The 115,343-nt window shown below is 52.1% G+C and carries 95 protein-coding genes (2 of these 95 only partly in view); 56 read left to right on the top strand and 39 right to left on the bottom strand.

Features of this window, described 5'->3' with window-relative positions:
* From betB to ACOZIO_RS06520, 3 genes are all read left to right on the top strand, one after another.
* Nucleotides 1–813: the 3' portion of a betaine-aldehyde dehydrogenase gene (betB, locus tag ACOZIO_RS06530; RefSeq protein WP_129952426.1), read on the top strand. 657 nt of this gene lie to the left of the window's left edge; the window shows 813 of its 1,470 coding nt (coding positions 658–1,470); its start codon lies beyond the left edge, outside the window; the stop codon is at nucleotides 811–813.
* Between the two features lie 23 nt (nucleotides 814–836).
* Entirely contained in the window at nucleotides 837–2,522 is a 1,686-nt protein-coding gene (betA, locus tag ACOZIO_RS06525) for a choline dehydrogenase (protein ID WP_129952427.1), read from the top strand.
* Nucleotides 2,523–2,612: 90 nt separating this feature from the next.
* Nucleotides 2,613–3,071 (top strand): GNAT family N-acetyltransferase, encoded by a 459-nt coding sequence (locus ACOZIO_RS06520; protein ID WP_129952428.1) that lies wholly within the window; start codon nucleotides 2,613–2,615, stop codon nucleotides 3,069–3,071.
* Nucleotides 3,072–3,692: 621 nt separating this feature from the next.
* Here the strand turns inward: ACOZIO_RS06520 and ACOZIO_RS06515 are convergent.
* The gene (locus ACOZIO_RS06515) at nucleotides 3,693–4,622 is read right to left on the bottom strand and encodes a LysR family transcriptional regulator (RefSeq protein ID WP_217158872.1); all 930 of its coding nucleotides are present in this window, start codon (nucleotides 4,620–4,622) and stop codon (nucleotides 3,693–3,695) included.
* Between the two features lie 101 nt (nucleotides 4,623–4,723).
* Here ACOZIO_RS06515 and ACOZIO_RS06510 point away from each other — a divergent pair, with 101 nt between their 5' ends.
* On the top strand, nucleotides 4,724–5,158 hold the full coding sequence (locus tag ACOZIO_RS06510; protein ID WP_217139064.1) for a DMT family transporter: 435 nt from the start codon (nucleotides 4,724–4,726) through the stop codon (nucleotides 5,156–5,158).
* Between the two features lie 3 nt (nucleotides 5,159–5,161).
* Entirely contained in the window at nucleotides 5,162–5,614 is a 453-nt protein-coding gene (locus ACOZIO_RS06505; protein ID WP_129952430.1) for a DMT family transporter, read from the top strand.
* A gap of 27 nt (nucleotides 5,615–5,641) precedes the next feature.
* On the opposite strand, the gene ACOZIO_RS06500 is transcribed toward ACOZIO_RS06505, so the two are convergent.
* Nucleotides 5,642–6,100, bottom strand: a complete 459-nt coding sequence (locus ACOZIO_RS06500; protein ID WP_421595115.1) for an RES family NAD+ phosphorylase — start codon at nucleotides 6,098–6,100, stop codon at nucleotides 5,642–5,644.
* Nucleotides 6,097–6,558 carry a type II toxin-antitoxin system Xre/ParS family antitoxin gene (gene parS, locus ACOZIO_RS06495; protein ID WP_129952432.1) on the bottom strand — a complete coding sequence of 154 codons (462 nt, stop codon included), beginning with the start codon at nucleotides 6,556–6,558 and terminating at the stop codon, nucleotides 6,097–6,099. The genes ACOZIO_RS06500 and parS overlap by 4 nt, the downstream gene beginning before the upstream one ends.
* 350 nt (nucleotides 6,559–6,908) lie before the next feature.
* Here parS and ACOZIO_RS06490 point away from each other — a divergent pair, with 350 nt between their 5' ends.
* Entirely contained in the window at nucleotides 6,909–7,796 is an 888-nt protein-coding gene (locus tag ACOZIO_RS06490) for a nucleoside-specific channel-forming protein Tsx (RefSeq protein ID WP_129952433.1), read from the top strand.
* 185 nt (nucleotides 7,797–7,981) lie between these two features.
* Nucleotides 7,982–9,577 (top strand): ABC-F family ATPase, encoded by a 1,596-nt coding sequence (locus ACOZIO_RS06485; RefSeq protein WP_129952434.1) that lies wholly within the window; start codon nucleotides 7,982–7,984, stop codon nucleotides 9,575–9,577.
* A 269-nt stretch (nucleotides 9,578–9,846) separates the two neighbouring features.
* Here ACOZIO_RS06485 and moeB read toward each other — a convergent pair whose 3' ends face one another.
* On the bottom strand, nucleotides 9,847–10,608 hold the full coding sequence (moeB, locus tag ACOZIO_RS06480) for a molybdopterin-synthase adenylyltransferase MoeB (protein WP_217233492.1): 762 nt from the start codon (nucleotides 10,606–10,608) through the stop codon (nucleotides 9,847–9,849).
* Between the two features lie 2 nt (nucleotides 10,609–10,610).
* On the bottom strand, nucleotides 10,611–11,852 hold the full coding sequence (moeA, locus tag ACOZIO_RS06475; protein ID WP_217158829.1) for a molybdopterin molybdotransferase MoeA: 1,242 nt from the start codon (nucleotides 11,850–11,852) through the stop codon (nucleotides 10,611–10,613).
* Nucleotides 11,853–12,097: 245 nt separating this feature from the next.
* On the opposite strand from moeA, the gene ACOZIO_RS06470 reads away from it, so the two are divergent.
* On the top strand, nucleotides 12,098–12,331 hold the full coding sequence (locus tag ACOZIO_RS06470) for a DeoR family transcriptional regulator (RefSeq protein ID WP_013574728.1): 234 nt from the start codon (nucleotides 12,098–12,100) through the stop codon (nucleotides 12,329–12,331).
* A 67-nt stretch (nucleotides 12,332–12,398) separates the two neighbouring features.
* Here ACOZIO_RS06470 and tsgA (ACOZIO_RS06465) read toward each other — a convergent pair whose 3' ends face one another.
* Nucleotides 12,399–13,595, bottom strand: coding sequence for an MFS transporter TsgA (gene tsgA / locus ACOZIO_RS06465; RefSeq protein WP_258453646.1), 1,197 nt, complete (start codon nucleotides 13,593–13,595; stop codon nucleotides 12,399–12,401).
* A gap of 9 nt (nucleotides 13,596–13,604) precedes the next feature.
* On the bottom strand, nucleotides 13,605–14,438 hold the full coding sequence (gene xapA / locus ACOZIO_RS06460; protein ID WP_129952438.1) for a xanthosine phosphorylase: 834 nt from the start codon (nucleotides 14,436–14,438) through the stop codon (nucleotides 13,605–13,607).
* A gap of 158 nt (nucleotides 14,439–14,596) precedes the next feature.
* Between xapA and ACOZIO_RS06455 the strand changes: the two genes are divergently transcribed.
* A complete protein-coding gene (locus ACOZIO_RS06455) occupies nucleotides 14,597–15,517 on the top strand; it encodes a LysR family transcriptional regulator (protein ID WP_129991241.1) in 921 nt (306 codons plus the stop codon).
* A gap of 34 nt (nucleotides 15,518–15,551) precedes the next feature.
* Here the strand turns inward: ACOZIO_RS06455 and tsgA (ACOZIO_RS06450) are convergent, their stop codons facing one another.
* Nucleotides 15,552–16,751 (bottom strand): MFS transporter TsgA, encoded by a 1,200-nt coding sequence (gene tsgA / locus ACOZIO_RS06450; RefSeq protein ID WP_129991240.1) that lies wholly within the window; start codon nucleotides 16,749–16,751, stop codon nucleotides 15,552–15,554.
* A gap of 278 nt (nucleotides 16,752–17,029) precedes the next feature.
* On the opposite strand from tsgA (ACOZIO_RS06450), the gene ACOZIO_RS06445 reads away from it, so the two are divergent.
* The 5 genes from ACOZIO_RS06445 to gsiD all read left to right on the top strand — a co-directional run bounded on the left by ACOZIO_RS06445 (nucleotide 17,030) and on the right by gsiD (nucleotide 23,495).
* Entirely contained in the window at nucleotides 17,030–18,043 is a 1,014-nt protein-coding gene (locus ACOZIO_RS06445) for an isoaspartyl peptidase/L-asparaginase family protein (RefSeq protein ID WP_217158835.1), read from the top strand.
* Nucleotides 18,040–19,908, top strand: coding sequence for a dipeptide ABC transporter ATP-binding protein (locus ACOZIO_RS06440; protein WP_217158837.1), 1,869 nt, complete (start codon nucleotides 18,040–18,042; stop codon nucleotides 19,906–19,908). Before ACOZIO_RS06445 ends, ACOZIO_RS06440 begins: the two co-directional genes overlap by 4 nt.
* A 71-nt stretch (nucleotides 19,909–19,979) precedes the next feature.
* Nucleotides 19,980–21,536: a glutathione ABC transporter substrate-binding protein GsiB gene (gene gsiB, locus ACOZIO_RS06435; RefSeq protein ID WP_129952443.1), complete on the top strand. Its 1,557-nt coding sequence runs from the start codon at nucleotides 19,980–19,982 to the stop codon at nucleotides 21,534–21,536.
* Nucleotides 21,537–21,645: 109 nt separating this feature from the next.
* Nucleotides 21,646–22,566, top strand: coding sequence for a glutathione ABC transporter permease GsiC (gsiC, locus tag ACOZIO_RS06430; RefSeq protein WP_129952444.1), 921 nt, complete (start codon nucleotides 21,646–21,648; stop codon nucleotides 22,564–22,566).
* Nucleotides 22,567–22,574: 8 nt separating this feature from the next.
* Complete coding sequence (gene gsiD / locus ACOZIO_RS06425; RefSeq protein WP_129952445.1) at nucleotides 22,575–23,495, top strand: glutathione ABC transporter permease GsiD; 921 nt, start codon at nucleotides 22,575–22,577, stop codon at nucleotides 23,493–23,495.
* Nucleotides 23,496–23,593: 98 nt separating this feature from the next.
* On the opposite strand, the gene fghA is transcribed toward gsiD, so the two are convergent.
* Genes fghA through ptrR form a run of 3 tightly spaced genes read right to left on the bottom strand, consistent with a single transcriptional unit; the run spans nucleotide 23,594 to nucleotide 26,561 of the window.
* Nucleotides 23,594–24,451 carry an S-formylglutathione hydrolase gene (gene fghA, locus ACOZIO_RS06420; RefSeq protein ID WP_129952446.1) on the bottom strand — a complete coding sequence of 286 codons (858 nt, stop codon included), beginning with the start codon at nucleotides 24,449–24,451 and terminating at the stop codon, nucleotides 23,594–23,596.
* An 11-nt stretch (nucleotides 24,452–24,462) separates the two neighbouring features.
* Nucleotides 24,463–25,587 carry an S-(hydroxymethyl)glutathione dehydrogenase/class III alcohol dehydrogenase gene (locus ACOZIO_RS06415; RefSeq protein WP_129952447.1) on the bottom strand — a complete coding sequence of 375 codons (1,125 nt, stop codon included), beginning with the start codon at nucleotides 25,585–25,587 and terminating at the stop codon, nucleotides 24,463–24,465.
* Nucleotides 25,588–25,631: 44 nt separating this feature from the next.
* Nucleotides 25,632–26,561, bottom strand: a complete 930-nt coding sequence (ptrR, locus tag ACOZIO_RS06410; RefSeq protein WP_129952448.1) for a putrescine utilization regulator PtrR — start codon at nucleotides 26,559–26,561, stop codon at nucleotides 25,632–25,634.
* 199 nt (nucleotides 26,562–26,760) lie between these two features.
* Here ptrR and ACOZIO_RS06405 point away from each other — a divergent pair, with 199 nt between their 5' ends.
* From ACOZIO_RS06405 to mglC, 7 genes are all read left to right on the top strand, one after another.
* Complete coding sequence (locus tag ACOZIO_RS06405; RefSeq protein ID WP_129952449.1) at nucleotides 26,761–27,888, top strand: YbfB/YjiJ family MFS transporter; 1,128 nt, start codon at nucleotides 26,761–26,763, stop codon at nucleotides 27,886–27,888.
* A 142-nt stretch (nucleotides 27,889–28,030) separates the two neighbouring features.
* Nucleotides 28,031–28,696 carry a GTP cyclohydrolase I FolE gene (gene folE / locus ACOZIO_RS06400; protein ID WP_129952450.1) on the top strand — a complete coding sequence of 222 codons (666 nt, stop codon included), beginning with the start codon at nucleotides 28,031–28,033 and terminating at the stop codon, nucleotides 28,694–28,696.
* A gap of 113 nt (nucleotides 28,697–28,809) precedes the next feature.
* Nucleotides 28,810–29,964: a DUF418 domain-containing protein YeiB gene (gene yeiB, locus ACOZIO_RS06395; protein WP_129991234.1), complete on the top strand. Its 1,155-nt coding sequence runs from the start codon at nucleotides 28,810–28,812 to the stop codon at nucleotides 29,962–29,964.
* A 270-nt stretch (nucleotides 29,965–30,234) separates the two neighbouring features.
* On the top strand, nucleotides 30,235–31,266 hold the full coding sequence (gene galS / locus ACOZIO_RS06390; RefSeq protein WP_129952452.1) for an HTH-type transcriptional regulator GalS: 1,032 nt from the start codon (nucleotides 30,235–30,237) through the stop codon (nucleotides 31,264–31,266).
* 250 nt (nucleotides 31,267–31,516) lie between these two features.
* Nucleotides 31,517–32,515 (top strand): galactose/glucose ABC transporter substrate-binding protein MglB, encoded by a 999-nt coding sequence (mglB, locus tag ACOZIO_RS06385; RefSeq protein WP_129952453.1) that lies wholly within the window; start codon nucleotides 31,517–31,519, stop codon nucleotides 32,513–32,515.
* Between the two features lie 226 nt (nucleotides 32,516–32,741).
* Nucleotides 32,742–34,274, top strand: a complete 1,533-nt coding sequence (mglA, locus tag ACOZIO_RS06380; protein ID WP_129952454.1) for a galactose/methyl galactoside ABC transporter ATP-binding protein MglA — start codon at nucleotides 32,742–32,744, stop codon at nucleotides 34,272–34,274.
* A gap of 18 nt (nucleotides 34,275–34,292) precedes the next feature.
* The gene (mglC, locus tag ACOZIO_RS06375) at nucleotides 34,293–35,303 is read left to right on the top strand and encodes a galactose/methyl galactoside ABC transporter permease MglC (protein WP_129952455.1); all 1,011 of its coding nucleotides are present in this window, start codon (nucleotides 34,293–34,295) and stop codon (nucleotides 35,301–35,303) included.
* Nucleotides 35,304–35,442: 139 nt separating this feature from the next.
* Here mglC and sanA read toward each other — a convergent pair whose 3' ends face one another.
* From sanA to ACOZIO_RS06330, 9 genes are all read right to left on the bottom strand, one after another.
* Nucleotides 35,443–36,366, bottom strand: coding sequence for an outer membrane permeability protein SanA (gene sanA, locus ACOZIO_RS06370; RefSeq protein ID WP_129952456.1), 924 nt, complete (start codon nucleotides 36,364–36,366; stop codon nucleotides 35,443–35,445).
* A gap of 228 nt (nucleotides 36,367–36,594) precedes the next feature.
* Entirely contained in the window at nucleotides 36,595–38,292 is a 1,698-nt protein-coding gene (locus tag ACOZIO_RS06365; protein ID WP_421595114.1) for an NAD-dependent malic enzyme, read from the bottom strand.
* Nucleotides 38,293–38,450: 158 nt separating this feature from the next.
* Nucleotides 38,451–39,335, bottom strand: coding sequence for a cytidine deaminase (gene cdd, locus ACOZIO_RS06360; protein ID WP_217139077.1), 885 nt, complete (start codon nucleotides 39,333–39,335; stop codon nucleotides 38,451–38,453).
* 174 nt (nucleotides 39,336–39,509) lie between these two features.
* Entirely contained in the window at nucleotides 39,510–40,244 is a 735-nt protein-coding gene (locus ACOZIO_RS06355) for an arginine ABC transporter substrate-binding protein (protein WP_235173864.1), read from the bottom strand.
* Between the two features lie 230 nt (nucleotides 40,245–40,474).
* Nucleotides 40,475–41,143: an arginine ABC transporter permease ArtM gene (gene artM / locus ACOZIO_RS06350; RefSeq protein WP_129952460.1), complete on the bottom strand. Its 669-nt coding sequence runs from the start codon at nucleotides 41,141–41,143 to the stop codon at nucleotides 40,475–40,477.
* Complete coding sequence (gene artQ, locus ACOZIO_RS06345; RefSeq protein WP_129952461.1) at nucleotides 41,143–41,859, bottom strand: arginine ABC transporter permease ArtQ; 717 nt, start codon at nucleotides 41,857–41,859, stop codon at nucleotides 41,143–41,145. The genes artM and artQ overlap by 1 nt, the downstream gene beginning before the upstream one ends.
* A gap of 12 nt (nucleotides 41,860–41,871) precedes the next feature.
* The gene (artJ, locus tag ACOZIO_RS06340) at nucleotides 41,872–42,603 is read right to left on the bottom strand and encodes an arginine ABC transporter substrate-binding protein (protein WP_013574754.1); all 732 of its coding nucleotides are present in this window, start codon (nucleotides 42,601–42,603) and stop codon (nucleotides 41,872–41,874) included.
* A gap of 47 nt (nucleotides 42,604–42,650) precedes the next feature.
* Nucleotides 42,651–43,379: an arginine ABC transporter ATP-binding protein ArtP gene (gene artP / locus ACOZIO_RS06335; RefSeq protein ID WP_129952782.1), complete on the bottom strand. Its 729-nt coding sequence runs from the start codon at nucleotides 43,377–43,379 to the stop codon at nucleotides 42,651–42,653.
* 209 nt (nucleotides 43,380–43,588) lie between these two features.
* Nucleotides 43,589–44,170: a lipoprotein gene (locus ACOZIO_RS06330; protein ID WP_129952462.1), complete on the bottom strand. Its 582-nt coding sequence runs from the start codon at nucleotides 44,168–44,170 to the stop codon at nucleotides 43,589–43,591.
* 188 nt (nucleotides 44,171–44,358) lie between these two features.
* Between ACOZIO_RS06330 and ACOZIO_RS06325 the strand changes: the two genes are divergently transcribed.
* Both ACOZIO_RS06325 and ACOZIO_RS06320 read left to right on the top strand, forming a co-directional pair.
* Nucleotides 44,359–44,685 (top strand): heavy metal-binding domain-containing protein, encoded by a 327-nt coding sequence (locus ACOZIO_RS06325; RefSeq protein WP_013574757.1) that lies wholly within the window; start codon nucleotides 44,359–44,361, stop codon nucleotides 44,683–44,685.
* 11 nt (nucleotides 44,686–44,696) lie between these two features.
* Nucleotides 44,697–45,530 (top strand): N-acetylmuramoyl-L-alanine amidase, encoded by an 834-nt coding sequence (locus ACOZIO_RS06320; protein WP_165383712.1) that lies wholly within the window; start codon nucleotides 44,697–44,699, stop codon nucleotides 45,528–45,530.
* Nucleotides 45,531–45,552: 22 nt separating this feature from the next.
* Here ACOZIO_RS06320 and ACOZIO_RS06315 read toward each other — a convergent pair whose 3' ends face one another.
* The 7 genes from ACOZIO_RS06315 to ACOZIO_RS06285 all read right to left on the bottom strand — a co-directional run bounded on the left by ACOZIO_RS06315 (nucleotide 45,553) and on the right by ACOZIO_RS06285 (nucleotide 55,011).
* The gene (locus ACOZIO_RS06315) at nucleotides 45,553–46,587 is read right to left on the bottom strand and encodes an NAD-dependent epimerase/dehydratase family protein (RefSeq protein WP_129952464.1); all 1,035 of its coding nucleotides are present in this window, start codon (nucleotides 46,585–46,587) and stop codon (nucleotides 45,553–45,555) included.
* Between the two features lie 157 nt (nucleotides 46,588–46,744).
* Nucleotides 46,745–48,199, bottom strand: coding sequence for a DUF2867 domain-containing protein (locus tag ACOZIO_RS06310; protein ID WP_129952783.1), 1,455 nt, complete (start codon nucleotides 48,197–48,199; stop codon nucleotides 46,745–46,747).
* Between the two features lie 84 nt (nucleotides 48,200–48,283).
* Nucleotides 48,284–49,297: a low-specificity L-threonine aldolase gene (ltaE, locus tag ACOZIO_RS06305; protein WP_129991232.1), complete on the bottom strand. Its 1,014-nt coding sequence runs from the start codon at nucleotides 49,295–49,297 to the stop codon at nucleotides 48,284–48,286.
* Between the two features lie 75 nt (nucleotides 49,298–49,372).
* Nucleotides 49,373–51,094, bottom strand: coding sequence for a ubiquinone-dependent pyruvate dehydrogenase (gene poxB, locus ACOZIO_RS06300; protein ID WP_129952466.1), 1,722 nt, complete (start codon nucleotides 51,092–51,094; stop codon nucleotides 49,373–49,375).
* Nucleotides 51,095–51,273: 179 nt separating this feature from the next.
* Nucleotides 51,274–52,287 carry an NADH oxidoreductase gene (gene hcr / locus ACOZIO_RS06295; RefSeq protein ID WP_421595113.1) on the bottom strand — a complete coding sequence of 338 codons (1,014 nt, stop codon included), beginning with the start codon at nucleotides 52,285–52,287 and terminating at the stop codon, nucleotides 51,274–51,276.
* Nucleotides 52,288–52,293: 6 nt separating this feature from the next.
* Nucleotides 52,294–53,946, bottom strand: a complete 1,653-nt coding sequence (hcp, locus tag ACOZIO_RS06290) for a hydroxylamine reductase (protein WP_129952468.1) — start codon at nucleotides 53,944–53,946, stop codon at nucleotides 52,294–52,296.
* 165 nt (nucleotides 53,947–54,111) lie between these two features.
* On the bottom strand, nucleotides 54,112–55,011 hold the full coding sequence (locus ACOZIO_RS06285) for a lysine exporter LysO family protein (protein ID WP_129952469.1): 900 nt from the start codon (nucleotides 55,009–55,011) through the stop codon (nucleotides 54,112–54,114).
* 189 nt (nucleotides 55,012–55,200) lie between these two features.
* Here ACOZIO_RS06285 and ACOZIO_RS06280 point away from each other — a divergent pair, with 189 nt between their 5' ends.
* Nucleotides 55,201–56,934, top strand: coding sequence for an ATP-dependent endonuclease (locus ACOZIO_RS06280; protein ID WP_129952470.1), 1,734 nt, complete (start codon nucleotides 55,201–55,203; stop codon nucleotides 56,932–56,934).
* Here the strand turns inward: ACOZIO_RS06280 and ACOZIO_RS06275 are convergent.
* Nucleotides 56,931–57,920 (bottom strand): VirK/YbjX family protein, encoded by a 990-nt coding sequence (locus tag ACOZIO_RS06275; RefSeq protein WP_129952471.1) that lies wholly within the window; start codon nucleotides 57,918–57,920, stop codon nucleotides 56,931–56,933. The genes ACOZIO_RS06280 and ACOZIO_RS06275 overlap by 4 nt on opposite strands.
* Nucleotides 57,921–58,212: 292 nt before the next feature.
* Nucleotides 58,213–58,434, bottom strand: a complete 222-nt coding sequence (gene cspD / locus ACOZIO_RS06270; RefSeq protein ID WP_015696601.1) for a cold shock-like protein CspD — start codon at nucleotides 58,432–58,434, stop codon at nucleotides 58,213–58,215.
* 393 nt (nucleotides 58,435–58,827) lie between these two features.
* On the opposite strand from cspD, the gene clpS reads away from it, so the two are divergent.
* Together clpS and clpA are read left to right on the top strand one after the other, a co-directional pair.
* The gene (gene clpS, locus ACOZIO_RS06265) at nucleotides 58,828–59,148 is read left to right on the top strand and encodes an ATP-dependent Clp protease adapter ClpS (RefSeq protein ID WP_013574769.1); all 321 of its coding nucleotides are present in this window, start codon (nucleotides 58,828–58,830) and stop codon (nucleotides 59,146–59,148) included.
* Nucleotides 59,149–59,175: 27 nt separating this feature from the next.
* A complete protein-coding gene (clpA, locus tag ACOZIO_RS06260; protein ID WP_421595112.1) occupies nucleotides 59,176–61,458 on the top strand; it encodes an ATP-dependent Clp protease ATP-binding subunit ClpA in 2,283 nt (760 codons plus the stop codon).
* 221 nt (nucleotides 61,459–61,679) lie between these two features.
* Here the strand turns inward: clpA and infA are convergent, their stop codons facing one another.
* The 5 genes from infA to trxB all read right to left on the bottom strand — a co-directional run bounded on the left by infA (nucleotide 61,680) and on the right by trxB (nucleotide 67,384).
* Complete coding sequence (gene infA, locus ACOZIO_RS06255) at nucleotides 61,680–61,898, bottom strand: translation initiation factor IF-1 (protein ID WP_002211347.1); 219 nt, start codon at nucleotides 61,896–61,898, stop codon at nucleotides 61,680–61,682.
* 93 nt (nucleotides 61,899–61,991) lie between these two features.
* Nucleotides 61,992–62,726: a leucyl/phenylalanyl-tRNA--protein transferase gene (gene aat, locus ACOZIO_RS06250; RefSeq protein ID WP_129952472.1), complete on the bottom strand. Its 735-nt coding sequence runs from the start codon at nucleotides 62,724–62,726 to the stop codon at nucleotides 61,992–61,994.
* Nucleotides 62,727–62,776: 50 nt separating this feature from the next.
* On the bottom strand, nucleotides 62,777–64,498 hold the full coding sequence (cydC, locus tag ACOZIO_RS06245) for a heme ABC transporter ATP-binding protein/permease CydC (protein WP_421595109.1): 1,722 nt from the start codon (nucleotides 64,496–64,498) through the stop codon (nucleotides 62,777–62,779).
* 2 nt (nucleotides 64,499–64,500) lie between these two features.
* Entirely contained in the window at nucleotides 64,501–66,267 is a 1,767-nt protein-coding gene (cydD, locus tag ACOZIO_RS06240) for a heme ABC transporter permease/ATP-binding protein CydD (RefSeq protein ID WP_129952474.1), read from the bottom strand.
* Nucleotides 66,268–66,415: 148 nt separating this feature from the next.
* On the bottom strand, nucleotides 66,416–67,384 hold the full coding sequence (gene trxB / locus ACOZIO_RS06235) for a thioredoxin-disulfide reductase (protein WP_120161190.1): 969 nt from the start codon (nucleotides 67,382–67,384) through the stop codon (nucleotides 66,416–66,418).
* 733 nt (nucleotides 67,385–68,117) lie between these two features.
* Between trxB and lrp the strand changes: the two genes are divergently transcribed.
* From lrp to ACOZIO_RS06175, 12 genes are all read left to right on the top strand, one after another.
* Nucleotides 68,118–68,612, top strand: coding sequence for a leucine-responsive transcriptional regulator Lrp (gene lrp, locus ACOZIO_RS06230; RefSeq protein WP_013574775.1), 495 nt, complete (start codon nucleotides 68,118–68,120; stop codon nucleotides 68,610–68,612).
* Between the two features lie 120 nt (nucleotides 68,613–68,732).
* Nucleotides 68,733–72,209 (top strand): DNA translocase FtsK 4TM domain-containing protein, encoded by a 3,477-nt coding sequence (locus ACOZIO_RS06225; RefSeq protein ID WP_129952475.1) that lies wholly within the window; start codon nucleotides 68,733–68,735, stop codon nucleotides 72,207–72,209.
* 196 nt (nucleotides 72,210–72,405) lie between these two features.
* Nucleotides 72,406–73,017, top strand: a complete 612-nt coding sequence (gene lolA, locus ACOZIO_RS06220; RefSeq protein ID WP_421595106.1) for an outer membrane lipoprotein chaperone LolA — start codon at nucleotides 72,406–72,408, stop codon at nucleotides 73,015–73,017.
* 7 nt (nucleotides 73,018–73,024) lie between these two features.
* Nucleotides 73,025–74,368 carry a replication-associated recombination protein A gene (locus ACOZIO_RS06215; protein ID WP_129952477.1) on the top strand — a complete coding sequence of 448 codons (1,344 nt, stop codon included), beginning with the start codon at nucleotides 73,025–73,027 and terminating at the stop codon, nucleotides 74,366–74,368.
* A 107-nt stretch (nucleotides 74,369–74,475) separates the two neighbouring features.
* Nucleotides 74,476–75,768 (top strand): serine--tRNA ligase, encoded by a 1,293-nt coding sequence (gene serS, locus ACOZIO_RS06210; protein ID WP_421595105.1) that lies wholly within the window; start codon nucleotides 74,476–74,478, stop codon nucleotides 75,766–75,768.
* A 201-nt stretch (nucleotides 75,769–75,969) separates the two neighbouring features.
* On the top strand, nucleotides 75,970–78,426 hold the full coding sequence (gene ynfE / locus ACOZIO_RS06205) for a selenate/tellurate reductase subunit YnfE (RefSeq protein ID WP_421595103.1): 2,457 nt from the start codon (nucleotides 75,970–75,972) through the stop codon (nucleotides 78,424–78,426).
* Nucleotides 78,427–78,508: 82 nt separating this feature from the next.
* Nucleotides 78,509–80,956 carry a dimethylsulfoxide reductase subunit A gene (gene dmsA / locus ACOZIO_RS06200; RefSeq protein ID WP_129952479.1) on the top strand — a complete coding sequence of 816 codons (2,448 nt, stop codon included), beginning with the start codon at nucleotides 78,509–78,511 and terminating at the stop codon, nucleotides 80,954–80,956.
* Nucleotides 80,957–80,967: 11 nt separating this feature from the next.
* Nucleotides 80,968–81,585, top strand: a complete 618-nt coding sequence (locus ACOZIO_RS06195) for a DMSO/selenate family reductase complex B subunit (protein ID WP_129952480.1) — start codon at nucleotides 80,968–80,970, stop codon at nucleotides 81,583–81,585.
* Nucleotide 81,586: 1 nt separating this feature from the next.
* Nucleotides 81,587–82,444, top strand: coding sequence for a dimethyl sulfoxide reductase anchor subunit family protein (locus tag ACOZIO_RS06190; protein WP_421595101.1), 858 nt, complete (start codon nucleotides 81,587–81,589; stop codon nucleotides 82,442–82,444).
* 70 nt (nucleotides 82,445–82,514) lie between these two features.
* Nucleotides 82,515–83,123, top strand: coding sequence for a Tat proofreading chaperone DmsD (dmsD, locus tag ACOZIO_RS06185; protein WP_421595099.1), 609 nt, complete (start codon nucleotides 82,515–82,517; stop codon nucleotides 83,121–83,123).
* Nucleotides 83,123–83,695: a ferredoxin-type protein NapF gene (gene napF / locus ACOZIO_RS06180; protein ID WP_129991225.1), complete on the top strand. Its 573-nt coding sequence runs from the start codon at nucleotides 83,123–83,125 to the stop codon at nucleotides 83,693–83,695. Before dmsD ends, napF begins: the two co-directional genes overlap by 1 nt.
* A 133-nt stretch (nucleotides 83,696–83,828) precedes the next feature.
* Nucleotides 83,829–84,974 carry an MFS transporter gene (locus tag ACOZIO_RS06175; protein ID WP_129991224.1) on the top strand — a complete coding sequence of 382 codons (1,146 nt, stop codon included), beginning with the start codon at nucleotides 83,829–83,831 and terminating at the stop codon, nucleotides 84,972–84,974.
* Between the two features lie 195 nt (nucleotides 84,975–85,169).
* Here the strand turns inward: ACOZIO_RS06175 and pflA are convergent, their stop codons facing one another.
* The 4 genes from pflA to ycaO form a co-directional block, all read right to left on the bottom strand.
* On the bottom strand, nucleotides 85,170–85,910 hold the full coding sequence (pflA, locus tag ACOZIO_RS06170; RefSeq protein ID WP_015689580.1) for a pyruvate formate lyase 1-activating protein: 741 nt from the start codon (nucleotides 85,908–85,910) through the stop codon (nucleotides 85,170–85,172).
* A 271-nt stretch (nucleotides 85,911–86,181) separates the two neighbouring features.
* The gene (pflB, locus tag ACOZIO_RS06165; protein WP_129952485.1) at nucleotides 86,182–88,464 is read right to left on the bottom strand and encodes a formate C-acetyltransferase; all 2,283 of its coding nucleotides are present in this window, start codon (nucleotides 88,462–88,464) and stop codon (nucleotides 86,182–86,184) included.
* Nucleotides 88,465–88,539: 75 nt separating this feature from the next.
* Nucleotides 88,540–89,397, bottom strand: coding sequence for a formate transporter FocA (focA, locus tag ACOZIO_RS06160; RefSeq protein WP_129952486.1), 858 nt, complete (start codon nucleotides 89,395–89,397; stop codon nucleotides 88,540–88,542).
* A gap of 498 nt (nucleotides 89,398–89,895) precedes the next feature.
* On the bottom strand, nucleotides 89,896–91,659 hold the full coding sequence (gene ycaO, locus ACOZIO_RS06155; RefSeq protein ID WP_129991195.1) for a 30S ribosomal protein S12 methylthiotransferase accessory factor YcaO: 1,764 nt from the start codon (nucleotides 91,657–91,659) through the stop codon (nucleotides 89,896–89,898).
* Between the two features lie 498 nt (nucleotides 91,660–92,157).
* On the opposite strand from ycaO, the gene serC reads away from it, so the two are divergent.
* From serC to ACOZIO_RS06085, 14 genes are all read left to right on the top strand, one after another.
* Nucleotides 92,158–93,243 carry a 3-phosphoserine/phosphohydroxythreonine transaminase gene (gene serC / locus ACOZIO_RS06150; RefSeq protein ID WP_129952488.1) on the top strand — a complete coding sequence of 362 codons (1,086 nt, stop codon included), beginning with the start codon at nucleotides 92,158–92,160 and terminating at the stop codon, nucleotides 93,241–93,243.
* Between the two features lie 104 nt (nucleotides 93,244–93,347).
* The gene (gene aroA, locus ACOZIO_RS06145; RefSeq protein ID WP_129991273.1) at nucleotides 93,348–94,631 is read left to right on the top strand and encodes a 3-phosphoshikimate 1-carboxyvinyltransferase; all 1,284 of its coding nucleotides are present in this window, start codon (nucleotides 93,348–93,350) and stop codon (nucleotides 94,629–94,631) included.
* Between the two features lie 197 nt (nucleotides 94,632–94,828).
* A complete protein-coding gene (gene cmk, locus ACOZIO_RS06140) occupies nucleotides 94,829–95,527 on the top strand; it encodes a (d)CMP kinase (protein WP_129952489.1) in 699 nt (232 codons plus the stop codon).
* Nucleotides 95,528–95,683: 156 nt separating this feature from the next.
* Nucleotides 95,684–97,357, top strand: coding sequence for a 30S ribosomal protein S1 (gene rpsA / locus ACOZIO_RS06135; protein ID WP_095925166.1), 1,674 nt, complete (start codon nucleotides 95,684–95,686; stop codon nucleotides 97,355–97,357).
* A 60-nt stretch (nucleotides 97,358–97,417) separates the two neighbouring features.
* Nucleotides 97,418–97,702, top strand: coding sequence for an integration host factor subunit beta (gene ihfB, locus ACOZIO_RS06130; protein WP_013574835.1), 285 nt, complete (start codon nucleotides 97,418–97,420; stop codon nucleotides 97,700–97,702).
* A 239-nt stretch (nucleotides 97,703–97,941) separates the two neighbouring features.
* Nucleotides 97,942–100,221 carry a ComEC family protein gene (locus ACOZIO_RS06125; protein WP_421595194.1) on the top strand — a complete coding sequence of 760 codons (2,280 nt, stop codon included), beginning with the start codon at nucleotides 97,942–97,944 and terminating at the stop codon, nucleotides 100,219–100,221.
* A gap of 38 nt (nucleotides 100,222–100,259) precedes the next feature.
* Nucleotides 100,260–102,008: a lipid A ABC transporter ATP-binding protein/permease MsbA gene (gene msbA / locus ACOZIO_RS06120; RefSeq protein ID WP_129952491.1), complete on the top strand. Its 1,749-nt coding sequence runs from the start codon at nucleotides 100,260–100,262 to the stop codon at nucleotides 102,006–102,008.
* Nucleotides 102,005–102,994 carry a tetraacyldisaccharide 4'-kinase gene (gene lpxK / locus ACOZIO_RS06115; protein WP_258453630.1) on the top strand — a complete coding sequence of 330 codons (990 nt, stop codon included), beginning with the start codon at nucleotides 102,005–102,007 and terminating at the stop codon, nucleotides 102,992–102,994. The genes msbA and lpxK overlap by 4 nt, the downstream gene beginning before the upstream one ends.
* A 351-nt stretch (nucleotides 102,995–103,345) precedes the next feature.
* On the top strand, nucleotides 103,346–103,555 hold the full coding sequence (gene cspE, locus ACOZIO_RS06110) for a transcription antiterminator/RNA stability regulator CspE (protein ID WP_129952493.1): 210 nt from the start codon (nucleotides 103,346–103,348) through the stop codon (nucleotides 103,553–103,555).
* A gap of 261 nt (nucleotides 103,556–103,816) precedes the next feature.
* Nucleotides 103,817–104,029: a cold-shock protein gene (locus ACOZIO_RS06105; protein WP_217156517.1), complete on the top strand. Its 213-nt coding sequence runs from the start codon at nucleotides 103,817–103,819 to the stop codon at nucleotides 104,027–104,029.
* A gap of 95 nt (nucleotides 104,030–104,124) precedes the next feature.
* Entirely contained in the window at nucleotides 104,125–105,348 is a 1,224-nt protein-coding gene (locus tag ACOZIO_RS06100) for a winged helix-turn-helix domain-containing protein (protein WP_217139096.1), read from the top strand.
* A 378-nt stretch (nucleotides 105,349–105,726) separates the two neighbouring features.
* Complete coding sequence (locus ACOZIO_RS06095; protein WP_013574842.1) at nucleotides 105,727–105,909, top strand: Trm112 family protein; 183 nt, start codon at nucleotides 105,727–105,729, stop codon at nucleotides 105,907–105,909.
* A complete protein-coding gene (gene kdsB, locus ACOZIO_RS06090; RefSeq protein ID WP_129952495.1) occupies nucleotides 105,906–106,664 on the top strand; it encodes a 3-deoxy-manno-octulosonate cytidylyltransferase in 759 nt (252 codons plus the stop codon). Before ACOZIO_RS06095 ends, kdsB begins: the two co-directional genes overlap by 4 nt.
* A 195-nt stretch (nucleotides 106,665–106,859) precedes the next feature.
* Nucleotides 106,860–107,753 carry a YcbJ family phosphotransferase gene (locus tag ACOZIO_RS06085; RefSeq protein ID WP_129952496.1) on the top strand — a complete coding sequence of 298 codons (894 nt, stop codon included), beginning with the start codon at nucleotides 106,860–106,862 and terminating at the stop codon, nucleotides 107,751–107,753.
* Here the strand turns inward: ACOZIO_RS06085 and elyC are convergent.
* Nucleotides 107,746–108,534 carry an envelope biogenesis factor ElyC gene (gene elyC, locus ACOZIO_RS06080; protein ID WP_258453628.1) on the bottom strand — a complete coding sequence of 263 codons (789 nt, stop codon included), beginning with the start codon at nucleotides 108,532–108,534 and terminating at the stop codon, nucleotides 107,746–107,748. The two genes, ACOZIO_RS06085 and elyC, sit on opposite strands and share 8 nt — an antisense overlap.
* Nucleotides 108,535–108,690: 156 nt before the next feature.
* Here elyC and cmoM point away from each other — a divergent pair, with 156 nt between their 5' ends.
* The 4 genes in view from cmoM to mukB are tightly spaced (each overlapping or abutting the next) and all read left to right on the top strand, a layout consistent with a single transcriptional unit that may run on beyond the window.
* Nucleotides 108,691–109,476: a tRNA uridine 5-oxyacetic acid(34) methyltransferase CmoM gene (gene cmoM / locus ACOZIO_RS06075; protein WP_129952498.1), complete on the top strand. Its 786-nt coding sequence runs from the start codon at nucleotides 108,691–108,693 to the stop codon at nucleotides 109,474–109,476.
* Nucleotides 109,473–110,795, top strand: a complete 1,323-nt coding sequence (mukF, locus tag ACOZIO_RS06070; RefSeq protein WP_129952499.1) for a chromosome partition protein MukF — start codon at nucleotides 109,473–109,475, stop codon at nucleotides 110,793–110,795. The genes cmoM and mukF overlap by 4 nt, the downstream gene beginning before the upstream one ends.
* Entirely contained in the window at nucleotides 110,776–111,507 is a 732-nt protein-coding gene (gene mukE, locus ACOZIO_RS06065) for a chromosome partition protein MukE (protein WP_129952500.1), read from the top strand. Before mukF ends, mukE begins: the two co-directional genes overlap by 20 nt.
* Nucleotides 111,504–115,343, top strand: the 5' portion of a protein-coding gene (gene mukB, locus ACOZIO_RS06060) for a chromosome partition protein MukB (RefSeq protein ID WP_421595094.1). The gene runs 609 nt beyond the window's last position; the window shows 3,840 of its 4,449 coding nt (coding positions 1–3,840); its start codon is at nucleotides 111,504–111,506; the stop codon falls past the right edge of the window. The genes mukE and mukB overlap by 4 nt, the downstream gene beginning before the upstream one ends.

Below are 115,343 nucleotides of genomic sequence, written 5' to 3'. Positions count from 1 at the left end.
GATATTGCCAAAGTCTCGTTCACCGGCGGCATTAAAACCGGCAAGAAAGTGATGGCCAGCGCCTCGGCTTCCACACTGAAAGAAGTAACCATGGAACTGGGCGGTAAATCGCCGTTGATCATCTTTGATGATGCGGATCTCGATAAAGCCGCCGACATTGCCATGATGGCGAATTTTTACAGCTCCGGTCAGGTATGCACCAACGGTACCCGGGTGTTTGTACCCGCCGCATTGCATAAAGCGTTCGAAGCCAAAGTACTGGAGCGGGTGAAACGTATCCGCTCAGGCGATCCGACCGATGAAAACGTCAACTTCGGCCCGCTGGTCAGTTTCGCGCACATGGAATCAGTGCTGCGTTACATCGAAAGCGGCAAGCGTGAAGGGGCGACTTTACTGACAGGCGGTGAGCGCATCACGACCGGCGAATACGCCAAAGGCGCCTACGTCGCGCCAACAGTATTTACCGACTGTCGTGATGACATGCTGATCGTCCGGGAAGAAATTTTCGGGCCGGTAATGAGCATTCTGACCTATGAAAGTGAAGAAGAAGTGATCCGCCGTGCCAATGATACTGACTATGGCCTGGCCGCCGGGCTGGTGACGCAGGATCTCAACCGTGCTCATCGCGCGATTCATAAACTTGAAGCCGGGATCTGCTGGGTGAACACCTGGGGCGAATCCGCCGCAGAAATGCCGGTCGGTGGCTACAAACATTCCGGTGTCGGGCGTGAAAACGGCCTCACCACGCTTGAGCATTACACCCAAATCAAATCCGTGCAGGTCGAACTGGGCGAATTCAGCTCAGTATTTTGATCCGCTGCAACAGAGGAGATTCAATGGATTACGATTACATCATCATCGGTGCGGGTTCTGCCGGCAACGTACTTGCTACCCGTCTGACGGAAGACAGCAATGTGACCGTTTTGCTGCTGGAAGCGGGCGGCCCGGATTATCGTCTGGATTTTCGCACGCAAATGCCTGCGGCGCTGGCGTTTCCGTTACAGGGACGCCGTTACAACTGGGCGTATGAAACCGACCCGGAACCGCATATGAATCACCGCCGCATGGAATGCGGGCGCGGTAAAGGTCTGGGCGGTTCGTCGCTGATTAACGGCATGTGTTACATCCGCGGTAACGCAATGGATTTCGATAACTGGGCGAAAGCACCGGGTCTGGAAGACTGGAGCTATCTGGACTGTCTGCCGTATTTCCGTAAAGCAGAAACCCGCGATATCGGCCCGAATGACTTCCACGGTGGCGAAGGGCCGGTGAGTGTGGCGACACCTAAAAACGGCAATAATCCGCTGTTTGGCGCGATGATAGAAGCCGGTGTGCAGGCGGGATATTCGCGCACGGATGATCTGAATGGTTTCAAACAGGAAGGTTTTGGCCCGATGGACAGAACCGTAACGCCAAAAGGCCGCCGTGCGAGTACGGCCCGTGGCTATCTGGATCAGGCCAAACCGCGCGCCAATCTGACTATCATAACCCACGCGCTGACCGACAGGATCCTGTTCGACGGCAAGCGTGCGGTAGGTGTCAGCTATTTCCACGGTGACGAATACAACGCCAAAACAGCGAAGGCGAAACGCGAAGTGTTGCTGTGCAGCGGCGCGATTGCCTCTCCGCAAATTCTGCAACGTTCCGGTGTGGGTGCGGCTGAACTGCTAAACCGTCTGAATATCCCGCTGGTACACGACCTGCCGGGCGTCGGCGAGAATTTGCAGGATCATCTGGAAATGTACCTGCAATACAGCTGTACGCAGCCGGTCTCTTTGTATCCGGCATTACAGATGCATAACCAGCCGGCGATTGGTGCCGAATGGCTGTTTAAAGGCACCGGCACCGGTGCCAGCAATCAGTTTGAAGCGGGCGGTTTTATCCGCAGCCGTGAAGAATTTGCCTGGCCGAATATTCAGTATCACTTCCTGCCGGTGGCGATTAATTACAACGGCAGTAACGCAGTAAAAGAGCATGGTTTCCAGGCGCATGTCGGTTCAATGCGTTCCCCAAGTCGTGGCCGCGTTCAGGTGAAATCGAAAGATCCGCGCCAGCATCCGAGCATTTTGTTTAATTACATGGCGACGGAGCAGGACTGGCAGGAATTCCGTGATGCTATCCGCATCACTCGTGAAATCATGAATCAACCGGCGCTGGATCCTTATCGTGGCCGCGAGATCAGCCCGGGCGAAAATGTGCAGACTGACGAAGAGCTGGATGCCTTTATCCGTGAGCATGCGGAAACCGCGTTCCATCCGTCATGCTCGTGTAAAATGGGCACTGATGAGATGGCCGTGGTCGACGGAGAAGGGCGTGTTCACGGATTGCAGGCGCTGCGCGTCGTTGACGCTTCTATCATGCCGCAGATCATTACCGGTAATCTGAATGCGACGACGATCATGATTGCCGAAAAGATTGCCGATAAAATTCGTGGCCGTCAGCCATTACCCCGCAGTACTGCGCAGTATTACACCGCAGGCGATGCCCCGGTCCGTACCCAGCCGCTAAAAAAATCTGCCTGATCAATTAGCTGTAAAACCGGTGTTAAAAAGAGATATTCTCAGGAATATCTCTTTTTTTTGGCTTTCAGAAAACAGGCAGGGCATTCATTGATGAGCGGATTATCATCACTTCACTGGCAGGATTACCATCACAGCGAACTGAGCGCGGCGCAGCTTTACGCCATTCTGGCACTGCGAAGCGAAGTGTTTGTGGTGGAACAAACGTGTATTTATCAGGATATCGACGGGCAGGATCTGACCGGAGAAAACCGTCATATCGTCGCCTGGCTGGAGGGAAAACCTGCCGCCTATGCACGAATTTTACGTCATGCGGAAGACGTGGCTATCGGCCGGGTGATTGTCGCGCCTTCCGCCCGTGGCCTGAAACTGGGCCATCAGCTGATGGAACAGGCACTGGCTGCCTGCCAGAAACACTGGCCGGGTGAGCGCGTCGCGATTTCCGCTCAGGCGCATTTACAGGGCTTCTACGGCAGACTGGGGTTTGTGGCGTATACCGAAATTTACGATGAAGATGGGATTCCGCATGTGGGGATGGAGTTGAGGATTTAATCTTCAACTTCAACTTCAACTTCAACTTCAACTTCAACTTCAAAGTCAAAACCGTGGGTTGCCACCCACACTGGCCTTAAGGGTGGCTTATCGCCGCCACCCTTAAGAATCCCTGGCTCTTAAACTGCGCGTTGCCGCTCGCTGACTATGTTTCATCAACCACAGCGATTGCCGCAAAATCCTGCCGCTGCGCGGTTCCCTCCGTTCGGGTTACAACCCGCGCATAAAGACGCGCGGTTTTTCACCTCTCCTGCGGCGTGATTTTGGAACCGGCCTCAGGCTTCAACTTCACAACCTCACCATATTTGATTTGAAAAACCGATTGGTTTTGAATTTAAGATCCTGCGGGCGGTTTAGAAATCTTGCCGAACGGAGCGGCCTGAAGACCAAAGGCTTCAGGACCGAGTGAGGAAACCGCGCAGCGGCAAGATTTCCAGCCTGTCGCGGTGATACCTGAAACATAGCCAGCGAGCGGAGCGCGTGTTGAGAAAAGCGAGGGGAGTTCAGAGGGGAAAAGCTTTTCCCCTCTGGTCGGTTTCGGCGCGGCGGGTCAGGTGATCGCAGTACTTGAAAAACCGAAATATTCTCGATCTGTCTTTAAAAAAGCTTTAGTGCAACGCCTCACTCCCAGTACGCCGGACTGCCAAATTTCTCCACCAGAAAATCAATCACCGCGCGGACTTTGATCGAGGGGCGGCGGCTGTTCGGATACAGTGCTGATATTGTCTGCGGTTCCGGCGAGGTCGATACCTGATAACTTTCCAGCACGCTGACCAGCCGTCCGTCGCGCAGGGCATCGCCAATCAGCCAGGTGGGAAAGACCACCAGCCCCATACCGTCGATAGCCGCCTGCGTCAGCGTTTCTGCGTTATTGCTGGTCAGTAATCCCCCCAGATGCAGCGAGTGCCATTCCTGATCCGGCTGACGGAAGTACCAGCGCTGCGAACCGGCAAATCCCTTGAACACCAGACAACTGTGACCGGCCAAATCTTCCGGCGATCCGGGCGTTCCTTCACGGGCAAGATACGCAGGGCTGGCGGCAAGACGGAAAGTCTGATGGCCGAGCGTGCGTGCCTGCAGAGTGGAATCCGCCATCACGCCGATACGGATGAGCAAGTCAACGCTGTCCTGCAACGGATCGACAAAATCGTCGGTTTGCATCAGCTCAATATTCAGACGCGGATAACGGGTACTCAGCTCATGCAACCACGGCGCAAGATGTCGCTGACCGAACACTACCGGTGCATTGATGCGTACCAGTCCGCCGGGTTCACTGTCCTGTTCCTGCAAATCCAGAGCCGCCAGATCTAACTGCGCCAGCACCTGCCGCGCATGGCCGGCCAGCAGTTTGCCGGATTCAGTCGGGCTGACGGCGCGCGTATTGCGATACAGCAGTTGTGTTTGTAATGCCTGTTCCAGCTGGGAAATCACCCGCGATACGGTTGACGGCGACATCGCCTCACGCCGCGCCACTTCTGAGAAATTCCCCTGGTCGAGTACTGCGATATACAGGCGTAAAGACTGGATGTTGATCTGATTAAAACCGTTCATCTGTGCATTTTCCGCAAAACTATTTTCCTGATTGTGCTGTTTTTCGCATAGTTGTGCCACGTTATAGTTGCCGTTTCGAAAAAACTAAAAGCAGGACAATGATGAATCTGATGTTAATTCCGCTGGTCATCCTGGCGGGGATGGGGCTTTCACTGGAGGCCGGGCTGATAGGCCCGCTGGGTACTGAAGTGGGGCATTTATGGGCCACACTGAGTATTTTTGGCGTGGGTGCGGTGCTGACCGGGCTGCTGGTGCTGTTTTTCAGCCCGCGTAATGCACCGTCGTTCAGTACGCAACCGGGCTGGAAGTTATTGGGCGGCGTGCTCGGGCCGGTCTATGTGGTAGTACTGACGCTCGCGACACCGGTTATTGGTATCGGCATGACCATGATCGCGATTTTGTCAGGGCAGGTGGCGAAAAGTGTGCTGATCGACCATTACGGCTGGTTTGGTACGCCACATAAGAAAGTCGGCGGTGAGCGCCTGCTGGCACTGCTGTTTATCGTTGCAGCACTTGTTTTGATTGCCTGGGACTGAACCATGACTGAACTGATTATGATCATTCTGGCCATTGTGGCGGGGGCCGCGCTGAGTATGCAGGCGGCAGTGAACGGACAGTTAGGCGAGAAGGTGGGGGTGCTGAAAAGTGCATTCCTGACGTTCAGCGTCGGAGCTGCCATTACCGCGGTACTGGTGCTGTTTTTGCAAACACCGCAACCGGAAACCTTGCTCACCGTGCCGAAGTGGCAACTCGCGGGCGCATTATTTGGCGTGCCTTACATTATTGTGATGGTGACTGCGGTACCCCGGGTCGGGACGGCGGCGGCAACGGTCGCGGTTATTCTCGGTCAGCTGTCGATGGGCATGCTTATTGATAATTTCGGCTGGCTGGATAACCCGCAGATCGCGCTGTCATGGCACCGGGTGGCGGCTATTCCCTGTCTTGTCATTGCGCTGGCACTGATTTATCGCAGCAACCGGAAAGCACAGTGATCTTCTGACCGGGAGCGGGCCCGTGCTTTACTGAAGGCGCGGGTCAAACATCATCGGTTCGCGTTCGACAGAACTCAGCAAATCCCCAAACCTCGGGTGCAGCGGATTAAGTAATACGTTGTATTCTGACGGCACAATCACTGACGGCACTTTCAGCCCGACATACTCACCTTCCTCCAGCCAGTCATCACCCTGACGCTGTGTGCTGTCAGGTGCTGATGCACTGCGCCAGTCGGCGGGCAGCTCTGAAACTTCAAGCGTATCAAGCCATTCCTCCGGTACTTCAATACTCAGTAAAGTATAGGCGCGCATCAGCATACTGTTTTGCACATGTACCAGAATTTCCAGAATCGCCAGCGAGATGCTGGTGGTGACATAGACTACCGGTCTGCCCGGCGGATTCCAGCGGCCGCCATAAAGTTGCGCACCGGCTCCCGACCAGGCTGTGGCCAGATGGCGGGTCTGCACGATACGAAACAGCTTCAACTGAAAACACCGTGCTGGAGACGACCAATCAGACGGCTGACTTCTACCGCGCCAGCTTCAGAAGACAGCAGTTCCAGCGGACGTGAACCATCGAGTGCCGGAGCAGGGCGGGTGAACCATTCGAGCGCCGAGACACGATCACCTTCGAACAAATCAGTGGCGGCATCCACGATGCGCACCAGCCGTGCCACCCGTTCACTCTCTTCACTTTTCAGCAAGCCGTTCCCGGCTTTACGCCGCGCATAGTTGCGTTCATTAATGCCCATGATTTCCAGTAACACCATTTTTGGCCATCCCAGCTCAGTATTAAGACGGCTGATACTATCAACCGGAAATCCTTTTTGTATGGCATTTATCAAACTGATTCCGCTGCTTGCGGGCAGGCCCGCAGATTGCCAAAGCGGCGTTGCAGAATCTTGCACAGAGCCGGAAGACAGCCCGGTAATTTTTGAATTCATGATGTATACCTCCATACCATTATTTGTCGTAATTATAGCATGACAAATAACGGTATGGTCATTTTATCAACAGTGATTTTCTGCATCAGACCGTAGAAATAAAATTATGCTGAAACATTATTGTGATCGATATCACATTGGAGATGTATCGGAATGAAACAGAAATTGACAAACCTTGACCAAATCTATTTATTAGCTAAGAAAAGTCGACTCTTGTAGGAAGTAACTGGAAATTGCAGGTTTTTTGCACTATGTGCAGCAATCGGTTGCGGATCACAGTTTTAGGGTTTGTTTTATGCAACGCCTGAAGGTGGCAAGGCGTTGTTCCACCCCCCGCTTCTGGTAAAAATATGAAAAATACAATTATTGCAGCAGGCGCTTTGATGGCTTTGTCCTACAGCGCGACCGTGCTCGCTGATGATAGCAAGGGCGAATTTGTTTCTGACTGGTGGCACCAGAGTGTCAACGTTGTAGGTAGCGCCGATACCCGTTTCGGGCCTACGCTGCGTAACGATGTTTACCTTGAATATGAAGCGTTTGCACACAAAGACTGGTTTGATTTCTACGGCTATATCGATATTCCTAAAACCTTCGGCGCCGGTAACGGCAATGATACCGGTATCTGGGATAAAAACGGTTCTCCGCTGTTTATGGAAATTGAACCTCGTTTTTCTATCGATAAACTGACCGGTACTGATCTGAGTTTCGGTCCGTTCAAAGAATGGTATTTCGCGAACAACTATATCTACGATATGGGGCCGGACAGCGATAACCGTCAGAATACCTGGTACATGGGTCTGGGCACCGACATCGACACCGGTCTGCCGATGAGCCTGTCCCTGAACGTGTATGCGAAATATCAGTGGGAAAACTACGGCGCGGCGAATGAAAACAGCTGGGACGGTTACCGTTTCAAAGTGAAATACTTCGTTCCTCTGACGCAATTATGGGGCGGCAACCTGAGCTATATCGGGTTCACCAACTTCGACTGGGGTTCCTCACTGGGCGATGACGATTTCCGTGATCTGAACGGCAATAAAGCGCGTTCTAACAACTCTATCGCCTCCAGCCATATCCTGTCGCTGAACTACACACATTGGCATTACTCGTTCGTGGCGCGTTACTTCCATAACGGCGGCCAGTGGGCTGACGGCGCTGAGCTGAACTTCGGTAACGGTAACTTCGATGTGAAGTCCACCGGCTGGGGTTACTACGGTGTAATCGGCTACAACTTCTGATTTCAACCGTTGTTCTGGAAAACCCGGCTTAGGTCGGGTTTTTGCTTTTGTTGCTTTCTGAAAAGTCCCCTGTCAGGCATTTTTTTAGCTATTGAGTGAAAAATGACCACAACTACAGGCGATCCTGACGCGCCGTTGTGGCATAATGCGCGCCAAATCACATTTCCCAATTAAGAGCGAGCGTTGTGCTAAGTACTTACAACATCACCATGCAATTCGGCAGCAAGCCGTTATTTGAAAACATTAACGTGAAATTTGGCGGCGGTAACCGTTATGGCCTGATTGGCGCGAACGGTTGTGGCAAGTCCACTTTCATGAAGATCCTCGGTGGCGACTTAGTGCCTTCTGGCGGTAATGTCGTGCTGGACCCGAACGAGCGTCTGGGTAAATTGCGCCAGGATCAGTTCGCCTTCGAACAGTTCAGCGTGCTGGACACCGTTATCATGGGCCACACTGAATTGTGGGAAGTGAAGGAAGAGCGCGACCGTATTTACGCAATGGCGGAAATGAGTGAAGAAGACGGCTACAAAGTGGCTGATCTGGAAGTCGCTTACGGTGAAATGGACGGCTACAGCGCAGAATCCCGTGCGGGTGAATTGTTGCTGGGTGTGGGCATTCCTGTCGAACAACATTATGGCCCGATGAGCGAAATCGCGCCGGGCTTTAAGCTGCGTGTTTTGCTGGCGCAGGCGTTGTTCTCCGATCCGGAAATTCTGCTGCTCGACGAACCGACGAACAACCTGGACATCGATACCATTCGCTGGCTGGAGCAGGTGCTGAACGAACGTAACAGCACCATGATCATCATTTCGCATGACCGTCACTTCCTGAACATGGTGTGTACGCACATGGCGGATCTGGATTACGGCGAACTGCGTGTTTATCCGGGCAACTACGATGAATACATGACGGCGGCAACGCAGGCCCGTGAACTTCTCAGTGCCAATAACGCCAAGAAGAAAGCGCAGATTGCAGAACTGCAATCGTTTGTCAGCCGCTTCAGCGCGAACGCCTCAAAATCTAAACAGGCGACTTCCCGTGCCCGTCAGATTGATAAAATTCAGCTTGATGAAATCAAAGCATCCAGCCGTCAGAACCCTTACATGCGTTTTGAACAGGACAAGAAATTGTTCCGTAATGCGCTGGAAGTGGAAAAAATCACCAAAGGTTTTGACAACGGTCCGCTGTTTAAAAATCTCGGCCTGATGCTGGAAGTGGGCGAAAAAGTCGCGATTCTGGGTGCCAACGGCATCGGTAAATCCACCCTGCTGAAAACGCTGGTCGGTGAGCATGAGCCGGAAAGTGGTTCAGTAAAATGGTCTGAAAATGCCAAGATCGGCTATTACGCGCAGGATCACGAATATGAATTCGACGAAACCCTGAACGTCTTCGACTGGATGAGCCAGTGGAAATCCGAGAAAGACGACGAGCAGGCCGTACGCGGTGTGTTAGGCCGTCTGCTGTTTGGTCAGGACGATATCAAGAAGAAAGTGAAAGTGCTTTCCGGTGGTGAAAAAGGTCGTATGTTATTCGGGAAACTGATGATGCAACGCCCTAACATTCTGATTATGGATGAACCAACCAACCACCTTGATATGGAATCCATCGAGTCGCTGAACATGGCACTGGAAATGTACGAAGGCACGCTAATCTTCGTTTCTCATGACCGCGAATTCGTCAGCTCTCTGGCAACCCGTATTCTGGAAATGACCCCGACGCGTGTGATCGACTTCTCCGGTAATTATGAAGACTACCTGCGTAGTCAGGGCATCAATAGTTAATTCGCTGCATCCTTCGCGTTGTCTCGGCGTTGGCTGCGTTACTCGGCCCATCCATGGGCCTCGCTCCTGAAGGAGCCGCTGCAAGCAGCGTTCCAATCTGCTCCCGGCAGATTGGTCACTCACCCCGGTCACTTACCGATGTAAGCTCCCGGGGATTCGTGCAGTTGCCGCCTTGATACAACGCGAATGATTTTGCGAATTGTTTTGGGTGTCATAAAAAATAGAAAACCGCCGATAAAGGCGGTTTTTTTGTGTCTGAATTTACTGATTCAAAAACCCCCACACACTTCGCAATGCGGGTCTTTCATCAGTTTCATTTCGCGGAACTGCAACGTCATGGCGTCATACATCAGCAGTTTGCCGCGCGGCGTTTCGCCGAATTTCGTCAGCAGTTTGATGGTTTCCATCGCCTGTAAACTGCCGATAGTGCCGACCAGAGGGGACATAACCCCGGCTTCCACGCAGGTCAGCGCATTTTCACCGAATAACCGGCTCAGGCATTGATAACAAGGTTCATGTGGCTGATAAGTAAATACGCTGAGCTGGCCTTCCATGCGGATGGCAGCGCCGGAAACCAGCGGTTTTTTCTGCGCGAAACATTCACCGTTCAGCTGATTCCGGGTGGTGACGTTGTCGGTGCAGTCGACCACCACGTCACAGGTAGCAATCACTTCACGCAGCCTGTCGTCGCTGGCCTGTGCATTAATCTGATGGATAACGATATGCGGATTGATTGCCGCCAGCGCTATAGCGGCAGATTCTACTTTCGATATACCGATCCGGGCATCAGTATGCAGCGTCTGGCGTTGCAGGTTTGACAGCGAGACGGTGTCATAATCCAGCAATGTTAACGTGCCGGTACCTGCGGCAGCCAGATACTGAGCGGCGGCGCAGCCTAAACCGCCCAGACCAACAATCAGTGCGTGGCTGGATTTCAGCTGTTCTTGACCGTCGAAATCAAACCCTTTCAGTACGATCTGGCGGTTATAACGCAGGGTTTCGGCGTCCGTCAGTTCCGGCAATTGAGACATGTTCAGCTCCGCAGCAGGGCGTTAAACGGTTCGATTTCAACGGATTCGCCCGCTGCTACGTTGCCGCGCCCGCGTTCAAGCACGATAAAACAGTTGGCCTGACTGAATGAACTGAATACATGCGACCCCTGATGGCCGGTGGTAAGTACTTCCAGTTGCCCCCCGGCGCTGGTGCTGAATATACCGCGCTGAAAATCGAGACGTCCGGGAGATTTTTTCAGTGGCGTCACCGCTATTGCCTTCAGCCGTGGCGGGAACTTCCAGGCCGTATGGCCGGATAACTGCGCAATAAAGGGCTGAACCAGTTGATAAAACGTCAGTGCGGCCGACACCGGATTCCCCGGCAAACCGCAGAACCAGCTGTTTTTCAGTTTGCCGAAAGCAAAAGGTTTGCCCGGTTTCATGGCAAGTTTCCAGAAACCAATTTCACCCAGTTCATCCAGAATTTGCCTGGTGTAATCGGCTTCACCGACCGACACGCCGCCGCTGGAAATCACCAGATCCGCAAAAGCATTGGCTTCTTCAAAAGCTTTACGCAGCGCCTGCGGATTGTCGCGAATAATACCTAAATCCAGCACGGTGCAGCCCAGTTTTTCCAGCATCAGGCGTACAGCGAAACGGTTGGTATCGTAAATCTGCCCCTCCTGCAAAGGCGTCCCCACCGGCTGCAGTTCATCGCCAGTCGAAAATACGGCGACTTTCAGCGGCTTCCAGACATTCACATCGGTGACGCCCAGAGAAGCCAGCAGTGGCAATTCTGCCGCACCCAGCCGGACACCGGCAGGCAGCACGCTGTCGCCCCGTTTTATGTCATCACCGGTCAGACGGATATTCTGGCCCCGGGTGATTTCAGCCGTGAAACGTACACCGGCATCCGAAACGTCGGTCTGCTCCTGCATGATCACGGCGTCAGCGCCCGCAGGCACCGGCGCACCGGTCATGATACGGATACAACTTCCGGCTGGCCATTCGCCATGAAAAGGCGCACCCGCAAAGGCTTTGCCCGCGACCGGGAAAACCGCACCATCCTGTAAATCTGCGCAGCGCACGGCATAGCCGTCCATGGCTGAGTTATCAAAAGGTGGGACGAAAACCGGCGAAAGCACCGGGGTGGCGGTAATGCGGCCAGCCGCGCCGGCGAGCGGGAGGGATTCGGCATCCTGAATTATTTTAGGCGATACACAGGCACGCATTTTATCCAGCGCTTCGTCGAGCGAGATCAGACCGGCAGTATTGAATTCCATGAAAAATCCTCAGTAATTCGTCCCGGTTGTGCAGATAATTTCACCAGAGCCGGGCGGGGAAATGAAGCATACGCACAGTATGACAGAGAAACGCAGCGAACCAAAAATCGCTAAGGGCGTAAAAATTCGACGGAGATTCCTGAATAATTGAGATCGATCCCAAAATTAACAATGTAACGCGGGTATGATAGTTACCGTTATTTGTGATTTAAGTCACACAACTGTCATATAAACAGGAATAACCGGTGCTTAAAAAAAATCGCCATCAGGCCATCCTTCAGTTGGTTGAACAACATGAAGTACTACAGGTAAGCGAACTGGCACAATCGCTGGATGTAAGTCTCGAAACGATCAGACGCGATCTGAGTGAAATGCAGGACAAAGGATTGATTTTACGTCGCCACGGACGCGCGCGTCGTCTGGCCGCTCAGCCTGAAACATCCTGGCTAAACAGTTTGCAACGTTGCCCGCAGCTATAAACGCAGCAACGAAGAGGGAAAAGGAAGGCTTTTAAGCCTTCCTTTTTTTATATGCACGATACCGCGTTCAGCGTGCAGGCTGTTGTTCCAGGGCTTCCGCTTTGCTGTTTACTGCGGCGAAAATCAGCGCCAGCAGCAGGAAAACGTAAGCCACAGTCGCGCTATTGAGCGCCCAGAACAGACCGTACCGGCTGTATACCAGCGACGAGAGTGTGGAAAAAATTAGCGTGCCAAGGGTGCCGAGGGTAAGCAAGGCAGAGGTCAGCGTCGGCGGAGAATTACTGACTTGCAAGCTGCCATAACTCATGATGCCCGAGAACAGCCCCGAATTGCAGAAACCGAACAAACCGGCACAAACAAGGATCAACATCGGGTCCGCGCTGTTAGCGGCAACCGCCAGGCACATCAGTCCGACAAACGCGGAAAGCAGCAGATAAGTGCGCAGCTTAACGAAGCGGACAGTGAACTGATTCACAAACAGGCCGATGGATTTCACCGTCCAGTACGTCGTGATATAAAATGCGGCCCGATCCGCCGCCATGCCGAAATGCGATTTCAGCCAGCTCGGCAGCCACATGGTAAAAATCGGCTCGGCCAGCAGGAAGGCAAACAGTGCAAAACACAGCACCCAGACCGACATCCCCCAGCGCGTCACCTCAGTTTCAGTTGCCATCGTGGTTTGTGCGGCCTGCGGAATCGACGGGAAGGTCTGCCCGACGCACAGCACAATCATCGCCAGACTCAGCACCGCCATTACGCCATACATCGCCAGCCAGCTTGCGCCATGCTGGAACAGATAGCCCAGCAGCAGCGACAGCACCACGCCCGCCAGAGCGAAAAAGAAATCGGTGAGGATTAAATTCGCCGAGCGTTTTTTCGGATCTTCATTAATACGTACCACCAGATAACTGCCGATGGACATCATGATCCCCGACGACGCGCCAATCAGGAACACGCCGATACCAAACATCGTGATGGTGGGCATCAGGAAAAGCGCAATGCAGGCCAGCACGGAAACGGCTGAACCGGTGATCAGCTGTTTGCCCGGATTGAATTTACGCATCAGCACGCCGCTGACCATGATCGGCAGGAACAGACCGATATTCATCAGCGTAAACATCTGGCCGATAAATCCCGGATCTTTGCCAAAGGCCTGCGAAACGGGGCCGATAACAATCCCGAGTGTGGAGACCAGCGCGCCGGTAAAGAAATAGCTTAGCCAGGAAATCATATTGATCCGCTGGCGGTTGAATGCCTGTTCCATAGCCGCTCCTTATTTTACGCTGGCTGAAAGATGGGCGAAAAAGGCGCGGATCAGTCGCGTGAAATCTCCGACGGCCAGCCTGGCGCAACGTAAGGTTTGTTCGTGGGAAAGCGGTGTATCAGAAAGCCCTTCGGCGAAATTGGTCATGGCGGAAATCGCCAGCACCTTCAGCCCGCAGTGACGGGCAGAAATCACTTCCGGCACGATGGACATGCCCACTACGTCGCACCCTAAAATTTGCATCATGCGGATTTCCGCCGGGGTTTCGAAATTCGGGCCGGTATAGGCCGCGAATACGCCTTCTGCGACCTCAATGTTCAGCCCTGCGGCAACGGTGTGAAGTTGTGCGCGGAGATCTTTGTCGTAGGCATTGGCGAGACTGAAAAAGCGCGGACCAAAACGCTCGTCATTCGGGCCTGTCAGCGGCGATTCGGGCATGAAACTGACATGGTCGGTCAGCGCAACTAACCGACCCGGCGCGACGCTTTTACGCATCGACCCGGCGGCGTTGGTGGCCAGCATAAATTCGCAGCCGAGCAGTTTAAAAGTGCGCACCGCACAGGTCATCACTGACATACCGTGCCCTTCGTAGAGATGGCCGCGACCCTTCATGCACATCACCGGCACATTTTCCAGATAACCCAGTACCAGTTCACCGGCATGACCGGCGACACTGCTTTGCGGAAATCCCGGCAGTTCGTTGTAGGGAATGGTCACTGCGTCGCTCATGTCGTCGCACAACGTACCGAGGCCGGAGCCTAAAATCAGTGCGGCCTGCGGAATAAAATCAGGGGCGCGCTGGCGAATAATCGCGGCGCAGTCAAAAGCATGGTTATTGAGCATGATCACTTCTCTCATTTTTCACAGTAGGGGGAGGATGCGGGCAATGCTAGTGTGAGCAGCGTTTACGGTCTAATACCGTTCTTTATGCGGATTTATAGACAAAATCTATAAATGTAACTCATTAAATTTAAGAGAGAAATTATGTTGCGGAGTCCGGCATGACACGTCCGTTTACCGATTCGGTGTTTGATCTCGGCCAGATCAATCTCCGGTTATTGCACTATTTTCGCGTGGTGGCCGAAGAACTGAGTTTCAGTAAGGCGGCGGTACGGCTGAATATGTCGCAACCGCCGCTGAGCCTTCACATTAAAGAGCTGGAACATCTGCTGGGTACGCCGTTATTTCTGCGTACCACGCGATCTGTTTCGCTGACGCCGGCGGGCGCGGCGCTGATGCGTGAGGCCGGGCTGATGCTCGACGGTATCAACCGATCGTTACATCGGGTACGTAAAATCGGGCGCGGGGAGGTCGGGCATATTCAGCTGGGGACCGTCGGTACCGCAGTCTGGGGCCCGCTGATGCCTGCCCTTAACCGCTTTGGAAAAAATGCACCGGAAATAAGCTGGACGATGACCGAACTGACCCCGGTGCAGCAAATCGATGCCTTACAATTGCAGCGGATCGATATTGGCATCTGGCGTGAGGCTAAACTGACGCTGCCACAGGGGCTGAAAAGCCGGCTGATGGGACGGGAAAACGTCGCGCTGGCGATTTCAGAACACCACCGGCTGGCGACAAAAAACAGCGTGGTACTGAGTGAGCTGGCGCATGAGGATTTCATTGTGATGCCGATGAGTGCTTCAGGTCTTGGCAGTTATCTGTATTCGATGTGCCGGCAATACGGCTTCTTACCGCAGGTGAAACATCAGGTAAACGAACCGCAAACTGCGCTGGCACTGGTGGCCAACGGGAATGGCATTACACTTTTACCGGAAAGCTACGCGCGCATTCACTGGCCGGGCGTGCGTTTTTGTGCGCTCAGCGAACGGCTGCCTGCAGATTTGTATGCCATTTATCAGGCGGATTCGGTGACGCCGGCGGCAACACGTTTTCTGGATTCACTGGGCGAGGTGAATTGAGAAAGCAGGGCCGGAGCCCTGCTGCGGGGAGAGTTTAGTGCGCGGTGACTTCGTGGTTAATTTTCTCTGCCTTGCTCTTCAGGCTGGCAAGCACCACCATCAGCACCAGCAACGCGTAAGAAACGGTCGCAATATTCAGCGCCCAGAACAAGCCGTACTCGTTGTAGATGAAAGAAGAGAAGGACGCGAAAATCAGCGTGCCGACGGAGCTGGTGGTCAGCAGTGCGGATGTCAGCGTAGGTGGGGAGTTTTTCACCTGCAAGCTGCCGTAGCTCATCAGCCCGGAAAACAGACCGGAGTTACAGAAACCGAACAGACCCACAGCGAAGAGCACCAGTACCGGTGAATTGCTGGTGGTCAGCACCGCCAGGCTTGCCATACCGACAATCACGGAAACCAGCAGGAAAGTACGCAGTTTGACGAAACGCACGGTGAACTGATTCAGGAACAGGCCAATCGCTTTCACCATCCAGTAAGTGGTGATGTAAATCGCGGCACGGTCCGTTTCCATACTGAAATGCTCATGTAACCAGCTTGGCATCCACAGTGTGAAGACCAGTTCGGTAAAGACAAAAGCAAACAGTGCGATACACAGGAAGAATACCGCAATGCCCCACGGCTCTTTCGCCACGTTGTGCGTCGATTCGTTTTTTACCGGTTGCGGTACGTGCGGGAATTTCTGACCTGCGCACAGCAAAATCATCAGCAGGCTGAGTGCACCCATGATGCCGTACATTGCCAGCCAGCTTGCGCCGTGTTTGAACAGGAAGCCCAGCACCAGTGACAACGTCATACCGGAAAGCGCGAAGAAGAAGTCGGTGAAGATTAAGTTTGCGGAACGTTTTTTCGGGTCGTCATTAATACGGACGACCAGATAGCTGCCGATAGACATCATCAGGCCCGCCGTGGCACCGATCAGGAACACGCCCACGCCAAACAGGGTAATCGACGGCACAATAAATAGCGCGATACAGACCAGTACCGAAATGAAAGAGCCGGTCATCAGTTGTTTGCCCAGATCAAATTTACGCATCAGGATGCCGCTGATCATAATTGGCAGGAACAGGCCGATGTTCATTAAAGAAAACATCTGACCGATAAAGCCCGGATCTTTGTTAAATGCAGTGGCCACCGGCCCGATAACAATGCCCAGAGTGGAAACCAGTCCACCGGTAAAGAAATAGCTGAGCCACGAGATCACATTAATCCGACGGCGGTTATAAACAGTTTCCATAAACTGATTTCCTAAAAAGAGAAAATAAAAAAAGCTGCAGGAAGTTTATCCGGAGAGGCATTTATCCGCAGTTAAGACGTTTATTATTGCTGTTCTTTGGTCATTTGTCCCGCGGGTATATTCAATTGCAGCATTTGTTTTTCTTAAACAATCTAAGCAATTAGCGACCTTTTGATGGCGCGACATTTCTGCTTTACATACTGTTGCGGGCTAAATATAGTCAAAAACAGCTCAACATTTTCCTTTACATAAATACAACATCGAAAGGTGCAGCGCTAATGAGTTTTTCTACTGATAATTCAGCGGCTTCCGTTTCGGACAAGAAGCGGCCGGTTATTGCGATCCACGGTGGTGCAGGGGCGATTACCCGCGCGGCGATGAGCGCTGAAAAAGAACGACTTTATTTAGCCGAACTGGAGAGAATAGTCGCCAGCGGACAGGCTATTCTGGCCTCCGGCGGCAGCGCACTGGATGCGGTCACCGAAGCGGTGCGTCTGCTTGAAGAGTGCCCGTTATTTAATGCCGGAAAAGGGGCGGTTTTTACCCATCAGGGCACGCATGAGTTAGACGCCTGCATTATGGATGGCCGTACGCTCGATGCCGGAGCCATCAGTTGTGTGAACCATATTCGCAATCCTGTTCTCACCGCCCGTAAGGTGCTGGAAGTCAGTCCGCATGTGATGTTTACCGGCGCGGGCGCGGAAGCCTTTGCCCGCGAACACGGCCAGGAAATGGTCGGACCGGACTACTTTTTCACGCAGGAACGTTATGATCAGTTGCAACGTGCCATCGCGGCAGATAACGGCGTGATGCTTGATCACGATGGCGCGTCGCTCAGTGCCCCCGTGTCTGATGATCCGCTGGATCCTGAACATAAATTTGGCACCGTGGGTGCCGTGGCGATGGATGCGCTGGGTAATCTGGCGGCGGCGACATCAACCGGCGGTATGACCAACAAACAGGCCGGGCGCGTCGGCGATTCACCGGTTATTGGCGCGGGCTGTTACGCCAGTAACAATACGGTAGCGATTTCCAGCACCGGTACCGGCGAAGTGTTTATGCGCACGGTGGCAGCCTACGATGTGGCGGCGCTGATCGAATATGCCGGTCTTTCTCTGGAAGAAGCCACACATAAGGTGGTGCAGGAAAAACTGCTTTCTCTGGGCGGAAGCGGTGGAATGATTGCCGTGGATAAATTTGGCAACGTGGTGCTACCTTTTAACAGCGAAGGCATGTACCGCGGCTTCGCCCGTGTGGGTGACGCTCCCTGCGTCAGTATTTACCGGTCATGAACAGCCCGATGAACAGTTCGCTTATTCTGCCACCCGATCACGTGGTTGCCGTCAGCCAGCTCAGCGTGCAGTTTGCTCATGAAGGGCAGGTCACTCAGGCGGTCAGTAATCTCAGTTTTCAGGTAAAGCGCGGTGAAACGCTGGCGATTGTTGGCGAATCGGGTTCCGGAAAATCCGTGACCTCGCTGGCGCTGATGCGGCTGGTGGAGCAGGGCGGCGGAAAGATTTTACAGGGTCAAATGCAGTTTCGTCGCCGTAACGGTGAGGTAGTTGATTTGATCAACGCCACGCAGCCTGCCATGCGTAATCTGCGTGGTGCGGATATGGCGATGATTTTTCAGGAGCCGATGACGTCGCTCAATCCGGTCTTTCCGGTGGGCGAACAAATTGCCGAATCGATCCGCTTGCATCAGAACAAAGATCACCGCGCCGCCCGTGCGGAAGCGCTGCGGATGCTTGATCTGGTGCGCATTCCTGAAGCCCGGAATATTCTCGACAGTTATCCGCATCAGCTTTCCGGCGGCATGCGCCAGCGGGTGATGATTGCGATGGCGCTCTCCTGTAAGCCTGCATTACTGATTGCCGATGAACCGACGACGGCGCTGGATGTCACCATTCAGGCACAAATTCTGCAACTGATCCGTGTGCTGCAAAAAGAGATGCAGATGGGGGTGATTTTTATCACGCATGACATGGGAGTAGTGGCCGAAATTGCGGACCGTGTGCTGGTAATGCATCAGGGCAACAGTGTCGAAACGGGGGAAGTAAACGCTATATTCCGTTCACCGCAGGCGCCTTACACTCAGACATTGCTGGCGGCGGTGCCCAAACTCGGTTCGATGGCCGGTAAAGCGCTGCCCGCACGCTTTCCCGCGCCTGAACAGCCGGAAAGTGATCCGGCGCTGATACAAAATACCCTCACACCAGGCGCGCCTCCTATATTGCAGGTGCGCGATCTGGTGACGCGTTTTGACCTGCGCAGCGGTGTTTTCAATCGCGTAACCCGACGGGTTCATGCCGTGGAAAAAGTCAGTTTTGATTTGCATCCCGGTGAAACGCTGGCGCTGGTGGGGGAATCAGGCTGTGGTAAATCCACCACCGGCCGTTCGTTGTTAAAACTGGTGAAAAGCCAGGGCGGTACTATCACCTTTAAGGGCCAGACGCTGACCGATATCGGGGGCAGTGAACTGCAACATCTGCGCCGTGATATTCAGTTTATTTTTCAGGACCCTTACGCCTCGCTCGATCCGCGCCTGACGGTAGGTTATTCCATTATGGAGCCGCTGCTGGTTCACAACCTGGCAAAAGGCGCAGAAGCCGAAGCCCGCGTGGCATGGTTACTGGAAAAAGTCGGGTTGTTGCCGGAACACGCGCAGCGTTATCCTCACGAATTTTCCGGTGGTCAGCGGCAGCGAATTTGCATTGCACGCGCGTTAGCGCTTAATCCAAAAGTGGTGATTGCCGATGAATCGGTTTCGGCGCTGGATGTGTCTGTCCGTGCGCAAATCATCAATCTGCTGATGGATCTGCAGAAAGAGTTTGGTCTGGCATTTTTGTTTATTTCACACGATATGGCCGTTGTTGAGCGCATCAGCCACCGTGTGGCGGTGATGTATCTCGGACAGATCGTGGAAATCGGCTCGCGCCGTGCGGTATTTGAAACGCCGCAACATGCCTATACCCGCAAACTCATGGCGGCGGTGCCGGTCGCCGATCCGGCGCACAAACGAAAAGATCAGGCGCTGCTGGTTGATGAAATCCCAAGTCCGGTTCGCGGGCTGCACGATGAGCCGGTGGTGATGCCATTGGTAAAGGTGGGCGAAGGCCATTTTGTCGCCAGGCACAGTATTGCGGGTATTTACTGATTTTTCTGGCGGCTTATTTGAGCCGTCAATTCTTCGCAAGATAAACGGGTAAGACAGGAAAAGGAACTGACATGAATCAGCAGAAATCTAAAGGTAAGAACGTTGTCCGTCAGGCCGTGCTCGCTGCCGCTGTTTTTGGTTCGCTGGCGTCGGCTTCTGCATGGGCGGCAAAAGACGTGGTCATCGCCGTAGGTTCTAACTTCACCTCGCTCGATCCGTATGACGCCAACGACACCCTGTCGCAGGCTGTCGCCAAATCCTTCTATCAGGGCCTGTTTGGCTTTGATAAAAATATGAAACTGGAAAACGTCCTGGCGGACAGTTACACCGTCAGTAAAGACGGTCTGGTTTACACCATCAAGCTGCATCCGGGCATCAAGTTCCAGGACGGCACCGACTTCAATGCGGCGGCGGTAAAGGTTAACTTTGACCGCGCCAGTAATCCGGACAGTCACCTTAAACGCTATAACCTGTTCAAGAATATCGCCAGCACCGAAGCCGTTGATGACAACACGGTGAAAATCACCCTGAAAGAGCCGTTCTCAGCCTTTATTAATATTCTGGCACATCCGTCTGCGGTGATTATTTCCCCGGCGGCGCTGACCAAATACGGCAAAGACATCGGTTTCCATCCGGTTGGCACCGGCCCGTATACGCTTGAACAATGGAATCAGACTGACTTTGTGAAAGTGAAGAAGTTTGACGGGTACTGGAAAAAAGGCGAGCCGAAACTCGACACCATTACCTGGCGTCCTGTGGTAGATAACAATACCCGGGCGGCAATGCTGCAAACCGGCGAGGCTGATCTGGCGTTCCCGGTGCCTTACGAACAGGCGGCCTTGCTGGAGAAAAACGCTAAACTGGATCTGGTGACCGCGCCGTCGATTCTGCATCGTTACATCAGTTTCAATGTCACGCAAAAGCCGTTCGACAATGTGAAAGTGCGTGAGGCGATTAACTACGCGATTAACAAACAGGCGCTGATCAAAGTTGCATTTGCCGGTTACGCCGTGCCGTCTGAAGGGCCGCTGCCGCAGGGCATCGAATACGCGGCGAAATTTAAACCGTGGCCGTATGATCCGGCAAAAGCGAAAGCGTTATTGAAAGAAGCCGGTTATCCGGACGGTTTTACCACCACGTTGTGGTCTTCACATAACAACAGTACCGCGCAAAAAGTGTTGCAGTTTACCCAACAGCAACTGGCGCAGGTGGGTATTAAAGTGACAGTCACCGCAATGGATGCCGCGCAGCGTGCGGCGCAGGTTGAGAACGTCGGACAAAAAGAGGCGGGCATCCGTATGTTCTACACCGGCTGGTCTGCCTCTACCGGTGAAGCAGACTGGGCACTGTCTCCGCTGTTTTCCACCCAGGCCGCGCCACCGAAGCAGTTCAATACTGCCTTCTACAGCAACGCACAGGTGGATAAAGATTTGTCCGATGCGCTGAAAACGACCGACAAAGCCGAGAAAGCCAAACTGTACGCTGATGCCCAGAAACAAATCTGGACCGATGCGCCGTGGGCATTCCTGGTCACTGAACGTCTGGTTTCAGCCAAAAATAAACGTCTGACCGGTTTCTATGTGATGCCGGATACGGCTTTCAGCTTTGACGATGCAGATGTGAAATAATACGCGGTGAAGCCTTCAGGGCGCGTCATGTAACAGCATGGACGCCCTGAAATCGTGTGTTCCGGGGCCGGAACATAGATGTCTACCGTGAAATCACAGACAGCCAATCATGCTTAATTATTTTTTAAAACGATTACTCGGACTGATACCCACGCTGCTGATTGTGGCCGTGCTGGTCTTTTTGTTTGTGCATCTGTTGCCGGGCGATCCGGCGCGGCTGATGGCCGGCCAGGATGCTGATGCCAGCGTGGTTGCGCTGGTGCGTCAGGATTTAGGGCTGGATAAGCCGCTTTATCAGCAATTTTTCACTTTCTTCGGCAATGCGCTGACCGGTGATTTCGGCCACTCGATGGTTTCAAAACGCCCGGTCATTGAAGAAATCAGTTCGCGCTTTATGCCGACGTTTTGGCTGACGCTGACCAGTATGGTGTGGTCAGTGGTTTTCGGTCTGGTGATTGGCGTGGTCTCCGCCGTGTGGCGTAACCGCTGGCCGGACAGACTGGGCATGGCGCTCGCCGTCTCAGGTATTTCCTTCCCGGCTTTCGCGCTGGGCATGTTGCTGATGCAAATTTTTTCCGTTGAACTGGGCTGGCTGCCGACGGTCGGTGCCGACAGCTGGCGGCACTATATTCTCCCTTCTGTTACGCTCGGTGCAGCGGTGGCGGCGATCATGGCCCGCTTTACCCGCGCGTCCTTTGTCGACGTTATGCAGGAAGATTATATGCGTACCGCGCGCGCCAAGGGCGTGCACGAAGCGGTGGTGGTGGTCAAACATGGCTTGCGCAACGCGATGATCCCGGTTGTGACGATGATGGGGTTGCAATTTGGCTTCCTGCTCGGCGGGTCGATTGTGGTTGAAAAAGTGTTCAACTGGCCGGGGTTAGGGCGGTTGCTGGTTGATTCGGTCGAGATGCGGGATTATCCGGTGATACAGGCAGAAGTGCTGCTGTTTTCGCTGGAGTTCATCCTGATCAATCTGCTGGTAGACATGCTGTACGCCGTCATTAACCCTTCCATCCGATACAAGTGAGTAAGCGCATGAAAAACTGGCGGCGAAATGCCGTACTCGCGAGTTTACCGGTCATCACGCCGGAAACTGCGCAATTACAGGCGGGAAGGACACCGTGGAAAGCGTTCTGGCGTCGTTTTCGCCGGCAGCATATTGCGATGATTGCGGGGGCTTTTATCCTGCTGCTGATCGCGGCGGCCATTCTTGCGCCGTGGCTGGTGCCGTTTGATGCGGAAAATTACTTTGATTATGACCGTCTGAACGACGGGCCATCGCTGGTCCACTGGCTGGGCGTGGATTCTCTCGGGCGTGACATTTTCAGCCGCATCCTGATGGGCACGCGGATTTCACTCGCCGCAGGCGTACTTTCTGTGGTGCTCGGCGCGGCAATCGGTACGGTGTTCGGCTTGCTGGCGGGATATTACGAAGGCTGGTGGGATCGCATTACCATGCGCGTCTGTGACGTCCTGTTTGCTTTTCCCGGGATTTTACTGGCAATCGCCGTCGTTGCGGTAATGGGCAACGGTATGTCGAACGTGATTATCGCTGTGGCGATTTTCAGCATTCCTGCCTTCGCACGTCTGGTTCGCGGCAATACGCTGGTGCTGAAACAGCAAACTTATATTGAATCGGCGCGCAGCATCGGCGCATCCGACGCCACGATTTTGTTCCGCCACATTCTGCCGGGCACGTTATCGTCCATAGTGGTGTATTTCACCATGCGTATCGGTACGTCGATCATCACCGCCGCCAGCCTGTCGTTTCTGGGTATGGGCGCACAGCCCCCGACGCCGGAGTGGGGCGCGATGCTCAACGAAGCCCGCGCCGACATGGTCATGGCTCCCCATGTGGCCATATTCCCCAGTCTGGCCATATTCCTGACCGTACTGGCGTTTAATTTGCTGGGTGACGGATTACGGGATGCACTGGATCCAAAATTGAAGAATTGATTTTTGCTCCCTTCCCTGCGAAGGGGAGGGAGCAAGGCGAAACACTGCCCTATCAGCAGGGAGAGGAGCCGGTTGCTTCTATTTTTAGGATCCTGCACTCATGCCTTCGGGTGCAAAAACTCCGCATGGAATCTCAGGTGATCTTCCACAAACGAGGCGATGGTGAAGTAGCTGTGATCGTAGCCCGGCTGAACCCGCAGTTGTAACGGCCAGCCGCGCTGACGCGCTATCTCTGCCAGTTTTGCCGGTTGAAGCTGATCCGCCAGAAACTGGTCGCTGTCGCCCTGATCGACCAGAATCGGGAACGGCTTTTGATCCGCTGGCAATGCACTCAGCAGGTGACAACTGTCGTATTTCAGCCACTGGCTTTCATCATCGCCCAGATACGCACTGAACGCTTTACGCCCCCACGGTACCTGAGCCGGATTGACGATCGGCGCAAACGCTGATGCCGAACAGAAACGTTGCGGATTACGCAATGCCAGCATCAGCGCACCGTGGCCGCCCATTGAGTGACCGAAAATTGACTGACGCTCGCTGATTTTGAAATGGTCGCGGATCAGCGCAGGCAGTTCATCAAGCAGATAATCGTACATCCGGTAATGGGCAGCCCAGGGTGCCTGAGTCGCGTTCAGGTAAAAACCGGCGCCCTGACCCAGATCATAACCGTCATCGTTGGCAACACCCTCACCGCGCGGACTGGTATCAGGCATCACCAGAATGATGCCGAGTTCAGCTGCGACGCGCTGCGCCCCGGCTTTTGTCGTAAAGTTTTCATCATTACAGGTCAGGCCCGACAGCCAGTACAGGACGGGCGGCGGCGCGTCATCAGGTGACGGAGGCAGATAAACGCTGAACGTCATGCTGCAATTCAGGCTCTCAGAGGTATGGCGGTAGCGCTGCTGCCAGCCGCCAAACATCCGGTGTTCTTCGAGTAGTTCAACCGAGCTGCTCATTGACACATTCCTTACTTATTAAAATGAATAACCGTGCGGATAGATTTCCCTTCATGCATCAGGTCAAAGGCTTCGTTGATGTCTTCCAGCGGCAGGGTGTGGGTGATGAAATCGTTCAGGGCAAATTCCCCGTCCAGATAACGTTCCACAATACCTGGCAACTGACTGCGGCCTTTCACACCACCGAACGCAGAACCACGCCAGACGCGGCCGGTGACCAGCTGGAACGGGCGGGTAGAGATTTCTTCGCCCGCACCTGCCACGCCGATGATGACAGATTCACCCCAGCCTTTATGGCAGCATTCCAGTGCGGAACGCATCACGTTCACGTTTCCGATACATTCGAAGGAAAAGTCCACACCGCCGTCGGTCATTTCAACAATCACATCCTGAATAGGCTTGTCGAAATCTTTCGGATTGATCAGGTCGGTTGCGCCGAGTTTACGTGCCAGATCGAATTTACTGGTATTCAGATCAATACCAATGATGCGGCCTGCGCCGGCCATCACCGCACCGATAATCGCAGAAAGACCAATGCCGCCGAGACCGAAAATGGCCACAGTGTCACCTTTTTTCACTTTAGCCGTGTTGATGACCGCGCCCATACCGGTGGTCACGCCACATCCGAGCAGACACACTTCTTCCAGCGGCGCTTCTTTGTTGATTTTTGCCAGTGAGATTTCAGGTACTACGGTGTATTCAGAGAAGGTTGACGTGCCCATGTAATGGAAAATCGGCTTGCCGTCTTTGAAGAAACGCGTGGTGCCGTCCGGCATCAGACCTTTACCTTGTGTGGTACGGATAGCCTGACACAGGTTGGTTTTACCGGATTTGCAGAATTTACACTCGCCACATTCCGGCGTGTACAGCGGGATGACATGGTCGCCTACGGCCACGCTGGTGACCCCTTCGCCTACGGCTTCGACTACGCCGCCGCCTTCATGGCCAAGGATTGCCGGGAATACGCCTTCCGGATCCTTGCCGGAGAGTGTGTAGGCATCAGTATGACAAACACCAGTGGCAACAATACGCACCAGCACTTCGCCTTTTTGCGGCGGCATTAAATCCACTTCTTCGATGGACAGAGGTTGGTTCGGGCCCCAGGCGACAGCCGCACGTGTTTTGATCATTTGCATTTTTTAGCTCCAGTCAGGTGTTTTTGCTTATTCAGGTTTTTAACTTAATAGGTGGGATGCAGCACCGGATCATGTTCCCCGGCGAGCGGATGCTTCAGTAACGGGATGACCCCGTCATTTTGTTCAATAATCAGTTCCTTCAGCGCCCGGACATTCGGGCTGAACGCATCCCGGCGCCAGATAAGCCAGGTGGCGGTATCGGCGAATTCATCCGGAATGTCGTGAATTTCTACCCGCTCGTGGCCGGGCAGTTGTTCCAGCACAGAACGTGGGATCATGGCAATACCCGCACCGCTGGCGACACACGCCATCATGGAGTGGTAGGACTGAATCTCCAGAGTATTGGCGACCGGAACGTTCATCTGTCTGATCCATCCCTGTAAACGCTGGCGGTAGGAACAGCTGGGACGGAATGCAAAAACGGTGTGGCCGCTGCGACCGTCAGGCACTTCCAGCGGTGATTCACCCGGCGGGGTGATCACCACCATCCTTTCACGAAAAGAAATACAGCCGTTGATATCATCAAAATCGATCGGGCCATCAACCAGTGCTGCGGCGAGACGGCCGGCACGCACGCTGTCGATAATTTCACCGGAAGTCGCCGTCACCAGCGACAGTGCCACCTGTGGAAACTTCTGATGATAAGCCGCCAGCAACGAAGGCAGGCGGGTTGCCGCCGTGCTTTCCATCGAACCCAGCGCGAAATTCCCGGCGGGTTCACCGGCATGCATGATGCTCATGGCCTCATCACTGAGCGCCAGAATGCGCTCGGCATAGTTGAGGAAGTTATGCCCCATGGCGGAAAGACGGATGCGCTGCTTCTCGCGGATAAACAGATCAGTGCCCAGTTCAAGTTCGAGCTGACGCAGACGGGTGGTCAGGTTCGACGGCACACGATGCAGTTGCTCGGCCGCACGCGCCAGCGAACCGGTTTCCGCTACGCAGCAAAACATCCGTAACTGAGTCAGATCCATGGTGGGTTCCTGTGTTCTCTAATCGTAAACAAGTTGGTTTGTATTATTCAGTTTTCGTGATTGTACCCATAAGGCATCATAGCGACAACTTCCAATTAACTTTCTTTTAAGAAATCTGCTGTTTTCCGCGACAGGCTTTGAGTATGTTTATTCATTGTTTCTAATATGTTGCATTGCAGTTTCTTCTGACGGAGCAATTATGGCTTTTCGCATTGCGCTAAGTGGTTTTCTGGCTTTTGTGGTCGCGATGGGTATCGGGCGCTTCGCCTTTACACCGCAGGTTCCTTTAATGATAGCTGAACATCAGTTCAGCCTGACCGGCGCAGGTCTGGTCGCCGCGTTCAATTATCTCGGTTATCTGTGTGGCGCGTTTGATGGCATGCGTGCCAGCAAACATCTTGAGCGTCGTTTGTGGCTGGGGGTATGGGGTGGGGTGATCCTGACCTTACTGTCGGCGGTGATTTCCGGCGAAGTGCTGCACAGTATTGTACGCTTCCTGATCGGCTGGACCAGCGGCTGGGCGATGGTGATGGTATCGGCATGGTGTAACGAACGGCTGGCGCACTATGGTCGTCCGGCGCTTAGCGCGGCAGTCTTTGCCGGGCCGGGCGCGGGGATTTTCCTCAGCGGCATGCTGGCGGTGGGGATCCACAGTTTACAGCTGACCTCAGCGCAGGCCTGGTGCGTTTACGGTGTGCTGGCGCTGATTTTTGTGGCGATCATTACACCGAATCTGCCGCGAAAAGGGGATTTGCACCGGTCGCATATGGCGTCATCACCGCTGGTGATGACGCCTGCGCTCAGACGTCTGGTGTGGAGCTACAGCCTGGCAGGTTTCGGTTACATTCTGCCCGCGACCTTTTTATCGCAGATGGCGAGTGCACGTTTCCCTGACAGCCTGTTCGCCCAGTTTGTCTGGCCGGTGTTTGGCGGTGCGGCGGTCACCGGCATTGTCATCGGTATTCTCACCCGGCATTGTCTGACCACCCATACCCGTCTGGCGCTGACGCTATGGATCCAGGGACTGGGGATTTTGTGTGCGGAAGTGGTGCCGGGTGTCAGCGGACTGGTGCTCGGGGCATTACTGACCGGCGGTGGTTTCCTCAGCGTGGTGCAATTAGCCTTACAATACAGCCGCGAGCTTGCGCCTGACCACAGCCGTTATATGGCCGGGTTGCTGACGACCGGTTATGCCGTCGGCCAGTTATTCGGCCCGGTGCTCTCCGCCATTTCTACCGCGCTGACCCATCGGCTGGAGCCCGCGTTGTACGTTGCGCTGGCCGGTTTCATTATCGCCGGTGCGCTGGTGGTTCGCCACAAACGATAACTTGCCGCTATTTCATCCATCAGGGCTATTTCATCCATCAAGAAAGCAATCACTGGATTCTGAACCGGCTCTCTACTACAGTAAGCCACCTCACTTTGGCGTGATCTGCGTCAAAGTGATTACATCTGCCGGAGAAGAAACAATGCCAACCCTGAGTAAAGAAGCCGTCTTGGTTCACGAGGCCCTGTTAGCCCGTGGTCTGGAAACCCCTCTGCGTGAAGCTTTGCCGATCGACAACGAAACGCGCAAGCAGCGGATCCAGGAGCATATGACCGGTATTATGCAGCTTCTCAATCTGGATCTTTCCGATGACAGTCTGGCGGAGACGCCGCACCGCATCGCCAAGATGTACGTGGATGAAATTTTCTCCGGGCTTGATTATGCCAACTTCCCGAAAATCACCGTCATCGAAAATAAGATGAAAGTGGATGAAATGGTCACGGTGCGCGATATCACGCTGACCAGCACCTGCGAACACCATTTCGTGACCATCGACGGTAAAGCGACCGTGGCGTACATCCCGAAAGAGACCGTAATTGGTCTGTCCAAAATCAACCGCATCGTGCAATTCTTCTCGCAGCGCCCGCAGGTTCAGGAACGCCTGACCCAGCAGATACTGGTTGCACTGCAAACCCTGCTCGGCACCACCAATGTGGCGGTATCGATTGATGCAGTGCATTACTGCGTGAAGGCGCGTGGTGTCCGTGACGCGACCAGCGCGACCACCACGACCTCTCTGGGCGGTCTGTTTAAGTCGAGCCAGAATACGCGACAGGAATTCCTGAGAACGGTCAGACACGCCAGCTAACAGCGGCGTTTTAACCGGTCAGACACTTTATATTGCGGCACCTTACGGGTGCCGTTAGTCTGTCTGAAGCCCGCACAATTTTCAGCTCCTTACCGTTAACAGGAACGTCAGGTATGCGCTCACGTATTGCCACGCTCGACTTTGCCCGTGGTCTCGCCATTTTTGGCATTCTTCTGCTCAATATCAGCGCCTTCGGTTTGCCGAAAGCCGCTTATCTGAATCCGGCATTTGCCGGGACACCTTCTGCTTCTGACACCTGGACCTGGGCGGTGCTTGACGCTGTGGCGCAGGGCAAGTTCCTGATGATGTTCGCCATGCTGTTTGGCGGTGGCCTGTATTTATTACTGCCACGCGGCAAACACTGGATCCAGGCGCGGTTGTCAATTTTATTATTGTGCGGTTTTCTCCATGCCACGTTGTTATGGGACGGCGATATTTTGCTGTCTTACGGGCTGATTGGTCTGGTGTGCTGGCGGATGGTGCGGGAAGGGCGCAGCAGCCAGTCGCTGATATCAACGGGCATTATTTTGTATCTGATCGGTGTGGCTGTGCTGGCAATGCTGGGATTTATTTCCTCACCAAAACCTGGCAGCTTCTGGCTTCCGGGGCCGGCGGAAATTCAGTATGAGCAATACTGGCGACTGAAAGGCGGGTGGGAGGCGATTCAGAACCGGCTCGATCTGTTGTCGTCCAGTTTGCTGGCGATCGGCGCGCAATACGGCTGGGAACTGGCGGGCGCCATGCTGATTGGTGCCGGCCTGATGCGCAGCGGGTGGCTGAAGGGTGAATTCCGTTCATCCCATTACCGCAAAGTCGCAGCCGTGCTGTTACCGTTTTCATTACTGATTCAGATCCCGGCGATTTATCTGCAATATCGTACCGGCTGGGACTACCGGTGGAGCGGTTTTTTGTTGCAGGTGCCGCGTGAGATTGGCTCGCTGATGCAGGCGGTGAGTTATCTGGCGCTGTGTTACGGCTTCTGGCCGCTGATTTCGCGCTGGCGCGTGACGCACTGGCTTTCGCAGATTGGCCGCATGGCGCTGACCAACTACCTGTTGCAGACTGTCATCTGTACCACATTTTTCAATACCTTTGGTTTCTATCAGCATTTCGACCGGTTGCAACTGGTGGCGCTGGTGCCGCTGATCTGGGTATGTAATTTGCTGGTGACAGTGCTGTGGTTGCGTCATTTCCGGCAGGGACCGGTGGAGTGGCTGTGGCGGAAACTCACCATCAAAGCCTCCGGCGTAGAACTGAAAACAGCCTGAACCCGATGACGTTACATCATCCTAAATGATAGATTTGGGATGAAGGTTGCAGATTTGTATGTAAACGTTTTCTTTCCTGTGACGAGATTCACGCAGGCGTTTTCGCAAAATGTTTAGGATAGCGGTCGTGCCACTCCGATGACCACTACACTAAAAAAGGAAACGCCATGCGCACTTCACCTCGCTTCTCTTTGTCTGGTTTTTTTACTTCCTGGGTCAAAAATTTCCGTATTCCTCCGTACCATTCCCTGACTGATCACGGAGCGACGCATGGTCACAATTCGTGATGTCGCCCGGCTGGCGGGGGTTTCTGTCGCCACCGTGTCACGCGTTCTGAACAATCCGACCATTGCCAGCAAAGAGGCGCGCGAGCAGGTGCTACAGGCTGTCGCCACGCTGGGATACCGTCCTAATGCCAATGCGCAGGCACTGGCCACGCAAAGCAGCGATACTATCGGCGTTGTGGTTATGGATGTTTCAGACCCGTTTTTTGGGGCACTGGTGAAAGCCGTTGATACTGTCGCGCAGCAACATCAGAAATATGTCCTGATAGGTAACAGCTATCATATTGCCGAAAAAGAAAGGCACGCCATTGAGGTTTTGATTCGTCAACGCTGTAACGCGCTCATTGTGCATTCTAAGGCACTGGGTGATGACGAGCTTTCGCAGTTTATGGATCAGGTGTCGGGTATGGTGCTGATTAACCGTGTCATTCCGGGCTACGAACACCGCTGTGTCTGGCTTAATAACGTCAGCGGCGCAGAAATGGCAACCCGGCTGTTACTGTCGCAGGGACATCAGCGCATCGGTTACATTGGTTCAAGTCATGGCATTGAAGACGATTTGCAGCGTTATCAGGGCTATTCGCAGGCAATGACGCAGGCACATCATAGCGCTGAAGCGCCACCTGCCGCATGGCGGGCGCAAAGTTCGCCCGATCTGCAGGGCGGGGAAGCCGCCATGGTGGAACTGCTCGGGCGCAATCTGCACCTCAGTGCGGTGTTTACCTACAACGATTCAATGGCTGCCGGGGCGATGGCGGTGTTGAAAGAAAACGGAATTAATATTCCTGATGACTTTTCGCTGATCGGTTTCGATGACATTCCGATTGCCCGTTATACCAGCCCGAAAATGACTACCGTGCGTTATCCCATCGTTTCCATGGCGACGCTTGCCACGGAGCTGGCGTTAAAAGGCGCGGCAGAACAGTTAGCTACGGGGGTTTCGCATTGCTTCATGCCTACGCTGGTCAGACGCCATTCGGTAGCACCGTGGCAAAATGTGGCACCCGTCACCTTTTGATCAAATAACGCGATGTAACCGTTTTCAATCTGTGAGAACTTTCACAGTTTATTAACATCGCCCACATTATGATTCATTCGTTTTCAATATGATTCAATTTGGGTCCGGTTTGCCGGACTTGTTACACAGCGAGTCAGGACGTTATAAGTCAAGGATGGCAGGCACCCACAATCATGATGTGGAGCTGTACTGCTCCCGCAAGGATTTCCGGTGCCAAATTCTGTAACACCCTACATAACCGGAGATACAAATGAATAAGAAGGTCTTCACCCTGGCGACTCTGGCTGCAAGCATGATGTTTGGTTTTGCCGCACATGCTGCTGATACTAAAATCGGCGTCACCATCTACAAATATGACGACAACTTCATGTCCGAAGTTCGCAAAGCCATTGAGAAAGATGCGAAAGCGTCTCCAGATGTGCAACTGCTGATGAATGACTCGCAAAACAGCCAGTCCACGCAGAACGACCAGGTTGACGTTATGCTGGCGAAGGGTGTTAAAGCGTTGGCCATTAACCTGGTTGACCCGGCTGCTGCCCCGGTAATCATTGAAAAAGCCCGCGGTGCCGGCATTCCTGTCGTTTTCTATAACAAAGAACCTTCCCGTAAAGATTTAGACAGCTACGACAAAGCCTATTACGTCGGGACTGACTCTAAGGAATCTGGCGTTATTCAGGGTGAGCTGATTGCTAAACACTGGAAAGCTAATCCGGCCTGGGATCTGAACAAAGACGGCGTGATCCAATACGTGCTGATCAAAGGCGAACCTGGCCATCCTGATGCTGAAGCGCGTACCAAATACGTCATCAGCACCCTGAACGGCAAAGAAGGTCTGAAAACTCAACAACTGCAACTTGATACCGCTATGTGGGATACCGCCCAGGCGAAAGACAAGATGGATGCATGGTTGTCCGGCCCGAATGCTAACAAAATCGAAGTGGTTATCGCCAACAACGATGCCATGGCAATGGGCGCTGTAGAAGCGCTGAAATCCCATAACAAAACCAGCATTCCGGTATTTGGCGTGGATGCCCTGTCAGAAGCGCTGGCACTGGTGAAATCTGGTGCAATGGCCGGTACCGTGCTTAACGATGCAAACAACCAGGCGAAAGCCACGTTTGATCTGGCGAGAAACCTGGCTGACGGTAAACCCGCCGCTGAAGGGACTACCTGGAAAATTGAAAACAAAGTTGTACGTATTCCTTACGTTGCCGTGGATAAAGACAATCTGTCTTCCTTTGTGAAATAAGACTACGTCAACAGCAGTAAAGGCAGGCAGCAATAACAAACAAAGCTAAGCAGTGGCAAAAATAATTGCGGTTAAGCCGTAAATAAAGACTAAGTATGATTAGACGTTAATGCTTATCTGACAGGACGTCATGTCGCTCTGCGTGCGGTGCGTTTACCGGCTGCACGCAGGGCTGACATCAGGTATTAATACACCCGTTTATTTTTATCTTTAGCCAGGTATAACTATGGCCGATAATACGTTATCTGACACAACACATAAACCGGACGAATTCCTTCTGGAAATGAGTGGCATTAATAAATCATTTCCTGGCGTCAGGGCGTTAGATAATGTGAATTTAAAGGTGCGTCCTCATTCCATTCACGCCCTGATGGGTGAAAATGGCGCCGGTAAATCCACATTATTAAAATGCCTTTTCGGGATATACAGTAAAGACTCCGGTACTATTCTTTTTCAGGGACAGGAAGTTAATTTTAAAAGTTCGAAAGAAGCGCTTGAACAAGGCGTGTCGATGGTCCATCAGGAATTAAACCTGGTGTTACAACGTACGGTCATGGATAACATGTGGCTGGGACGTTACCCGACCAAAGGACTTTTTGTCGATCAGGACAAAATGTACAAAGACACCAAAGCGATTTTTGACGAATTGGACATTGATATCGATCCGCGTGACAAGGTCGGTAAGTTGTCCGTTTCACAGATGCAGATGATCGAAATCGCCAAGGCTTTTTCTTACAATGCAAAAATCGTCATTATGGACGAACCGACATCTTCCCTGACGGAAAAAGAAGTGAACCATCTGTTCACGATTATCCGTAAACTGAAAGATCGTGGCTGCGGCATTGTGTATATCTCTCATAAGATGGAAGAAATTTTCCAGCTATGTGATGAGATAACCATCCTGCGTGATGGGCAGTGGATCATTACCCAGCCGCTGGAAGGTCTCGACATGGATAAAATTATTTCCATGATGGTCGGCCGTTCACTGAGCCAGCGCTTCCCTGACCGCCAGAACGTACCGGGTGAAGTTATCCTCGAAGTGCGAAATCTGACTTCACTGCGCCAGCCTTCAATTCGTGATATTTCCTTTGATTTACATAAAGGGGAAATTCTCGGGATTGCCGGTTTAGTCGGTGCAAAACGTACAGATATCGTCGAAACATTATTTGGTATCCGTGAGAAAGTTGCCGGAACCATTAAATTACACGGCAAAAAAATTAATAATCACAGCGCTAATGAAGCCATTAACCATGGTTTTGCGCTGGTAACAGAAGAACGTCGCTCAACCGGTATTTATGCATATCTGGACATTGGCTTTAACTCGCTGATTTCCAATATTCGTCAATATAAAAATAAAGCCGGTTTACTTGATACTTCCCGGATGAAAAGCGACACCCAATGGGTTATCGATTCCATGCGGGTAAAAACGCCGGGACATAAAACCAGTATTGGTTCATTGTCAGGCGGAAATCAGCAAAAGGTTATTATCGGGCGCTGGTTATTGACCAACCCTGAGATATTGATGCTGGACGAACCGACGCGCGGCATTGATGTTGGCGCTAAGTTTGAAATTTACCAGTTAATCACCGAGTTGGCGAAAAAAGAGAAGGGGATCATTATTATCTCCTCTGAAATGCCGGAGTTGCTGGGTATTACTGACAGAATATTGGTTATGAGTAATGGACAGGTGGCGGGTATAGTTGAAACTAAAAATACCTCGCAGAACGAAATATTACGCCTGGCTTCCTTGCATCTCTAATTTTTAAGGGTTCTTATTATGAAAGCATTAAATAAGAAAAGTGTGCTCACTTATTTAAAAGAGGGCGGGATTTATGTGGTATTGCTGGTCTTACTGGCGATTATTATCATCCAGGATCCAAGCTTCCTCAGTCTCGTCAACTTAAGTAACATCCTTACTCAGTCCTCCGTGCGTGTCATTATTGCACTGGGTGTGGCGGGGCTTATTGTCACGCAAGGTACTGACCTCTCCGCCGGGCGGCAGGTGGGTTTAGCGGCGGTGGTCGCCGCCACCATGTTGCAGGCGATGGATAACGTCAATAAAGTTTTCCCGCATCTGGAAGTAGTGCCTATTCCGCTGGTTATTCTGACTGTATGTATTGTTGGCGCGTTAATTGGTTTGCTGAACGGTATTATTATCGCTTACCTGAACGTAACGCCATTTATTACCACACTGGGCACGATGATTATCGTCTACGGGATTAACTCCCTGTATTACGATTATGTCGGTTCTTCACCGGTGGCGGGTTTTGACCCGGGCTTCTCCCTGTTCGCACAAGGCTTTATCCATTTAGGTGGCCTGAAGCTTTCCTATATTACGTTCTATGCGCTGATTGCTATCGCCTTTGTCTGGGTGCTGTGGAACAAAACGCGCTTCGGTAAAAACATCTTTGCTATCGGTGGCAATCCGGAAGCAGCAAAAGTCTCCGGCGTTAACGTCCCGTTAAACCTGATCATGATTTATGCATTGTCTGGCGTGTTCTACGCGTTCGGTGGTTTGCTGGAAGCGGGGCGTATCGGCAGTGCCACTAACAACCTCGGATTCATGTACGAACTCGATGCTATCGCGGCCTGTGTGGTCGGCGGCGTGTCCTTCGCAGGGGGGGTGGGTTCTGTGGCAGGGGTGGTGACCGGTGTACTGATATTCACCGTTATCAACTACGGCCTGACCTATATCGGCGTGAATCCGTACTGGCAGTACATCATCAAGGGCAGCATCATCATTTTCGCGGTGGCGCTGGATTCTTTGAAATACGCCAAGAAGAAATAAGCTATCAGGCAGTAAAACAAAAGGCCGCTTATGCGGCCTTTTTTGCTGTCTTAAATTCGGAACTCGATCAACTCCCTCCCCTGCGCAGGGGGAGGCGCTAAAGGCCAAACCCTTCGCAGGGGAGGGAGCAGTCCGGAGATCACTGCTGGAATGGATTTCTGCCTACCGGCTTTGCCGGTTCGGGTTTCGCGGTCGGCTCAACATCTTCCGTTTCATCTTCTGCCGCGTCATTGGCTTCCTGTTCTGCTTTCAGCCGGGCCGCTTCGTCTGCGGCCGCTTTGTCTGCTGCGGCCTTTTCAGCTGCTGCCTTATCGGCCGCGGCTTTGGCAATAGCCGCTTTCTTTTCGGCTTCCAGTTGTTGTTGCAGTTCAAGCAGTTGTTCCGGGGTTACTGCCGGATAGCCCTGAGCATCGTCCGGAATAGTGTGTACCGCAGGAATGGGGATCAGCGGGCCGAGGAAGCGGGGTTCGCGCTTAAGCAGATACAAATCCGTCAGTGCGCCGAGGCGGGCGAAGATCTCGCGGCTGCGTACACTGAGCATATTCTTCGGCGAAGGGACGGCGAAACATTGCGCCTGAATGCCCATATGCAATGCGATGAATAATGCCCGCTCGCAGTGGAAACGCTGCGTAATGATGATGAAATCGTTGGTGTCGAAGACCTTGCGGGTTCTGACGATGGAATCCAGTGTACGGAATCCGGCGTAGTCGAGCACGATATCGCTGGCGGGGATACCCGCAGCGATCAGGTCACGGCGCATGGTGCTTGGCTCATTATAACTTTGCTGTGCGTTATCACCGCTCAGCAGCAGATATTTTACCTTGCCGCTGTTGTACGCGTTAATCGCGCCCTGGATGCGGTACAGATAATACTGATTGATGACTCCGGTCCGGTAATACTTCGCCGTTCCGAGCACCACGCCAACCTGACGGTGTGGCAGGGTCTGGACCTCATCATAAATATAGGGCTGGGTACGTAAACTGATCCACTGATCAAGCCCAATAGCGACAGCCAGCATCAGAATCATGATGCCGAAAACGCCAGCTATAAGTCGCTTAATCATAGGTATCCCTGTTATGACCAGATGGAAATCGGATCCAAGGCTACTTTACCTCTTCGGGCTTCGCAATACGTGGGACTCCGCATCCACAGGCTTCGCAGGTTTTTTCAGCATTTTTCAGTAAATTACTTCTTAATCTGCGCGACGTACTGCAATTTGGACGAAAAAAAAGACCAACGCACCAAGCATTGGTCTGGATCATGGTCTCTGAACTCTTTTGCTACAGCGGGATCAGAAAGACGTACGTTTATAACTCCGGTACTGCGGTGCCCAGAAGTTGTGCTCGATGGCTTTCGACAGCGAATCTTCTGACGTGACCATCGCTACGCCCTGCAATTGGGCGGCTTTACCGACGGCCATCGCGATGCATTTAGATACACCCTGAATATCATCAACGTCCGGCAGCAACGAACCTGTGCCTTCAGTGGCCAGCGGCGAACACTCTGCCAGCGTCCGGCTGGCAGCCATCAGCATACCGTCAGTAACGCGGGTGGCACCCGAGGCAATCACACCCAGCCCGATACCCGGGAAGATAAAGGAGTTGTTACATTGTGCGATAGGGTAAAGCTTGCCTTTGTGACTCACGGGAGCAAACGGGCTGCCGGTGGCGACCAGCGCGGCGCCGTCGGTCCAGTTCAGAATATCAGCCGGTGTGGCTTCAACGCGGGATGTCGGATTACTGAGCGGCAACACCACCGGACGGGCGCAGTGTTTGTGCATCTCACGAATGATTTCTTCGGTGAACAGGCCTGGCTGGCCGGAAACCCCAATCAGTACCGTTGGCTTGGCGTTACGCACCACATCAAGCAGGGAGACACTGTCGCTTTCCATGCCCCAGCTGGCCAGCGCGCTGCTTTTTTGTACCAGTTTACTCTGGAAATCCAGCAGGTTAGGCAGTTTGTCGGTCAGTAAGCCAAAGCGGTCGACCATAAAGACCTTTGCACGGGCTTCTTCTTCGCTCAGACCTTCAGATTTCATCTGCGCAACGATTTGTTCTGCGATACCACAACCGGCAGAGCCAGCGCCGAGGAAGGTGACGGTCTGATCGCTCAGTTTGCCACCGGCGGCTTTACTGGCGGCGATCAGGCTGCCCAAGGCCACGGAAGCTGTGCCCTGAATATCGTCGTTAAAGCAGCACAGCTCATCACGGTAGCGTTCGAGGATCGGCATGGCATTTTTCTGCGCGAAATCTTCAAACTGCAACAGCACGTTCGGCCAGCGGATTTTTACCGCCTGGATGAACTGATCAACGAACGCTTCATATTCTTCGCCGGTAATGCGCGGATGACGCCAGCCCATGTACAGCGGGTCATTCAATAATTGCGGATTGTTAGTGCCGGCGTCCAGTACTACCGGCAAGGTATACGCCGGGCTGATGCCACCACAGGCGGTGTACAGAGAAAGCTTACCGATAGGAATGCCCATGCCGCCGATACCCTGGTCACCCAGGCCGAGAATGCGTTCGCCATCGGTCACCACCACAACTTTAACGTGTTGCTTGGTGGCGTTTTGCAGCATGTCGTCGATGTGGGCGCGGTTCGGATAAGAGATAAACAGTCCACGAGCGCGGCGGTAAATATCGGAAAAGTGCTCACAGGCTTCGCCGACCGTCGGTGTATAAATCACCGGCATCATTTCGCTGAGATGACTGTCCAGCAGACGGTAAAACAACGTCTCATTGGTGTCCTGAATATTTCTCAGATAGATGTGTTTATCAATATCGGTTTTGAAATTCTGAAACTGGCGGTAGGCACGGTCAGACTGTTCTTCGATGGTCTCTACTGCTTCAGGCAGCAAACCATGAAGGTTAAAGTTACTGCGCTCTTCTTCAGTAAAAGCGCTGCCTTTATTCAGTAACGGAAACTCTAACAGGATCGGGCCAGCGTGAGGAATGTACAGGGGGCGTTTACTTTCGTATTCAAGTTCCATCGTTTTACTCTTCCGGTTGTCAGAATGTTGTTTTTTATATTTCGGAGCGGTGAGGGTAACAGAGAGGAAATAAGTATTACAAATGACAAATGTAATGAAAATGTTATGTAACTAAAGACTCCGGAAACGGAGCCTTTAGTGTTAACCGGCTCACATTATCAGCAGGTCAGCGTGGTGATATCTTCGCAGCCCAGCGCTGTTAAGGTGGCACGCGTAGCATCGTTTTGAGTGATCAACGCTTCTTTTTGTTCAACCAGTATTGCCCGGCGAACGTTGTGGCAATTTTCCCCTGACATATTCAGCAGGATTAACGCGGCTTGCAACGGAGGAAGGCCCGGGTTGAACGCGGCATTTTCGGCATAACGTCCCCCGAACTGCTTACCGTTGTGCGTTTCCAGCGCCACACCGCTGTGTGACTTACTGTAAGGTGCATGACTTTGATTGCAGGCATCCAGCGCAATAAGTGCCAGGGAGTCAGCATCTTTCAGTGTATAACCGTGGTTTACCCGGTCCATCAGCAGGGTCGTGATGTCCAGATCTTTCGGGCCAAAGGAATGCGGCAAATAATCTCCAAGTGTTGCCACATCACGATCGGGCAGATGAATATCCAGTGCCGTGCCGCTGGCCAGCTCATTCATAAACTGGCGGCAATGGCCGCAGGGGGTGTAATTCACGGTAATCGACACCAGACGGGTTTCACCGCGCAACCAGGCGTGGGTTACCGCTGACTGTTCTGCATGCACTGTCTGCTGCATGGGGGCACCGGCAAACTCCATATTGGCACCGAAATACAGGTTACCCGACGTGCCGCGCGCCACTGCGCCCACATTAAAATGAGAGATAGGTGTAACGGAGCAGGCCGCGGCCAGAGGCAACAGAGCAAATGCCAGCGCGCCATCGTCCAGCCCGGTCGCCTGTTTTATCTGCGCAACGTCAGCCGCAGTGAGCATTGCCGGGAAGTCATCATGTCGCAGAAACGGCTCAAGGGCGGAGGATAAATTTTCAGGGAGTGCCGCAAAGGCGGTGTGAAAACGTGCGTGCATAAACATTCGATCTCGCAGTGATTACGGTTGAACAGTGTAAAAGTCATTCCATGAATGTAGTGTGACGAATATCACTTTTTAGATGTAATAAGTTCTGCTTCGTTGCATATTTGGGAGATATTACGCATAACAGCCGCCTTTTCAGACGACTGTTAAAAGAGATTTAAGCGGGAATCAGTGAGCCGGGAACCACTTGTCATTGATCTTTTGGAACTCGCCGTTGGCTTTAATTCCTTCAAGTGCCGTGTTCAGCTTCGCCAGCAGTGCCTGATTATCAGGGCGCACTGCCATACCAACGCCGGTACCAAAGTATTGCGGATCTTTAATCAGTTCACCGACTTCACCCAGGTTCGGATTGGATTTCAGCCAGCCGTTCAGGACCGCGGTATCCCCTAACAGTCCGTCCAGACGACCACTCTTCAGATCCAGAATCGCGTTCTGATAGCTGTCGTAGCCGACCGTGGTGATTTCAGGATGCTTTTCCATCAGGTATTTCTGGTGTGTGGTGCCATTCTCCAGGCCGACGCGTTTACCTTTCAGGTCCGCAACAGAAGCGAACTTGCCTTTCGGCCCGATGATCATCGCGGTGTTGGCATAGTAAGGCTGGGTAAACGTCACCTGTTTGCTGCGCTCTTCCGTGATATCCATACCGGAAATAATCACATCGAAACGACGAAATTTCAGGGCCGGGATCAGACCATCAAACGGCTGATTGGTGAAAGTACAGGTTTCCTGCATTTGCTTGCACAGCGCTTTCGCCAGATCGATATCAAAACCAATAATCTGGTTATCAGCTCCGATCGATTCAAACGGCGGATACGTGGCGGAAGTGCCGAAACGAAGAGTATCAGCGGCGGTGGCAGCAAAAGCACTGGCAGACAAGAGGGCAGCGAGGATCAGCTTTTTCATGCAATACGTTCCTGTTTAAAAAATGACATTCCCTTCTTGGTACAGTTTACTGATTTTATTACTCTAATCTGGCAACTGGCAGGAAGTGAGACCGTCTGATAAAGTGCCATTAAATGAATTTATATGCAATATAATTGATTAAAAAACTATAAAAATCGAATGAGGCTGGTTTTCAGACACAAAAAAGGGACGATTTCTCGTCCCTGCAGAGTGCTATCTGGCTATCAGTATCAGTTGCGACGTTCAAACGCCAGGGCGCGACGCTCAATCAGGCGCATCATCAGGGTCAGCAACCCGTTCACACAAAGATAAACCACCCCCGCGGCGCCGAACACCATCACGTCATAGGTCCGCCCGTACATCAGCTGACTGTGGCCCATCACATCCATCAGCGTAATGGTGTAGGCCAGCGAGGTACTTTTAAACACCAGCACCACTTCGTTAGAATATGACGACAAAGCGCGCTTAAAGGCATAAGGCAACAGAATGCGCAGGGTCTGTGGTTTAGACATGCCCAGCGCTTCGCAGGATTGCCACTGACCAGACGGAATGGCACGTACCGCACCCGTAAACAGCTGTGTGGTATACGCCGCGCTGTTCAGCGCCAGCGCAAACATCGCACAAAGCCACGGCTGCGACAGCACCTCCCATAACCAGGGAATCTCCCGGATCGATGGAAACTGACCCGGACCATAATAGATAAGGAAGATCTGCACCAGCAACGGTGTACCGGTAAACAGCGTGATGTAACCTTTGACGATCTGGCTGGCAATCTGCACTTTCAGCGTCAGCATAACGGTGAAAATCATCGCCAGCAGCAGCGCCACAAGCAGCGCAGCCACGGTCAGCGTCAGGCTGGTGTGCAAGCCTTTCAGAACTTCAGGTAAATATTCCCACATCAGGAAGCACTCCGTTCAAAGCGTGTGGTACGCAGTTCGATGCGTTTAATCACGAACTGGCTGAACAGGGTGACAAGCAGATAAATACACGCCGCAATCACATACCAGGTAAACGGCTCCTGCGTGCGGGTGGCAATGCTTTTGGTTTGCAGCATCAGATCATTGACGCTGATAAGCGACACCAGCGCGGTATCTTTAAGCAGAACCAGCCACTGATTACTCAGCCCCGGCAACGCATGGCGCCACATCTGCGGCATGATCAGACGGAAGAAAATCGCCGATTTTTTCATGCCCAGTACCTGACCGGATTCCCATTGTCCTTGCGGTACGGCTTTCAGTGCACCGCGCAGAGTCTGTGAAGCGTAAGCCGAATACAGCAAAGAAAGCGCGATCACCCCGCACACAAACGGGCTGACTTCAAAGTTCTCGATGGGCAGTTTGACCGGAATAGCGAACAGGCCGAGATTGATATTAAAGCCGTCAGCCAGCACCATCAGCAGTTGCGAGGAACCAAAATAGATGAACAGCACCACCAGGATTTCCGGCAGACCGCGCAGCACGGTTACCCACGCGGTGCCGAGCCAGCTAAGCGGCTTCCACGGCGCGGATTCCCAGACGGCGAAGATCATCGCCAGCACCAGGCCGAGGATCAGCGCACAAACGGCAAGGCCGACGGTCATCCCGGCGGCGCTTGCTAAAGGTTGGAATTCAGTCATTGATAGGCAAACTTATTGCTGGAACCATTTTGAATACAGCGTCTTGTAAGTGCCGTCTGCTTTCACTTTTGCCAGAGCATCATTCAGTTTAGTCAGCAATTCCGTATTGTTCTGACGAACCGCAACACCCAGGCCGGTACCGAAGTAGGTCGGGTCAGTGATTTTGTCACCCACAGCGGCCAGATTTTTGTTTTGTTTCAGCCATTCGTTCACCACGGCGGTGTCACCAAATACGGCGTCCAGACGACCATTTTTCAGATCCAGCACGGCATTCTGATAGCTGTCGTAAGGAACAGCAGTGATTTCAGGGTGCTTATCCATCAGGTATTTCTGATGAGTCGTGCCGTTTTGCATACCGACACGTTTGCCTTTGAGTGCTGCAACGTCAGTGAACTGACCAGAATGGGCGATGAAAATCGCAGAGTTGTCATAGTACGGGTTGGTGAAAGCCACTTGTTTCTGACGTTCAGGCGTGATGTCCATGCCGGAAATGACCGCGTCAAAACGGCGGAACTTCAGGCTTGGGATCAGGCTGTCGAATGCCTGATTAGTGAACGTACAGGTCGCCTGCATCTCTTTACACATGGCATTAGCCAGATCGACGTCAAAGCCCTGGATCTGATTGCTGGAGTCTACAAACTCAAACGGAGGATAAGACGCTTCCATCGCGAAACGGATGGTATCAGCAGCGCTGGCAGACAAACTGACGGTAGCCAGAACCGCGGCAATTACTAATTTTTTCATCGCAAACTCCGTAGAAACATCAATCAATATATTGATAGAAAGACCGTTTAGTGGGAAAGGTAGCTGGCAAACTCTTTGGTTTGCGGCTGTGCGAAAACGGAGGCATCGCCTTGCTCGACAATGCGGCCATTTTCCATGTACACCACGCGGCTGGCGGTTTTACGCGCAACTTCAACTTCGTGGGTCACGATAACCTGAGTAATGCCGGTACCGGCCAGTTCGCGAATAATGCTGACGATCTGGGCGGTGATTTCCGGGTCAAGCGCGGCGGTCGGTTCATCAAACAGCAGAACCTGAGGCTCCATCATCAGCGCACGGGCAATAGCCACACGCTGTTGCTGGCCACCGGAAAGATGCAACGGAAAACGATCGGCGTAATCGGTCAGACGCAGACGGGTCAGCAATTTCTGGGCACGTTGCATCGCGACCTCTTTTGTCAGCCCCAGTACACGTATCGGGGCTTCCAGTAAGTTGTCGAGCACGGTGCGGTGTGGCCACAGATTGTATTGCTGGAAGACCATGCCGACATTCTGACGCAATTCGCGAACGGCTTTTTCATCCGGCTTGCGGGTGAAATCGAAGGTGTTACCGGCGATCTGCAATGTACCCGAACGCGGCATTTCCAGCAGGTTCAGAACCCGCAACAGGGAGCTTTTGCCTGCACCACTTGGCCCGAGTAAAACCAGAGTTTCACCGGCGGGGCAGTCCAGCTGAATGTCAAAAAGCGCCTGATGCACGCCGTAGAAGCAGTTGATGCTATTTAGTTGAATACTCATGCGCAAATAGTGAATAGCCATTGATGCCGCAGATGGTAACTTCCACAGCATAGTTATGCAACGATCGCGGCTTAAAAATTATGTGTTGCCGCAGGAATGCCAAAGTCTAGCACAACATGTTGTTGCGTAATTGTAGGGTACATGTTGAACGGCGATGAAATTCATTGCCGTCCAACATGATGCATACGCTTTTTTACGTAAAGAAGGGATTACTGATGTTCTAAAACCTGGCGCAGTGTGCCGCTGGAAGCGAAATCGAGATTTGCCATGTACCGCACATCATCTACCGTCCAGCATTTACCCTCACGGACCATCAGCACTTCATCTTTCCAGCTTGTCGATGCGCCTTTGTCTTTTTCATGCGTGAAGGTGACTCGCAGGGGAATGTTACGGGCGTCGGTATTCGGAATGCTGGAGGCGCTGTCAACGGAGGCCGATGTCGGGCCATCAAACAAGCTGGAGAAAATGTCGCCGTCACCTGAGCCAGCACCGGTTTTTTCGTTCGGTGAGGCGGCGATATCCACTTTCGGCTGCGACTGCGCTTTCAGCAGCGCATCATACAAGGCAGTGCTCAGATAAGGGCGGTACGCGGCAAGCTGGCTGGAATTGGGTAATCCACTGCCGCCTTGTTTGATGCGAAAATCATAAAATTGCTGGGCAACGCTGTCAGGGCCGCCGTCGACACAGGGTGCGGTGCGGCTACCAATATCCTTATAGGCAGGTTCTACCGTGGTGCAGGCACTTAACATCAGTACCAGCGGGATGACGGCGACGAGAGTTTTCTTTTTCATTGTATTCCTTACTGAAAGATTGAACATTTTCACCATGACGTTCTTTACCATACAGTATAAAACCGATTTGGCTTAATGCATGGCGATGAGAAAAACAGTCACAGGCAATAACCGGATCGCGCGCGCAGGGTTTATGCTATTAATGGCATTATTGCCAGGATCTGGACGACAACTGATAAGGAATACTCATGCAAATTTCTACCACCCCGACTCTCGAAGGTTTCACCATCGCTGAATATTGTGGCGTAGTCACGGGCGAAGCGATTTTAGGGGCGAACATCTTTCGCGATTTCTTCGCGGGTGTACGCGATATCGTTGGCGGACGTTCCGGCGCTTATGAAAAAGAGCTGCGTAAGGCGCGTGAGATTGCTTTCCGTGAACTGGAAGAACAGGCCAAAGAGCGGGGGGCAAATGCGGTTGTCGGTATTGATATTGATTATGAAACCGTGGGCAAAGACAGCAGCATGCTGATGGTCAGCGTGTCCGGCACCGCAGTGATTGTGCACCGCAAATGATCTGCCGACGTATGAAACGTGGCCTGCTGACTGCCGCATTGTTCATGCTGGCCGGTTGTCAGCACGCCGGCCAGCAGAACGCTGATGCGCCGTTCCGGCTGGAAACGGCGAGACAGGCGCAGGGCGCGGATCAGCGGATACGTTTTCTGGTGATCCATTACACGGCGGAAGATTTCAACAACGCATTAAATACGCTTACAGATGAGCACGTCAGCGCACATTACCTGATCCCGGCACAGCCGCCGCTTGAAGAGGGTAAACCGGTGGCGTGGCAACTGGTGCCGGAAAATATGCGCGCCTGGCATGCCGGCGTCAGCGGCTGGCGCGGGCGAACCAATCTCAATGATACGTCCGTGGGAATAGAACTGGAGAACAAAGGCTACAGTAACGCTTTGCTCGGCAAAAAATTCTACCCTTTCCCGCCCGGGCAAATCGATTTACTGGCTAATCTGAGCCAGGAAATTGTTGCGCGTTATCAGATAGAACCGCGCAATGTGGTGGCGCACAGTGATATCGCGCCGCAGCGCAAAGATGACCCCGGCCCGCTGTTTCCATGGCAGGAGATGGCCGAACGCGGTATTGGCGCGTGGCCGGATGCGGCGCGTGTGAATCAGTACCTGGCGGGACGTAATCCGCTGCAACCTGTCGGCCAGGCGCAGTTGCTGGCGTTGCTGAAAGCGTACGGATATTCAGTGGAAGATAATATGACGCCGCGTCAGCAGCGTCGTGTGATTGCGGCATTCCAGATGCATTTCCGCCAGAATGATTATCGTGGCAATGCGGATGCTCAAACCGAAGCGATTGTCCGGGCGTTATTACAGCAGTTTCCGGATAAGAACGACTGACATCAGCGGCTGAAGATGTCGGTCAGTCGCGTTTCGGGCCGATGCCGTGCAACCCCTGAAGTTTACCATGATCACGCAGCCAGTCGGCGGTACGGATTATTCCCTGATCGAGTGAAATCACCGGCACATAGCCCAGTTCTTTCTGCGCACGCTGTGTGTCGAGCGTGAGATCAAAATTCAGTTTTGCCACGCTGTAATGCGTCAGCACCGGTTCTTTCTGCGAGCTTTTGCTGATGTGCTCCATACCCCGGGCCATCATATCCAGCAGCGGATACGGCACTGAACGGATGCGGTATTTGATATCCAGATTTTCCATCAGCTGTTTCACCAGCGTACGCAGCGGACGCGGTTGCTGATTGGTGATATTGAATGCGCGGCCAGATTCTGTCGCCTGTGATTGCGTCGCCAGCCACATGGCATGCACCGCGTTCCCGACATAGGTCATGTCCACCAGCGCTTCACCGCCGCGAGGCAACATCAGCGTTCCGCCATATTTCAGCATTTGCAGTAAACGCGGCAACATCACGTTGTCATGCGGGCCGAAAATACCCTGCGGGCGCAGAATCGTAAAATGCGTGTGTGGATTAGACAACGCCAGCGTGTGGATCACCTGTTCTCCGGCGGCTTTACTGCGGGCAAAGGAGTTGGCGAAACGGTGGGGGCGAAAGTCTTCCTGGATATCGCGGTGATGGTGAAAATCGAAGTAGATGGCCGGTGACGAAATATGCACGAAGTTTTCCACGCCATACGCGGTGGACCATTCGCCCAGACGTCGTGTGGCGCGCACGTTCGCCAGCTCGAATTCCTGTTCACTGCCCCACGGTGACGTCAGCCCTGAGCAGTGCCAGACGGTATCGATGTCTGCCAGCAGGGCTTTGGCCTGAGCAGACACCAGCGTGGTGAGATCGGCGTGAATGAATTCTGCGCCCATTTTCTGCAAAAGCGAGCCCATGGCGGCATTACGGCCCGTCGCCCTGACTTTGATGCCTTTATTTCGCAGAAACTCAACGGCATTTCGTCCAAGACCGCCACTTGCACCGGTAACCAAAACCTTCATATACAGGCCAATGCCTTCAAAAATAGAGAAAAATAGTTTTCAGCGTCAGGGGCTCTGGCACCCCTGAGCAATAAGGGTGCCATTCTTTCGTGAAATTGTGCGGGTTGCAATGGGAAAGGGGGAAAGCTGTGTCTGAAAGCAGATTAAATGACCCTCTTTAGCGTCCGCAACGGTCTTTCTGCCGGGCAAGGCTGGCGATGCGTTTTGCCATGCCACGAAAAATAAACTGATGAGCGGGCATCATACTGAACCAGTAAAGCAGTCCGCTGAACCCCGCCGGATGCCACCATGCACGCACATCCAGGCTGCGGCTTTCACCGTTGTCGGTAATCGTGAAGGTTAAACGACCGAGTCCCGGTGCCTTCATGCCAAATAACAACGCCAGTTCCCGCTGCGGTTTCAGCCCGATGACTTTCCAGCCATCAATTTTATCGCCGGGTTTCAGGAAATCCCGTTCAGGGCGACCGTATGTCACGCCACCGCCCAGTAAATCGTCGATCCGTGCCCGCGTTTTCCACAAGCCGTTGGCATAGAAATACCCTTCAGCGCCCCCGGTTTGCTGAATAACTTTCCATAATGCCGCTTTTGACGCCGACGTTTCCAGGGTGAATCCCGCCTGTTTCGGATAATAACCGTAGCCAGGCCGCCAGCGCGCGCGGGCGTCAGGATCGTATCCCCAGTCCGGCGAATCCATGATTTGTTGCTGTTCTTTTTCCAGCGTACTGCGGATCGCCTCATCAATGGGGATCAGAGTCTGCGGGATCAGCCTTTGCAGTTTCTCACTGTCGGCGGGCAGATCGTGGTTCAGCCCCTGGATCAGCGCTTTTGCCAGCGACGTGGGAACGGAGGTGATCAGGCTGAGAAAATATACCGAAACAAAAGATGTCGGCAGGGGAACGGGGATCAGCCAGCGGCGTTTACCGCTCATCGCAATGAAGCGTTTAAACAGCGCCTGATAACTGAGGTATTCCGGTCCTGCAGCCTCCAGAATCTGATTCTCTGTGGCAGGCTGCGCTACCAACCCCTGTAGGTAATTAAGCAGATTTTCCAGTGCGATAGGCGAGGACTTCGAGCGAACCCAGCGCGGCGGTGTCAGCACCGGCAGGTTGTATACCATGTCACGCATGACTTCAAAGGCAGCAGAACCCGCACCAATCACAATGCCGGTACGCAGTTCTGTCACCGGGATCGTGCTCATGCGCAGTAAATCACCCGTCAGCTTTCTCGCCTGCAAGTGCGCAGAATGGTTACCTTCGGGCTGCATCGAGCCGAGATAAACAATGTGCTTAATGGAGGAATCTTTCAGTGCAAGAAGGGTGTGCTGTGCCGCCTGCCGTTCTTTTTCGAGTAAATCATCATCTTCTGCCATGGCATGCACCAGATACACCAGTACGTCAGCGCCTTCGAAGGCGGCAGCCAGCGTTTTACTCTGATAGACATCCGCGAAGCAGCAGCGCACGTTTGGCCATTTTTGCTGTTGCAGCCATTCGATACGACGCGCGGCTGCTGTGACCTGAAAACCTTGCCGGCTCAGATGTGCCGTCAGATGTTGTCCGATATACCCGCTGGCACCGAGAACGACGATCCGGCCAGTGTGTGTGGTGATTGGCATTTCCATTTGCTCGGTCAGTGTAAGGGAGATAAAGCAGAAAGTACGGCGATACCGGGCAGGCATCGCCGCCAACCGGTCAGACTGTCAGGCGTGCTGATGCAGGAATTCCTGCCACAGCGCCACGACTTTTTGCAGATCTTCACGGCTGATATTGATATGCGTCAGCACCCGTGTGACCGGTCCCGCACTGATGATCACACCGCGTTCCTGCATCCATGGCCCCATTCGGGCTGCCAGTTCCGCGCTTTGTTTAATGTATAACACATTGGTTTGCGCACCGGGCTCAGCGATTTCAACGCCGATTTTACGCAGTTCCTGTGCCAGCCACTGTGCATTGTCGTGGTCGTCTTTCAGACGCGCAACGTTATTTTCCAGCGCGTAAATCGCCGCTGCGGCCAGAATACCGGACTGGCGCATACCGCCGCCGGTCATTTTGCGCCAGCGGTTCGCACGCCCGATGTACTCCTTGCTGCCGACCAGCAGGGAACCAATCGGCGCACCCAGACCTTTCGACAGGCAGATGGTCAGGGTGTCGCAATACTGGGTTATCTCACGCAATTCTACGTTCAGCGCCACTGCCGCATTCATGATGCGCGCACCGTCGATATGCAATGCCAGCCCTTTTTCGCGGGTGAAAGCGAATGCTTTTTGCAGGTAATCCAGCGGAAGCACTTTGCCGCTGTGAGTGTTTTCCAGGCTGAGCAGGCGGGTGCGGGCAAAATGGATATCATCCGGTTTGATAGCGGCAGCGACTTTATCCAGCGGGATAGAACCGTCAGCATCCATGTCCAGAGGCTGCGGCTGAATGCTGCCAAGCACCGCAGCGCCACCCGCTTCGTACATATAGTTGTGGGCTTTCTGACCCACAATATATTCTTCACCGCGCTGGCAATGCGTCAGTAACGCCACCAGATTGGCCTGCGTACCGGTCGGTAAAAACAGCGCGGCTTCTTTACCGCACAGTTTTGCTGCCATGTCCTGCAAAGCGTTGACCGTCGGGTCATCGCCGTAGACATCATCGCCGACTTCAGCGCGGGCCATGGCCTGACGCATCGCTTCACTGGGGCGGGTTACGGTATCACTGCGTAAATCGATCAACGTGGCTTCCTTCTGGTAATTGCCCCTTAAGGGGCAGGTATGATTATTTAATCATGCACTATAGCCCTGTCGGGGTTATCGCAGCCAGTTGGTTTTTGCCAGTTCAATCACTTCGTCGCCGCGACCGCTGATCACCGCGCGCAGCATGTACAGGCTGAAGCCTTTGGCCTGCTCAAATTTGATCTGCGGTGGCATCGCCAGTTCCTCAGTGGCGGTGATCACATCAATCAGCACCGGTCCTTCGTAAGCGAACGCATCCTGCAGGGCGGTGTCGATGTCTGAGGCTTTTTCGACACGAATGCCTTTGATGCCTGCGGCTTCGGCAATGGCGGCGAAATCCGGATTTTTCAGCTCGGTGCCATCCGTCAGGTAACCGCCGGATTTCATTTCCATTGCCACAAAGCCCAGTACGCTGTTGTTGAAAATGATGATTTTCACTGGCAGTTTCTGCTGTGCCAGCGTCAGGAAATCGCCCATCAGCATCGCAAAGCCGCCGTCACCGCACAGCGCAACCACTTGCCGTGAACGGTCGATGGCCTGTGCGCCAATCGCCTGCGGCATGGCATTGGCCATCGAGCCGTGGTTAAACGAACCGAGCAGGCGGCGCTGGCCGTTCATTTGCAGGTAACGGCAGGCCCAGACGGTTGGCGTGCCGACGTCGCAGGTGAAAATCGCGTCCGAAGCGGCGAAGCGACTGATTTGCTGCGCAAGATATTGCGGGTGGATCGGCTGCTTGTCGTTTGGCGTCGCCAGCCCGTCGAGGTCTTTGCGGGCTTCTTCGTAATGCCTGAGCGCCTTGTCGAGGAACTTGCGCTCATTTTTCACCTGTAACTGCGGCAGCAGTGCGGTGAGGGTCGATTTGATGTCGCCGACCAGCGCCATATCCACATGGCAATGTGCGCCGATACTGCCCGGATTAATATCAATCTGGATGATTTTGGCATCGGTCGGATAAAACGCCCGATACGGGAATTGCGTGCCGAGCAGGATCAATGTGTCGGCATTAAGCATGGCATGATAACCGGAAGAAAAACCTATCAGCCCGGTCATACCAACACTGTACGGGTTATCCCACTCGATATGCTCTTTGCCGCGCAGGGCATGCACCACCGGCGCTTTCAGGGTTTCCGCCAGTTTAATCACTTCGTCGTGCGCACCTGCGCAGCCGCTGCCACACATCATCGTAATGTTGGTTGCGCCGTTCAGCAGTCCGGCCAGCTTTTCCAGTTCTGCCGGCTGCGGGGTCACTTTTGGCAAGACGGGCGGATACCAGCTGACTTTGGCATCTTCCGGCGCAGGCCTGAGCGCCACGTCCCCCGGTAATACGATGACTGAGACACCACGGTTAAGAATGGCTTTGCGCATGGCGATTGCCAGTACCTGAGGAAGTTGCTCGGGATTACTGATCAGTTCGCAGTAATGACTGCATTCACGGAATAACTCGGTGGGATGGGTTTCCTGAAAGTAACCGCTGCCGATTTCACTCGACGGGATATGTGCGGCAATGGCGACCACCGGGACGTGATTGCGATGGCAATCGAACAGGCCGTTGATCAGATGCAGGTTACCGGGCCCGCAGGAACCGGCGCAAACCGCCAGTTCGCCGGTAATTTGCGCTTCGGCACCGGCGGCAAAGGCGGCCACTTCTTCATGGCGCGTGCCCAGCCATTCGATGGTGCCCATGCGGTTCAGACTGTCGCTTAGCCCGTTCAGGGAATCGCCGGTTACGCCCCAGATCCTTTTTACGCCTGCGGCTTCAAGAGTTTTTGCCAGATATGACGCTACGCTCTGCTTCATCTTTATATCCCTCGGTGAATTTCATAAAAAAGACTGGATTAAGCATAGTCCACTGATTACATCCTTGAATGTTCAGTCTTAAACCATACAAAAATACACAGAGGAGGGAGGTGAAGATTTGTAAATCTGCCCGAGCAGACTGTAAAAAGCCATGTACGGGCAGACGGCAGGTGCGGGGATCAGGCGAGGGTGACGTCCCCCTGAAGCTGACAGCTACAGGCCAGCACATAACCCTGAGCGACTTCCTCATCGGTCAGCGTCATGCGGCTGGACGTCTGATAATCACCGGAAAGTATACGGGTTTTACAACTGCCGCATACACCTGCACGGCAGGCCGCGGTCACCGGTAAATGATGCTGTTCCATGGCAGCCAGTAAAGCAGAGCCCACCGGTACGCGGTAATTCTGTAAGGGTTTCAGGCAGGTCAGCGTCAGTTGCTGATCAGCCGATATTTCAGTTTCCGCAGCCTGAAACTGTTCCTTAATGATATTTTCTGACGTGGTGCCCAGTGCTTTTGCCCATTCTCCGGCCAGTTGCATATAAGGCGCAGGGCCACAAATCATTACCCGGCGTTCACTGATATCCGGCACCTGACTGTGCAGCAAGTCCTTGCTCAGACGCCCGGCGATGTGCCCCGGTGCGGCATCATGTTCCGCCAGGATAGTCAGGTTGAGCTGTGAATATTTAGCCGCCAGTTGCTGCCACTCTTCGGCAAAGATAATGTCCTGCGGACGGCGCACGCTGTAAAAAACTTTTACGCTTTGTGCCGGATGATGCGCCAGAATATCGCGTGTAATCGACATGACCGGCGTCACGCCACAGCCAGCCGCCAGCAGTAATAAAGGCTGTTCCGTGTCACAGGTAAATTCCCCCTGCGCATCGCTCAGCCAGAGATAATCACCGGCTTTTATCTGCTGTGTCAGCCATTGCGAACCTTCGCCGCCTTCAATGCTTCGTACCGTCAGTTGAATAAAACGGCTCTTGCCCGGCGTGGAGGACAGCGTGTAGGCACGCTGTATGTCGCCACTCTGACCAATATTCACCAGTGCAAACTGGCCGGGACGATAGGGATACACATCGTGATTAATCAGCGACAGCGTGCGGACATCCGGCGTTTCCTGCGTGACGGAATATACCTGCATACGGTTCTGGCACAATGCGGTCGGCTGATCGGGAAATAAGGGAAAATTCATTTCAGCTTACTCCGGCAACATGGTTTTCAGATCCTGCTCAACCGAGGTAATTGCACGCAGGCCAAATTTTTCATTCAGGATCGTCAGCAGGTTTTCGGTAAGGAAGGCCGGTGCTGTCGGGCCGGTGGCAATATTTTTTACGCCCAGTGACAGGAGGGTCAGCAGGATCACGATCGCTTTTTGTTCAAACCACGACAGCACCAGGCTCAGGGGCAAATCGTTCACGCCGCAGCCTAATTTCTCGGCCAGGTTCACGGCCAGAATAATGGCGGAATAAGCATCATTACACTGCCCGACGTCCAGCAGGCGAGGCAGGCCTTCAAGTGTACCGAAATCCAGTTTGTTGAAGCGGTATTTGCCACAGGCCAGCGTCATGATCAGGCAGTCCCGGGGGACGCTGCGTGCCAGATCGGTGAAGTAGCTGCGTTCACCGCGGCTGCCGTCACAGCCGCCGATCAGGAAGATGTGGCGCAGTTTTTTGGCGGCAACCAAATCAATCACGGTGTCTGCCGCGCTGAGTAATGTCTGGCGGCCAAAGCCGACGGTAATTTCCTGCTCAATTTCGCTGTAACGGAAGCCCGCAAGCTGCAACGCCTGCGCAATCACCGGTGCAAAGTCTTCACCTTCCAGATGTTGTACGCCCGGCCAGCCGACGATGCTGCGGGTCCAGATCCGGTCGCCATAATTGCCGACGTTCGGGTCAATGATACAGTTTGAGGTCATGACGACAGGACCGGGGAATTTAGCAAATTCCACCTGCTGATTTTGCCAGCCGCTGCCATAGTTACCGGCCAGATGCGGGAATTTTTTCAGTTCGGGATAACCGTGCGCCGGCAACATTTCGCCGTGAGTGTAAATGTTGATGCCGGTGCCGGCAGTTTGCTCAAGCAGCATCTGCAAATCTTTCAGGTCGTGACCGGAAATCAGAATTGCTTTGCCTGCCAGCGGACGGACGTTGACTGCCGTTGGTTGCGGATGTCCGTAAGCGTCGGTTTCGCCTTTATCCAGAATGGCCATCACGCCAAAGTTCATTTTGCCGATAGCCATCGCGTTTGCGAGCAGTTCGCCCATGTCCGACGGTTGTGTGCCCAGCCAGGCCATCAGACGATGATATTCGGCGTAAAGGGCGGTATCAGACTGACCCAGAACATGCGCGTGTTCCATATACGCGGCCGCACCTTTCAGACCATACAGACACAGCATACGCAGGCCGTGAATGTCATCGCCTATCTGCGCTTTGTCACCGTTGAGCGCAAATTGCCCGGCCTGTTGTTGCAGCTCGCTGAGGTTATTGCTGACCAGTTCCAGTGAGGCGAGGGGGTGACTGACGGTGACTTGCGGATCCGTCAGACGGCAGCGGACAGCCAGCGATTCGCGGTAAAGAATGGCTTCCCGGGCATACCCGACGATACGCTCAGAATCGAAGTTTACATTGGTCAGTGTGGAGAAAAAAGCGCGGGGCGCGAAGCTGTCGATCTCTTCATCGATGATGCCATAGCCTCGTGCGGTCAGTGCCCAGGCGGATAACCCTTCTAACACCGCAACCAGTAAATCTTGTAAATCAGAGGTTTCTGCCGTTTTGCCACACATACCCTGCGCATACGCGCAACCATTGCCCGCCGGGGTACGGACTGTTTGTTCACATTGCACACAAAACATAAGGAGGTCCTTTTAAAGTTGCATTTGAAGTGCTTGTTTTAATGCAAGCCTAGAACCGGCTGAGACAGAATTGAAGGGATTTTTAAGACAAAGTGATGCGGAGTTGATTTATCGCAATTTTTGAGGGAGTTTCCCGCTGCACAACGGCAACGGGACGGGCAGGGGTCAGGCAGAGAAAAAGGCCATTAAGACCGGGGCAATCAGGCTGAGGATAAATCCGTGTACCACGGCCGGAGGCACCATATCCAGCCCGCCACTGCGCTGTAATACCGGCAGGGTAAAGTCCATGGATGTGGCACCGCACAAGCCAAGTGCCGTCGAACGGCTGCGGCGCACCAGTGTCGGGATCAGCATAATGGCGCAGAGTTCGCGGGCCAGATCATTAAAGAAGGCCGCGCTGCCAATCACCGGTCCGAAAGAATCCGTCAGGACGATGCCGGAAAGCGAATACCAGCCATAACCGGAGGCGATGGCCAGCCCGGTTTTCAGTGGTAAACCCAACAGCAGAGCGGCAAGAGCGCCGCCAGCCAGTGCGCTGAGGGCCACCACTATCGCCACCATCATGCCGCGCCGGTTCAGGATAATCTGACGCAGGGTCATACTGCTGTTACGCAGTTGCAGACCGACCAGTGCCAGCAGGAATAACAGCGCAATTTCACTGGCCTGCGACGCGAAAGTCAGCCAGTGCCATTGTGTCAGACCCAGGGCAAAACCGCCGACCACCACCCCGCACAGTTTCAGTGATTCCAGCGCCATATGAATGCGGGACGGTAATTTTTCCTGTTTATACTGTGTTTTCCAGGGCCTGCGGCGTTCCAGCAGCCACAGCGCGGCATAGTTCATCACGAAGATGCACAGGAAACTGACGGCGGCATATTTGAAAATCAGTACCAAATTCGCGCTGAGGTTATCGAGGAAAGCCAGACTGACGCCCATAATGAACAGGATGACGTACACCATCCAGCTCAGTAACTGGTTTACAAGATGCAACAGGGCACGGTTTTTTAGCGGAATGAGATAGCCGGCAATCAGCGGCAGGAGAATAATTAACAACCCGGAGTACATGATGCAAAAGTCCCTGAAAAGTGAGGTTCCGTGAGTAGAGCGCAGTACAGAAAATACCGCCCGCCACGCTAACGAAAAGTTATCTGACTGTAAAGCAGCTTTGGCACACAGAGATATCGTTGTGAGCTTGACCTGAACCAATTTTTAACGCCATGCTCAGGAAAGCTTTGAGCGCACAGGAGGCGTCTGATGTATCTGGAACGTATTGATATTGTCGGTTTTCGCGGGATTAACCGCCTGTCTTTGACGCTGACGCAGCCCGCGCAACGTGGCGCATCGATCACCGGTTCTTCTCATCAGGGGCAGGCCGAATCCTTTCTGACCAACACGGTGTTAATCGGCGAGAATGCCTGGGGGAAATCCAGCCTGCTCGATGCGTTAACTTTGCTGCTTTCTCCCGAACCCAAACTGTATTGCTTTAAGGAGGAGGATTTTTATTTCCCGGCGGGCGAAGAAGAATCTAAATCACAGTATCTGCACGTAGTGTTTACCTTTTGTGAGAATCAGGCCGGGCATCACATGTCGCCCCGTTTTAATCCGCTGTCACCGCTCTGGGTTAAATGTGCTGACAAACTGAACCGTATTTATTACCGGCTGGAAGGTGAACTGGACGATGATGGCAGTGTGATGACGTTGCGCAGTTTCCTGTCGTCGAATGGTCAGCCTTTAAACCTGGTGACAATAGATCCGCTGGCGCAGGCGCTGATCCGTCTGAATCCGGTATTACGTTTACGCGATGCCCGCTTTATACGTCGCCTGCGCAGTGAAACACTGGCACCAAGGCTGGCAGCCAATAATGAAGAACTGGCAAAACAGCTGGATGAACTGACGCGCGAGTTGGTTCACAGTCCGCAGACCCTGAAAAACAGCGAGCTGCGCAGCGGCCTTTCGGCGATGCGACAGTTGCTGGAGCATTATTTTGCCGAGCAGGGCACTTCCAGCAGCGCGCCGTGGCAGCAAAAGCGTCATGGCCGCGCGGAGAGCCGCCGTGCCTGGCGTTCACTGGATAACATCAATCGTATGATTGCCGAACCCAACAGCCGCAGTATGCGGGTGATGTTGCTTGGCATGTTCTCGACATTATTACAGGCCAAAGGCTCGGTGGTACTGCACCCGGATGCACGGCCGCTGTTACTCATTGAAGACCCCGAAACCCGTTTGCATCCGATCATGTTGTCAGTGGCCTGGGGATTACTGGATCAGTTGCCATTGCAACGCATTACCACGACCAATTCCGGTGATTTGCTGTCGCTGGTGCCGGTTGAGCAAATATGCCGGCTGGTGCGTGAGTCCGGTCGCGTCGCGGCTTACGCCATCGGGCCGGAAGGGTTAAGCATGGAAGACAGCCGCCGCATCGCTTTCCATATCCGCTTTAACCGCCCCTCGTCGTTATTCGCCCGGTGCTGGTTGCTGGTGGAAGGCGAAACCGAAGTCTGGCTGCTGAATCAGCTGGCGCGCCAGTGCGGCTATCATTTTGAATCGGAAGGGATCAAGGTTATCGAGTTTGCGCAGTGCGGCCTGAAGCCTTTGCTACGCTTTGCCCGGCACATGGGTATTGAATGGCATGCGCTGGTCGACGGTGACGAGGCAGGGCGCAAATATGCGGCAACTGTGATTGCTAATGTTGAAAACCACGACGATACGCTGCGTTACCGTCTGACAGCGTTACCCACTCAGGACATCGAACATTTCCTGTATCGTGACGGTTTCGAAGACGTTTATCGCAAAAATGCGGCGATACCGGCCAATGTGCCGATGTCGCCGAGAAGAATTATCGATAAAGCGATTCACCGCAGTTCGAAACCGGATCTGGCGATTGATGTGGCACTTGCGGCGTCACTGAGGGGAACCTCGTCGATCCCTGCGCTGTTGCGGCAAATGTTTTCCCGCGTGGCATGGCTGGCACGCGGCAGGGCAGATTAAGCAGCCTGGCTGTTTTCAGTCAGCACCGGATGACCATGACCGCCGGAGAAAGTTTGACGGATCTGCGTTTCCAGATCGTCTAACAGCTGGTAACGGCGACGGTATTCCGAGCGTCGTTTACTGGCAATTTCTTCCAGCGGGCGGTGGGCAATTTGCGACGGTAAGTGGAAGTAGCCATCATCGCCCGGTTTGGCGTCCAGGGTTTCCCAGAAACTGTCGTAATCGGCAAACACCATTCCTTTGCGTTTTTTGTAACGCGGATTTTCATAGATATGGGTGTGATTACCCACCGCGATGATTTGCTTCATGCCAGTCACATCCGCAAGGGTGGTCAGTGCTTCAATCACCAGGCGTTTAGGGAATAAGCCGTGGCAGGCTTTGGTCGCAGTCTGAATTTCCTGATGATCGACATGCGCGCGGGGTCCCTGCAATGCACCGATGAACAGCGTCGGACGGTCCTGATAGTTGATAAACGAGAACGTCACAATCGCAATCGGTTCACCCTGAGGATTATTAAAGGTCAGCGTGGCTTCCCCTTCTTTATCCAAACGGCTGATGGCATTAAAAGTGACAGAAAAATGCTGTCCTTCTTTGCCGGTCACCGTGGCAATGGCCATCGTTTTTTTATTCAGATAGCCATGATTAATCGCTTCAGGCAGACAGTGGCCAATCATATCGTAATGATCGGTGATACGTTTCATTGCCTGTTCCTGCGTGATATTTGCTGCCTGATATACCCGGTGTAATTTACACGGCAGGCCTGGCATCGCGGTCAGGATCTCGTCGCGCTGCGGGTGTTGTGCCAGGTAACTGAGTAATCCGAACGTTCTGTACGGATTGATCAGCGTGCGGAAAAGGAATTTTAAGCGATAGCGCGGTAATTCCCATGACGGCCCGGGCGTTATCTGACGGGAGAGCAATGCTTTCATTAACTGAAGGCCGGAAAGTGGCGCCTTTTCTACGGAAGGGTAGCCGAAAGTAGTCATGGAAATACCTGTTGTTATAAGCCAGAGTTTTGTAGTGGCTATTTCATCAGGCCAAGAATAAACGGGTGTACAACGGCGTGAATTAGGGAGAAATAGAACGTGATTTGTTGAGATTATGTTTAGACTTACTTCGTTATATGTCATGTCTTAGCAATTGGTGTCTAAAAAATGTACTTTTTTTCACGCTGAGGGCTTGAAGCCGGAAGCATTCTCCCCCATAAATGAAAATGCCAGTCAGTGATTGACCGGCATTTGCAGTTGAAGCGTTATCTGATGCGTGATGCTGAACCGGTCAGGCGACCGCTTCACTTTCCACCGGGATAATGAGACTGGCATGATTCCCCTTTGGGCCTTCATGAACGTCGAAATTGACCTGCTGGCCGGCCTTCAGTGTCCGGTATCCCTCCATCTGGATAGTGGAGTAGTGAGCGAAGATGTCTTCACCGCCATTTTGCGGGCAAATGAAGCCAAAGCCTTTAGCATTATTGAACCATTTAACAGTACCCGTCTGCATGCTTCTACATCCCTCTCATGACTAGTCTGGTAGTAAATAGATAAAGCCAGTTGAGTGAGCACGAAGGCCGGAACACAGCGGATAAGCGTCTGTTCAGGCCGGCTTAAACTCCGTTCAGCTCACGAATTTACACTCTAGTGGAATAGAGTTAGACGTCAAGGAAACGGCATTTGTGGCGGGGGAGCAGATAACCAAAGTTTGAAGCAGGTAACGCTATTGACATATTTTGTTAATTTTCGACCAGCGTTATCTGATGCACGCAGACATTTTGTGCAGCGGCAAGGTGAGGCCAGAGATGGTAAAATACAGGAATAACAGCGTGAGGCTCTGCAGAAGGCCTTCTCGTTTATGTATTTGGCTTCCAATACGATCTTCACAGGTGATGAACAGGCAATGGGTAACAATCAAGACTGGTTAAATTTCGAACATTTGGCGGCGGATAAGCAAAAGGATGAGGTAAAACCGCCATCTATGTATAAAGTTATATTAAACAACGACGATTACACTCCAATGGAATTTGTGATTGACGTTCTGCAAAAGTTCTTTTCTTATGATATTGAACGTGCAACGCAACTGATGCTCCAGGTGCACTACAGAGGTAAAGCGATATGCGGCGTTTATACCGCCGAAGTCGCGGAAACCAAGGTCGCACACGTAAATGAGTACGCCAAGGAGAATGAGCATCCGTTGCTGTGTACGCTGGAAAAAGCCTGATTAAGGCAATCTATTTGGGAGGTGCCTATGCTCAATCAAGAACTTGAACTCAGTCTCAACATGGCTTTCGCAAGAGCCCGTGAGCACCGGCATGAGTTTATGACCGTGGAGCACCTGTTGCTGGCACTGCTCAGCAACCCTGCTGCCCGTGAAGCGCTTGAAGCTTGTACAGTGGATTTAGTGGCCCTGCGCCAGGAACTGGAAGCCTTCATCGAGCAAACCACACCTACCTTACCTGCCAGTGAAGAAGAACGTGACACCCAGCCTACGCTGAGTTTCCAGCGCGTTCTGCAACGTGCGGTATTCCACGTGCAATCTTCTGGCCGCAGTGAAGTGTCCGGCGCCAACGTTCTGGTCGCAATTTTCAGCGAGCAGGAATCTCAGGCAGCCTACTTACTGCGCAAACATGATGTCAGCCGCCTTGATGTGGTGAACTTTATCTCGCACGGTACCCGTAAAGATGAATCGGGCAGCCAGGCGCAAAACAATGCGGAAAACCCAGTTAACGAAGAACAGTCGGCAGGGGAAGATCGTATGGAGAACTTCACCACTAATCTTAACCAGTTAGCGCGTGTAGGTGGTATCGATCCGCTGATTGGCCGTGATAAAGAACTGGAGCGCGCCATTCAGGTGCTCTGCCGTCGTCGTAAAAATAACCCGCTGCTGGTGGGTGAATCCGGCGTTGGCAAAACAGCCATTGCTGAAGGGCTGGCATGGCGAATCGAGCAGGGCGATGTGCCTGAAGTCATGGCCGATTGTACCCTGTTTTCTCTGGATATTGGTTCGTTGCTGGCGGGAACGAAATACCGCGGCGATTTCGAAAAACGTTTCAAATCTCTGCTCAAACAGCTGGAGCAGGATAAGAACAGCATTCTGTTTATTGATGAAATCCACACGATTATTGGTGCCGGTGCGGCGTCCGGTGGTCAGGTGGATGCGGCAAACCTCATTAAACCGTTGCTGTCGAGCGGTAAAATCCGGGTGATCGGTTCGACAACTTATCAGGAGTTCAGCAATATTTTTGAAAAGGACCGTGCCCTGGCGCGTCGTTTCCAGAAAATTGATATTACTGAGCCAAGCGTTGAAGAAACCGTCCAGATCATTAACGGCCTGAAAACCAAATACGAAGCGCATCACGATGTGCGTTATACCGCGAAAGCGGTGCGTGCGGCGGTTGAGCTGTCGGTTAAATACATTAATGACCGCCACCTGCCGGACAAAGCCATCGACGTGATTGACGAAGCAGGCGCACGCAGCCGGTTAATGCCGGTCAGCAAGCGCAAGAAAACCGTCAATGTCAGCGATATTGAAAGCGTCGTGGCACGTATTGCCCGTATCCCTGAAAAAACGGTGTCTGCAACCGACCGTGATGTGCTGAAAAACCTGGGCGACCGTCTGAAAATGCTGGTCTTCGGACAGGATCCGGCCATCGAAGCATTGACTGAAGCCATCAAGATGAGTCGTGCCGGTCTGGGTCAGGATCATAAGCCTGTCGGTTCATTCCTTTTCGCCGGTCCGACGGGTGTAGGGAAAACCGAAGTGACCGTTCAGCTGGCGAAAGCGCTGGATATCGAACTGTTGCGTTTTGATATGTCTGAATACATGGAACGTCATACGGTCAGCCGTTTGATCGGTGCACCTCCGGGCTATGTTGGTTTTGATCAGGGCGGTTTGCTCACGGATGCGGTGATTAAACATCCTCACGCCGTCGTGCTGCTCGATGAAATCGAGAAGGCACACCCGGATGTCTTCAACCTGCTGCTGCAGGTCATGGACAACGGTACGCTGACCGATAACAACGGCCGTAAAGCAGATTTCCGTAACGTGATCCTGGTGATGACCACTAACGCCGGTGTTCGCGAAACGGAACGTAAATCGATTGGTCTGGTGCATCAGGATAACAGCCCGGATGCTATGGAAGAGATCAAACGGACCTTTACGCCGGAATTCCGTAACCGTCTGGACAATGTTATCTGGTTCAACCATCTGTCTACGGAAGTTATCCAGCAGGTTGTCGACAAATTTATCGTCGAACTGCAGGCGCAGCTGGATGCGAAAGGCGTTTCTCTGGAAGTCAGTGACGAGGCTCGCGACTGGCTGACAGTGAAAGGCTACGACCGTGCGATGGGTGCACGTCCGATGACCCGTACCGTTCAGGAAAACCTGAAAAAACCACTCGCCAACGAGCTGCTGTTTGGCTCACTGGTAGACGGGGGTTCCGTCTCGGTTGCACTGGATAAGGCTGCTGACAAGCTCACTTATCACTTCATGAGTGCGCAGAAGAAAAAACCGGAAGGTGCGGTGCATTAATTTTTCATAAAGCATGAAAAAACAAAAGGCGATGTGAAAACATCGCCTTTTTTCTTTCTGAAACTCTGTGTTTAATTGCAGTAATTAGTGAGGGATTTCAGAAAGGATAATGGAACAAAATGCCGGATTGCGGATACCACAAAACGCCCTTGCAACAGCAGGAAGGGCGAAGAGGGTATCCTCAGGTATCGCCGGAAAATCAGCGATGAGTGAGCCGCTTATTAACGGCTACGGAAGACAATGCGGCCTTTGCTCAGGTCGTACGGGGTCAGCTCTACAGTGACTTTGTCGCCCGTCAGGATGCGGATGTAGTTCTTACGCATTTTACCGGAGATGTGAGCGGTAACTACGTGTCCGTTTTCTAATTCTACGCGGAACATAGTGTTTGGCAGCGTATCAAGTACGGTGCCTTGCATTTCAATGTTGTCTTCTTTGGCCATCGAATCCTCTAGGTCTAACTACCATAGTTTTTAACCGGCAAGATAATGCCGAAAAACCCACATTATGTAAAGAAGTATGGTCCATGACCGCACCTATTCCCTATCCTTCGGGAACACCGGCAGGTCTTCATCATGTGGGGATAAGTCTTGTGGCAACCAGCAATCCGGCGCTAACGCATGTTGTGAAAGTTCGGATAACTGCTGCAAAAATTGGCGGCGGGGGATCTCTCTCGCACCCAGCGACGCAGTGTGAGGGTTGAGCACCTGACAGTCAATCAGTTCTCCACCATTGCGGGAAAAATGTTGGCAAAAAAGCATAAGCGCGCATTTGGAGGCATTTTCCCGGCGGCTGAACATCGACTCGCCGCAAAATAATTTGCCAACAGAAACGCCATATAAACCGCCAACCAGCTCATCACCTTCCCAGACTTCTACCGAGTGCGCGCGCCCGGCTTCATGCAATTCCTGATACCCGCGCTGTACCAGCGGCCCGATCCAGGTGCCATCTTCACGCTGCATGGCGCAGGCATGAATCACCCGCTCAAACTGCTGATTGAGGGTGAAACGGAACGGCATCTTGCGCATAAAACGTTTCAGACTGCGGCTGGCATGGCGTTCTCCGGGAACCAAAATCGCACGCGGGTCAGGCGACCACCAGAGGATCATCTCTCCGGGCTCGAACCAGGGAAAAATGCCATGCTGATAAGCGGAAAGCAGACGGGGGGCGGTGAGATCGCCTCCGATAGCCAGCAGGCCATTCGGCTCCTGCAATGCAGTTTCAGGCGCCGGGAAATTCACTGAATTGGCCTCAAGCTTAACTAACCGCATAGATCTCCTTATCCGGCGGACAGGTCCGCCGTAAACCATAAACAACCACCTCAGGCGCGGGCGAGGAATCTGGCATAACGACTTTGTGCCGCGGCTAACGTCTGGTGATCACCTTGTTCAACAATCTGCCCCTCTTCCATGACGCATATCCTGTCGAGGGCTTCCAGACCGTGTAAACGGTGCGTCACTAAGAGTAGCGTCTTATTCTGACAATGTTTATGCAGCAGAGCCAAAATATGCTGTTCTGTTTCTGCATCCAGCCCTTCCGTCGGTTCATCCAGCAACCAGAGGGGTGCATTATGCAATAACGCACGGGCCAGTCCGATCCGGCGCTGTTCGCCGCCGGAAAGCTGACGTCCGCCTTCACCGAGCCAGGCATTCAGACCCTCGTTTTCTAAAAGTTTATGTAAATCAACCTGTCTCAACGCTTCTGCAAGCTGTTCATCGGTACTGTGTGGTGAGGCCATGCGCAGGTTTTCACGCAGCGTGGTATTAAATACATGCGCACGCTGGCTGACCACCGTGATCATTGTGCGCAGCGTGGCTTCGTCGTAGCCCTCAATGGCATGACCGTTGATTTCCAGTGACCCGCTGCTGATATCCCAGCCGCGTGTCAGCAATTGCAGCAGGGTGGATTTACCACAACCGGTCTGGCCGAGCAGGGCGATATGCTCACCGGCGCGGATATCCAGCGTAATATTTTTGAGAACCGGCAAAGGCTGACCAGGATAAGTGAAATTCACCTTTTTCAGCGACAGGCTGATCTGTTCACCAGCCAGCGGGCCTTGTGACGGGAAGGTCACATCAGCGGGCTGATCGATGATCTGGCTGACACGCTGAGCTGAGGCGATAACCTGACCGAGATGCTGGAATGCGGCGGCTACAGGTCCCAGCGCTTCGAATGCCGCCAGCGGGGTGAAGACAAACAGCGCGATCAGCGCACCCGGTTGCGGGAACTGACTGATACCACCGGCAGCTAGCCACAGCATCAGCGTAACGGTCAGACCGGCCGCGGCAATCACCATAGCCTGCGATAAACCGGTAAGTTTTGCCTGCTGTTGCTGGCGCAACATCCAGCGCTGTTCGATATCATTGAGTTGCTGGCGGAAACGTGGCTGAGCGCCGAAAACCACCAGTTCAGACTGCCCCTGTAACCACGAAGCCAGTTGCATCCGGTAGTCACTGCGCAGCGCCGTCAGTTCGCGGCCTGCGGGTTTTCCTGCACGATAGAAAATCACCGGCAGGATCAGCATCAGCACCAGCATAATCCCACCCAGCGTCAGCGCCAGCTTCAGGTCAAGGAAACTCAGGCCCGCTGTCACAAGGATGATGACAACCAGTGCACTTACCAGCGGAGATATTACCCGAAGGTATAAGTGATCGAGCGTATCGACATCAGCAACCAGGCGGTTAAGCAGATCCGCCTGACGGAAGCGCGCAATGCCGCCCGGCGACAACGGCATGATTTTTGTGAAAGTAAACACCCGCAAATGCGCCAGCACGCGGAAGGTTGCGTCATGACTGACCAGCCGTTCAGCGTAGCGACCTGCGGTACGGAATATGGCAGCACCCCGCACGCCAGCGGCGGGAAGCATGTAGTTGAAGCTGTATAAACCGGCGATACCGGCCACCGCAGAGGCCGCCAGGAACCAGCCGGAAAGCGTCAGCAGGCCGATGCTCGCCAGTAAGGTGACGATAGCCAGAATGACGCCCAGTGACAAACGGAACCCGTGGCGGCGGTACAGGGCGAGATAAGGCAGAAGGGTTTTCATGATTACAGCTCCTTATTCCGCCGGGAAAGCAGACGGGCGAATAAACCGTTCTGAGCCACCAGTTGCGCGAAGGTGCCGCGCTCAGCGATCAGGCCTTTATCCATCACCCAGATTTCATCGTAGTCACGCGTATCTTCCAGTTGATGTGTGACCAGCAGGGAGGTTTGTGCTTTTGACGCGTCGTTCAGCGCATTCATCACACGCTTTTCGCTGTGCGCGTCAAGACTGGCCGTGGGTTCATCGAGCAGCAGCAAACGGCACGGACAGAGCAGGGCGCGGGCAACGGCGACACGCTGAGCCTGGCCGATGGATAACCGCGCCGCGCTGTCGCCCAGTTCGGTTTCCAGCCCCTGTGGTAAGAGCGGCAGGAATTCGTTCACATAGGCACGGTCGATGGCGGACTGAAGCTGCTCGTGGCTGACATCCGGCTGACTGAGGAGGATATTGGCGCGCAGGGTAAGTTCCGGCAGGTGCGGATTCTGGCCGACCCAGCTTAGCTGTTTACGCCATTCTTCTTTACGTAATGATTGCAATTCAATGCCGCTGACGGTAACGGAACCCTGATAGGGCAGGAAGCCCAGCAAGGCGTTGAGCAACGAACTTTTACCTGCACCGCTCAGGCCGACGATCGCGATACGCTGCCCGGTCTGAACATTAAATGTTAACGGGCCGGCCAGCGTTTTACCTTGCGGCGACTGAATAATAACGTCGCGGGCTTCCAGTGACACTGCCTGTCCGGCTGGCCAGTGTTGCTCGCCGTCCCCCATATCAGCACTTTCTGCGCTGAGGAAGGTGACGAGACTTTCGGCAGCCCCCACCGCCTGCGCTTTGGCGTGATAAAACGCGCCCAGATCACGCAGAGGCTGGAAAAATTCAGGGGCGAGTATCAGCACCAGGAAACCGGCGAACAGGGTAACAGGGGTACCGTAGCTGCCGAAATTGAGCTCACCGAGATAGGAGAAACCGAAGTAAACCGCGACAACTGCGATGGAAATAGACGCGAAGAATTCCAGCACTGCGGAGGATAAAAAGGCCAGGCGCAGGACGTCCATCGTGCGGGCACGAAAGTTTTCAGTTGAACGTTTGATCTGATCGATTTCCGCTGTGCCGCGATGGAAAAGACGAAGCGTATCGAGGCCGCGCAGGCTGTCTAAAAAATTCCCGCTCAGACGTGCCAGCGCCACAAAGTTACGTCGGTTCGCCTCCGCTGCACCCATCCCGACCAGTGCCATAAACAGCGGAATAAGCGGGGCGGTCACCAGCAGTATCAGCCCGGCAGCCCAGTTAACCGGGAAGACGCTGACCAAAATAAGCAGAGGGATGATACCTGCCAGGGCAATCTGCGGCAGGTAGCGGGAATAGTAATCCTGCATATCTTCGATTTGCTCAAGAATGATGCTGGCCCAGCTGCCCGCCGGTTTTCCATGGATCCAGGCAGGACCGAGTTTTTCCAGACGGTCGAGTACCCGCTTGCGCATTTCCTGACGTATCACCCGTCCGCAAATAAAACCCACCTGTTCACGCAGCCAGGTGACGACAGCGCGCAGAACAAACGTCAGCGCCATTAACAGGAAACTTTGCAGCAAGGCATCTCGCGGGGTGTGCTCAATGATCAGGCTGTGCAGTAATCCGGCCATCAGCCACGCCTGCGCGAGGATCAGCAAACCGGAAAGTAAACCCAGCATCATAGACAGACGTATCCAGCCTTTGGCGCGTGAGCTTTGTTGTTTTAACCAGCGGATAAGTTCTTGTTGTCGTGTTTTATTCATCAGGCATCAGTCTGTGCAGCAATCCGGATGGGAGGGCGCTCATGTTACATGCTTGGCTCAACACTGAAAACAATAAGGCGGCAATTAAGCCGCCTTATTCGTTACTCTTTGTGTGGACTCTTCGTCCGATAACTCGCCGCAGGCGTAATTATAAATCTGGTGCCTGGGATAAACCGTCCAGATAGCGTTCTGCATCCAGTGCGGCCATACAACCGGTTCCGGCGGAAGTGATCGCCTGGCGATAGATGTGGTCCATCACGTCACCCGCGGCGAAGACGCCCGGAATGCTGGTCTGGGTGGCATTGCCATGCGAGCCGGACTGCACTTTGATGTAGCCATCTTTCAGTTCCAGCTGGCCTTCAAAAATACCGGTATTCGGGCTGTGGCCGATAGCGATGAACACGCCTGCCACATCCACTTGCGATTTCTCGTCAGTGCGTACATCAAGCAGGCTCGCGCCCGTTACACCCATCTGATCGCCAACCACTTCATTGAGGGTCTTGTGGGTATGCAGAACGATATTACCGCTGGCCACTTTGTCATTGAGGCGGTCTACCAGAATTTTTTCTGCACGGAAGCTGTCACGACGGTGAATCAGATGCACTTCAGAGGCAATGTTTGCCAGATAAAGGGCTTCTTCGACAGCGGTATTGCCGCCGCCGACAACCGCGACTTTCTGGTTGCGGTAGAAAAACCCGTCACAGGTTGCACAGGCTGAGACGCCGCGACCTTTGAACGCTTCTTCGGAAGGCAGGCCGATATAACGTGCCGAAGCGCCGGTAGCGATAATCAGCGCGTCACAGGTGTATTCGCCACTGTCACCGGTCAGACGGAACGGACGATTCTGCAAATCGACTTTATTGATGTGGTCGAAAATGATCTCAGTATTAAATTTGGTGGCATGCTCGTGCATACGTTCCATTAAGCCCGGACCGGTCAGACCTTCCGGATCACCCGGCCAGTTTTCCACTTCGGTGGTGGTAGTCAGCTGCCCACCTTTTTCCACCCCGGTAATTAATACCGGATTGAGGTTTGCACGCGCAGCATAAACCGCTGCGGTATAACCCGCCGGACCGGAGCCCAAAATCAATAATTTACTGTGTTTAACCGTACTCATGCGTAATTCATCTCCGCGATGGCGACAAGCGATAAACCGATTGTAGGGAAAACGGCGCAGTAAAAAAAGCAAACTCAGATGTTGTTAACGATTTGTCTGATAGTTTTTATTGTGCAACCCGAGTAAAAAGAGTTTCGCCAATATCGATGAAGCAGGTAACTGTTTGATGGATAGGATGAAAAACAACCATTCTGACGACCATATGTGATGAACGTTGCTCATCAAAACGTGTTAATTCGGGCACAATTCAGGACGCTTTGTAGGGATTTTGCAGAAATAACGCGTGAGATGCGTTGTTATTGTTCAAAGAGAAAAGATAGCTAAAAAGGGGGTACCAGCTTTTCAATCTGGCACGTTCTTCTGATTTTGCTTCTTTTACTTTGACAATCCGCTGTGCATTTGCGAAAACATCAGGGGAAGGAGAAATTAACTGCCTGTCTGTGACTTGAATTTATGCCATTGGCTGCTACCGGACCTGTTCCGGTCTTGTTTTTTGGCTTTTCGGTTGCAGCAGGGATGAGTGAATCAGGTTGTTTGTTGACAACCTATTAATTTCGCAGGGTTATTTCTTTTGAGTATCCGCTTTACGGCCGTGTTCCTTTTGACAGGGGATCAACGCGGCTTTTGGATGCGTAAACCTTAATCATCGGGTCTTCGCTTGGGACAACCCTTAGACATTGAAGTTGGCTGGGGTATGGCAGGTGCAGGGAAGGACAGCAGAGAGACAATAATAATGGTAGACAATAAAAAGCGTCCGGGAAAAGATCTCGACCGTATTGACCGTAACATCCTCAATGAATTGCAGAAGGATGGCCGGATTTCAAACGTCGAGCTTTCCAAACGTGTGGGATTATCTCCAACTCCATGTCTGGAGCGCGTTCGTCGTCTGGAACGTCAGGGCTTCATCAATGGTTATACTGCATTGCTCAACCCGCATTATCTGGATGCCTCGTTGCTGGTATTTGTTGAAATTACCCTCAATCGCGGCGCGCCGGATGTGTTTGAGCAGTTCAATGCGGCAGTGCAAAAACTCGAAGATATTCAGGAGTGTCATCTGGTTTCAGGGGATTTCGACTATTTGTTGAAAACCCGCGTACCTGATATGTCTGCTTACCGTAAGCTCTTAGGTGAGACTTTACTTCGTCTGCCTGGTGTTAACGACACCCGCACCTACGTGGTGATGGAAGAAGTGAAGCAGACAAATCGCCTGGTCATTAAGACCCGGTAATTGTTCTGGTGCAAAACCTTGTCATTTTAGCTACACTCCTGTGTATCTATACAGCTATGGCGCCGGGGAGTCTCGGCGCTGTTGCTTTTTCTCAGTTCACAGGAACCTGGAGAGCCTTTCTTGAGCCAGGAATATACAGAAGATAAAGAAGTTACCCTAAAAAAACTGAGCAATGGCCGCCGTCTGCTGGAGGCTTTGCTGGTTGTGGTGGCGATTTTTGCTGCTTATTTAATGGCAGCATTGGTGAGTTTTAACCCCTCAGATCCCAGTTGGTCTCAGACCGCCTGGCATGGGCCAATTCATAACTGGGGTGGAGGTGTAGGTGCATGGATGGCCGACACGCTGTTCTTCATCTTTGGCGTATTTGGCTACGCGATACCCCCTATTATTCTGTGTCTCTGTTGGGCGGCTTTCCGTCAGCGGGATAGACAGGATTTCGTCGATTATTTTGCCCTTTCGCTGCGCCTTATTGGCACGCTGGCGCTCATTGTCACGTCTTGTGGTCTTGCGGCCGTCAATATTGATGACCTGTATTACTTCGCTTCCGGCGGTGTAATCGGCAGTTTGCTCAGTACCGCGATGACCCCGTACTTCAATAACGTGGGGGCGACCCTGGTTCTGCTGTGCGTCTGGGCTGCCGGTCTGACTTTATTTACCGGCTGGTCCTGGCTGACCATCGCTGAAAAGATCGGCGGCGCAGTGCTGGGTGTGACGAATATCGTGACCAACCGCTCCCGTCGCGATGAAGATTATGATTACGACGAGCATGACGATCCGCTACTGGAAGACGACGCAAAACCTGTCGCTAAAGTTGCGCCTGCCGTCGCTGCGGCAAGCGTTGTCACAGCATCGGCAGTTGCTGCTGAAGCCGATGAAGATGATGTGCTGTTTTCTGCACCTTCCGTGAATGAGCCTGCTGCTCAGGTGTCTTCGGTAGCCAGCCCGGCGGAAGCTGAACCTGCAGCGGTTGTGAGCCCGGCACCGGCAGCCGATCCTTATGCCGCTGAACCGCCGGTTGCTAATATTGCACCGCCGCCGGCACCGGCTGCAGCTACTCCGCCGTTATACAATTTCGAGATCCCGGAAGAAACACCGGTACCGCGCCATCCGCAACCCGTTCAGCAATCTCCTTCACCCGCGCCCGTTGAGCGCAGAGAGGACGATGGGCCGAGCCTGGGCAACTGGCAAACGGCAGTGGAACATTCCCGTTCTCCGTTTGATTTCAGTTCAGCGGTGCCTGATGCCGGTCAGGCAGCCAGCGTGGCGGCCACCGCAGCACTGGCGACTGGTCTTGCGCAGGCAGGACAGTCAGCGGCATCTTCTGTGGGTAACACCTTTATGCCGGCTTTCAGTGCGGTGAGCGATGAAAATCCGCAGGTGAAAAAAGGCTTTGGCCCTGAGTTACCACGTCCTAATCCGGTGCGTATACCTACGCGCCGTGAGCTGGCCTCATATGGCATTAAACTTCCTTCCCAGCGTATGGCAGAGCAGCAGGAACAGGCGCAGTCAGCGACGACGCAACGGGATGCCGAACAAAGCGTATGGCATAACGACTCTCTGGCGCAGGCTGACGAGGAAGCCATGCAGGAAGCAGCATTGCAGCAAGCCTTTGCGGCTCAGCAGCAAGCGCGTTATGGCGATGCAGAGCCTGCTGATGAACCGGATGCCGCCGCCTTGCAGGAGGCCGAATTACGCAATGCGTTTGCGGCGCGTGAGCAGGCCCGTTATGAGCAGGATGTCGAACCGCAAAGTGGTGTGCTTCAGCATCATCATTCACAAAGTCACCAGGCTGTATCACCCGCTGTTGCAGCGGATGATTTTGCCGCTGCGGCCATGAAGCTCAGCCAGCATGATGCCTTCAGTTTCTCGCCAATGGCTGATCTGATTGACGATACGCCTTCTGAGCCGCTGTTTACCTTGCCGGCACAAGCGGAAGAAGAACCGCAACCTGCTTTTGCGCAGCAACCTTATCAGCGCGCTGCGGCCTCTGAGCCCGTGCAGCATGCCCAGGAATATGAGGCTCCTCGTCAGTCTGCGCCATCGGTACAGCCGGATATGGACAGTTTGATCCACCCGTTCCTGATGCGTAATGAGCAGCCGCTGATTAAACCGACCACGCCGCTCCCATCGCTGGATTTGCTCACTTCGCCTCCGGCTGAAGCGGAGCCGGTGGATGAGTTCGCGCTGGAACAGATGGGCAATCTGATCGAAGCACGCCTGAATGATTACCGGATTAAAGCCGATGTCGTCGGGAAATTACCCGGGCCGGTGATCACCCGTTTTGAACTGGATCTGGCGCCGGGTGTTAAAGCCGCACGTATTTCCAACCTTTCGCGTGACCTTGCCCGCTCATTGTCAGCAGTTGCGGTGCGTGTTGTGGAAGTGATCCCAGGCAAACCGTATGTCGGCCTGGAGTTACCCAATAAAAAGCGCCAGACCGTCTATCTGCGTGAAGTGCTGGACTGTGCGAAATTTAAAGAAAGTACATCACCCCTGACGATTGTCCTGGGTAAAGATATTTCCGGTGAACCTGTTATCGCCGATCTGGCGAAAATGCCTCACTTGCTGGTTGCCGGTACGACCGGTTCCGGTAAGTCCGTCGGCGTTAATGCCATGATCCTGAGTATGTTGTACAAGTCCAAACCGGAAGATGTGCGCTTCATCATGATCGATCCGAAAATGCTCGAATTGTCAGTGTATGAAGGTATTCCGCATCTGCTGACCGAAGTCGTGACCGATATGAAAGATGCCGCCAATGCGCTGCGCTGGTGTGTCGGTGAAATGGAGCGTCGCTATAAACTGATGTCGGCGCTGGGTGTGCGTAACCTTGCCGGTTACAACGAGCGGGTACTGGAAGCGGAAGCAATGGGGCGTCCGATCCCTGATCCATTCTGGAAGCCCGGCGACGGAATGGCTGCGGAGCCGCCGTATCTGCAGAAAGAACCGTTTATCGTGGTGATGGTCGATGAGTTTGCCGACCTGATGATGACCGTCGGTAAAAAAGTGGAAGAGCTGATTGCGCGTCTTGCTCAGAAAGCCCGTGCGGCAGGTATTCACCTGGTTCTGGCGACGCAACGTCCTTCCGTTGACGTCATTACCGGTCTGATTAAAGCCAATATTCCGACCCGTATTGCTTTTACGGTGTCGAGTAAAATTGACTCCCGTACTATCCTGGATCAGGGCGGCGCAGAATCCCTGTTGGGGATGGGTGATATGCTGTATATGGCACCCAACTCCTCGATTCCGGTTCGTGTTCACGGGGCTTTTGTCCGTGACCAGGAAGTGCACGCGGTCGTGCAGGACTGGAAGGCGCGCGGTCGTCCAAAATACATCGAAAGCATTGTTTCCGGTGGCGATGATGGTGAAGGGGGCGGTTTAGGTCTGGACGGTGATGAAGAGCTTGATGCTCTGTTTGATCAGGCTGTTGCATTCGTTGTCGATAAACGTCGTGCGTCAATTTCCGGCGTTCAGCGTCAGTTCCGTATCGGTTATAACCGTGCGGCGCGAATTGTTGAGCAAATGGAAGCGCAGGGCATTGTCAGTACGCCGGGCCATAACGGTAACCGTGAAGTCCTGGCACCGCCGTCACACGAATAAAACTGTACCGATCTGCCTGTATTTTGTTAAGAAGGGTCGCGAATGCGACCCTTGTGCAAAGAAGCGTAAAACAACGTTTTTTCAGATGATTGAGCTACCTTCTGGGCGTCGCCTCGGATAGAGTTCGCACCATACGTCTTTTGCCTGTGTAAAAGGCATCGTCTGAAGTTTATGGATTTCTGAGGTAAGAATAAGAATGAAAAAATTGTTAATGGTAGGGTGTTTACTGACCGCATTTACCTCCGCTTCCGTATTAGCGGATGCCAGCAGTGACCTTAAATCCCGTCTGGGTAAACTTAATACTTTCCATGCCAGTTTTACACAGACGGTCACCAGCGATGATGGTGCAGCTGTTCAGCAGGGTGAAGGTCAGTTGTGGGTGAAACGTCCAAACCTGTTTAACTGGCATATGACCACGCCAGATGAAAGCATTTTAGTTTCTGATGGTAAAACCCTGTGGTTCTACAACCCGTTCGTTGAGCAGGTCACGGCGACCTGGCTGAAAAATGCTACAGGCAACACGCCGTTTATGCTGATCACGCGTAATGACAGCAGTGACTGGGCAAAATACAACGTGAAGCAGAAAGGCGATGATTTCGAATTAACGCCGAAAACGGCGACCGGTAATCTGAAACAATTCGCGATCAACGTGACCCCTTCAGGCACTATCAAAAGCTTCACTGCCGTTGAGCAGGACGGGCAGAAAAGTGCTTATACATTGAAAGGCGAGCAAAATACGTCTGTTGATGATGCCAAGTTTAAATTTACTCCGCCGCAGGGTGTGACGGTGGACGACCAGCGTCAGTGAGGTTAGTTTGAGTAATCTGTCACTCGATTTTTCCCAAAACGAATTCCAGCCACTGGCCGCCAGGATGCGGCCAGTTACCCTTGCAGAATATATCGGACAGCAGCATCTGTTAGCGCCAGGCAAACCTTTGCCACGGGCGATTGAAGCAGGGCAATTGCATTCTATGATTCTATGGGGTCCGCCGGGCACCGGGAAAACAACGCTGGCAGAACTGATTGGCCGCTATGCAGACGCCGACGTCGAACGGATATCGGCGGTGACCTCCGGCGTCAAAGATATTCGTGAAGCGATTGAACGTGCCCGGCAGAATCGCGATGCCGGACGCCGTACCATTTTGTTTGTTGACGAAGTTCATCGCTTTAACAAAAGTCAGCAGGATGCATTCCTGCCGCACATTGAAGATGGCACCATCACGTTTATTGGTGCGACCACCGAAAACCCCTCTTTCGAACTCAATTCCGCATTGCTGTCTCGTGCCCGTGTGTATTTGCTGAAATCACTGACCTCTGAAGATATCGAGAAAGTGATTGATCAGGCATTGACGAATGCGGAGCGCGGTTACGCCAACGAGAAAATCCGTGTTCCGCCGGAAACCCGTCGTATGCTTTCGGAGCTGGTGAATGGCGATGCACGCCGTGCGCTGAACAGCATTGAAATGATGGCCGATATGGCGGAAATCGACGCCAAAGGTTACCGGACACTTACGCCGGAATTGCTTACTGAGATTGCCGGTGAACGCAGTGCGCGCTTTGATAATAAAGGCGATCGTTTTTACGATTTAATCTCTGCTTTGCATAAATCAGTACGGGGTTCTTCGCCTGATGCGGCGCTTTACTGGTACGCCCGCATCATCACTGCCGGTGGTGACCCGTTGTACGTGGCGCGACGTTTGCTGGCGATTGCGTCAGAAGATGTGGGTAATGCGGATCCGCGTGGCATGCAGGTGGCTCTCGCTGCCTGGGATTGTTTTACTCGTGTGGGTCCGGCTGAAGGTGAGCGTGCAATTGCGCAGGCTATCGTATATCTGGCCTGTGCTCCGAAAAGTAATGCGGTTTATACGGCGTTCAAATCAGCCATGCGTGATGCCCGGGAAATGGCAGATTTCGATGTACCGGAACACTTACGTAATGCACCGACGAAGCTGATGAAAGAAATGGGGCTGGGTGCCGAGTATCGTTATGCGCACGACGAACCGAATGCCTATGCTGCGGGCGAAGATTATTTCCCGCCTCAAATGGCCCGTACGCAGTATTATTACCCGACATCACGCGGCCTTGAAGGCAAGATCGGCGAAAAGCTGGCATGGCTTGCCGAACAAGATCAAAATAGCCCGACAAAACGCTACCGCTAATTTTATCGTTGCGGTAAGGTTATCCGTGATAACTCTTTGACACGCTGTCGTTTCAGTCAGTGTGCATCGTCAAATTAACATTCAATAACGACACGTACAGGATTAGCATGCTGGATCCCAATCTGCTGCGTAATGAGCTAGACGCAGTTGCAGAAAAACTCGCTCGCAGAGGTTTTAAACTCGATGTGGAAACGCTGCGTTCTCAGGAAGAACGCCGCAAAGTCTTGCAGGTAGAAACGGAAACTCTACAGGCTGAACGTAACTCCCGATCGAAATCTATCGGTCAGGCAAAAGCCCGTGGCGAAGACATCGAACCCCTGCGTCTGGAAGTGAATACGCTGGGTGAGAAGCTGGATGCCGCGAAAGCGGAACTGGATGCATTGCAAAATGATATCCGCGATATCGCTTCTGCTATTCCAAACATGCCTGATGACTCTGTGCCCGCCGGTAAAGATGAGAACGATAACCAGGAAGTCAGCCGCTGGGGTACGCCGCGTCAGTATGATTTCGCCGTGCGTGATCACGTATCGTTGGGCGAAATGGCAGGCGGTCTGGATTTTGCCGCGGCCGTAAAACTGACGGGTGCGCGTTTTGTGGTGATGAAAGGGCAAATCGCCCGTATGCATCGCGCGCTGTCGCAGTTCATGCTGGACTTACACACAGAACAACATGGTTATCTGGAAACGTATGTTCCGTATCTGGTCAATCAGGAAACGCTGTTTGGTACCGGTCAGCTGCCAAAATTTGGCGAAGATCTGTTCCATACCAAACCACTGAGTGAAGAAGCGGGCAGCAGCAATTATGCGCTGATCCCAACGGCAGAAGTGCCGCTGACTAACCTGACTCGTGATGAAATTCTTGAAGAAGAATCTCTGCCACTGAAGATGACGGCGCATACCCCTTGTTTCCGTTCAGAAGCCGGCTCTTATGGCCGTGATACCCGCGGGTTGATCCGTATGCACCAGTTCGACAAAGTTGAAATGGTGCAAATTGTGCGTCCTGAAGATTCAATGGATGCACTGGAAGAACTGACCGGTCATGCGGAAAAAGTGCTTCAGTTGCTGAATCTGCCGTACCGCAAGGTTCTGCTGTGTACCGGCGACATGGGCTTTGGCTCATGCAAAACCTACGATCTGGAAGTCTGGCTGCCAGCGCAGGATACTTACCGCGAAATTTCTTCATGTTCAAACATGGGTGATTTCCAGGCCCGCCGTATGCAGGCGCGTTGCCGCAGCAAAACTGACAAAAAACCACGTCTGGTTCATACCCTGAATGGTTCTGGTCTGGCTGTGGGTCGTACGCTGGTGGCTGTGCTGGAAAACTACCAGCAAGCTGACGGCCGTATTGAAGTGCCGGAAGTATTACGTCCTTACATGGGCGGTTTAGAATATATCGGCTAATCCCGTTATATATGCAGTAATATAGCGAAAAAGCGCCTGAGGGCGCTTTTTTTATGCATAAAATCGTGCGCTGCATTAAGAATTCCTCATTTCCGCCAACACAACCCTGCCTTTTTTGATAGCAGACAAAGTTTCCTACCTCCTTATTAGTAGTATCCCTGCATTCTAAGTGGGTAACTACTTTATGACCGGAGCGGGAAAATGTCGGTAATCGAACCTGAAGTCATCACGATAAAAAGTGGTATCAGCCGCCGGACGCTGATGAAAACATCAACGCTGGCAGGACTGGCCATTGCCGCGGGCGGCGTATCTCTGCCATTCAGCCGCAAAGCACTGGCACAGGCTGTGGGTGAAGTGAAAAATTCTGCACCTGAAGACAAAGTGGTCTGGGGTGCCTGCTCGGTTAACTGCGGCAGCCGCTGCGCCCTGCGTTTACATGTACGTGATGATGAAGTGTACTGGGTTGAAACCGATAATACCGGACATGACATCTACGGTGACCATCAGGTTCGCGCGTGTCTGCGTGGACGCTCAATCCGCCGGCGAATGAACCATCCGGAGCGTTTGAATTACCCGATGAAGCGCGTCGGTAAACGTGGCGAAGGTAAATTCAGGCGCATCAGCTGGGAAGAAGCCTTTGATGAAATTGCCAATAACCTGAAGCGTATTGTTGCTAAATATGGCAATGAGGCCGTTTACATCAACTACACCTCCGGCGTTGTCGGCGGCAATATCACCCGTTCTTCCCCTTACGCCTCGCTGGTTGCCCGCCTGATGAACTGTTACGGTGGCTTCCTCAGTCATTACGGGACTTACAGTACCGCGCAAATCGCCTGCGCCATGCCATACACTTATGGCAGTAATGATGGCAACAGCACATCAGATATTGAAAACAGTAAGCTGGTGGTGCTTTTCGGTAACAATCCTGCCGAAACGCGCATGAGCGGTGGCGGTATCACCTATTACCTGGAGCAGGCGCGTCAGCGTTCCAGTGCCCGTATGATCGTGATCGACCCGCGCTACACCGACACTGCTGCAGGCCGTGAAGATGAGTGGATCCCGATCCGTCCGGGAACCGATGCTGCACTGGTCGCCGGTCTTGCACATGTGCTGATCACCGAAAACATGGTCGATCAGCCTTTCCTCGATGCCTGTTGCGTGGGCTACGACGAAAAAACCTTGCCCGCAGATGCACCCGTAAACAGCCACTACAAAGCGTACATTCTCGGTCAGGGCGAAGATGCGACGGCGAAGACGCCTGAATGGGCATCCCGTATTACCGGCATTCCTGTGGATCGCATCGTTAAACTGGCCCGCGAAATCGGGCAGGCCAAACCTGCCTACATTTCTCAAGGCTGGGGCCCGCAGCGCCAGGCCAATGGCGAGCTGACGTCACGTGCTATTGCTATGCTGCCGATTTTAACCGGTAATGTCGGCATTAATGGTGGCAACAGCGGGGCGCGGGAATCCACCTATACCATTACCATTGAACGTATGCCGGTGCTGGAAAATCCGGTAAAAACACAGATTTCCTGTTTCAGCTGGACTGATGCCATCGCGCGCGGCCCGCAGATGACTGCTAAAGCAGATGGTGTTCGCGGCAAAGACAAACTGGATGTGCCGGTCAAGTTCATCTGGAACTATGCGGGTAACACCATCACCAACCAACATTCCGACATCAATAAAACCCACGATATTCTCCAGGACGACGCGCAGTGCGAGATGATCGTTGTGCTGGAAAACTTCATGACTTCCTCGGCAAAATACGCCGACATTCTGCTGCCTGATCTGATGACTGTTGAACAGGAAGATATTATTCCCAACGACTATGCCGGGAATATGGGATATCTGATCTTCATCCAGCCTGCGACGTCCGCTAAGTTTGAACGTAAAGGCATCTACGAGATGATGAGCGAAGTGGCTCGTCGTCTTGGCCCGGATGTGTACAACAAGTTCACGGAAGGGCGTACCCAGCGGGAATGGCTGCAATATCTGTATGGCAAAATGCTGGCGAGAGATCCGGCATTACCTGCTTATGAAGAACTGCGCGAAATGGGGATTTATAAGCGCAGGGATCCGGCCGGACATTTCGTGGCTTATAAAAAATTCCGTCAGGATCCTCATGCCAATCCGTTGAAAACCTCTTCCGGTAAAATCGAAATTTATTCCTCTGCACTGGCGAAAATTGCCGGCGAATGGGAACTGCAAAAAGATGAAACGATCAGTCCGCTGCCGGTATATGCCTCAACCTTTGAAGGCTGGGACGATCCGAAACGCAGTCAGTTCCCGCTGCAAATGTTCGGTTTTCATTACAAAGCCCGCACCCATTCCACATACGGCAACATCGACGTGTTACAGGCATCCTGCCGCCAGCAGGTATGGATCAACCCGATTGATGCCAAAACCCGTGGTATTGAGAACGGTGACAAAGTGAAAGTGTTTAATGACCGGGGTGAAGTGCGCGTGTCGGCCAAAGTTACCCCGCGCATCATGCCCGGCGTTGTTGCTATGGGGCAGGGCGCATGGCATCAGGCCAATATGAGTGGTGACCGTATTGACCATGGTGCCTGCATGAACACGCTGACGACCCAGCGCCCGTCCCCGCTGGCGAAAGGTAATCCTCAGCATACGAATTTGATTCAGATAGAAAAAGTCTAAAGAAGCCACGGCCCAGGAGCCAGGTTCAGTGACATGGTTGTTAAATTTTCGTCCTTAAGATAAGGGCGCAACGGAGTAAGCAATGTCGGATTCAAACAGCAAGAAAACGGGTTCAGGCGGAGGGATCAGCCGCCGTGATCTGGTTAAGGGAACTACGCTCGCCGGTATGGCAGCTGCCGTCGGGGGCATATCACTGCCATTTAAATCAATACGTGCTGAAACACGTCAGGATTCGGTTAAAACCGCAGATGAGAAAATTGTCTGGAGTGCATGCACCGTCAATTGTGAGAGCCGTTGCCCGCTGAGAATGCATGTTGTCGATGGGGTGATCCGTTATGTCGAAACGGATAACACGGGTGATGACAATTACGAAGGATTGCACCAGGTCAGGGCTTGTCTGCGCGGCCGCTCTATGCGGCGGCGGGTCTACAATCCTGATCGTCTCAAGTACCCAATGAAACGTGTAGGTAAGCGCGGCGAAGGTAAATTTAAGCGTATCAGCTGGGATGAAGCCTTAGACATGATTTCGGGTAGCCTGAAAGATGTTATTCAACGCTTTGGCAATGAAGCGGTTTATCTTAACTACGGTACCGGTACATTAGGCGGCACGATGACCCGTTCATGGCCACCGGGAAAAACGTTGATTGCCCGCCTCATGAACTGCTGCGGTGGTTATCTCAATCATTATGGTGATTATAGTTCTGCACAGATTGCTGCGGGTCTCAACTATACCTACGGTGGCTGGGCGGATGGTAACAGCCCGTCAGATATCGAAAACAGCAAGCTGGTGGTTTTCTTCGGTAATAACCCTGGTGAGACCCGTCTTAGCGGCGGAGGGGTGACGTACTATCTTGAGCAGGCGCGACTGAAATCTAATGCGCGCATGATCATTATTGATCCCCGTTATACCGACACTGGGGCCGGTCGTGAAGATGAATGGATACCGATTCGTCCGGGGACTGACGGCGCACTCGCCGCGGCGTTAGCGTATGTGATGATTACTGAAAATCTGGTCGATCAGCCGTTCCTGGACAAATATTGCGTTGGTTACGACGAGAAAACTTTGCCCGCAGGCGCACCCGCCAATGGGCATTACAAAGCGTACATTCTGGGCGGTAGCGAGGACGGTGTCGCCAAAACGCCTGCATGGGCGTCAAAAATCACCGGCATTGCTGTGGATAAAATTATCAAACTTGCCCGCGAAATAGGGCAGGCAAAACCAGCATTTATTGCGCAGGGCTGGGGGCCTCAACGCCACTCAAACGGCGAAATTGCAACCCGTGCGATTGCTATGTTAGCGCTCCTTTCAGGAAATGTGGGCATTAACGGCGGTAACTCAGGCGCAAATTCGGGTTCTTACAGTCTGCCATTTGTACGTATGCCGACGTTCGATAATCCGGTGACTACAAGCATTCCGTTTTTCCTTTGGACGGATGCGATCAAGCGTGGACCCGAACTGACGGCGGTGCGAGACGGTATTCGGGGTAAGGATAAGCTGGATGTTCCTATCAAGTTTATCTGGAATTATGCCGGTAATAGCTTGATCAATCAGCACTCTCAAATCAATCGCACTCATGACATTCTTCAGGATGATAAGCAGTGCGAGATGATTGTCGTCATAGATAACCATATGACCTCTTCGGCAAAATATGCCGATATCCTCCTGCCTGATTGTACGGCTTCCGAACAGATGGATTTCTGCCTGGATGCTGAGTGCGGCAACATGGCTTATGTAATTTTCGCCGACCAGGCTATTAAACCGCGCTTTGAATGCAAAACCATCTATGAGATGACTACAGAACTGGCTAAACGCATGGGGGTTGAACAGAAGTTTACTGAAGGGCGCAATCAGGAAGAATGGATGCGCCATTTGTATCAACAATCTGTGAAGGCTATTCCTGAACTTCCCGATTTTGACACTTTCCGCCAGCAGGGAATTTTCAAAAAGCGTGACCCGGAAGGACATCATGTTGCCTATAAGGCATTCCGTGAGGATCCTGAGGCTAATCCTCTGGAAACAGCTTCGGGAAAAATTGAGATCTATTCCGCCCCACTGGCTGAGATCGCCGCGAAATGGCAACTGGAAAAAGATGATGTCATTGATCCGTTGCCTGTTTATGCCGCCGGATTTGAAAATTACGATGACCCGATTGCGAGCCGCTTCCCGTTGCAACTGACAGGCTTCCATTTCAAAGGGCGTGCGCATTCCACCTACGGTAACGTCGACGTGCTTAAAGCGGCCTGCCGGCAGGAAATGTGGATCAACCCGATGGATGCTGCGCAGCGTGGCATCACCAACGGCGACATGATCCGTATTTTCAACGACCGTGGTGAAGTGCAGATCGCCGCCAAAGTGACCCCGCGCATGATGCCAGGCGTTGTGGCGCTCGGTGAAGGAGCGTGGTATTCCCCTGACAGCAAAAAAATTGACCGTGCGGGCAGCATCAACGTACTGACTTCTCAAAGACCTTCACCGCTGGCGAAAGGTAACCCCTCTCATACCAACCTTGTGCAAGTGGCTAAGGTTTAACGGAGTAAAACATGACAACTCAATATGGTTTTTATATTGACTCAAGCCGCTGCACAGGATGCAAAACCTGCGAACTGGCCTGTAAAGATTTCAAAAACTTAACGCCGGACGTCAGCTTCCGCCGCGTTTATGAATATGCCGGTGGCGACTGGCAGAAGGACGGCGACGGCTGGCATCAGAATGTCTTTGCGTATTATCTGTCGATTTCCTGCAACCACTGTGCGGATCCTGCCTGTACCAAAGTGTGTCCGAGTGGCGCGATGCATAAGCGTGAAGATGGGTTTGTGGTGGTGAACGAAGACGTTTGCATCGGTTGCCGTTACTGTCACATGGCATGTCCCTACGGTGCGCCACAGTACAACGAAGCCAAAGGTCACATGACCAAATGCGACGGCTGCTATGAGCGCATTGCGGAAGGCAAGAAACCGATTTGTGTGGAGTCCTGCCCGCTGCGTGCGCTGGATATGGCGCCAATTGAAGAACTGCGTGCGAAATACGGTGATCTGGCTGAAGTGGCCCCCTTGCCGGCTTCACATTTCACTCACCCAAATATCGTCATCAAACCCAATGCGAATTGCCGTCCTGTAGGCGATACAACGGGTTATCTGGCTAACCCGAAGGAGGTTTGAGATGGGAAACGGATGGCATGAATGGCCTTTAATGGTCTTTACGGTCCTGGGGCAATGTGTGGTTGGTGCGTTTATCGTGCTGGCCATTGCATTGCTGACTCAACGCAGTCCGGAAGAGTACCGCCGGATCCACTTCTCGATGTTTTTCCTGTGGGTGATGATGGCCGTCGCCTTTATCGCCTCGGTACTGCATCTGGGATCGCCCCTGCGGGCATTCAATTCGCTTAACCGTCTGGGTGCGTCGCCGCTGAGCAATGAAATCGGTAGCGGATCATTCTTCTTTGCCTTAGGCGGGATTTACTGGCTGCTGGCGATGCTCAACAAGATGCCGCGCGCACTGGGTAAAATCTGGTTGATCGTCACCATGCTGGCGGGTATCGGTTTTGTTTACGCGATGTGCCGCGTTTATGAAATTGAGACCGTGCCGACCTGGGATAATGCGTATACCTTTTTCCATTTCGGGCTGACGGTGCTGATCGGTGGTCCGGTTCTGGGTTCTCTGCTGCTTCGTGGTGCGAATATCAATGGTTGCGGGTTGCGCCTGTTGCCTGTTATCAGTCTTGCTGCGCTGGTCGTGAGTATGGCAGTTGTCATGCTGCAAAGCGCAAGTCTGGCAGGCATCAGCAGTTCTGTTCAGGCTGCTGATGCCCTGATCCCGCAATACGGTTCGCTGTCAGTCTGGCGGCTGGTGCTGGTAATTCTCGGTCTCGGCTGTTGGTTCTGCCCGCTGATTATGCGCAAGCGTCCGGCACTGGCATCAATGATTCTGGCGTTCGTGCTGGTATTTGCCGGTGAGCTGATTGGTCGCGCCATATTCTATGGTTTGCATATGACCGTGGGAATGGCCGTCAGCGGCTAATGATCAGTAGTCCGATTTATCAGAGAACGCGTCGCTTGTGGTGGCGTGTTCTCTCTAATCAGAGTGAATTATGTCAGCAGAATCAATCAGTTTAACCGGTAAAATTTTAGGCGCCGTCTTATTTTATCCGCCAGATTCCCGAGAAGTTCAGCCTTTAATTGCATTACTGGAAAACAGCGAATGGGCACCCTTGTGGCCCTGTGCCAGTGAAGATGCCAAAGCGCAGGTCACTGAATATTTCAGCCAGATTGATCTGGCGAAGGAAAGTCTCGGGGACGCCTATCAGCGCCTGTTTGTAGGCCCTTACGCGCTCCCTGCGCCGCCGTGGGGCTCGGTCTATCTGGACAAAGAGTCCGTCGTGTTTGGCGATTCCACACTGGTGCTTCGGCAGTGGATGCGCGAAAACGGCATCGAACCGCACCTGACCCAGGCAGAACCAGAGGATCACATTGGTTTGCTATTGATGATGTCTGCCTGGCTGGCTGAAAACTCTCCGGCATTGTTGAATGAATTTTTAACAATGCATTTGCTGCCTTGGGCAGGTCGTTATCTGGAATTGTTGCGGCAGAAAGCCGAACATCCGTTTTACGTGGGTGTGGCCGTACTGGCTGAATCCACGCTCTGTGGCTGGAAACAGCTGCAGGATCTGGAAGTAAAAGCCGCGGATTTGTATTTCTGATGAGCGATCCACGTGATGCTGGCTTTTACCGGGCCTGGATGAGCAGCAGAACTGTCAGCCGCCGTGGATTATTTCGCGGCCTGCTGTCAACGGGTAAGCAGGCCATTAAACAAGCACAACCCCCTTCAGCAAAGTTGCCGGTGCGCACAGTTGCCCGTCCGCCTCAGGCCGTTGCCGAACCGGCGTTTCTGCAGCAATGTGATGGATGCGGGCACTGCGTACAGGCATGTCCGGTCGGCATTATAAGCGTTCAGGAAAGGGTGGCCTCGCTGGCTATCGATTATGCCGAATGTGATTTTTGCGGGGCCTGCACGCAGGCTTGCGAAAGCGGCGCGCTGGATGAACGTGTCCCGATGGATATCAGTCTGCGTCCGGTAATTTCGGCTCAGTGCCTGGGGCGGTTAGATGATATGTGCAGGATGTGCGAAATTGCGTGTCCCCGCACGGCAATTTTTTTTAATCAACAAAATCAACCTGTGGTTGATGACAAGAAATGTAACGGGTGTGGTAAATGTAAACTCGTTTGTTATCATGGTGATATTGCATTGTCATTAAAGCATCATAATTCTTAATCTCAGGACTTGATTAACGATTTCAATCATCACTCTTCCGTTTGTGCTCAGGCTGGTTTTTGCCGGATTGACTTTTAAACCGCCGGTGGCATGATGCGCGCAATTTCTTCCTCTTTGTGGTCATCACCATCCTATGTCCGCCTATTCCCGTCCTGTTTCTCTGCTCCTGTGCGGACTCCTGCTGTTGACGATTTCTATCGCTGTTTTAAACACGCTGGTCCCCTTGTGGCTCAGTCATGAGCAACTTCCGACCTGGCAGGTCGGGCTGGTTAGTTCATCTTATTTTACCGGGAACCTGTTGGGTACTTTGCTCGCGGGCGGGCTGATTAAACGTATGGGTTTTAACCGCAGTTATTACCTCTCCTGCATTTTGTTTGCTGTTGCGACGGCAGGTCTGGCGCTCTCAATGAGTTTCTGGAGCTGGATAACGGCGCGTTTTGTTGCGGGGATCGGTTGTGCGTTGATCTGGGTTGTGGTGGAAAGTGCGTTGCTACGCAGCGGAACTGTCAAAAATCGCGGCCAGTTGCTGGCGGCGTATATGATCATGTATTACATCGGCACAGTGGTTGGGCAGCTCCTGGTGGGCACAGTGCCCACAGCAATTTTAAGCGTGTTGCCTTGGGTGACGGCGCTGATTGTCATTGCGATGTTGCCGTTGCTGTTGACGCATATTGAAAACCAGGACAGTGAGCAACCGCGTTATGCCGTAATGCCGATGTTCAGACGCAGAAATGCCCGCCTGGGAATTAACGGTTGTATTATTTCCGGCATCGTTCTGGGCTCTCTCTACGGCCTGATGCCGCTGTTCCTGACGCATCAGGGAATGAGTGATGCGGATGTGGGTTACTGGATGGCATTGCTGGTCAGTGCCGGAATTGTCGGGCAGTGGCCGGTGGGACGACTGGCCGATCGCTACGGACGCCTTATGGTACTGCGTATTCAAATCTTCGCCGTTATTCTCGGTAGCATTGCGATGCTCAGTGGTTATGCGATGGCACCGACGCTATTCATTCTGGGATGTGCTGGTTTTACGTTGTATCCGGTTGCCATGTCCTGGGCTTGTGAAAAAGTAAATGCAGAGGAATTAGTAGCGATGAATCAGGCATTACTGATGAGCTACACCATCGGCAGCCTGGCAGGACCAACGATGACTGCGATACTGATGCAAAGTTATTCAGACCGCCTGCTGTTCGTGATGATTGCGGTTGTCTCGCTGGTCTATCTGGCGATGCTGATGCGCAAAGCGGATCATACGCATAACCCGGTTGCTGCCGCCTGATACCCTTCATACTTGAAGCTACAACTGAGTTAGCTACGCTCTGGGACCCGAATCACTGACTTATGTCAGCTCATCGGGATCTCGTCACCTTGTTGCAACTCCAATTATTTTGGGTATGGTTTCATTGAGAATCTTAGTCTCATAAAGCGAAAAAGACGCCAGATGGCGTCTTTTTAATGGGCAGGATATCGGTGTTTAATAAATCACTTTATGCCCGTAGCTGGCCAGAATGTTTTTCACTCTTTCCATGATCTCTTTGGTCGGCGGATTTACGCCATCCAGACCGTATTTCTCACCCATTGCCGTCCATTTGTGTTTACCCAACTCGTGATATGGCAACAGTTCAATCTTCTCGATATTGGTCATATCTTTGGTGAACTCACCCAGTTTATGCGCGGAGTCATCATCATCAGACCAGCCCGGCACGACGACATAACGGATCCAGGTTCGCTGATTACGTTTAGCCAGGTAGCGGGCGAAGTCCAGGGTGCGGTGATTGGAGACACCTACCAGATTCTGGTGAATATCGTCGTTCATCTGTTTTAGATCAAGCATGACAAGATCAGACACATCCAGTAATTCGTCGATCACCGGATCATAACGACGAACAAAACCGTTGGTATCCAGACAGGTATTAATCCCTTCTTTCTGGCAGGCGCGGAACCAGTCACGCACAAATTCAGCCTGCAGTATGGCCTCGCCACCGGAGGCTGTTACGCCGCCACCGGAAGCATTCATAAAATGACGATATGTGACGACTTCTTTCATCAAGTCATCGACATTGATCTCTTTCCCGCCATGTGTGTCCCAGGTATCGCGGTTATGGCAATACATGCAACGCATCAGGCAACCCTGGAAAAAAACAATGAAACGGATACCTGGGCCGTCAACGGTGCCACAGGATTCATATGAGTGGATGCGACCTTGAACTGACATTGCGGGTTATTCTCCATATTGACCAATGAATAGCAGTCTACGTGTGCGGATGCTGGCCTGGCAGAGATAAACTGGAAACAACAGGTTTATGATACCAGACAATCATTAAGGTTGATTGTCAGCAATGGCGATACTGCTTTGCCAGAAGTCCACAACGTATAGCGCTCTGGCAAAACAGACTGTCGTGCAGACAGTGCAGGGCAGGGAGAGATGAAACAAAGGCTCCACATTGTGGAGCCTTTTTATCAGACCAGATTACAAGGCTGAGTTATTACAGAGACTTGGTGAAAGTACGGGTAATAACGTCTTGTTGCTGTTCTTTAGTCAGTGAGTTGAAACGTACCGCATAACCGGAAACACGGATGGTCAACTGAGGATAGTTTTCAGGATGTTCCATCGCATCTAACAGCATTTCACGGTTCATCACGTTCACGTTCAGGTGTTGACCACCTTCAATGGACGCTTCGTGGTGGAAGTAACCATCCATCAGACCCGCGAGGTTTGCTTTACGTACATCATCGTCTTTACCCAGCGCGTTTGGAACGATAGAGAAGGTATAAGAAATACCATCTTTCGCGTAAGCAAACGGCAGTTTAGCAACGGAAGTCAGAGAGGCAACCGCACCTTTCTGGTCACGACCGTGCATTGGGTTAGCGCCAGGGCCGAATGGAGCACCAGCACGACGACCGTCCGGAGTGTTACCTGTTTTCTTACCATAAACCACGTTAGAGGTGATGGTCAGAACGGACTGAGTGGCTACAGCGCCACGGTAGGTACGCAGTTTCTGAATTTTCTTCATGAAACGTTCTACCAGGTCGCAGGCGATGTCATCTACGCGAGAATCGTTATTACCGAACTGCGGGTATTCGCCTTCAATCTTGAAGTCTATCGCCAGGCCGTCTTCATCACGGATAGTGCTAACTTTTGCGTATTTGATAGCGGACAGGGAGTCAGCAGCAACTGACAGACCTGCGATACCACACGCCATGGTGCGATAAACGTCACGGTCATGCAGAGCCATCAGCGATGCTTCGTAGCTGTATTTGTCATGCATGTAGTGAATGATGTTCAGCGCAGTCACGTACTGTTTAGCCAACCAGTCCATGAAGTGATCCATGCGGTCCATGACTTTATCGAAGGTCAGGACTTCATCCATCATTGGTGCTTCTTTAGGACCCACCTGGATTTTCATTTTTTCATCAACGCCGCCGTTGATTGCGTACAACATGGTTTTCGCCAGGTTTGCACGAGCGCCGAAGAACTGCATTTGTTTACCCACAACCATCGGGCTCACACAACAAGCGATGGCATAGTCATCGTTGTTGAAGTCAGGACGCATCAGGTCATCGTTCTCATACTGTACAGATGAGGTATCGATAGACACTTTCGCTGCGTACTTTTTGAAGTTCATTGGCAGTTTTTCAGACCACAGAATGGTCATGTTCGGCTCTGGTGAAGGCCCCATAGTGTACAGGGTATTCAGGAAGCGGAAGCTGCTTTTGGTCACCAGAGTACGGCCGTCAACGCCCATACCTGCCAGAGATTCAGTTGCCCAGATTGGGTCACCGGAGAACAGTTCATCATACTCAGGGGTACGCAGGAAACGAACCATACGCAGTTTCATTACCAGATGGTCAATCAGTTCCTGAGCTTGTTCTTCAGTCAGTTTGCCTGCTTTGATATCACGTTCGATGAACACGTCAAGGAAAGTAGATACGCGGCCAAAGGACATTGCAGCGCCATTCTGAGATTTAACTGCAGCCAGGTAGCCGAAGTAAGTCCACTGTACAGCTTCTTGTGCGTTGGTCGCAGGACCAGAAATGTCACAACCGTATTTAGCAGCCATTTCTTTAATCTGGCCCAGAGCACGGTGTTGTTCAGAGATTTCTTCACGCAGCTGGATGGTCATTTCCAGGTTTACGCCATTTTCCAGATCACTTTGCAGAGACTGGAACTGTGCATATTTGTCGGCCATCAGGAAGTCGATACCGTACAATGCAACACGACGGTAGTCACCGATGATACGGCCACGACCGTAGGCATCTGGCAGACCGGTCAGAACACCTGATTTGCGGCAGTTCAGGATGTCTTTAGTGTAAACATCGAAAACGCCCTGGTTGTGGGTTTTGCGGTAATCAGTGAAGACTTTTTTCAGTGCTGGATCCAGTTCACGACCATAAACTTTACATGAACCTTCCACCATTTTGATGCCGCCGAATGGGATCAGGGCACGTTTCAATGGCGCGTCAGTTTGCAGGCCAACGATTGTTTCCAATGATTTGTTGATGTAGCCGGCATCGTGAGAAGTGATGGTAGAGGCAACGTCGGTATCGAAATCTACTGGAGCTTTAGTGCGGTTCTCCAGTTTGATGCCATCCATTACTTTATCCCACAGGGTGGTTGTCGCTTGGGTAGCGCCAGCCAGGAAGGACTCATCACCTTCATACGGTGTGTAGTTCTTCTGAATGAAGTCACGGACGTTTACGCCATTCTGCCATTCACCAGCACTAAAACCCTGCCATGCGTTGGTCAATTTTTCATTGAGCTTGGACATTTTGCACCTACCTTCTAATTTGGATTTTTTTAAAAATCACGTGTAAAACTGTCGTAACAAGACTGCCACATTGGTTCAGTGGTGTTTCTCATCGCGAAGATATATGACCCAGTACGTTAACCCTACCAGCAAACCCCCTCCGAGGATGTTACCGATAGTCACAGGGATGAGGTTGTCGATGATAAAGTTAGTGATATTCAGTTCTGCAAATTGTGCCGGTGTGGTCCCGACAGCCTGCCAGAATTCTGGTGTCGCAAAATTTTTCACTACAATGCCTAAAGGGATCATGAACATGTTAGCAATGCTATGTTCAAAACCGCTGGCGACGAACATGCCGACCGGTAAAATCATTGCGAACATTTTATCCATCAGACTGCGGCCGGAGTAACTCATCCATACCGCCAGGCAAACCATCAGGTTAGCAAGGATCCCCAGACATACGGCTTCGATAAATGTGTGATGCATTTTATGATCAGCAGTTTGCAGAACGTTCAGTCCCCACAAACCGTTATCAACCATGTATTCGCCGGAGAACCAAATCAGCGCGACAAAGAATAAACAGCCGACCAGGTTACCCACATAGACGTTGACCCAGTTACGCGCCAATTGCCCCCAGGTGATACGACCGCTGGCTTTCGCTATGACGATAAGTACAGTGGACGTGAACAGGTCCGCGCCGCATACGACCACCAGCATCAAACCCAGAGAGAAGCAGATGCCCCCGACCAGTTTTGCAAGACCATAAGGAACGGTACCGGTGCCAGTTGTGGCGGTGATATAAAAAGCAAAGGCTATAGAAATAAAGACGCCAGCAGTAATGGCTAAAAAGAATGTTTTTAACGGCTGTTTGGTGGCTTTATAAACGCCAGCATCTTCAGCAACTTTCGCTGTAGCGGCGGGTAAAATGAGATCGAAGGGGTTGTCAGCTTTCACATTAACTCTCTTATTCAGGGCTATGCACTGCGCAACGAGATACTAGCAAAGCAGTATAACGTAAAAATTGATGTGGATCATACGAGGGGGTTTTTGGTGGTTTGTAATGAACGACTAAAGGGGTGGTTTAAGAGGTAACCTTTTGAAAAATAATCGGTAAAAAGATTTTAATTTTTGCAAATAAAGTTGATGCGGCCAGAATTTATTTTCAACTTTGAGTTAATATAATGAATTCAGTGTTAATAAATATCATTATTTTTATTTTATAAATTTTACTTTCCTTTAACTTATAAAAATAAGTGTCCTATTTTTACCGTGAAAAAGACAGGCGGGTATTATTTTGCGCAGAATTACACGTCATTTTAGTGGCCGAGTCAAACTTTTGTGCATAAATAGAACAGCAAAAGTTTAGGGTTTTTAGTGAACGGATACTGGCTCTATAAATAAAAAACCGGCAGTAAATCCTGCCGGTTTTAAAGGATTCATCGTGTCAGTGGATCAGGCTTTCGACCAGTGGCGACGTTTGGCGACTTGCAGCTTTTCATATGCGCCAAGCAGCGCCTGATGGGCAGATAATGCTTTCAACTCAGGGTCGACAGCAAACAAACTGTGGAAACGGACTTCTCCACTGATAGCCGCTGAAGCATCCTCAACCGCTTTCTGACCATACATTTTCACGAAAGCGTTATAGTACTGAGCCGGCTCGCGTTCTGCTTCCAGAGAGAGTTGCAGCAGGGTTTGCAGGCAGCGGTAATAATTGTTGCGCTCATCGCTGTAAACAGAAGAGTTGAACTCATGCGACCATTCAGCCCACGTCAGCGCCTGATCCAAATCACCACCGGCCAGTGCCAACATAGATTTCAGCTCACCGACACGTAAGGTGTACCAGCCGTTGTCTTTGCCGCTGGCGATACCCAGCAGCTCACGAACACGGGTAAAATCATCCAGACCTTCATCATCAAGCTGTGTGATCATCTCAAGATAGGTTTCTTTTGGCAGATCACTGTCTGGTAACGCCAGCAGTTGATCACGCAGATGCGCACCCATGCTGTTATTTGCCAGCAGTAAATCTTCAGCAGGATAAATGTCAGACATGCCCGGAACGATAATACGGCAGGCATAAACATCCAGATGCTCGTAATCGGCGATATACACTTCAGCATCTTCTTTATCGAAGATAGCCATGAGGGTCGCAAATTCTTCTTCAGTGGTACCGCTGAAGCTCCAGTCAGCAAACGGATAGTCGGCGTCCTGCTTGAACATATCCCACGAAATCAGACCGCTTGAATCGATGAAATGGGTTTCAAGGTTGGCATGTTCGGCAACTTCTTCATCGTCGAAAGTCGGTGCGGTGAACACATCTAGATCTTTCAGGCTGCGGCCCTGCAGCAGCTCAGTCACCGTACGTTCCAGTGCTACGCCAAAATCAGGGTGTGCGCCAAAGGAGGCGAAACAGGTGCCGTTAGCCGGATTGAACAGAACCACACAAATGACCGGATAGTTGCCGCCCAGCGAGGCGTCATAAGAAAGGATAGGGAAACCTTCTTCTTCCAGTTTTGCGATGGCTTCAACCACACCAGGATAGCGCGCCAGAACCTCCGAAGGGATTTCAGGCAGACTAATTGATTCAGCAATAATACGGTTTTTCACATAACGCTCGAAGACTTCTGACAGCCCCTGTACCCGAGCTTCATTGGCAGTGTTGCCTGCTGACATGCCGTTGGAAACGTAGAGATTACCGATGATATTCATTGGAATATAAACAGTTTGCAGATCTGACTGACGGGTAAACGGCAGGGCACAAATACCACGGTCAGGATTGCCGGATTGCAGGTCGATCAGATCACTGGCCACCAGTTCTTTATCGGCATCATAAAATGCATGCAGGCGCTCATCCAGAATACCCACCGGCAGGCTGTCGTCTTCCGGAAGCGGGAACCACTTCTCGTTCGGATAATGAACGAAATCACCCTTAGCGATTTCTTTGCCCAGATAGAAATCCGCGAAGAAATAGTTAGTCGACAGACGCTCAAAGTATTCACCCAAAGCAGAAGCCAGTGCGGCTTTCTTGCTGGCACCTTTACCGTTGGTGAAACACAGCGGACAGTCGCGATCGCGAATGTGCACTGACCAGACGTGGGGAACCGGATTCAGCCACGAAGCTTCTTCGATATTAAAGCCAAGATCGGTGAGTTTTTGTTGGAAGCGGGAAATGGAGTCTTCCAGCGCCGCGTCTTTACCAGGAATAAAAGTTTGGGTCATTGAGTTCACTTTTGAGCGTGCTAAAAACGCGCAATGATACGGGGTTTTGCGCATGAGCTCCATGTATTCGTGTTAAGAATGTAATCGCGTTGTAACGCGCTTAGCTTATCGGCGAATCTGGTAACCACTGGCGGATCTCTGCTTCAGACAGCATGAAGATGTAGGACCGGGGAGGTCGGCAGGTATAATGGTTAGAGGACGCTTATGCTCACGATGCCTGTCATCGGTGTAGCCTGATTAAATCCTTCAAAGTCGGTGTAAAAGCTGCTTATTCAAGGTGCCAGAATATCACCTGGGTGAGGGCGCTGAGCACGGTGCGGGTGTGAACAGATAATCCTGTAAAATCAGCTTTCCAGGGAGGAATGAACCTTGTGACCAACTTCTCATCGCTGTTTATCAGTTCATGATCAATAACCGTTGCAGACTGCTTGTCCCGGATGATAAAACCGTTAAATTAATGATTACTATGTGGCTGTCTCAGAGAAGTGGTGAGGGGAAATGACTCAGGTTTATAATTTTAGTGCAGGCCCGGCAATGATCCCGGCTGAAGTGTTGCGTCGTGCAGAACAGGAACTTTGTAACTGGCACGGACTGGGTACCTCGGTGATGGAAATCAGTCACCGCAGCAAAGAATTTATCCAGGTGGCTGAAGAATCCGAAAAGGATATCCGTGACCTGCTGAATATTCCCTCGAACTATAAAGTGCTGTTCTGTCATGGTGGCGCACGTGCGCAATTTGCCGCAGTACCTATGAACCTTTTGGGCGATAAATCCTCCGCTGACTATATCGACGGTGGTTACTGGGCACACAGCGCAGTCAAAGAAGCGCAAAAATATTGCACGCCTAACGTGATTGACGTTAACGCCACGATCGATGGCAAACGTGGCATTTTGCCAATGAGCGAATGGAAACTGAGTGCAGATTCTGCCTACGTTCATTACTGTCCGAATGAAACCATTGATGGTATCGCTATCGATGAAATGCCTGATTTTGGTGACAAAATCGTGGTAGCCGATTATTCATCCTGCATCCTCTCCCGCCCGATTGATGTCAGCCGCTTTGGGGTAATTTATGCCGGTGCGCAGAAAAATATCGGTCCTGCGGGGCTGACCCTGGTTATCGTCCGCGAAGATCTGTTGGGTAAAGCGCGCACAGAATTGCCTTCTATCCTCGATTATACCGTTCTGGCTGAGAACGATTCTATGTTCAATACTCCGCCAACGTTCGCGTGGTATTTGTCAGGCATGGTGTTCAAATGGTTGAAAGAACAGGGTGGCCTGCGTGAGATGGAAAAACGCAACCGCGCAAAAGCCGAACTGTTGTATGGCGCCATTGACCATACCGGTTTCTATCGCAACCCTGTCGCCGATGCGAACCGTTCGTGGATGAACGTTCCTTTCCAGATGGCGGACGCCTCTCTGGATAAACTGTTCCTTGATCAGGCGCAGGAAGCGGGTCTGCATGCATTAAAAGGCCATCGTGTGGCTGGTGGTATGCGCGCATCTATTTATAATGCGATGCCTGTTGAAGGCGTAAAAGCACTGACCGACTTTATGGCTGAATTCGAAAAACGTCACGGTTAAGTGTGCTGGCTTCCGGGCCCGCAGAATGCTTGAGTAAGAAGCCTTAAAAATGACCCCGGCCCAATGTCCGGGGTCATTTTATGAAAAAAAGAATTGGAGAAAGCGTGGAATCCCTGACATTACAACCTGTTGCGCTGATTAACGGCAGCATCAATTTACCGGGCTCAAAAAGTGTTTCTAATCGCGCACTTTTGCTGGCTGCTTTTGCACAGGGCACTACCCGCCTGACTAACCTGCTCGACAGCGACGATGTGCGCCATATGCTGACAGCACTGACTCAGTTGGGCGTCACGCATCATTTATCTGCGTCCAGGACAGAGTGTGAAATCGAAGGTCTGGGCACGGCTTTTTCCAATGCTAAAGGTCTGGAGCTGTTTCTGGGGAATGCCGGTACCGCTATGCGTCCGCTGGCTGCGGCGTTGTGCCTGGGTGAGCAGGATGTGGTGCTGACCGGTGAGCCGCGCATGAAAGAGCGTCCGATCGGGCATCTGGTCGATGCGCTTCGTCAGGGCGGTGCACAGATTGATTACCTTGAGCAGGAAAACTATCCGCCTCTTCGCCTGCGCGGTGGCTTTAGTGGTGGTGACGTCAGTGTCGACGGCAGCGTTTCAAGCCAGTTCCTGACGGCGCTGTTGATGACAGCCCCGCTGGCAGGTAACGACACTACCATTCAGATTAAAGGTGAACTGGTTTCCAAACCTTATATCGATATCACGCTGAACCTGATGAAAACCTTTGGTATTGACGTCGAAAATCACGGGTACCAGAAATTCAGCATCAAAGGCCGTCAGCAGTATGTGTCTCCGGGGTCCTATCTGGTCGAAGGCGATGCGTCTTCTGCGTCCTATTTTCTGGCCGCTGCGGCGATTAAGGGCGGTACGGTTCGCGTGACCGGAATCGGCAAAAACAGTATGCAGGGCGATATTCGTTTTGCAGATGTACTGGAAAAAATGGGTGCGACTATCCACTGGGCTGAGGATTATATCGAATGTACCCGCGGTGAACTTAAAGGCATTGATATGGATATGAACCATATTCCGGATGCAGCAATGACCATTGCTACTGCGGCGTTGTTTGCCGAAGGTCCGACGACGCTACGTAATATTTATAACTGGCGTGTTAAAGAGACTGATCGACTGACGGCGATGGCGACTGAGTTGCGTAAGGTCGGAGCAACAGTGGAAGAGGGCGAAGATTACATTCGCATTGATCCGCCTCATTCGCTGAGGTCTGCCGACATTGGCACCTATAATGATCACCGGATGGCGATGTGTTTTTCTCTGGTGGCCTTATCCGATACGCCGGTGACCATTCTTGATCCGAAGTGTACCGCGAAAACGTTCCCTGACTATTTTGAACGTCTGGCAGCAATCAGCACACTGGCATAACTTTTCACGAGGTTGCCCTTGTATAAACGGACATCCAGGATGTCCGTTTTTTTATTTTTCAGGCTCAGAACCGTCCGCTTTTTAGGCAACTGAAAAATGTGGGGTAACAGTTGCAGCAAAGGCAGCGTATAATGCCGCTCCTGAATTAGTCCTGTGAGACTAATGAAGCGGGTATCCCCCACCGAAAGGAGACAAAAATGACGGCTTTAGCCCCGGTAATCACCGTTGATGGGCCAAGTGGTGCAGGCAAAGGTACGTTGTGTAAAGCGCTTGCCGAGGCCTTTAACTGGCATCTGCTGGATTCCGGCGCGATTTACCGCGTTTTGGCGCTGGCAGCTTTGCATCATCAGGTTGATATTGTCTCAGAAGAGGCGTTAGTTCCGCTTGCCGCACATCTCGACGTTCGTTTTGTGGCTCAGGACGGGCAATTGCACGTTATTTTAGAAGGTGAGGATGTTACCAATGAAATCCGCACCGAAACGGTAGGCAATACTGCGTCTCAGGCGGCGGCGTTCCCCCGTGTTCGTGAGGCATTATTGCGCAGGCAGCGCGCATTTCGCGATGCGCCGGGTCTGATTGCTGATGGCCGCGATATGGGTACGGTGGTTTTCCCTGATGCACCGGTGAAGATATTTCTGGATGCCAGTTCGGAAGAACGTGCAAACAGAAGAATGCTACAGTTGCAGGAAAAAGGCTTTAGTGTTAACTTTGAACGGCTTTTAGCCGAGATCAAAGAACGCGATGACCGTGATCGTAACAGGCCTATCGCGCCTTTAGTGGCTGCTTCCGATGCACTGTTGCTGGATTCAACCAGTATGTCTATCGACGAAGTCATCGAAAAAGCACTGGCTTATGCCACAGAAATTCTAGGATTACCGCAAAAACAAACCCGGTAATCTGGCCTTAATCTGGTGCTGAAGAATATTCAGTGCCGGTTTTGGCTATAGTTTTTTTTAACCTCGCCGCAAGGATCTGTAGCGGGGCATTTGAAACAACCCCATCCAGCAGGACGCCAGATGGACGTTAAACTTAAGAACCTAAAGATTATCAACATGACTGAATCTTTTGCTCAACTCTTTGAAGAATCCTTAAAAACAATCGAAACCCGTCCTGGTTCCATCGTTCGTGGTGTTGTTGTGTCTATCGACAAAGATATCGTACTGGTTGACGCCGGTCTGAAATCTGAGTCTGCAATCCCGGCAGAACAATTCAAAAACGCACAGGGCGAACTGGAAATCCAGGTTGGCGACGAAGTTGATGTTGCGCTGGACGCTGTTGAAGACGGCTTCGGTGAAACTCTGCTGTCCCGTGAAAAAGCTAAACGTCATGAAGCTTGGATCACGCTGGAAAAAGCTTACGAAGAATCTGCAACTGTTACCGGTGTTATCAACGGTAAAGTTAAAGGCGGTTTCACTGTTGAGCTGAACGGTATCCGTGCGTTCCTGCCAGGTTCACTGGTAGACGTTCGTCCTGTTCGCGACACGCTGCATCTCGAAGGCAAAGATCTTGAGTTCAAAGTCATCAAACTGGACCAGAAACGCAACAACGTTGTTGTTTCCCGTCGTGCAGTAATTGAGTCTGAGAACAGCGCAGAGCGCGATCAACTGCTGGAAAACCTGCAGGAAGGCATGGAAGTTAAAGGTATCGTTAAGAACCTCACTGACTACGGTGCATTCGTTGATCTGGGCGGCGTTGATGGCCTGCTGCACATCACTGACATGGCTTGGAAACGTGTTAAACACCCAAGCGAAATTGTTAATGTTGGCGATGAAATCACTGTTAAAGTTCTTAAATTTGACCGTGAGCGTACCCGTGTATCACTGGGTCTGAAACAACTGGGCGAAGATCCTTGGGTCGCTATCGCTAAACGTTACCCAGAAGGTACTAAACTGACGGGTCGCGTGACTAACCTGACTGATTACGGCTGCTTCGTAGAAATCGAAGAAGGCGTTGAAGGTCTGGTTCACGTTTCTGAAATGGACTGGACTAACAAAAATATCCACCCATCTAAAGTGGTTAACGTGGGCGATGTTGTTGAAGTTATGGTTCTGGATATCGACGAAGAACGTCGTCGTATCTCCCTGGGCCTGAAACAATGCAAAAACAACCCATGGCAGCAATTCGCAGAGACCCACAACAAGAACGACCGTGTTGAAGGTAAAATCAAGTCAATCACTGACTTCGGTATCTTCATTGGTCTGGATGGCGGCATCGACGGCCTGGTTCACCTGTCTGACATCTCCTGGAACGTTGCAGGCGAAGAAGCAGTACGTGAATACAAAAAAGGCGACGAAATCGCAGCTGTGGTTCTGCAAGTTGATGCAGAACGTGAACGTATCTCCCTGGGCGTGAAGCAACTGGCTGAAGATCCATTCAATAACTACCTGTCTGTTAACAAGAAAGGTACTATTGTTACTGGTAAAGTCACAGCAGTTGACGCCAAAGGTGCTACAGTTGAATTAGCTGGCGGCGTAGAAGGTTACCTGCGCGCTTCAGAAGCTTCTCGCGACCGTATTGAAGACGCAACTCTGGTTCTGAGCGTTGGTGATGAAGTTGAAGCTAAATTCACCGGTGTTGATCGTAAGAACCGCGTAGTAAGCCTGTCCGTTCGTGCTAAGGACGAAGCAGACGAGAAAGATGCAATCGCTGTTGTTAACAACAAACCAGACGAAAGCAACTTCTCTAACGCTATGGCTGAAGCGTTCAAAGCGGCAAAAGGCGAGTAATGACGGGGGGCGGCTCAGTCGCCCCGAAACGGTAGTTTAGCTGCAAAGCTTGGAGGTAATATGACCAAGTCTGAACTTATTGAAAGACTTGCTGGCCAGCACTCTCATATCCCGGCGAAAGCTGTTGAGGATGCAGTGAAAGAGATGCTTGAGCATATGGCTGCAACCTTGGCTGATGGTGAACGCATCGAAATCCGTGGGTTTGGCAGTTTTTCTCTTCACTACCGTGCTCCGCGTGTTGGGCGCAACCCTAAAACTGGCGATAAAGTCGAGCTGGACGGCAAGTATGTTCCTCACTTTAAACCAGGTAAAGAGTTGCGCGACCGCGCGAATATTTACGGCTAAGGCTTGCGCCTGGACGTAAATGTCTGCCTATAGCGAACGTAAAACGGTACCTTTCCAGGTGCCGTTTTTTTTGCCTTACGACTAATGAATTGATCTCTCTTTCAATTCTGATCACAAAATATTTGCGTAACGTCTCCCAGCGTTTCGGTCTCCTGCTTGTCTCTTCTTCGCGTGAAAACCATACTCCGGCACGAAAATATGTCTGAACAACGTGAAGGAAGTAAAACATCAAAATCTCACTGGACGAGGCTGCTTTAGCGGTTATTGCCGGCATGATGCCGCTGCTCATTTTTTCTGAACTCCCCACCGTTATTCAACGGGTTATGCTGTGTCTTTGTGCATTCTGTTGTTTCAGACTACATCACAGAATATTCAGCCTGATAGCGATCGGTCTGCTGAGCCTCAGTTGGGCCTCATTTCAGGGCGACATTCAACTTCATCAGATTTCAGCGCTTCAGGGCACAAAACGGCATGTTATCGCAGCGGTAGAAAGTATTAATCTCGGGAACACCAGCACATCCTCTGTACTCTTCAAGATTGAAAAAGTTGAAGATAAAATCCTCTTTCCACCGATCATGTTCCGCACTAACTGGGATGAGGGAGGGCAAGAACTTTTTGCGGGTCAGCGCTGGGATATGACCGTCAGCTTGCGTCCCGTCCATAGCATGCTCAATGAAGGCGGATTTGATGCCCAGCGCTGGGCGCTGGCTCAGCATGCGCCACTGACAGCAACGGTCCGCCACAGTCAGCCAGTTGACGCGAAAAGTTCGCTTCGTCAGCAGTTTATTCAGCGGGTGCAGCAGAAGATGCCGCTGATGGAAAATACGCCTGTGCTGATCGCACTGGCCTTTGGCGAAAAAGGATTAATAGAGAGGGCAGATAAGCTGCTGTTGCAACAGACGGGCATCGCCCATCTGGTGGCGATATCAGGTTTACATATCTCCGTGGCGGCATTATTCGGATGGTGGCTGGCACGTGGCATACAGTTTTTGATGCCGGTAAAGATGATTGACTATCGCTTTCCGTTATTGGTGAGCGTCGCTTTTCTGCTGACCTACACCTGGCTTTCCGGAGGCAACGCACCTGCAGTTCGTGCAGCGTTAGCGGTATCGATGTGGATCCTGCTGCGTCTGTTCCGTGTCCGCTGTCATCCGTGGCAGATATGGCTTTGGGTGGTTGCCATGCTTTTGCTGGCCGACCCTATGAATTTATTATCTGACAGTTTCTGGTTGTCATGCTTTGCCGTGGGGGCACTGGTTTTCTGGTTTCAGTGGGCACCTTTGCCGGCAATGTTTCAGCAGGCATGGTATTGGGCATTTTGCCGTTGGGGACATTTGCAGGTGGGGATGACGCTTCTACTCTGGCCCCTGCAGGTCTGGATTTTCCATGGCATGAACCTCTTTTCGTTTCCGGCCAATATGTGGGCCGTGCCGGTTGTTTCGCTGTTCACCGTCCCGCTGGTATTACTGGCCTTGTTGATGAGCGCCGTGCCCTATGCATTAGGAGGTTACGTCCAGGCTGTGCTCTGGCAACTGGCTGACGTTACCCTGAGGCTGGCCCTGTGGGGGGTTAAAGCATTACCTGACGGCTGGACCCCATTGAGTGAATCCTTTCTGGTCGTGAGCCTGATGGGATGGCTGGTGCTATTGTGCTGGCGGATTTGCCCGTTGAGATATTGTTTTTCACTTTTGCTGTCTCTTTTCGCGATTTCTTTCGTCTGGATGAACAGAAATCCACCAGAGCGCTGGCGGATTGATATGCTTGATGTCGGGCACGACTTGTCTGTTCTTATCAGCAAAAATGGCAAAGGTGTTCTTTATGATACCGGCAACAGGTGGGAAGGCGGATCAGCCGCTGAACAAAATATTATTCCGTTTTTAAACTGGAAGAATATCCAGCTGGAACAGATAATTATCAGTCATGATGACAAAGATCACCGGGGTGGGTTAACCGTATTGCAAAACCGATACCCTGCTGCCAGCGTACGTGAAAGTACCCTTTCTGATCAGCATCATCTGAAATGTATCGCGGGCGAGCAATGGCGGTGGCAGGGGTTGGATTTTGAAGTGTTGTGGCCAGAGAAAATGTCCGGCGATGCCCGGAATAACGACAGCTGTGTTATCCGCATTGATGATGGTTCATTCAGTTTGCTGCTGACCGGCGATATTGAAGCTGAAACGGAAAAAGCGCTGGTCAGGAAGTTGCGAAACACATTACGAGCCACGGCACTTCAGGTCCCTCATCATGGCAGCAATACTTCATCGATACCCCCTTTTCTACGGGCAGTCAAGCCGGTTATCGTACTGGCATCAGCCTCCCGTTTTAATAAATGGCATCTGCCGGCACATAAAGTTGTTAGCAGATACAACAAAGCGCGTTATGACTGGCATTCAACATCTGTATCGGGTCAACTCAGCCTCTTCATTTTTGATGATTATTGGACAATTAAAGGCTTACGTGAGCAATTAATCCCCCGTTGGTACCACCGCCAGTTTGGAGTATCTGCAGATAATGAGTAGAATAGACCGCTATTTCTTTCGATGCTGGTTGATATTGCATGATGAACGATAAAGATCTCTCCACATGGCAGACATTCCGTCGTCTGTGGCCGATGATCACACCTTTTAAAGCCGGGCTGATCGCTGCGGCTATTGCGCTGGTCGCAAACGCCGCCAGTGATACTTTCATGCTGTCTTTGCTGAAGCCGCTACTTGATGACGGTTTTGGTAAAGCTGACCGCTCCATACTACTTTGGATGCCCCTGGTCGTTATCGGTCTGATGATTGTACGCGGTATCAGTGGCTATATTTCGAGTTACTGCATTTCATGGGTTTCGGGCAAAGTCGTGATGCATATGCGTCGCCGTCTGTTTGGTCACATGATGAGAATGCCCGTGGCATTCTTTGACCAGCAATCCACGGGTACCTTACTTTCCCGTATTACTTATGATTCCGAGCAGGTCGCGTCTTCGTCTTCCAGTGCGCTGGTGACTGTTGTACGAGAGGGGGCGTCAATCATTGGTCTGTTTGTGATGATGTTCTATTACAGCTGGCAGCTTTCTGTAATCCTGTTAGTGATTGCGCCGATTGTTTCTGTTGTTATCCGCGTGGTGTCTAAACGATTCCGTAATATCAGTAAGACAATGCAAAACACCATGGGGCAGGTGACGACCAGTGCAGAACAGATGCTGAAAGGGCATAAAGAAGTATTGATCTTCGGTGGTCAGAAAGTTGAAACCGCGCGTTTTGATAAAGTGAGTAACCGTATGCGCCAGCAAGGTATGCGCATGGTTTCCGCCTCTTCAATTTCAGACCCGATTATTCAGTTGATCGCTTCTCTGGCACTGGCATTTGTGTTGTATGCGGCAAGCTTCCCGTCGGTGATGGAAACGCTTAGTGCGGGTACTATTACCGTTGTGTTCTCTTCTATGATTGCCCTTATGCGCCCCTTGAAGTCACTGACTAACGTGAACTCCCAGTTCCAGCGTGGTATGGCAGCTTGTCAGACGCTGTTCTCCATTCTGGATATGGAACAGGAAAAAGATGAGGGCAAACTGGAAGTCAAACGCGTAAAAGGTGATGTCGAGTTTAAAAACGTGACCTTCACTTATCCGGGGCGTGATATTCCTGCTTTGCGTAATATTTCCTTCAGCCTGCCGGAAGGCAAAACCGTTGCACTGGTTGGTCGCTCAGGTTCAGGAAAATCGACAATCGCGAATTTGCTGACCCGTTTCTATGACATTCAGGAAGGTGAAATCCTGATGGATGGTCATGATCTTCGGGAATATACGCTGTCGTCATTACGTGATCAGGTGGCCCTCGTTTCTCAGAACGTCCATCTGTTTAATGACACCATTGCCAATAATATCGCTTACGCCCGTACGGATATGTACTCCCGCGAAGAAATCGAAAAAGCGGCGACGATGGCTTACGCAATGGACTTTATCAGCAAAATGGATAAAGGGCTGGATACGGTCATTGGTGAAAATGGCGTTCTGCTCTCTGGTGGTCAGCGTCAGCGTATCGCGATTGCTCGTGCTTTATTGCGTGACTCACCGGTTTTGATACTTGATGAAGCGACATCGGCCCTTGATACCGAATCTGAGCGTGCTATTCAGGCTGCGCTGGATGAGCTGCAGAAAAACCGCACATCACTGGTGATCGCACACCGTTTATCTACTATCGAAAAGGCCGATGAGATTCTGGTAATCGAAGATGGTTGCGTGGTGGAACGTGGTTCTCATGCGAGCCTGCTTGAAGAGCGTGGTGTTTACTCACAACTCTACCGGATGCAATTTGGGCAATGATTGATCGTATCTGGTCAGGCACATCACCGCTATATCTTGTACTCCTGCCTCTGGCATGGCTTTATGGTCTGATCGCGAATCTGATCCGTTATAGCTATAAAGCCGGGCTGAAAAAAAGCTGGCGGGCCCCGGTGCCCGTTGTGGTGGTCGGTAACCTGACCGCCGGAGGAAACGGTAAAACACCGGTGGTTATCTGGCTGGTTGAAACATTGCAACAGCATGGTTTTCGTGTTGGCGTTGTTTCTCGCGGTTACGGTGGGAAAGCGGAACGCTATCCGCTTCTCCTGAACGAGAGTACGTCAACTGCGCAAGCGGGTGACGAGCCTGTCCTGATCTTTCAAAGAACAGGGGCACCGGTTGCGGTGTCTCCTGTTCGCTCTGATGCCGTGAAGGCATTGCTTGCGGAGCATGAGCTTGACATCGTGATTACCGACGACGGGCTGCAGCATTATGCACTGCAGCGTGATATCGAAATTGTCGTCGTCGACGGTGTCCGCCGTTTTGGTAATGGTCACTGGTTACCTGCAGGCCCGATGCGTGAACGCGAATCGCGTCTGCGTTCAGTCGATGCAGTGATTACAAATGGTGGTACCGCACAGGCTGGTGAACTGGCCATGATCCTTGAGCCAGGTAAGGCGGTAAATTTGGCTACGGGAGAGCAGCGTGATGCCGGTAGCTTAAAAAATGTGGTTGCTATGGCGGGGATTGGACATCCGCCTCGTTTTTTTGCCACGCTTAGACAGCTAGGGGTTGTCCTGCAAAAGGAAATCGCTTTTTCTGATCATCGGACTTATTCCGCCACACTCCTTTCTGCCGTAATACAACCTGGCCAGACTCTCCTTATGACTGAAAAAGATGCGGTGAAATGCCGGGCTTTTGCGCAACCTGACTGGTGGTATTTGCCGGTTGAAGCAAAGATTACAGGGAGGAAAGCCGAGAAATTACTGCAAAAAATATCAGATCTGATTTTAGAAAAAAGGCCTTAAGTGCGCTGAATGACCTTAAAGCTGCACCTTGTATAAAAAAATTAAGCTGATTAAAATCCCCGTCCCCTCTGATTTTAAAGACTTATATTTTATTATGGCGTTAGAGTTCAGAATAATTACGCAGTGGGGGTTGCTATTGCTCTGAACTTATGAGTAAATGCATGCAGCCTGTGTTGCAGCGCTATTTATGTATGAGTGTAGAGTAAAGCAGTTCCTCCCAGACGTTATCTGTTTCCCCATGATTCCGCTTCCAAGACGAACCTTCTAAGTCCTCCCCATAAGTAATTGTCTGAACTATTGGCTCACATTGCCGAATGGCAGGATTTTATATTTCGTAAAAAGGTTTTAAATATGTCTAAGAAAAATGGTCAGGTTAAGTGGTTCAATGAAAGCAAAGGTTTTGGTTTTATTGAGCAAGCTGATGGCGGTAAGGATGTATTCGTACATTTCTCCGCAATCGCAACCGAGGGTTTCAAGACGTTGGCAGAAGGCCAGCGTGTAGAATACACCATTCAGGATAGCCCGCGCGGTCCTGCTGCTGCTAACGTTATTGCGCTCTGAAAAGAGACGAGCGTAATGATATGAAACAACGTTAATCGTTCATCATATTAGCAGCGCAAAACCCGCCGGATGGCGGGTTTTTCATACCTGGAAAGGTCAATGCGACGTGTATATGATGTCGCGAAAGTTATAAAAATAATCGTTAAAACAAATTCGCTCATTAGAGGTTTTTTATAAAAAAATAACTTAGCAATGGGCAAACGCATCCGAACAATAATAAAAAAGTGTGTTCATGGATGCCCAAAAGAAAGGATAGAAATTATGATGTTAAAAATGGGTTTAGTTAAATGGTACAACCAGGCTAAAGGCTACGGTTTTATTTGTCCGCTCGATGGTTCTTCTGAAATTTATGTTCATCGTACTTCCATCGCAAATACGGGTAATAAATCTCTGAGTGCCGGTCAGAAGGTTGAGTTCACCACTTACCGCAGCGTAGCACACGGCCCTTCCGCGGCTGATGTTATTGCATTCTGAGTCCGGTTTTGTTGTTCACCGTTGAGTTGAATTTTACGCTCCGGTAAAAATATGCTATCGGTATCCGCAGTTAAATTACTGCCACGGATACCGATATGTCTCACCCGGTTATATCTCTTGCTTCAGCCCGCGCCCTGCATTTATCTGCGCAAAATCTTCTTGAGCCTGTCACCCGAAAGCCTGTTGCAGCGGATGTCGTGGACACGATCCGTGATATGGGCTTACTGCAAATCGATACCATAAGTGTCGTTGCGCGCAGTCCTTATCTTGTGCTGTTTAGCCGCTTAGGTAATTACGATCCTCAGTGGCTGGAACAGGCACTCTCAGCAGGAAAAATATTCGAATATTGGGCACATGAGGCTTGTTTTATTCCCAGCGAAGATTACGGACTCCTGCGCCACCGGATGCTGAATCCTCAGGGAATGGGGTGGAAATTTTCGCAAGCCTGGTTTGATGAACATCAGACGGATATTGCGGCGCTGTTGAGCCATATTGCCGACAAGGGGCCCGTACGTTCGGCAGACTTCAGTGCAGACAAGAAGTCTGCCAGTGGCTGGTGGGACTGGAAGCCGCATAAAAAGCATCTGGAAACGTTGTTTACCACCGGGAAACTGATGGTGTCAGAGCGGCGTAATTTTCATCGGGTTTACGACCTTGCTGAACGGGTGATGCCAGGCTGGGACGATGCGAGCCAAACGCTTGAACAGGCCGTGGCGGAACAACAGATGCTGCGGCGTTCGGCGCAATATCTCGGCATCTTCAAACCCGAATGGCTGGCGGACTACTACCGCCTCAGGCGCGTGAATACCAAGGCTGTGATTGCACAATTGCTGGCAGATGAGGAGATTACACCGATCGAAGTGACCGGGCTCGAAGGTACTTATTATGTTCATCGCAAACAGTTTCCCCTCCTGCAACAAGCCATCAAATCACGGATCGGTTCAACCGTCACCACGCTGCTTTCACCGTTTGATCCGGTGGTATGGGATCGTAAACGTGTGTCGACGTTATTTAATTTCGAATACCGGATCGAATGTTATACCCCACAAGCAAAACGCCAGTATGGATATTTCACACTTCCCTTATTGCAGCGCGGTGAGCTGATTGGCAGGGTGGATGCAAAAATGCATCGCAAAGAAAAAATACTGGAAGTGAAAAGCCTGCATCTTGAGCCGGATGTCACGATGGCTTCACGAAGGGCAAAAGATATACACGGAGCAATCAGCCGTTTTGCACAGTGGCAGGGAGCTGAAAAAGTCAAAATCGTGAATGTACCTGAAACGCTAACGGCGCTTTGGGGAAAAGACTGGCAGATTTGAGGTTATAAAATGAAACGGCTGCATCAGGCAGCCGTTATTTCACGATGATTGCAGGTGACATTCAGCTTAGTGGCTGAAGTTAGCGAACATAGCGATGATTTTGTTAATGGTTTTCATTTTTAGAGCTCATGTTTAGGGTTGATAGTGTGACTTGCATCACAGAAAAAATTCTACTCCCACAAATTGGGCAACGCAATCCTCCCACGAAGATATTTTTTTACAAAAACGTAACTTTTTGAGGCCATATTTGAGGATCAGTGAGAATTAACGTGCGGTGCGGCGTTATGCTATTCTCTTGAACCGCTATGTTGTGTTTCCAATGCTTTTTTGCGTTGCACCTTGCTGAAAATGCGGTGTATTCGCCTCCGGGAGGAATTTATGGACCACCGTTTGCTTGAAATCGTTGCGTGCCCCGTCTGTAACGGGAAGCTTTACTTTAATAAAGAGTCGCAGGAATTAGTGTGTAAGGCAGACAGCCTGGCTTATCCAGTGCGTGAGGGGATTCCCGTATTATTAGAAAACGAGGCCCGACCGCTTTCTGTTGATGAGACACACCCATGAGTTTTGTTGCCATCATCCCGGCCCGCTTCGGGTCAAGCCGTTTACCGGGTAAGCCGTTGGCCGATATCAACGGTAAGCCTATGGTTGTGCATGTGATGGAGCGTGCACTGGAGTCCGGGGCTAAACGTGTAATTGTTGCGACAGATCATCCTGACGTTGTGGCGGCGGTTGAAGCTGCTGGCGGTGAAGTTTGCCTTACACGAGCTGACCATCAGTCAGGCACCGAACGTCTGGCTGAAGTGATCGAGGTATGTCACTTTGCTGATGATGAAATCATCGTCAATGTGCAGGGTGATGAGCCGCTGATCCCGCCTGTTATTATCCGTCAGGTGGCGGATAATCTGGCAAACAGTGAAGCAGGAATGGCGACACTGGCTGTGCCGATTGAAACAGCGGAAGAAGCGTTTAACCCGAATGCGGTAAAAGTGGTTCGGGATGCCAAAGGCTATGCCATGTATTTTTCCCGTGCTGCCATTCCGTGGGAACGTGAACGTTTTGCCGTGTCGAAAGAAACAGTCGGTGATGTCTTCCTCCGTCATATCGGTATTTATGCTTACCGTGCCGGTTTCATTCGCCAGTATGTGAAATGGGAACCGACTAAACTGGAGCACATTGAATTACTCGAACAACTCCGGGTACTGTGGTACGGTGAAAAAATCCACGTTGATGTAGCGAAGGCCATTCCTTCTGTGGGTGTTGATACCGCTGAGGATCTGGAACGTGTGCGCGTGATTTTGGGCCATAAAAATTCCTGATCCGACAAGGTATAAGTGCTCATAAAAGCGGAATGTTCCGGCATTCCGTTTTGTCATTTCTGTTCTCTTTTCGTTTTGCGTACTGCCTTCCTGTTTCTGTCCAGACTATCCGGTTTTTATTTGATCTGACACGGGGTAATCCTTTCCTGAAGCTTTCATCATAAACGTTAATTTATTTGTCACTGCGAACACGTTATGGAACAGCTAAAAGCCGAATTGAGTATTGTGCTGGGCGAGCGTTTATCCCGTCTTGAATGTGTCAGTGAGCAGCCTTATGCGCATCTTTTCTCTCTCTATGATGAGCAGGGTTATGCGATGCCATTGATGGCGAAGAGTTTTGTCTGTCAGGGAATCGCCGGGCAGGAGGCTTATAAATTATCCATGCTGGCACGGGAGGGCGTGGTACGGGTGCCGGCGGTTTATGGCATGGTCACCACGCATCAGAAACCGTATCAGGAAATCTTGCTCATTGAGCGTCTGCGCGGCGTATCGGCGGAAGCACCAACACGTACTCCTGAGCGCTGGCAAATACTGCAGGAGCAAATTGTTGAGGCGATGCTGGCGTGGCACCGGATTGACAGTCACGGTTGTGTCGGTTCGGTAGACAGCACTCAGGAAAATCGCTGGGAAAATTGGTACCCGCAGAGGATCGAAGTATTGTGGGCAACGTTATCCCATTTACAGGCCCCTGAACTCACCCCTGAAGATCGTACGCTGCTTTTCCGTTCCCGTGCCTGTATCCCTGCGTTGTTTGAAGGATTTGACGATACACCGGTATTGGTTCACGGTAATCTTTCGCTACGCAGCATGCTCAAAGATCCGCGCAGCGATCAGTTACTGGCGATGATTAATCCCGGCACCGTGTTATGGGCGCCGCGCGAGTTTGATCTCTTCAGACTGTGGGAAAAAGGAATGAGCGAGCAACTGCTGTTTGGTTATCTCCACAAAGCACCCGTTTCGGAAACGTTCCTTGCCCGTCGCTGGTTGTATCTGGTGTGGGAATCTGTCGCACATCTGATCCATACCGGCAAGCTCGATCGCCGTCAGTTCGATTATGCACGACAACAACTGTTGCCGTGGCTTAACTGAGCGGCTTCGCAGCGGGTGCCGGCAGTGTCATCCATTGCCATATGCGCCCCAGCGTTTCATACCATGCCCGCTCACTGTGAGACAGGAACAGTGTCTGTGGTAATGCTTTTTCCCACGGATTGAGCGGGGAATCTATCGCAAGTTGATTTGCCGGCGCCGGAATCGGATTCAGTCCCAGTTGCCGGAAAAAAATAATCGCCCGCGGCAGATGATTAGCCGATGTCACCAGCACAAAGGGCTGCTCTCCCAGCATTTCTTTCACCTGTAAAGCTTCCTGATGTGTATCCCGTGGCCTGTCGAGTAAAATAATATCGCTTTGCGGCACACCTAAACTCTCCGCCACTTTTCCGGCAACCGCAGCGCTGCTCACCGGATTGGTCATGGCCCGCGCACCGGTGAAGATCATTTTCGAACCGGGGTTTGCCCGGTAAATGCGGATCCCTTCGGCCACGCGAGGAAGACTGTTACTGATGAGATTAGAACTCGGTGCCCACGCCGGATTATAGGTATAACCCCCACCCAGTACGACGACATATTTTACCGGCGCATGGCCGTCAGCCTGATAAGTCGGGTAGACCGATTCAATGGGGCGGAGCAGGTTATCCGCCACAGGTTGCAGGCTGAGCAGCAACAGAAGCAGCCAACTCAGTGAAAAAAACACTTTTCCGGTTTTTTGCCACCGGGTTATCCACAGCAATACCAGTGCTATCGCCATGAGAAGCAGAATAAATGGCAGAGGTAATAGCAGGCCTCCCAGCGTCTTTTTTAGGGTAAATAACATCAGAAACCGATCCTTTTGGGTGAAAAAACGACATCCGGGCGTGAATCCGCGTCAGGATGATTTATTCTATGCCAGCCTGTGCCAAAATAGCACTTCACCCGGCATTGCCGCACAGCCATCATTCACCAAATTGTTTTCAGAAGCAGGGTTCATTTCATGCAGGATCGTAATTTCGACGATATGGCCGAGAAATTCTCGCGCAATATCTACGGCACAACAAAGGGACGTATCCGTCAGGCTGTGCTGGGTCAGGATTTGCATGATTTATTACAGACTTTGCCTCAGCGGCCATTGCGTATCCTTGATGCGGGCGGCGGGGAAGGACAAATGGCCTGCGAACTGGCAGCTTTAGGACATAAGGTCTTGTTGTGTGATCTTTCCGGTGAGATGATCCGGCGCGCTGAGGCTGCTGCGCTGGAAAAAGGTGTGAGCAACAACATGCAATTTGTACAATGTCCGGCTCAGAATATCGCCGAACATTTGGAACAACCGGTTGATCTGATATTGTTCCATGCGGTCATCGAATGGCTGGCAGAGCCACAGCAGGCAATGGCTGCGCTGGTAGATTGCCTGGCACCGGGCGGGGCATTATCGCTGATGTTTTACAATATCCACGGTCTGGTCATGCGGCATATGATCCTCGGCAATTTCGGTCATGTTGAAGCCGGTGTGCCAAAAATCAAAAAAAGCTCCCTGCTACCCGATCACCCACTGGAACCGGCTCAGGTTTATCAGTGGCTGGAAGAACTTGGAATGCAGATCAGCGGCAAGACCGGTGTTAGAGTGTTCCATGATTATTTGCGAAACAGACAACAACATAAACAGGATTTTGACGAGCTTCTGGCGCTGGAGCAGCGTTATTGCCGCCAGGAACCTTTTGTTAGTTTGGGACGTTACATCCACGTGATGGCGCACAAACCCATTCTGAAGGACGAATTATGAGCGAATTTTCCCAGACTGTACCCGAACTGGTCGCCTGGGCACGAAAAAATGATTTCTCAATTTCGCTGCCAACGGAGCGGCTGGCTTTTCTTCTGGCGATTGCCACATTAAACAGCGAGCGCCTTGATGGGGAAATGAGTGAGGGTGAACTGGTCGATGCATTTCGTCACGTCAGCAAGGGATTTGAGCAGACAAACGAAACCATCACCGTACGTGCCAATAATGCCATCAATGACATGGTGCGTCAGCGTTTGCTCAACCGTTTCGTCAGTGAACTGGCTGACGGTAATGCTATCTATCGCCTGACGCCTTTGGCGATCGGCATTTCAGATTATTACATCCGCCAGCGTGAATTCTCTACGTTGCGGTTGTCTATGCAATTGTCGATTGTGGCGCAGGAACTCAAGCGTGCGGCGGATGCAGCCGAAGAGGGTGGCGATGATTTCCACTGGCATCGCAATGTTTACGCGCCACTGAAATACTCCGTTGCTGAAATTTTTGACAGCATCGATATGACGCAAAGGGTCATGGACGAACAGCAGCAGGGCGTGAAAGATGACATTGCCGCGTTGCTGAATAAAGACTGGCGCGCGGCAATTTCCAGTTGTGAAATCCTCCTGTCAGAAACCTCGGGCACGCTGCGTGAATTGCAGGATACGTTAGAAGCCGCCGGTAACCTGTTGCAGGCGCATCTTATGCGTATTCAGGATGCCACGATGGTCGAACTCGATTTGAGCTTTGTCGACAAACTGGTTTTCGACTTGCAGAACAAACTCGACCGTATTACCAGCTGGGGTCAGCAGGCAATTGACCTGTGGATTGGCTATGACCGCCATGTGCATAAATTTATCCGTACCGCCATCGATATGGATAAAAACCGGGTGTTTGCGCAACGTCTGCGCCAGTCGGTGCAGAACTACTTTGATCAGCCGTGGACGCTGACGTTCGCCAATGCCGATCGTCTGCTGGATATGCGTGATGAAGAACTGGCCCTGCGTAGCGAAGAAGTGACCGGCGAACTTCCGCCAGATCTTGAGTTTGAAGAGTTTAACGAAATCCGCGAACAACTTGCGGCATTGATTGAACAGGCCTTACAGGTTTATCAGCAACAAAAAACGCCGCTCAATCTGGGCATGGTAATGCGCGAATACCTTAAACAGTATCCGCGTGCCCGACATTTTGATGTCGCGCGAATTGTGGTCGACCAGGCCGTGCGCCTTGGTGTGGCTGAAGCAGATTTTTCAGGATTGCATGCTGAATGGCAGGCAATCAATGATTACGGAGCCAAGGTGCAGGCCCATGTCATCGACAAATATTGAACACATAATGCCAGCTAAGCTGGCGCAGGCACTGGCAAACTCAGTGTTTCCTGCTCTCGACAGTCAGCTGCGTTCTGGCCGTCATATTGGCATTGATGAACTGGATAACCATGCTTTTCTGATGGATTATCAGGAAGAAATGGAACTCTTTTACAGCCGCTACAATGTGGAATTAATCCGGGCACCGGAAGGTTTTTTCTATCTGCGTCCGCGCTCGACCACGCTTATCCCGCGTTCAGTGTTATCTGAACTGGATATGATGGTGGGGAAAATTCTCTGCTATTTGTATCTGAGCCCGGAACGTCTGGCGCATGAGGGGATTTTTACTCAGCAGGAACTGTACGACGAATTACTGAGCCTGGCGGATGAAAGTAAATTACTCAAATACGTCAATCAGCGCTCAACCGGCTCAGATTTGGATCGCCAGAAGTTGCAGGACAAAGTTCGTACGTCGCTCAATCGCCTGCGCCGTCTGGGTATGGTGTATTTCATGGGTGTTGACAGCAGCAAGTTCCGTATCACCGAAGCGGTATTCCGTTTTGGTGCGGATGTCCGCAGCGGCGATGACGCGCGCGAAGCACAGTTGCGGATGATCCGCGACGGTGAAGCGATGCCTGTCGACAGCGCGCTGTCACTGAATGACGAAAGTGAGGACGGCGAACCGCTGGCAGGGCAGCAAGGGCATGAGAGCGCAGAGGATGAACAGGAATGATTGAACGCGGTAAATTTCGCTCACTGACGCTGGTTAACTGGAACGGGTTCTTCGCCCGTACGTTTGACCTTGATTCACTGGTCACCACGCTTTCCGGCGGCAACGGGGCGGGTAAATCCACCACAATGGCGGCTTTCGTCACCGCCCTGATCCCCGATCTGACGTTACTGCATTTCCGTAACACAACGGAAGCGGGCGCCACCTCCGGTTCACGTGATAAAGGTCTGCACGGTAAATTACGTGCGGGTGTCTGTTACTCGGTTCTGGATGTGGTGAACTCGCGTCACCAGCGCATTGTTGTGGGGGTTCGCCTGCAGCAGGTCGCCGGCCGTGACCGTAAAGTCGATATCAAACCTTTCACCATTCAGGGTTTGCCGATTGCGGTGAATCCGACAGAAATGCTGACCGAGACGGTCGGCGAACGTCAGGCCCGCGTGCTGCCTTTGCAGGAGCTGAAAGATCGCGTTGAGGCAATGGAAGGCGTACAGTTCAAGCAGTTCAACTCCATTACTGATTATCATGCCCTGATGTTTGATCTGGGTGTGATTCCGCGTCGTTTACGTTCAGCATCCGACCGCAGTAAATTTTATCGTCTGATTGAAGCCTCACTTTACGGCGGTATTTCCAGTGCCATCACTCGTTCCCTGCGCGACTATTTGTTGCCTGAAAACAGTGGTGTGCGTAAAGCTTTCCAGGATATGGAAGCGGCGCTGCGTGAAAACCGCATGACGCTGGAAGCGATCCGCGTGACGCAATCTGACCGCGATCTGTTTAAGCATCTGATTTCTGAAGCAACGTCTTACGTAGCCGCAGACTATATGCGTCATGCCAATGAGCGCCGCATTCATCTAGATGGTGCGCTTGTGCTGCGTAATGATTTGTTTAGCAGCCGCAAGCAGTTATCCGGCGAACAATATCGTCATGTCGAAATGGCGCGTGAGCTGGCCGAGCAAAGTGGTTCGCAAAGCGATTTGGAAACCGATTATCAGGCCGCCAGCGATCATCTGAGTCTGGTTCAGACGGCGATGCGTCAGCAGGAAAAAATCGAGCGTTATGAAAGTGACCTCGAAGAGCTGACGTATCGTCTGGAAGAGCAGAACGAAGTGGTGGCCGAAGCCAGCGAGCAGCACGCCGAATATGAAGCACGCGCTGAGGCCGCTGAACAGGAAGTGGATGAGCTGAAAAGCCAGCTTGCCGATTACCAGCAGGCGCTGGATGTTCAGCAGACCCGTGCGATCCAGTATCAGCAGGCGTTACAGGCCATTGAACGTGCGCGCGACTTGTGTCAGATCCCCGATCTGAGCATTCAGAACAGCGAAACATGGCTGGAAACGTTCCAGGGCAAAGAACAGGAAGCCACTGAAATCCTGTTGATGCTGGAACAGAAGATGAGTGTTGCTTCTGCCGCCCATAATCAGTTTGAAACCGCTTATCAGTTGGTGGTGAAAATCGCCGGTGAAGTGAGCCGCAGTGAAGCCTGGCAGACGGCACGTGAATTACTGCGTGACTGGTCTTCCCGGCAGCATCAGGCTGAGCGTGTCGAACCGCTGCGCATGCGGTTGTCCGAACTTGAAGGCCGCCTGCGTGAGCAGCAGGATGCTGAGCGTCAGTTGCAGGAGTTCTGCAAACGTACGGGGCAGGATGTGCACCCTGAAGATCTGGACGAAATGCAGCGTGAGCTGGAAGTTCAGATTGAAGAATTACAGGGTGTGGTGTCGCAGGCAGGTGAACGTCGCATGGAAATGCGCCAGGAGCTTGAACGTGTTCAGTCGCGCATTCGTGAACTGACCGCCCGTGCCCCCGTCTGGCTGGCCGCGCAGGAAGCACTCAGTCAGTTAAGCGAGCAAAGTAAGGAACCGCTGGAAAGCAGTCAGCAGGTGACCGAATACATGCAGCAACTTTTGGAAACGGAACGCGAAACGACAGTTGAGCGTGACGAAGTGGCTGCCCGCAAACGTCGCATTGAAGGGCAAATTACCCGCCTCAGCCAGCCGAGTGGTGCGGAAGATTCCCGCATGATCGCGCTTGCAGAACGTTTCGGTGGAGTATTGTTGTCGGAAATTTACGACGATGTCACCATCGACGATGCACCTTACTTCTCCGCATTGTATGGTCCGTCCCGTCACGCAATTGTGGTACCTGATTTATCTCTGATCCGCGACCAACTTGACGGTCTGGATGATTGCCCGGAAGATCTCTATCTCATCGAAGGGGATCCGCAGTCATTTGATGACAACGTGTTCGAAGTGGAAGAAATGCAGGGTGCGGTACTGGTTAAAACGGGTGATCGTCAGTGGCGTTATTCTCACTTCCCGCAAGTGCCGTTGTTTGGCCGTGCGGCGCGTGAGAACCGTCTGGAAACCCTGCATAAAGAACGCGAAAGCCTGTCAGAACGTTATGCGACATTGTCGTTTGATGTGCAGAAAATTCAGCGCGCACATCAGGCGTTCAGCCGCTTTATCGGCAGCCATTTAGCCGTGGCGTTCGATGCCGATCCTGAAGCTGAAATCCGTACCCTGAGCGGACGCCGCGGTGAGCTGGAACGCGCCATTAATGCGCATGAAGGCCAAAATCAGCAACAGCGCCAGCAATACGAGCAGGCGAAAGATGCTATCGGCATGCTCAATAAATTGCAGCCGCGTGTCGGTTTGCTATGCGATGAGACACTGATTGATCGGGTCGAAGAAATTCGTGAAGAGATGGAAGAGGCGCAGGATTGCGCCCGCTTCATTCAGCAGCACGGTGTTTCACTGAGCAAGCTGGAACCGCTGGTATCGGTGCTGCAAAGCGACCCGGAACAGCATGAGCAATTGAAAGAAGATTACGCCCAGGCGCAGCATGTACAGCGACTGGCGAAGCAGCAGGCATTTGCCCTGACCGAAGTGGTTCAGCGCCGTGCTCACTTCAGTTATACCGACTCTGCCGGTATGCTCAATGAAAACAGCGACCTGAATGATAAACTGCGTCAGCGTCTGGAACATGCGGAAGCAGAACGTACACGCGCCCGTGAACAAATGCGTCAGCATCAGACGCAACTGACGCAGTACAGTCAGGTTCTGGCCTCGCTGAAAAGTTCGTTCGATGCCAAACGCGATATGCTCAAGGAACTGAGTCAGGAATTACAGGATATCGGCGTTCAGGCGGATGCCAATGCGGAAGCACGCGCCAAAACCCGCCGTGACGAACTGCACAGCGCGCTCAGTACTAACCGTGCGCGCTGTAATCAGCTCGAAAAGCAAATCACCTTCTGCGAAGCTGAAATGGATAACCTGCAGAAGAAACTGCGCAAACTTGAGCGTGATTATCATCAGAGCCGCGAACAGGTTGTGACCGCAAAAGCGGGCTGGTGTGCGGTGATGCGTTTGGTGAAAGACAATGGTGTTGAACGCCGTCTGCACCGCCGTGAGCTGGCTTATATGGATGGCGACGAACTGCGTTCCATGTCAGATAAATCCCTGGGTGCGCTGCGTCTGGCGGTGTCTGATAACGAACATCTGCGCGATGTGCTGCGTCTGTCCGAAGATCCGAAACGCCCTGAGCGTAAAATCCAGTTCTATATTGCCGTCTATCAGCATCTGCGCGAACGTATCCGCCAGGATATTATTCGTACCGATGATCCGGTTGAAGCGATTGAACAGATGGAAATCGAGCTGGGACGTCTGACTGAAGAGCTGACAGCCCGTGAGCAACAACTGGCGATCAGTTCCCGCAGCGTGGCAAATATCATCCGCAAAACCATTCAGCGCGAACAAAATCGTATTCGTCAGCTTAACCAGGGGCTGCAGGCAGTGGCGTTTGGTCAGGTGAAAAGCGTCCGTCTGAATGTGAACGTGCGT

This window comes from Rahnella sp. PD4 (assembly GCF_049199325.1).
Taxonomy (GTDB): domain Bacteria; phylum Pseudomonadota; class Gammaproteobacteria; order Enterobacterales; family Enterobacteriaceae; genus Rahnella; species Rahnella perminowiae.
Note: the sequence above shows the minus strand (reverse complement) of the source record. Positions and strands in the feature narration are given on the sequence as shown.

What these genes read in the sequence shown, in the direction of transcription:
- betA (WP_129952427.1), top strand. Translation starts at nt 837, where the DNA reads ATGGATTACGATTACATCATCATCGGTGCGGGTTCTGCCGGCAACGTA.
- ACOZIO_RS06520 (WP_129952428.1), top strand. Translation starts at nt 2,613, where the DNA reads ATGAGCGGATTATCATCACTTCACTGGCAGGATTACCATCACAGCGAA.
- ACOZIO_RS06515 (WP_217158872.1), bottom strand. Translation starts at nt 4,622, where the DNA reads ATGAACGGTTTTAATCAGATCAACATCCAGTCTTTACGCCTGTATATC.
- ACOZIO_RS06510 (WP_217139064.1), top strand. Translation starts at nt 4,724, where the DNA reads ATGAATCTGATGTTAATTCCGCTGGTCATCCTGGCGGGGATGGGGCTT.
- ACOZIO_RS06505 (WP_129952430.1), top strand. Translation starts at nt 5,162, where the DNA reads ATGACTGAACTGATTATGATCATTCTGGCCATTGTGGCGGGGGCCGCG.
- parS (WP_129952432.1), bottom strand. Translation starts at nt 6,558, where the DNA reads ATGAATTCAAAAATTACCGGGCTGTCTTCCGGCTCTGTGCAAGATTCT.
- ACOZIO_RS06490 (WP_129952433.1), top strand. Translation starts at nt 6,909, where the DNA reads ATGAAAAATACAATTATTGCAGCAGGCGCTTTGATGGCTTTGTCCTAC.
- moeB (WP_217233492.1), bottom strand. Translation starts at nt 10,608, where the DNA reads ATGTCTCAATTGCCGGAACTGACGGACGCCGAAACCCTGCGTTATAAC.
- moeA (WP_217158829.1), bottom strand. Translation starts at nt 11,852, where the DNA reads ATGGAATTCAATACTGCCGGTCTGATCTCGCTCGACGAAGCGCTGGAT.
- tsgA (WP_258453646.1), bottom strand. Translation starts at nt 13,595, where the DNA reads ATGGAACAGGCATTCAACCGCCAGCGGATCAATATGATTTCCTGGCTA.
- xapA (WP_129952438.1), bottom strand. Translation starts at nt 14,438, where the DNA reads ATGCTCAATAACCATGCTTTTGACTGCGCCGCGATTATTCGCCAGCGC.
- ACOZIO_RS06455 (WP_129991241.1), top strand. Translation starts at nt 14,597, where the DNA reads ATGACACGTCCGTTTACCGATTCGGTGTTTGATCTCGGCCAGATCAAT.
- tsgA (WP_129991240.1), bottom strand. Translation starts at nt 16,751, where the DNA reads ATGGAAACTGTTTATAACCGCCGTCGGATTAATGTGATCTCGTGGCTC.
- ACOZIO_RS06445 (WP_217158835.1), top strand. Translation starts at nt 17,030, where the DNA reads ATGAGTTTTTCTACTGATAATTCAGCGGCTTCCGTTTCGGACAAGAAG.
- ACOZIO_RS06440 (WP_217158837.1), top strand. Translation starts at nt 18,040, where the DNA reads ATGAACAGCCCGATGAACAGTTCGCTTATTCTGCCACCCGATCACGTG.
- gsiB (WP_129952443.1), top strand. Translation starts at nt 19,980, where the DNA reads ATGAATCAGCAGAAATCTAAAGGTAAGAACGTTGTCCGTCAGGCCGTG.
- gsiC (WP_129952444.1), top strand. Translation starts at nt 21,646, where the DNA reads ATGCTTAATTATTTTTTAAAACGATTACTCGGACTGATACCCACGCTG.
- gsiD (WP_129952445.1), top strand. Translation starts at nt 22,575, where the DNA reads ATGAAAAACTGGCGGCGAAATGCCGTACTCGCGAGTTTACCGGTCATC.
- fghA (WP_129952446.1), bottom strand. Translation starts at nt 24,451, where the DNA reads ATGAGCAGCTCGGTTGAACTACTCGAAGAACACCGGATGTTTGGCGGC.
- ACOZIO_RS06415 (WP_129952447.1), bottom strand. Translation starts at nt 25,587, where the DNA reads ATGCAAATGATCAAAACACGTGCGGCTGTCGCCTGGGGCCCGAACCAA.
- ptrR (WP_129952448.1), bottom strand. Translation starts at nt 26,561, where the DNA reads ATGGATCTGACTCAGTTACGGATGTTTTGCTGCGTAGCGGAAACCGGT.
- ACOZIO_RS06405 (WP_129952449.1), top strand. Translation starts at nt 26,761, where the DNA reads ATGGCTTTTCGCATTGCGCTAAGTGGTTTTCTGGCTTTTGTGGTCGCG.
- folE (WP_129952450.1), top strand. Translation starts at nt 28,031, where the DNA reads ATGCCAACCCTGAGTAAAGAAGCCGTCTTGGTTCACGAGGCCCTGTTA.
- yeiB (WP_129991234.1), top strand. Translation starts at nt 28,810, where the DNA reads ATGCGCTCACGTATTGCCACGCTCGACTTTGCCCGTGGTCTCGCCATT.
- galS (WP_129952452.1), top strand. Translation starts at nt 30,235, where the DNA reads ATGGTCACAATTCGTGATGTCGCCCGGCTGGCGGGGGTTTCTGTCGCC.
- mglB (WP_129952453.1), top strand. Translation starts at nt 31,517, where the DNA reads ATGAATAAGAAGGTCTTCACCCTGGCGACTCTGGCTGCAAGCATGATG.
- mglA (WP_129952454.1), top strand. Translation starts at nt 32,742, where the DNA reads ATGGCCGATAATACGTTATCTGACACAACACATAAACCGGACGAATTC.
- mglC (WP_129952455.1), top strand. Translation starts at nt 34,293, where the DNA reads ATGAAAGCATTAAATAAGAAAAGTGTGCTCACTTATTTAAAAGAGGGC.
- sanA (WP_129952456.1), bottom strand. Translation starts at nt 36,366, where the DNA reads ATGATTAAGCGACTTATAGCTGGCGTTTTCGGCATCATGATTCTGATG.
- ACOZIO_RS06365 (WP_421595114.1), bottom strand. Translation starts at nt 38,292, where the DNA reads ATGGAACTTGAATACGAAAGTAAACGCCCCCTGTACATTCCTCACGCT.
- cdd (WP_217139077.1), bottom strand. Translation starts at nt 39,335, where the DNA reads ATGCACGCACGTTTTCACACCGCCTTTGCGGCACTCCCTGAAAATTTA.
- ACOZIO_RS06355 (WP_235173864.1), bottom strand. Translation starts at nt 40,244, where the DNA reads ATGAAAAAGCTGATCCTCGCTGCCCTCTTGTCTGCCAGTGCTTTTGCT.
- artM (WP_129952460.1), bottom strand. Translation starts at nt 41,143, where the DNA reads ATGTGGGAATATTTACCTGAAGTTCTGAAAGGCTTGCACACCAGCCTG.
- artQ (WP_129952461.1), bottom strand. Translation starts at nt 41,859, where the DNA reads ATGACTGAATTCCAACCTTTAGCAAGCGCCGCCGGGATGACCGTCGGC.
- artJ (WP_013574754.1), bottom strand. Translation starts at nt 42,603, where the DNA reads ATGAAAAAATTAGTAATTGCCGCGGTTCTGGCTACCGTCAGTTTGTCT.
- artP (WP_129952782.1), bottom strand. Translation starts at nt 43,379, where the DNA reads ATGAGTATTCAACTAAATAGCATCAACTGCTTCTACGGCGTGCATCAG.
- ACOZIO_RS06330 (WP_129952462.1), bottom strand. Translation starts at nt 44,170, where the DNA reads ATGAAAAAGAAAACTCTCGTCGCCGTCATCCCGCTGGTACTGATGTTA.
- ACOZIO_RS06325 (WP_013574757.1), top strand. Translation starts at nt 44,359, where the DNA reads ATGCAAATTTCTACCACCCCGACTCTCGAAGGTTTCACCATCGCTGAA.
- ACOZIO_RS06320 (WP_165383712.1), top strand. Translation starts at nt 44,697, where the DNA reads ATGAAACGTGGCCTGCTGACTGCCGCATTGTTCATGCTGGCCGGTTGT.
- ACOZIO_RS06315 (WP_129952464.1), bottom strand. Translation starts at nt 46,587, where the DNA reads ATGAAGGTTTTGGTTACCGGTGCAAGTGGCGGTCTTGGACGAAATGCC.
- ACOZIO_RS06310 (WP_129952783.1), bottom strand. Translation starts at nt 48,199, where the DNA reads ATGCCAATCACCACACACACTGGCCGGATCGTCGTTCTCGGTGCCAGC.
- poxB (WP_129952466.1), bottom strand. Translation starts at nt 51,094, where the DNA reads ATGAAGCAGAGCGTAGCGTCATATCTGGCAAAAACTCTTGAAGCCGCA.
- hcr (WP_421595113.1), bottom strand. Translation starts at nt 52,287, where the DNA reads ATGAATTTTCCCTTATTTCCCGATCAGCCGACCGCATTGTGCCAGAAC.
- hcp (WP_129952468.1), bottom strand. Translation starts at nt 53,946, where the DNA reads ATGTTTTGTGTGCAATGTGAACAAACAGTCCGTACCCCGGCGGGCAAT.
- ACOZIO_RS06285 (WP_129952469.1), bottom strand. Translation starts at nt 55,011, where the DNA reads ATGTACTCCGGGTTGTTAATTATTCTCCTGCCGCTGATTGCCGGCTAT.
- ACOZIO_RS06280 (WP_129952470.1), top strand. Translation starts at nt 55,201, where the DNA reads ATGTATCTGGAACGTATTGATATTGTCGGTTTTCGCGGGATTAACCGC.
- ACOZIO_RS06275 (WP_129952471.1), bottom strand. Translation starts at nt 57,920, where the DNA reads ATGACTACTTTCGGCTACCCTTCCGTAGAAAAGGCGCCACTTTCCGGC.
- cspD (WP_015696601.1), bottom strand. Translation starts at nt 58,434, where the DNA reads ATGCAGACGGGTACTGTTAAATGGTTCAATAATGCTAAAGGCTTTGGC.
- clpS (WP_013574769.1), top strand. Translation starts at nt 58,828, where the DNA reads ATGGGTAACAATCAAGACTGGTTAAATTTCGAACATTTGGCGGCGGAT.
- clpA (WP_421595112.1), top strand. Translation starts at nt 59,176, where the DNA reads ATGCTCAATCAAGAACTTGAACTCAGTCTCAACATGGCTTTCGCAAGA.
- infA (WP_002211347.1), bottom strand. Translation starts at nt 61,898, where the DNA reads ATGGCCAAAGAAGACAACATTGAAATGCAAGGCACCGTACTTGATACG.
- aat (WP_129952472.1), bottom strand. Translation starts at nt 62,726, where the DNA reads ATGCGGTTAGTTAAGCTTGAGGCCAATTCAGTGAATTTCCCGGCGCCT.
- cydC (WP_421595109.1), bottom strand. Translation starts at nt 64,498, where the DNA reads ATGAAAACCCTTCTGCCTTATCTCGCCCTGTACCGCCGCCACGGGTTC.
- cydD (WP_129952474.1), bottom strand. Translation starts at nt 66,267, where the DNA reads ATGAATAAAACACGACAACAAGAACTTATCCGCTGGTTAAAACAACAA.
- trxB (WP_120161190.1), bottom strand. Translation starts at nt 67,384, where the DNA reads ATGAGTACGGTTAAACACAGTAAATTATTGATTTTGGGCTCCGGTCCG.
- lrp (WP_013574775.1), top strand. Translation starts at nt 68,118, where the DNA reads ATGGTAGACAATAAAAAGCGTCCGGGAAAAGATCTCGACCGTATTGAC.
- lolA (WP_421595106.1), top strand. Translation starts at nt 72,406, where the DNA reads ATGAAAAAATTGTTAATGGTAGGGTGTTTACTGACCGCATTTACCTCC.
- serS (WP_421595105.1), top strand. Translation starts at nt 74,476, where the DNA reads ATGCTGGATCCCAATCTGCTGCGTAATGAGCTAGACGCAGTTGCAGAA.
- ynfE (WP_421595103.1), top strand. Translation starts at nt 75,970, where the DNA reads ATGTCGGTAATCGAACCTGAAGTCATCACGATAAAAAGTGGTATCAGC.
- dmsA (WP_129952479.1), top strand. Translation starts at nt 78,509, where the DNA reads ATGTCGGATTCAAACAGCAAGAAAACGGGTTCAGGCGGAGGGATCAGC.
- ACOZIO_RS06195 (WP_129952480.1), top strand. Translation starts at nt 80,968, where the DNA reads ATGACAACTCAATATGGTTTTTATATTGACTCAAGCCGCTGCACAGGA.
- ACOZIO_RS06190 (WP_421595101.1), top strand. Translation starts at nt 81,587, where the DNA reads ATGGGAAACGGATGGCATGAATGGCCTTTAATGGTCTTTACGGTCCTG.
- dmsD (WP_421595099.1), top strand. Translation starts at nt 82,515, where the DNA reads ATGTCAGCAGAATCAATCAGTTTAACCGGTAAAATTTTAGGCGCCGTC.
- napF (WP_129991225.1), top strand. Translation starts at nt 83,123, where the DNA reads ATGAGCGATCCACGTGATGCTGGCTTTTACCGGGCCTGGATGAGCAGC.
- ACOZIO_RS06175 (WP_129991224.1), top strand. Translation starts at nt 83,829, where the DNA reads ATGTCCGCCTATTCCCGTCCTGTTTCTCTGCTCCTGTGCGGACTCCTG.
- pflA (WP_015689580.1), bottom strand. Translation starts at nt 85,910, where the DNA reads ATGTCAGTTCAAGGTCGCATCCACTCATATGAATCCTGTGGCACCGTT.
- pflB (WP_129952485.1), bottom strand. Translation starts at nt 88,464, where the DNA reads ATGTCCAAGCTCAATGAAAAATTGACCAACGCATGGCAGGGTTTTAGT.
- ycaO (WP_129991195.1), bottom strand. Translation starts at nt 91,659, where the DNA reads ATGACCCAAACTTTTATTCCTGGTAAAGACGCGGCGCTGGAAGACTCC.
- serC (WP_129952488.1), top strand. Translation starts at nt 92,158, where the DNA reads ATGACTCAGGTTTATAATTTTAGTGCAGGCCCGGCAATGATCCCGGCT.
- cmk (WP_129952489.1), top strand. Translation starts at nt 94,829, where the DNA reads ATGACGGCTTTAGCCCCGGTAATCACCGTTGATGGGCCAAGTGGTGCA.
- rpsA (WP_095925166.1), top strand. Translation starts at nt 95,684, where the DNA reads ATGACTGAATCTTTTGCTCAACTCTTTGAAGAATCCTTAAAAACAATC.
- ihfB (WP_013574835.1), top strand. Translation starts at nt 97,418, where the DNA reads ATGACCAAGTCTGAACTTATTGAAAGACTTGCTGGCCAGCACTCTCAT.
- msbA (WP_129952491.1), top strand. Translation starts at nt 100,260, where the DNA reads ATGATGAACGATAAAGATCTCTCCACATGGCAGACATTCCGTCGTCTG.
- lpxK (WP_258453630.1), top strand. Translation starts at nt 102,005, where the DNA reads ATGATTGATCGTATCTGGTCAGGCACATCACCGCTATATCTTGTACTC.
- cspE (WP_129952493.1), top strand. Translation starts at nt 103,346, where the DNA reads ATGTCTAAGAAAAATGGTCAGGTTAAGTGGTTCAATGAAAGCAAAGGT.
- ACOZIO_RS06105 (WP_217156517.1), top strand. Translation starts at nt 103,817, where the DNA reads ATGATGTTAAAAATGGGTTTAGTTAAATGGTACAACCAGGCTAAAGGC.
- ACOZIO_RS06100 (WP_217139096.1), top strand. Translation starts at nt 104,125, where the DNA reads ATGTCTCACCCGGTTATATCTCTTGCTTCAGCCCGCGCCCTGCATTTA.
- ACOZIO_RS06095 (WP_013574842.1), top strand. Translation starts at nt 105,727, where the DNA reads ATGGACCACCGTTTGCTTGAAATCGTTGCGTGCCCCGTCTGTAACGGG.
- kdsB (WP_129952495.1), top strand. Translation starts at nt 105,906, where the DNA reads ATGAGTTTTGTTGCCATCATCCCGGCCCGCTTCGGGTCAAGCCGTTTA.
- ACOZIO_RS06085 (WP_129952496.1), top strand. Translation starts at nt 106,860, where the DNA reads ATGGAACAGCTAAAAGCCGAATTGAGTATTGTGCTGGGCGAGCGTTTA.
- elyC (WP_258453628.1), bottom strand. Translation starts at nt 108,534, where the DNA reads ATGTTATTTACCCTAAAAAAGACGCTGGGAGGCCTGCTATTACCTCTG.
- cmoM (WP_129952498.1), top strand. Translation starts at nt 108,691, where the DNA reads ATGCAGGATCGTAATTTCGACGATATGGCCGAGAAATTCTCGCGCAAT.
- mukF (WP_129952499.1), top strand. Translation starts at nt 109,473, where the DNA reads ATGAGCGAATTTTCCCAGACTGTACCCGAACTGGTCGCCTGGGCACGA.
- mukE (WP_129952500.1), top strand. Translation starts at nt 110,776, where the DNA reads ATGTCATCGACAAATATTGAACACATAATGCCAGCTAAGCTGGCGCAG.